Genomic DNA, 90,115 nt, shown 5'->3' with positions numbered 1-90,115 from the left:
TCATCGCCAGCTCATTAATTCAAATCCCCCTCCGCTAATCGCTGAGGGGGATTTTTTTATGCTGAAAATATTAAATAATATACGAATCAATCGTCTAATTTATATTTAGGATTGCTTTATACATACTGATTTACTTATTTATCGATCATGACATTTAATCTACCCAACATTTTTGTTTTAAGATTTTAAAAATATTGGATAGTCGATCAAATGTTCATAGTTTGTTAATAATATCTTTAAATGGAATAATGAGTATGTCTAATAAAATTCAATATCAACTGAAAAAACTTCCTTTAATCTCATGTGCGTTGTTGAGCTGTTTGGCTTTTGGGCAAGTACATGCTGTATCTAATGATCAGGTCAAACAACTGGTTGAATCAGAAAAAAAGAATTATTTAAATACTCTAGAGGCTTTAGTCAATATTGAGTCGGGGAGTAAAGATTTTGTCGGCGTGAATAAGATCGCTAAATATGTCGCCGAACAATTAAAAATGACAGGTGCTGAGGTCAGTATTGTAGAAGCTAAAGATATATATCGTATGGATGATACACCCCAACAGACTGGTCCAATGGTAAAAGCTGTTTTGAAGGGTAAAGGCAGCAGTAAAATTATGCTAATTGCTCATATGGATACGGTGTATTTAACAGGGATGTTGAAAGACCAACCTTTTAAAATGGAAGGGGATAAAGTTTTTGGTCTCGGAATTTTAGATGATAAACAGGGGGTTGCTGCGATTATTCATACGCTTGATCTTTTGAAAAAGTTGAATTATCAAGATTATGGCACGATCACAGTCTTACTTAACTCCGATGAGGAGATCAGTTCGCCAGGTTCACGCAAACTGATTACTGAAACTGCACAAGACCAAGATGTGGTTTTGTCATTTGAAGGTGGTGGTAAAGACGGCAGTTTACGTTTAGCCACCAGTGGGATTGGTGCAGCGTATTTAGAGGTTCACGGGAAATCTGCACATGCAGGGGTTAAGCCTGAAGCAGGCATAAATGCACTGACAGAATTATCACATCAAATCTTACAGTTACAAGATTTATCGAATCCTAAAACAGGGTTGAAATTAAACTGGACTGTAGCGAGTGCAGGTAAAGTGCGTAACGTGATTCCAGACCTTGCGACTGCACAAGCAGATGTTCGTGCTTTGCAAGTTAAAGATTTTCAGCAAGTGGAACGTGTATTACAGGAAAGGATTAAACGTAAAAAGTTAGCTGATAGTGAAGTTAAGTTAAAGTTTGAAATGCGTCGCCCACCTTTAATGGCAAATCCACAGGCAAAAAAATTGGCTGAACAAGCACAGCTTATTTACAAAACTGATTTTAACTTACCAATGAAGGTCTTAGCTGAAGCAACAGGTGGTGGTACAGATGCCGCATTTGCTGGCTTAAATTCGAAAGCAGCGATTTTAGAAGGAATGGGCTTATCTGGTGATGGTGCACATTCGAATAATGCTGAATATATTTTGGTCGAAAGTATTGTGCCGCGTTTATATTTAGCGACAAAGTTGATTATGGATTTATCGACCGCTCAAAAAGAATAAAGTTGGTATGAAAGAACTCAACTGATTTGAGTTTTTACATCATGAAAGATGGTGTTTATTTTTAGCAGCATCTTTCGTTAATTTAACTATAAGAATCTTTTAAGGAAATGGATGAGATCTTAAATAAAAACTATATAAAGTGAGGGATATTCTGAGAGATTGGCATAGCTATAGTTGATATTACTTTTTCATTCTTTGCTGCATAATTCAGCTGAATCTGTTGGGTCTCGGTATAGTGTTTACTGTCCCAAATGATTGGACATGGGTCTTTATTCTTTAAGGAATGAAGGGCTAGCTTTTTCGCTCTTAGCTGTCAAATTGTTTCTTTTTAAATGAAAACTTCGAAATTACGTTTGCACAAAAAAATAAATGATAACGTGCTGTATATGATGATTTTTTAACCAAGCAAGCTGAATGTAATTCATGGTAAAATGATCGGCTTTCATCTTTGATCTTTATTTGAGATCTTTCATCTGCCAGCCGAGAATTGCTAGCCATGTCTACTGCTTATACTATGCAGACCGCGCCTAAAGCGTTGTTTGATTACGACAAATATTGGGCGTCATGTTTTGAACCTGCGCCATTTTTGCCGATGTCGCGCGAGGAAATGGACCAACTCGGTTGGGATAGTTGTGACTTTATTTTGGTCTGTGGTGATGCGTATATCGATCATCCATCATTTTGTTCGGGCATTATTGGCCGTACTTTAGAAGCACAAGGCTTCCGTGTCGGGATTATTGCACAACCTGATTGGACTAATGTTGAAGCATTTCGAGTTTTGGGTAAGCCCAATATCGCTTGGGGTGTGACCGCTGGGAATATGGATTCGATGATCAACCGTTATACGGCTGATCGTAAAATTCGTTCTGATGATGCCTATTCGCCAGATAATTTACCCAATAAACGTCCAGACCGTGCAGCAACCGTATATTGCCAACGTGTACGTGAAGCATTTCCAGATGTACCTGTATTGTTAGGTGGAATTGAAGCGTCTTTACGTCGTATTGCGCATTATGATTATTGGTCAGATAAAGTCCGTCGTTCAGTGTTGATGGACTCAAAAGCCGATCTTTTGATGTATGGTAATGGTGAGCGTTCAATTACTGAAGTAATGCATCGCTTAGCCAAAGGCGAAAAAATTCACGAAATTACAGATGTTCGTGGCACGGCATTTATCGTGAATAAATTAAACCGTCCATCTAAAGCCAAGTTTGTGGAAATCGCATCGAATGATGTGGATGCCATTGGCCGTGTTGATCCGATCATCAATCCTTATGTGATGACTGAAGATTTAGATGGCTGTGAAATTGAAAAAGATAAGGGTAATTCTTTAACCCAATACCAAAATTTCCAAAAAGAAATTGTGACGAATCAAATTGTTCGTGAAGGGGATCAACTCGATCCTGATACACAAATTGTGCAATTACAGCCGTCTTCAAAGGCAATTAAACATAAATTACCGCCGCGTGAACTGGCTGTGATTCGTTTGCCTGCATTTGAAGCAGTGGCAGATGATCCCGTTTTATATGCACATGCCAACCGTATTTTGCACCTTGAAACCAATCCGGGAAATGCACGTGCTTTGGTACAAAAGCATGGCGAACGTGATGTTTGGTTAAATGCACCGCCAATTCCGTTAACCACGGAAGAAATGGACTATGTGTTTGATTTACCTTATGCACGTCTACCCCATCCTGTGTATGGGGATGCTCGTTTCCCAGCATTTGACATGATCAAGTTCTCTGTCAATATCATGCGTGGTTGTTTTGGGGGCTGTACCTTTTGTTCGATTACAGAACATGAAGGGCGTATTATTCAAAACCGTTCAGAAGAATCAATTTTACGTGAAGTTGAAAAGATTCGTGATACTGCACCCGGCTTTACTGGCATCATTTCTGACTTGGGTGGGCCTACAGCAAACATGTATCGTTTGCACTGTAAAGACCCTGAAATTGAAAAGAACTGTCGTAAACCATCCTGTGTTTATCCGGGTGTTTGTCAAAATTTACATACCGATCATGCACCTTTAACGCAGCTATATCGTAAAGCACGCGCCATTAAAGGCATCAAAAAGATTCTGATTGGTTCGGGTCTGCGTTATGATCTAGCGGTGTTAAACCCTGAATATGTCAAGGAATTGGTACAGCATCATGTCGGTGGTTATTTAAAAATTGCGCCTGAACATACCGAAAAAGGTCCATTGTCTAAGATGATGAAACCAGGCATCGGGACCTATGATCGTTTCAAGCAAATGTTTGATCGTTTCAGTAAAGAGGCAGGTAAAGAGCAGTATTTAATTCCGTACTTTATCGCAGCACATCCAGGTACGACTGAATATGACATGATGAATTTGGCGATTTGGTTGAAGAAAAATGGTTTCCGTGCCGATCAGGTACAGACTTTCTATCCATCGCCAATGGCAACCGCGACCACCATGTATCACACGGGTAAAAACCCATTAGCCAAAGTGGCGCGATATACTGAAGATGTGGATATTGTGAAAGGTGAGAAGCGTCGTCGTCTGCATAAAGCCTTCTTGCGTTATCATGATCCAAACAACTGGCCATTATTACGTGAAGCTTTAAAAGAGATGGGCCGCCAAGACTTGATTGGTAATTCGAAACAGCATTTGATTCCAACCTATCAACCGCAAGGGACAGAAGGTCAGTATCAGTCTGCTCGGAAGAAAAACTCAACCGTGGATGGCGATTCGCAAAAACGTAATGGTGATAGCCGTAACCAACAAGCGAAAAATCAATCGCGTCCATCAAATACCAAAAAGCGTCCTGAGCGCGGTCAGATTTTAACGCAGCATACAGGTTTGCCGCCGCGTGAAACAGGTGATACCAAGAAGCCATTTGGACATTCAAAATCAAAACCGAAGTCTAAGTCACGTGCTTAATCGCAATTGAATATAAAAAAGGATGCTACGGCATCCTTTTTTAGGATCGATCTTTTTATTGCGTTAGCAAAATAGCTCAAAGATTGGCTTTTCTGCCATCCGTCGGGAAAATTGGGTCAATCCGAAGAATCATATTGCACGTGAATGAATCACTCTATTACAGTGTAGATAGGCTAAAGAGCCAAAATTTCATTCGGATTAAAACAAAACGTGTTACAACGGATGACATTGCAAAAAATTGTTTAGTTTTATCAGCGTTTGTTTGATTTTAGCTTTAGTTTTTTTATTGCGTGGTTTGGGTAAATGGTCAGTAGGTTATACTGATCGGATAAAAATCGGTGTGATACCGAAAATTATAATAAAGATGAAAAGGATACAAATATGACAACTTATATAGTAATTGGTAGCGTGTTGTTGATACTGGTCATGATTTTAGCGAGTAAAGCGTTGATCCCTAAGACCAAGCAGCAAGATAGTGCATTAAGACAACGTGCTATTTTTAGTATGCATGAACAACTGACTTATACTCGTTTGCAAGAAATTTTACCGCATCATACTGTGCTGGCACATGTATCTTATGATGCCTTACTCACAACAAAGTTTTCGCGTACACGAAATAAATACCGCAATTTGGTGGCTGATTTTGTCATTGTGGATAGTGCACAACAAGTTTTGGCAGTGGTTGCTTTAGAAGATCCGCTTTCACTGAAACGTCCACAAAAGGCACAGTTTCAGGATGCGATCCTTGATATGGCTGGCTATAAAGTGATTCGTTATGAAGAAGTGCCTGACTATCATCAGTTACGTGAAGATTTTTATGGCGATCTCTATGCCTCATCGCGTTTGACTAAAGATACGCGTGTGGCCAAAAAATATGATTACTATAATGCAGCACAAACTCGAAAATTACGTCTGATCGGCTAACTGAATCTCAGCGCGCATCATAAAAACATAAAAATCATGTTTTTATGATGCATGTATTTTTATGCAGGTTTCACTGCAACAACGGTTAACTCTACCAATACTCGTGGATCATAAAGTTTAGCTTCAACACAGGTACGGGGTAATGCATCAATATCTACAACCCAAGCATCCCATACTTCATTGAACGCTGCATAGTCATTTTCAATGTCTTTTAAATAAATCGTCACCGATAAAATATGACTTTTATCTGTGCCTGCATCAGCAAGAAATTGGTCGATTATGTCCAATGTTTGCTGCGTCTGCCCTTTAATGTCTAAATCGAAGTCAGATGCCAGTTGCCCTGCTAAATGAACGAGATTTCCAGCAATTGCAATTTCAGAAAAGCGATTTGAGACATGCAAACGTTGTACAGCCATAATATTTCTCTAACATGATTCATTATCTAAAGTTTACGTGATCGAGAATATTCTGCAAACCTAGTTTGTTATCAACAGTTAAGTTTGTGCTGATCTTGCCAGTGGGTCAATACGAATCAGAGACTTATTTTGGAAGATCAATACACAATTGTATTCGGGACAGACAATAAGGTTACCTAGGTTTAAGAAACGAATTTGAGCCATTCTGAGCCGATTTAAACAATATGCAATCGAACTTTGCAAAGGACAGTATTGTTGGAGCTGTATCACTTTTTGAATATAGGTCGCAATATAGGTAGTTTGGGTTCGCATGATCAATCTCGATATTCGATTGTTATTTCATTGTTTTCGTTCAATTACGGATGGCATGTCACCATCCGCAAATGCCTAAGTTTTAAACCACTTATCTAGTTAAAATTAAATCTATTCTGAATTAGAAGGGGTATAAGGTTTGAGTGTTGGTGTAGGTTTATTCCCAATGCTGTACCAATCAATATGACGCGTAATAAACATGACGACTGCGAGGATAATGAACGAGATCACTGAGCCTATTAAGAAGGTCTTACCTGAAGATTGCAGTAACATATACATGATGCTGTATAAGGTCATTAAGATGATGCTAAACAAAGCAGCAGCTTTAAATCCTTTCATCACAAAGTATAGGTACCATGTCATTAAGCCGATACAGGCCATCGCTGCTACGATATATGCCCATGCAAAAGCATAATATTCACTGATCGAAAGAAGTAGAACAAAGAATATACCTTGCGCCATTGCCACCAATGAATATTGGATAGGGTGGATTCTCAAGCCTTTAAGCACTTCGAATAAGAAGAAGCAACCAAAGGTGATGATGATAATCACAATGCCATATTTAATCGCACGATCTGTTTGAGTATAAACATTTACGGACTCTAAAAATTCAGCAGATAGACCAACTTTCTCGTGATTTATTGGCGTATAACCTACTGTTTCAGCATAACTTTCTTTTTGTAAATAATTGCCTTGAACAAATTGGCGAGTACAATCATCGCTTTCACAATGGATGAATTTATTCAGGTTGTGATGGCCAATGGCAATGTTTTTCCATTGTGCATTGAATTGTTGTTGAGTACTGGTTTTGTCATAAGGTAAGTTTTGACCATCGTATTTAATATCTGCCCAATTGCCTTTAGCCTGATAAGTGACGCTACGACTGGTTGGAATTAAGGTAAATTTACTTAAACCCGTTAGATTTGCTGTTAAATTAAAGTGGAAGCCATTTTGAATTACACTTATCAATTCAGGATATTTCTTGGCAGAGATATGCATAAAATCAAAACTTGAACGATCACTACCTTGCGCACTCATTTCAAAAGCATAATTTTTATTGAGTATTTTAAGTATAGGTTGCTGATCTAAACCACGCGGGTCATGTACAGGGAAAATAATTTCTGCACGATCCCAAAGATAGGTTTTATTTTCTAGCTGAGTTTTTTGGAAGATTCCTTTCGCTGTTAAATTGGCTTGATAACTAATTGCGCGATAAATTGTGCGTTTGTAGGTATCGTCTGAAACATTAAAGTTTGATGTCCATTGAGTACTATCAGCGCCGATATACATCCAGTTTTTTTCTGTGCATGGATAGGATTTTTTCTGTTCATCCAAACAGGTTTTCTGTTCTTGATACGGAACTTGTATATAAGGTGCGACGACGGTTTGTGGGCTGATATTATTTTGCGAAATTTCTTTGAGAAATGCTTGTTGGTAAGCTTGGCGTTCTGAAACAAGACTGGTAATAAAAAATAAGCCGATCCAGAAAATGGCGACCAGTATGATGATTGCAATGATTTTAAGACTAAGGAAATGAGAGCGCATAATGATTCCTGATGATTTGTTTTTTTCAGGATTGAGTATGTGAAAGTGAGATGGTTTTTGTTTGAGTTGGTTTTGATTTTTATGTGAAGTTTAGGTGAAGCTTTACGAGTTTATTGGAGTCATTCATGCTAAGGTTTTATTAAAAAACTTATAGAACTTCGTTAAGGTAAAACAATACTGACCAATACGCCTTGCTGATGCGGTTGAATAATAGCAATGTTATTTTCCTGAATATTTTGAATTTGAATTTGCCCATGATGTTGTTCAATCACTTGTTTGACAATGCTTAAACCAATGCCCGAACTGCGTTGTTGAGTAATAGGACGGGGTAATGAAAAATAAGTATCAAAGACTTGTGAGAGTGCATATTCAGGTATCCATTCACCTTCATTAAAAATCTGTAATTGAATGCTTTGGTGAGCTTGACGATGCAATTGAATGAGGATTTTCGAAGATTCTGCCGAGAAATCTAAAGCATTGTCTAAAAGATTGGCAATGGTTTGTTGTAACCAAAAACGATCTGCTTGAATTATACAATTCGCTTCGATATCCAATAAACATTGAATTTTTTTACTTTGTAATTGGCTTGCTTGTTGATCTAAAACCTGTTGTATCAGCTCAGATAAGTTAAAATTTTGAAGTTCGATTTGATGTTTGGATTTTTCTAAACGTGTAAGCAATAACATGCGATCAATCAAAAGTTTTAAACGTTGGCTTTGTGCATGAATGTGCTGTGCAAATTGTTGTTGATCATTTAAAGGCAAATCTTCTTTGAGTAACTCGGCACTGGCTTGAATCGCCGTGAGTGGGCTTTTTAATTCATGGGTTAAAGTATTGACATAATGTTCTACATAGGCTCGATCTTCGAGTTTTTCACGCATATTTTCAACAGCTTGAGCAACTTGATTCAGTTCTTTCGCTGAACGGAAATAAGGGGTTTGATTCACAGGAGCAAGTGCCTGAGCGTATTTTCGAACTCGGTCTATACTGTGTTTGAGCCAATAGGCCACCAAACTGGCAAGAAATAAACTGAGTAAAGTAATCCATGCAGCTTGGCGCAGTAATTGATCTTCTGCACGTTGAATATAAGGTTGTACAGAGCTATTCGGTTTACCAATACTCACCACACCAATCAATTTTTGTTGCTGATTTTGAGCAGTTTGATAATAGATTGGTGCAGCGATAAACATGGTACTGCTATTCGGATCCCCCTCATAACTGCGGGTTGAACGTACGCCGTATTTACCTTGAAGTGTTAGATAAACATCATTCCAACGAGAATAATCCTGTCCAGTGGCGATGCCTTGTGAATCATAAATCACAAGGCCTTTTGCATCGGTAATATAGATTTGTTGGTTAATTTCTTTTTTATTATGTTGCCAAATATTGGCATTCAGTTTTCGATTCAGTGCATTTTGAATTTTTGCATCAAATTGTACTGTGTTGACTTTATTCTCATACACATCTTCTGCCACTAACATGGCGATAATATTGGCATTTTCAGCGAGCGTGTCTTCAACGACTTGGCGAACATTGGGTTTTACTTGTTGGTTGAAGGTGTAGGACATAAACCACAACCCAAGCAAGATAATTAAGCCAAAGAAAAACCAAATACGGATAAAGATCGACATAGTGCTATAACATCCGTTTTAGGCTATAACCAAAACCACGATGTGTTGTGATTGGGTCATATTCAGCTGAAATTTGTTTGAGCTTTTGTCTTAAGCTTTTGATATGAGTATCGACAGTACGTTCTAAGCTATGTTCAGGATGCTCCCAAATATGATCCATCAATTGTTGACGACTAAAGACTTGCTCAGGATGATCGATTAACAATTTTAATAAGCGGTATTCATAACGAGTGAGTTGTAAGGCACTGCCTTGATAATGAATTTGCAGTGACTCATCAATACATTGCCAAGTTTTTGCAGTTATTGCTTGTGTCTCAATCGTGCTTTGAGCAGGTTGTAATTGGCTTTGTATGTCCATTCTGCGCCAAATGGCTTTAATACGAGATACGATTTCGCGTGAGCTAAAAGGCTTGGTACAGTAATCATCTGCGCCAATTTCCAGTCCTACAATTCGATCAATTTCATCATCTCGTGCAGTTAAAAATAGTAATGGAGTATGGTTAAACTGAAGAATTTTTTTACACACATCAAAGCCGTTTATATCGGGTAAACCTACATCTAAGATAATAAAATCAAAAGTTTGCTGTTGAACAAAAGTAATGGCTTGAGAGCCAGTATTAGCCCAAGTGACTTGCCATTCTTCACGTTCGAGTGCATAGCGTAAGGGCATGAGAATGGCGGCATCATCTTCAACACAGAGAATCTGTTTTTTATTATTCATTGGTCTTTGAATATTGTTAAATCATTTTGAGTGTACTGAATTTCTTTTTTTTAGACGAATGAATTTTAAGTGAAATTGAAATGAACTTTGTAATGATGTGAGAAATATTGAATGTGTTTTGAGGCAGGTATTTTACCCATGATAAATATCAGAGATGTCCTGTAATCTTCGGATTTGATCGTCACGCCAATCACAGGACGTATGCTAAAAGTAAAGGTAAGTTTTAGCATCTCAGCGGTTACATGGATAAATGCAGCGCGTCATTAGATTACTCTAAAAACACAGTTTGTGAATGCTAAATTGCATTATTTTTGTTCTTTTGGTTAAAAAGTGACTGATTGAGCATTCAGTCAGACCATAAAGAGAGCTGGGGTAAAGGCTCTTGAGTCGAAAGTGCATAGACCCCAACACCGATAAGACGAAATTGTTGATCCAGTGTGATTTGCATTTCTTTGAGTAAGATATCTAAGGTCATTTGCAGTTCAGTTTGATGCTTTAATGGCATTTTGAAGCTTTTACTGTGCTGTAGGGTTTGAAAGTTTTTCAGTTTCAGTTTGACGGTGACACCGCGGGCATACAGTTGCTTTTTCTCTAAGCTTTGCCAGACTTGTGCAATCAACTTGGGCCAAAATGGGAGACATTGTTCAAGGGTTAAGTCATCATCAAAAGTGGTTTCTTTTGAAATTTGCTGACGTTCTCTTTCCGCTTGTACAGGACGCTCATCAATCCCTTGTGCATATAGATAGAGCTGTTTGCCATACTTGCCAAAATGATGAATCAGGATATTTTCATCCACATGCTGTAAATCACCTAAAGTTTCAAGTTTGAGCGCATGTAATTTTTCTTGCATGACTTTACCGACTCCGGGGATTTTTTTAAGCGGCAAGTGCTGAATAAACTGCTGAACTTGTGAGGGTTTAATCACGCAGATACCATTGGGTTTATTCCAGTCCGACGCAACTTTGGCTAGAAACTTATTCGGTGCAACACCCGCAGAGGCGGTCAGTCCTGTGCTCTGAAAAATATCAGCACGGATGCGTTCAGCCACTTCTGTGGCGCTGGTCAGTTGTTGTAAATTTTCCGTCACATCTAAATAAGCTTCATCTAAGGAAAGCGGTTCAATGAGTGTGGTATAACGCTGAAAAATTGTATGAATTTGCTCCGAGACTGCACGATATTTAGAGAAATTAGGTTCAATCACCACCACTTGAGGGCAGCGTTTTTTGGCTTGAGTCATCGACATGGCAGAGCGGAGTCCGTAGCGACGTGCAGGGTAGGATGCGGCGGCAATGACAGCACGGGGATGGTGTGAAGAGATCACCACAGGTAAATGCTTTAAGTCGGGACGATCAAGTAACTCCACAGAGGCATAGAAGGCATCCATGTCGATGTGAATGATTTTTCGCATGCTGAATTTTAATATTGAAAGCTAAGTCAGTATTGCACTATTCAGATCGATTGCGTAGTTCTACATGCGGCATAAGCGACATAGTTTGACTTGGTATTTTAGTATTTGAACTTCAACGATGAGCTTGGAACTGCTTACTTGATTGGTAAGTTTTGCGGCAGTTGATAAAGTCCGTGGCGCTCTAAAAAGCTGATCCAATCTTGTTCTGAACCCTGAAATACATTGAGATCCACCAAGGTTGGTATGCCTTTGATTTGACCTTGGCTGGTGTGTTGCCAAAAGGTCCATTTCGGATTGCCTTTGAGCTCAGGCTTGCCCTGATATTCACGAATCCAAAGGGGAGTTTGTTTAAATTCATCGACCAAAACAATATTATAAAATGCTTTAGAAGTATAAAAAATGGGTTGCAAGCCATAGTGTTGATACAGTTGGTCGTGCATGACCTGAATTTCTTTGAGCAGCTGTTCTTTGGTATAAGTGTTGATACAGGTGTTGTCATATTCCAAATCAATCACAGGCGGCAAACTATCGGTTTTCTTCGGCACAGTTTCGATAAAGTTCTGCGCCTGAATCTGGCCATCACGGCATAAACGATAAAAATGATAAGCCCCGACCAAAAAGCCTTGTTCACGAGCTTTGAGCCAATTGTCCTGAAATTTACGGTCTTTGAAATCGCCGCCTTCAGTGGCTTTTAAATAGACGAATTTAAACTCTTGGGGAGAAATGGATTGCCATTGGATGTCACCCTGATGATGAGACACATCAAAGCCTTTTACCGGATACTCTTGGGCAGATGCGACATTGTTCTGCAAGAAAAAATAGGTGATCCCGAGTCCGATACATAGCATCACTACACAGGCAAGTATGTAATAGGGGTATGAGGTTTTTGACGACGTGGAAACTTTCTTTCTTGCGGACATGCTTTTGCAGGTATTGGTTTTTAGCTCATCATCATAGCTCGAATTTGCGGAACTGACCATGATGATTATGGTCAGTGAATGGCAGCACTTTGTATCTGTTATTCATCCACGGTATCTTTGGGGATATGCCAGAAAATAGCTGCGGTAATCAGGTTAATACAGCCCAATACAATTAAAGTGTTATGGAATGCCATGACGATGTGATCTGTACCCAAATATGCGGTAAAGACATTGACTAAAGTACCTGCCAAAGCCACGCCAATACTCATCGACACCATCATGATCATCGACAAGAAACTGTTGCCACTACTGGCATCTTGTTGCGGTAAATCTTTCAGCGTGAGGGTATTCATAGACACAAATTGCAGGGAGTTCAGCATACCAAAAACAAAGAAATGCAGCGCGCGCAGCCAAGTTGGGGTATCTGCGGTATTGAGGGCAAAACTGGCGATACATGCGCCGACCAATAAGGTGTTAACCAAAAGCACGTGGCGATAACCAAAGCGCTGAATCAAGTGACGAATGATGGGTTTGGATGCCAGTGAACCGAGCACGGTCGGAATCATTAAGAGTCCCGTCACAAAGGGTTCAAAACCGAAAGCCACTTGTAACATGAGTGGCATCAAAAAGGGCATAGCATTGCCACCGAGGCGAGCAAAGAAGTTACCTAAAATACCCACGGCATAAATGCGGTTACGAAACAGTTTACTGCGAAATAGCGCATTTTGATGGGTATGTGCATGATAGGCATACCAAAGCGCAGCTACTAAGCTCAGTACAATCAGCCCCATACTCCACCATAAAGTCAGGTGCGGACTGGCAAAATTTTCAATCCCTAGAGATAGTCCTGCCATGGTGATCACCAACAGGATAAAACCCCAAAAGTCAAAACGCGGTACATTCTGCTCGGTGACATTCGGCATGGCTTTAAAGCTAATCAGGACACCTAACAGTCCCATGGGGAGGTTAATCAGGAAAATCCAATGCCATGTACTGACTTCGACCAACCAGCCCCCGAGTGTTGGACCGATCAGTGGGCCAATCAGTCCCGCGAGACTCATTAAACTCATGGCTGATAAGAACTGCGTCCGTGGAATGACTTTGAGCATGGCTAAACGGCCAACAGGGAGTAATAATGCACCACCGATGCCTTGTAGCACGCGATAGAACAATAATTCATTTAAACTTTCAGAAAAGCCACAGCCCAGCGAGGCAAGGGTAAAAATGATAATGGCACTGAAATAGGTATTGCGCACTCCAAAACGGTCGGCGAGCCAGCCACTCAAGGGAATACAGGCAGCAACGGCAAGCACATAGGCCACCACCACGCTATGCATTTGGAGCGGGTCTTCATTCAGACTGGCTGCCATAGCCGGTAGAGCGGTATTCACAATGGTGGTATCTAAGCCTTGCATAAAAAAGCCAATCGAAACCAGAAGTACCAAAAGACGGTACTCAGGAGCGAGTGCTTGATGGGTCGGCGTTTGGTTCATAGATACAACAAAGTGAAATTTTTAAACAGTTTAGCTTAATTTAAGTTGGACTGTTGTTGCGAATGTGCATTTATCACATGCCATCAAATTGACATCTCTACGTCATGTGTTTGCAACGCGTGCGTCATACATTGGTCAAATTTGAATCGATATTTAGATCATGATGAATAAAACATATAGTGCTGTCTTTTTAGCATGCATGGGGTTGGGCTTAGTAGGATGTAATGACAGTGATGATGCGCAAACCATCACATCACCGCCTGTGGTAGAGGAAGCCACGCCGAATAGTATTGAACTGGTTCATCTTGCAAGTTATGAGTCGGGAATATTTGGACAGAGTGCAGCTGAAATCCCCGCCTATGATGCTGCGAGTAAGCGTCTGTTCGTGGTGAATGCACAAAAAGGCATGGTCGATGTTTTAGATTTCTCCCAACCAGCGCAGCCGACATATATCCAATCTTTGGATGCCAAAACTTATTTAGCCTATTCCGAAGTGAATAGTGTCGCGGTGCATAATGGCATCGTGGCACTGGCGGTTCAGGCTGAGGATAAAACCCTAACTGGTATTGTGGCTTTTTTTAAAGCACAGGATCTCTCTTTTATCAGTCAAGTCAACGTGGGGGCTTTGCCAGATATGTTGACCTTCACGCCTGATGGTCGAAAAGTACTGGTAGCGAATGAAGCGGAACCGAATGAGGGTTATCAAATTGATCCTGAGGGTTCGGTTAGTATTATTGATGTTTCTGACATTCAAAAACCAACAGCAAACATAGCAGGTTTCCAAGCATGGAATGACCGTAAACAAGAATTATTGGATGCAGGGATTCGTATTTTTGGTCCAGACATCAGCCAATACTCAAATGTCGCGACCGTAGGTATTCAAACCACCTCTGTAGCACAGGATTTGGAGCCTGAGTACATCGCGGTGAGTGCTGATGGAAAAAAAGCATGGGTCAGTTTGCAGGAAAATAATGCGATTGGGGTTTTAGACCTAGAAAAAAATCAATTTGTTGATCTTTTCCCGATGGGCTACAAAGACCATAGCTTGCCTGAAAATGCCTTAGATGGCAGTGACCGTGACTGTGCTATTGGTCAAGACTCGTTGGGGCGTAGTATTACAGAATGTGCAAAAGATGCTGGCATGATCAATATCCGCTCTTGGCCGGGACTATATGGCATGTATATGCCCGATGCCATTGCACAATATCAAGCCAAGGGTAAAACCTATTTGGTCACGGCCAATGAAGGGGATGCCCGTGAATGGTTAAAGGATGAAGCCAAATACTTTGAAGGCGCGGACTTAAATGCTGGTTATGCAGAAGAGATACGTATCAAACACTTGTTTAAAAAAGCAGGTTTTGATGCCAAAGGCGATTATGCAGCACATTTACGTCAGCTTGCACCGGGTGTGAAAGGGGCGAAATTAAACCCAGAGGTGTTTAAACCTTGTCAAACGGCTGACGCAACAGAAGTCTGTGCGGACAATTTAATTAAAGACGCACAAATTGGACGTTTGACCATTAGTTGGACTCAAGGTTATCAAAAAGATCCACTAACAGGTCTGCCGAAGTTGGATGAAAATGGTCGTCTGACGTATGACAAATTATATGCTTATGGTGGTCGTTCGGTAAGTATTGTCGACCCAGAAACCAAGCAGATTGTGTGGGATTCGGGCAGTGAGTTTGAGCGAAAAATTGCGGAGTTGTTTCCACATCAATTTAATAGCAATCATGAAGCATTTAAATTTGATGACCGTAGTGACAACAAAGGCCCTGAACCTGAAGGAGTGACTCTGGGTAAAATTGGTGAAAAGACCTTTGCCTTTATTGGACTTGAGCGTGCCAGTGGCATCATGGTCTATGACATTAGCAACCCGAATCAGGCTAAATTTGTTCAGTATCTGAACCATCGCAATACCAATGAAACCGAAGTCACGAAACAAGGTGACTTAGGCCCAGAAGGTTTGATTTTCATCGCGGCGAAGAATTCACCCAATGGTCGCCCGCTGTTGGTGGTGGGAAATGAAGTCAGTGGTAGTACAGCGGTTTATGAAGTCAAACTCAATTAAAAAAACTGAGTTTTGACTTCGAAAAAAGAGCACTGCGGTGTTCTTTTTTATGGCGCTACAAAAAATATATGACAAGGATGTCATGAAAATGAAATAAAACCGTCATAATCTTTGGCAAACGTCCAAGGGCACTGTCTTGGAATAAATTATTCAAAAGGTTGGTTTTATGACAATCGAAATTTTGATGGTGATAGGCTTCTGTTTAGCCGCTTATTCTATCGTCGGAAATGATGTGCCACAGACATTAGGTACGTTTATTTCATCCAATGCACATCGTCCATGGTGGGTGCTTTGGCTCTTTATCAGCACCATTTTGGTGGTGGTGTTGATTTATGGTTGGTATGCATCCGGTGTGGGGGATGCATCATATGGCCGTTTAGAAACGATCCCTTTTCCTGAGGGTGGGGTCACGTGGCTCTATATTGTGCCACCGATTTTACTGTTATTTTTAACCAAATACGGAATTCCCGTCAGTACCACTTTCTTGGTTTTAACCATTTTCTCGCCTGCAAGTTTAGGCTCGATGATGGTGAAATCGATGATGGGCTACGCGGTGGCCTTTGTGGTTGCGATTATTGTCTATCGTTTTGTGATGCGCCAAGTCGCGAAGTATTTTGCGAAAACCCGTAATCAAGAACCGTCGCATATTTGGATTGGGCTACAGTGGGTCTCTACGGCTTTTCTGTGGAGTCAGTGGCTGATTCAAGATTTGGCCAATATTTTCGTCTATGTACCCCGTCAAGTGCCGTTTTCATTTTTACTGTTTGCCATCACGGTCTTTGTGGTGTTGTTGGCGGTAATTTTGTACCAACGTGGTGGTGCGATTCAGAAGATTGTCGATACCAAAACAGGTGTTACCGATATTCGTGCAGCAACCATTATTGACTTTATGTATGCCCTGATTTTGTTGGTCTTCAAAGAGTGGAGTAACATTCCAATGAGTACCACATGGGTATTCTTAGGTTTACTTGCAGGTCGTGAGTTTGCAATGTCGATGATTTTTGATGAAGTGAACAAACATCGCACTTCGCGTAACGTCAGTAAAGATGCGATGAAATTGATGTTTGGTTTAGCCATGTCGGTGATTTTGGCGACCACACTGCCGTGGTTCTACAACTTTGTCACCCATTATGGGCAATAACCGCACATGTTAAAAAAGCGAGCTCTAGGCTCGCTTTTTTATGGCATTAAGAACAGGGTTTAAATGGCAAAGTGTGCTGGACTGCCGAGGTTGGCAATCGCTGAATAAATCTGTTCAGCATGGTTGCACACAATCAGTTTTGCGCGGTGCTGTGGCGGTAGAAAACCTTCTTCTACTGCATGATCCAACTGGGTAATCAGTGCGTCATAGAAACCATTGACGTTATAAATCATCATCGGTTTTTGATGTTGGTTCAGTTGTCCCCAGGTTGCCACTTCTAAAATTTCTTCAAAAGTGCCTAAACCGCCGGGTAGTGCGACAAAGGCGCTTGCGCGTTCGGCCATTAAGGCTTTGCGCTCATGCATGGTTTGTACAACATGTAATTCGGTCAGTTGGTGATGCGCAATTTCATAATCCAGCATAAATTCTGGAATGACGCCGACTGCTTCACCGCCGTGGCTAATCATGGCATCGGCCACTTGTCCCATGAGGCCAATGCTGGCCCCCCCATAAACCAGACCAAAACCCTGTTTAGCTAAACCTTGTGCCAGTGCAATCGCTTTTTCTTGATAAATCGGTTTATTGCCTGAACGAGAACCGCAATAAAGTGCGATCAGAGGTTGAGTGGTTTGAACATTTACTTCAGTGTTGAGAGAGGATATTTTTAATTCACTATTCATGGCGTATGTTTTTACCTTTTGCTTTATCTACTTTTTCTCTCTTAGTTTAAGCAAGAAATGTGACGGCAAGCTGTATTTAATCTAACAATCGGGTAATAATTTGTTAAATCTTTTAAAACAGGCGCTTTTGAAAAAAAGATGAATTTCATGTAGATCTTGCCTATACTTATTTCCTGTTTTACAACACAAGAACGAACATGGGTAGTGGTAGTTGTCGCTCAAGACATCTTCAGTTTTCCGAAAAAAAATTACAGCCATTGGTGCTGAATCTTCCTTTTCATCCGCTTAAGTTGCGTTATGCACCATATATTTCCCCTCGACAGGAGCAGATCACATGATATTTGAATGGATGTCTGATCCTTCTGCGTGGGTGGGGTTACTCACCTTAGTGGTGCTGGAAATTGTGCTGGGGATTGATAACTTGGTTTTTATTGCGATTTTGGCGGAGAAACTTCCACCAGAACAACGTAATACGGCCCGTGTTGTTGGTTTGATCCTTGCGCTCTTAATGCGTTTGGTGCTGTTGGCCTCAATTGCTTGGGTGGTGACACTGACCGAGCCGCTGTTCCATATCTTCGACCATCCCTTCTCAGGACGGGATTTGATTCTTCTGTTTGGTGGGGTGTTCTTATTGTTTAAAGGCACCATGGAACTGCATGAACGTATTGACGCCAAAGTGGTTCAGAAAGAAGAAAGTCCAGCCAATGCTGTGTTTTGGATGGTGATCGTTCAGATTGTGGTATTGGATGCTGTGTTTTCCTTAGACTCGGTGATTACCGCAGTCGGTATGGTTAAGCACCTGTCTGTGATGATGATTGCGGTGGTTATCGCCGTGGGCATTATGCTGTGGGCATCGAAAGCCTTGATGGAATTTGTCAACAAACATCCGACCGTGGTGATTTTGTGTCTCGGCTTCTTGATGATGATCGGTTTCTCATTGATTGTAGAAGGCTTTGGTTTCCATATTCCAAAAGGCTATTTATATGCCGCGATTGGTTTCTCGGTAATTGTTGAATTCATCAACCAAACCATGCGCCGTAATCAAGAAAAAATGGTCACTACCACAGACCTTCGCTATAAAACTGCATCTGCGGTGCTGCGAATGTTGGGCGGTAAAAGTAGTGATCATACCTCTGAGCCTGAAGATGTCCTGGCAACTCGCGCTTATGCGGATGAAGTGTTTGATCCTGAAAATGGGGTCTATCATAGTGTCTTGGTACAAGGGGTGCTGGGTTTGTCTGAACGTCCAGTGAAGTCCGTGATGACCCCACGTCCAGAGTTGGAGTGGATTGATTTAGAGGATGAAGAAGCCTCAATCAAATCACAACTACTCAGTATTACGCATTCACGTTTAATCGTGGCACGGGGCGAGTTAGACAACATCGCAGGTGTGGTGCTGACCCATAAAGTTTTGAATGAATATATCGAAACCGGTGTCCTCGATTTTGATAAACATTTACGTGAACCTGTGATTGTGCATGAAAATGCGCAAGTCCTGATGGTGATGGAACAATTGCGTCAAGCACCGTTGCAAATGGCTTTGGTCTTGAACGAATACGGCTCGATTGAAGGGATTGCCACGCCGATTGACGTATTAGAGGCGATTGCAGGGGAGTTCCCCGATGAAGATGCTGAAGATAATGTGGCTGAAAGCTTAGAAGATGGTAGCTTGATGCTCGATGGTTCAACCGATATTCGCCATGTGTCGTTATTGTTGGATCGTGATTTGGTCGACGAGTCTGATCAGTACTCAACCTTGTCAGGCTATATCCTCTTTCATTTAGGTCGTTTACCCGAAAATGGCTCTAGCCTTGAAGCAGATGGTTGTATTTTTGAAGTGGTGACGATGGATGGGCACAAAATTGAAAAAGTGCATGTGATTCCCAAGTCGGATCTGCACAAGGAATCCTCTTAAAACAAACCTTAATCTGGTTTGAACAGGTTAAAATAGCTCGCAATGTCGAGCTATTTTTTATGGAAAAATCATGAGTAATGTTGAGTGTCCGTGTGGACAGGGCGAATATAAGCAGTGCTGTCAGCCATTACACTTGGGACAAAGCCGTGCGCAGAGTGCTACTCAACTTATGCGCTCACGTTATAGTGCTTTTGCCAAACAGCAAATCGATTACATTGTGCAAACCACAGCGTTGGGGCAGCAACAGGCTCTAGATGTTGCAGCAATAGCGGAGTGGAGTCGAAGCAACCAATGGTTGAAGTTAGACGTCGTACAGGCCAATGAAAAACTCGATAAAAACCATGCCATGGTCGAATTCAAAGCCTATTATCATGATGGCACATCGCCACAGATACATCATGAAATTTCACATTTTGTGAAACATGCAGAAGCATGGTATTTTTTAGATCCAACCACTGAAATGCATATCACCATGAAACAAGCGTGCATCTGCGGTTCAGGGAAAAAATTTAAACAATGTTGTGCACAATTTTTATAATTTTAAGCAAATTTGGCTTAGAATAGCGCGCATCAATTAGCCTATATGGAATCCAGGCGATGTTACTCACTATTATTTATATTATAGCGATCACAGCAGAGGCAATGACAGGTGCACTGTCGGCGGGTCGGCGTAGTATGGATTGGTTTGGTGTGGTGATTATTGCTTGTGTCACAGCGCTGGGCGGCGGTTCTGTCCGCGATGTGTTATTGGGACATTATCCGCTGACTTGGGTCAAGCATCCTGAATATTTGATGCTGACCTGTTTTGCCGCTTTTATGACGATTTTGATTGCCAAGTGGATGCGCCATTTACGTAATATCTTCTTGGTGCTCGATGCTCTGGGCCTGATCGGTTTTACCATCATCGGCTGTCAAATTGCCTTAGAAATGGGACATGGTTTTGTGGTGTCTGCGGTCGCAGGAGTTCTGACAGGGGTATCGGGCGGTATCTTACGTGATATTTTGTGTAATGACGTCCCTTTGGTCTTCCGCCGTGAACTGTATGCCAGTATTTCTTTTGTCGCGGTGATTTTCTATTGGGGCTGCATTCAGCTCGGTTTATCACTTGAGCTGACCGTGATTTCGACTTTGATCTTTGGTTTTAGCTTACGTCTAATTGCGATTTACTTTGGCTTAGAAATGCCAAAATTCATTTATCAAGACGATGATGAGCAATCTGCTTCCTCGAAAGATGTCAGCTAAAATAGCAGTGATTTGACTGCCTTATTTGTATAAAAAAAGCACATAATGATAAAGCCTGTTGAGAAAGCAGCCTGCTATCTTTTCCCGCTTTAGAGGCCGAGCTATGGATTTAGTTTCTCGCATACAACGCTTACCGATCGGTAAATTTCACTACACCTTGTTGTGGGTCATTGGCTTGGGCTGGATGTTCGATGCCATGGACACGGGGCTGATTTCTTTTATTTTGGCAAAAATGGCCGAAGATTGGCACATGAGCCCAACCGAGAAAGGTTGGGTGGTCTCCATTGGCTTTGTCGGAATGGCGATTGGTGCGGTGTGCTCAGGTGGTCTGGCCGACCGCATCGGACGTAAAACAGTTTTTGCCGCGACCCTCGTGATTTACAGTTTAGCGACGGCAGCCTGTGCCTTTGCCCCGAACTTAACGTGGTTGTTGGTGTTTCGTTTTATTGTGGGTTTAGGCTTAGGTGGACAGTTGCCAGTAGCGGTGACCTTGGTCAGTGAATACATTCCTGCGCAAGTGCGTGGGCGTTTTATCGTGCTGCTAGAAAGTTTTTGGGGCTTAGGTTGGCTCTGCGCTGCATTGGTGGCGTATTTTGTGATTCCAAAGTTTGGCTGGCATATGGCCTTCTTAATCGGTGGGATTCCTGCACTATATGCCATTGTAATTTGGTTCAAAGTGCCTGAGTCAATTCCTTATCTCATCAACCGTGGTCGCATTGTGGAAGCCCATGCTTTAGTGCAGCAGATTGAACGTCAATGCGGTGTGGAAGTCGTTGAACATATCATCGTTAAACCAGTGGCAGAGAAAAAGACCGTGTCTTTTACCCAGCTCTGGTCGGGGGCATTTGCGCGTAGAACCTTGATGTTATGGTTGATTTGGTTTGGTATTGTCTACTCGTATTATGGCATTTTTACATGGTTACCCAGTTTGCTGGTGAAGCAGGGGTATAGCATTGTTCAGTCTTTTGAATATGTCTTGGTGATGATTTTGGCACAGCTTCCGGGCTATGTGGCCGCAGCATGGCTGGTCGAAAAGCTGGGACGCAAAGCAACCTTGGCAGGTTTTATTGGTATGTGTGCAGTTTCAGCGTATTTCTTTGGTCAAGCTGACACTGTGAGCATGATCATGTTCTGGGGCTGTCTGATGTCATTCTTTAACCTTGGCGCATGGGGGGTGTTGTATACCTATACCCCAGAACAATATCCAACCAATATCCGGGCTTTTGGTTCGGGCTGGGCATCGGCCATTGGTCGTATGGGTGGTATTGTCGCGCCGATGGTGGTGACACATATGATGGTACAGAGTAATGGATTTAGTGCGATCTTTATGATGTTTACCGCAGTATTGCTTGCGGTTGCAGCGGTAATTTTAATTTTGGGTGAAGAGACCAAAGGCAAAACATTGGAAGAAATTGGACTGTAATTTAGTCCGCACTGAAGATTGAGCGTCAGATGTGCTGAGACTCGCAGTCTTCAGTAAAGATCAAGATAAAATCTAGATGATGGATCTGAAAATAACCGATAATAAGATCCTACTCAGCAATAAAAAATTGAATCTGCTCGACCAACATGTGGCCTCTCAAAGCTGCATTTTGATAAAAGTTAGCCCCGTGCATGATGAGACCTTTTAAATAATCACTGCTTGATTGATGTGATCTACCCAATTGGTTGTGTCGCATTTTGGGCGAGGATGCCCCGATTTTTTGTCGACCGTATCGATCAAGTTGAGTGGGCTGAAGTTGCTTGATTGTTTTCATTGACGAGCAGAGATGAACACAGGAACCGAACTTCAAAATAATTAGTTGCTCATTTTAAAAAAAATGGATAATTTTACGACACTAGGAACATCTAAAGACGCAATTTGTCGTAGTGGTGTACGCTTTCACTTGTATAGGCAGAGCCTGCGACATAGCATAAGAACTTAAACAAAAAACGATTAATTAGGATGACAGGTTGTTATGACGAACCTTGCGCATCAAGCGACAGAAAACCGTTCCGTAGCAGAATTTACTGAACAAGCATATCTCAATTACGCCATGTACGTGATCATGGATCGTGCCTTACCGCATATCAGCGATGGTTTAAAACCTGTACAACGCCGTATTGTGTATGCCATGAGTGAATTGGGGCTGAAACACAGCGGTAAACCCAAAAAATCTGCGCGTACCGTCGGTGATGTGCTCGGTAAGTATCACCCGCATGGTGATTCGGCCTGCTATGAAGCGATGGTGCTGATGGCGCAGCCTTTTAGTTATCGTTATCCGTTTATTGAGGGTCAAGGTAACTGGGGTTCTCCCGATGATCCGAAATCATTCGCGGCGATGCGTTATACCGAAGCCAAATTATCTCAGTATAGTGAAGTGCTTTTGTCTGAACTGGGACAGGGGACTTGTGACTGGCAGGATAACTTTGATGGTTCGATGAAAGAGCCTGTGACTTTACCTGCACGTATTCCGAATATTTTGTTAAATGGCACCACAGGCATTGCGGTTGGTATGGCTACGGACATTCCACCACACAACCTGCGTGAAGTCGTAAAAGGCACCATTGCCTTAATTCGCAATCCAAATTTAAGCGATGAAAAAGTTGCAGAATATATTCCTGCACCCGATTTGCCAACCAAAGCAGAAATTATTACGCCACCTGAAGAGCTGTTAAAAATTCAAAGCACAGGGCGTGGTAGTTATCGTATGCGTTCGGTGTATCGCATCGAAAAAAATGAAATTGTGATCACGGACTTGCCTTATCAAGTGTCAGGCTCGAAAGTTATTTCGCAAATTGCAGATCAAATGCAGGCGAAAAAACTGCCTTTGGTGAGCGATGTACGAGATGAATCAGATCATCAAAACCCAACCCGTTTAGTAATCGTACTGCGCTCAAATCGGATTGATGCTGAAGCGGTGATGAGTCACCTTTTTGCCACCACCGATCTTGAGTCGAGCTATCGGGTCAATATGAACATGATTGGTGCGGATGGTCGTCCACAAGTGAAATCGATTCGTCGTATTTTGCTGGAGTGGATTGAAATTCGAAAGGAAACCGTCACCCGTCGTCTGCAATATCACCTGAATAAAATTGAAAAACGCTTACATATTTTGGGCGGTTTGATTATTGCCTATTTAAATATTGATGAAGTGATTCGTATTATTCGTGAAGAAGAACAGCCTAAAGCGGAGTTGATGTCACGTTTTAATATTGATGATATTCAGGCTGAAGCCATTTTAGAACTCAAGTTACGTCATTTGGCTCGACTTGAAGAAATGGAAATGCGCCGTGAGCAAGAAGAGTTAGAAGCCAAAGCTGCACTGATTCGTGAACAGTTGGCCAATCCTGAGTCTTTAAAAGCTTTGATCATCAATGAACTCAAAGATGATGCAAAAAAATACGGCGATGACCGTCGTTCACCAATCGTGCATCGTGCAGAAGCGACGGCGATGAGTGAGCAAGACTTCATGCCTGCTGATCCTGTGACCGTGGTCTTGTCTGAAGCGGGGTGGATTCGTTCAGCCAAAGGTCATGAAGTTGATGCCGAAAACCTGAACTTCCGTGCAGGCGATCAATACCTCAGTAATGCGCAAGGCAAATCGAATCAGCGCGTGTATGTGCTGGATGAGTCAGGGCGTAGTTATGCACTAGCCATTAATAGCCTACCTTCCGCGCGTGGTCTAGGCGAACCGTTGAGTTCAAAATTGTCTCCAGCCAGTGGTATCGGTTTTAAACAAGTCTTCATTGCTGATGATGAAGCCGAAGTCATAGCGCTAAGTAGCAAAGGGTATGGTTTTAAAACACAGGCAAAACAGTTAGATACCAATGCAAAAGCAGGGAAAGCCTTCCTTACTTTACCTGAAAAAGCCACAGTTATGCCGTTAACCAGTGTTGATCAGGCCACCCATTTGGCGTTACTGACCTCAACGGGTCGTTTGTTGATTTTAGAGTTGTCAGAGTTGCCTGTTTTGAATAAAGGTAAAGGTAATAAATTGATACAACTTGAAGAGAAAGATCAAATTGTATTCATGACAAGATTAACGCTAGATGAAATACTGCAAGTCGTTGCAGGACAGCAGCAATTAAAATTGAAGGGTGATGACTTGCAAAAATACATAGGCAAAAGAGCATCAAAAGGCCAGTTATTACCACGTGGTTATCAAAAAGCAAATAAACTGTTAGTTCAGAGATAAAACTAGCATCCATTGATCAAAATACGTTATATATGGTATGTATGCGGGAAATGGATGCAGTATTAAGCAACACAAGTTAAATAAAGAGCGCTTAATATTGAGAACAATAGTTGAAATTTAAGGATTACTGATAGGAGAATCGGGCGATATGGAAAAAATTTGGTTCGCAGAATACCAAAAAACGGGGATTCCAGAGACTGTAGAATTGCCACCAGAAAACACGTCATTAGTAGATGTTTTTGAACGAAATTTCCAAAAATTTGGCTCTCGTGATGCTTTTATCTTTATGGATAAAGTGCTTACTTTTAGTGAGTTAGAAGAAGCAAGCCGTAAATTTGCAACGTATTTACAAAGTTTGGGTCTAGCAAAAGGCTCACGTGTCGCTGTGATGATGCCGAACGTTCTTCAGTATCCTATCGTTGCTTTGGGTGTATTCCGTGCAGGTTTAGTACTGGTTAACGTCAATCCACTGTATACCGCGCGTGAACTTGAACATCAGTTAAATGACTCGGGTTCAGAAGTTTTAGTGATCATCGAAAACTTTGCCTCTGTTTATCAAGCGATTAATGGTAAAACCCCAGTTAAACATGTTGTGATTGCCTCTGTAGGTGACATGTTGGGTGCATTAAAAGGCACACTGGTGAACTTTGTATTACGTTCTGTGCGTAAGCAAATTCCAGCATGGAATATTCCTGGCCATATTCGCTTTAATGCGGCAATGTCGAAAGTTAGTGCGAGTAACTATAAGCGCCCGAACTTAACATTAAGTGACACAGCAGTGCTTCAGTATACTGGCGGCACTACAGGGGTATCTAAAGGTGCAGAACTGACGCATCGCAACCTTGTGGCGAACATGTTGCAGTGTGACGGTATTTTCCAAAGTAAATTTGGTGCACAAGATGGTCAGCCTGATGACCGCATTTTCTGTGCCTTACCGCTATATCATATTTTTGCGTTCATGGTCTGTGCGATGTACGGTATGTACAAAGGTCAAGCCAACGTTTTGATTCCAAACCCGCGTGACTTACCTGCGGTGATGAAAGAATTACGTAAATATCAACCATCATTCTTCCCAGCAGTGAATACTTTATTCAATGCCTTGGTGAACAATGAAGAGTTTAAGCAACTCGACCACAGCAAATTAAAAATGGCAATGGGTGGTGGTATGGCAGTTCTTCCTTCTACAGCTGAAGCGTGGAAGCGAATTACTGGAACCAACATTATCGAAGGTTACGGTCTATCTGAAACTTCACCAGTTGCAACGGCAAATCCACCTGCATCTGAAGAGTTCAGTGGCACCATTGGTATTCCATTGCCATTAACTGAAGTTGCGATTTTGGATGATGATGGGAAGGAAGTTGCACTGGGCGAACAAGGTGAGATTTCAATCCGTGGTCCACAAGTGATGCGTGGCTATTGGAACCGTCCAGATGAAACGGCTAAAGTGATGACTGAAGATGGTTTCTTCCGTACAGGTGATATTGGTGTCATGGACCCTCGCGGCTATGTGAAAATTGTAGACCGTAAGAAAGACATGATTTTGGTGTCAGGCTTTAACGTTTACCCTTCAGAAATCGAAGAAGTGGTTTCAAAGCATCCTAAAGTATTGGAAGTAGCTGCCATTGGTGTACCTGATGAAAAATCAGGTGAAGTACCAAAACTGTTTGTAGTGAAGAAAGATCCATCTTTAACCACAGAAGAAGTCTTGGCCTTTGCGAAAGAGAACTTAACGGGTTACAAACGTCCGCGTTATGTTGAATTCTTAGATGAGTTACCGAAATCAAACGTAGGTAAAATCCTACGTAAAGATTTACGTAAAACAGCTTAAGTTCAAATAAAAAAAGCGCCATCAGGCGCTTTTTTTATGTTCGCATTTAATTCTTCATTAACCAGCGATCAATATAGGGACGGCCAATGCCCAAGATGCCAACAAAGGTCAGCATCGTACCGCACTGACGACTAAAGGCTGGGAAAGCAAAACTACCAAAACTCAGGATATTATCGATCAGACAATAGACGGTCACTGCAAGCAACCAAGACCATAGGTTTTGACGTTTAATCCCGACCATCCAAAATGCAATAATCAGCATGACCAGTGTGCCAAGAGTCGAACCAATATTCATATTGGCACAAATGACCGCCAATAAAAATGCAGTAACGGGAAGCACAATCTTTAAAACACGATCCACTTGGCGTTGATGTTGACGCTGAATTTCGAGCACGTCGAACATTTCTTTTTGATCAGGGCTAGCCATGCTGGAGTCTCATCGGGAAATTATAAAAACACTATAATTTAACCAAATTTATCCTCGGAATGCCATGCTATGATAGCCGTCGAAATGATCTTGATGAGAAAAAACCAATGCAAAGCATTAGCGGGATTATTTATCTCATTTTAATTGCTTGTTTACTGCCTTACGTATTTACAATCATTGCTAAAAAAACAGCAGGATTTCGCGCCAAAGATAATCAACATCCGCGTGAATTTCTAGCCAAGACGACTGGTCTGGCTGCACGTGCCAATGCTGCACAGCAAAATAGCTTTGAGAGTTTACCCTTATTTATTGCAGCCATTTTAATGGCTGAATATATGGTGATTCCGCAAGTGGTCACCATGACTTTTGGTATTGCCTATCTTGTCTTTCGTGTGGTGTATGGGATTTGCTATTTGGCCAACTGGTCGACGCTTCGATCGATCGTTTGGCTGTTGTCACTACTGTGTCCTATTTGTTTATTATTGTTGGTCATTCGACTGACGATGGGCTAAGTGCGAAACATACATATTTTCACCCAGTGGATGTATAATCGCAGAAATATTTTTTTCTCAAAAACCGTTATAATCGATGCGGTTTTTAAAAGATTTAACTTGTTAAAGAGTGATGTTATGAGCTACAGCAATATCCCTGCGGGTAAAGATGCACCGAACGATATCTACGTGATCATCGAAATCCCTGCAAATGCAGCACCAATCAAATATGAAATTGATAAAGATTCGGATGCACTTTTTGTAGATCGTTTCATGGGTACAGCAATGTTCTACCCAGCGAACTATGGTTATGTACCAAACACCTTGTCTGAAGATGGTGATCCATTAGATGTACTTGTTGTAACGCCGCATCCAGTTGAACCAGGCTCAGTAATTCGTTGCCGTCCTGTGGGTAAATTGAACATGGAAGATGACGGTGGTATCGATGCGAAATTGATCGCAGTTCCACATGACAAGTTAACGCCAATTTATAAAGACGTGAAAGAATATACCGATCTTCCAGCTTTATTGATTCAACAAGTTGAACACTTCTTCGCGCACTATAAAGACTTAGAGCCAGGAAAGTGGGTTAAATTAACTGGTTGGGAAGGTTCTGAAGTTGCTAAGCAAGAAGTGCTTAAAGCAATCGAAGCAGCAAAATAATTCTGTCTATGAAGCCTCGATTGAACTGTGTTTGATTGTAGGCTTCAATAAAAAACCTGCACAATATGCAGGTTTTTTATTAGATTAGCTTTTCCATAGAAATTAGAAGAATTTCACAGGAATGTCTAACCAAACACGCCATTCGTTGGTGTCACCAATGTATGCATTTGTTTGATATTCATCACTTGCACGGTAGTACGAATGACGTAAACGTAAGCTCGCATCTTTAGCAAAACCAGATTGAACTGTATATTTCACTTGGTTAAAGAATTCATGCTCTTGCGCATCATTCGTCATATCTTTGACTTTGATATCCCAACCGTATACAAATGCAGTTGTCCAGTTTAGACCTGGTAATATACCTAATTTACCAAAATCAAGACTGTACTGGATTTGGGCAGATTTTTCATCGTTACCAATAAAGTCAGAAAGGTATGAGTTTGGAAGGTATATACTTTGGAAGCCATCAGCATTTTGACCATAGTCATAACCAACATTACCACTGTTTTGTTGGTATGCAACCATGATGTTATGTGCGCCAGTATTATAAGCTGTAGAAAGAGCCCAAATATCATTCTTACGATCTGATAAGTTATCAGTGGTTTGTGAATAAGTATTTGCTGCTTCATCAAACTTAGTATGATAAGCACTTAAATCGTAAGTTAATGAACTGTCATTCGCTAAAGGCTGTTTAAAGTTCACATTTACATAATGACGTTCAAGAGCATTTTTGCTGTCTAAGCCATAATAAGATGCATTTAAATTGTCATCAAATTTGTACTTAGCTCCCCAAACAATTGCACGATCAAGACCATTGCCATTGACGTCAGCATCGGTTTTGATTTGATCAGACATTTGGTTCTTAGTAAATTTACCAGCAACAATTTCAAGATTCTTGATTTCGTGGCTAGTTAATAAAGTACCTGTAAAATATTCAGGAACCATACGTCCAGTATTACTTGCAAGAACAGGTAAATCGAGTACTTGAGTACCATAACGCACTTCAGTATTTGAAATACGCGCTTTGACGATACCGCCACCACGAGCCCAGTGGTCATAAGCATCAACATGGCCATTTGAATCTTTTGCACCATTGTTGTGCAATGGAATCATTTGGTTGCCAGCATGGTTATTTTCGCCTAATTTGAACGAACCATCACCAACTACGCCTAAACCAAACCCAACGATACCTTGAGTATAACCAGACTCAATTTTAACCATCGCGGTTTGAGCTGCTGAACTTGTATCAGCTACGCCATTTTTCTTGTCACGACTTAAATAACCAGTACGGAATAACACTGATCCTTCAGCGTCCTCAACGAAACCTTTAGATTCACTTTGCTCACTCGCAAAAGCTGTTGATATAAGTGCAGTTTGTACTAAAACTGCTAATGCTAATTTTTTTGTGTTTTGCATTGGGGAGCGAACCTTATACAAATTGGATGGAAAGAGAACAGCAATTGTATAAGTAATCGATGAAAAATTGTCATTTTTATTTAATATATTCAACTAAAGTAATGCATTTTTTTGTAAGTGATATGTTTGAAATATTTTTATTTTGGTTAAAATATTCGGTTTACTAAAATAAATCTTTATAAAACATCAAATTATTTTTCTCTTCCTCATTCTGTTTTTTGCTATGTATTGCAGAATATAATATATAGATTGTGAGGTCATTTTAGCTTATGAATCAAAGTGTTCAGTCATTTCTAGTCGTCTGTAATCGGTTCAGAATAACCCATAGCCAGATTGGCAAACGATGAATTACACAGCAGTTGCCTAGATAAAATTGACCTATTGTTAAAAAATAGCTTTAGAATTTATAGGTATTGAATCAGTAAGTGATTCATGTCTAAAGAAATTTTGAGAGCTTAAATGCATAAGAATTCACATAAAATTGCACTATTTTTAATTTTTTTCACTGGCAGTATGTCGGCCAACGCAAGTGAGCCCCAGCAACAAAGTTCAGAAGGCGGACTTAGTGGAAGCCTTGCTGTGCTCAGTCAGTATATTTATCGTGGGGGTATTGAAAATGATCAGCCTACCCTACAAGCAGGGCTTGAATATGAACATGCATCTGGTCTATATGCTGGTTATTGGGCTTCAACACTGAATTATGATGCAGCAGATGTCAGCAAAGATCACGGTGTTGAGCATGACTTTTATATGGGTTATGCAGGCACACTCAGTCCAGATTTAAGCTATCGCTCACATATTGTGACTTATTTATATAATGATGGCGGCTCGGTCTATAATGAAGATCGCACAGAACGCCGAAGTACGACTGGAGCGGAATTTGTAAATAGTTTGAGCTATAAAGACTTTGATGTAGGCGTCACAGTGGCTTTAGTGGATGTGAGCTATGCCAATGCAGGTGATACCTATTTAAGCCTTGCACATCATTATGCCCTTCCACAAAACTTTCAACTCAATAGTTCACTTGGTGCATCGATTTATCGGCAGCAGGATGATGCCATACTCACTACAGAGAAGAACTTTACTGTTAATGAAGTTCGCTTAGGCCTGAGTAGACCCTTTGCAGAAACAGGGATCGAGATGTCTGCGGATTATATTTATGGTGTACATAATCGTATGGGCGAGGATTTAGAGGACCATCTGGTGCTGGGTTTAACTTACAACTTCTAAATGTTGCAGATATGAAAAGTGCATCCAGATCGGTTGGGGATGCACTTTTTTTATGCACTTAAAAACGTACGTTCCAAAGATGAGTCTCAAAATAGCGCATATTGTAAACAATTATGTTTGCTTGATGGGCTTGGCTTCAATTCACCGCGAAGATGTTTAACGATCAAGCTGAGGGTGAGCTCAATTTTTTATATTTTATATAATTTTAATAAAAACAATCATTTGTAATGATTTTGTAAAGAGCGTATCTGATATTGAGTTGAATGTGGCATAGCTATTGCTACTACCTACATGAGTTTATCGAAATAACCAAAAAACGTCGGATACGATGTGGGGGAATCAAACAATGAAATTTGCACTTAAAGCATTATCTTTAGCTGTGGTGGCTTCAGCTTCTACATTCACTTTCGCAGATGACGAGCCAGCATTACCGTTTGGTTTCTCTTTTAGTGGAAGTGCTGCTCTAACAACTGACTATCGTTTCCGTGGTTTAACTCAAACCCAAAATGATCCAGCGGTACAAGCGGGCTTTACTTTGGCACATGACTCAGGCTTGTATTTGGGTCTTTGGGGTTCAAATGTTGATTTTGGTGAAGGTTCACCGAGCTTAGAGCTCGATCCATCGATTGGTTTTGCAACAACATTAGAAAGCTTTGCCAGCAAGCCAGTGCTTGATGTGGGTATGGTGTACTACAACTATCCAAGTGCAGATGATCTGAACTGGTTAGAATTTTATGGCAAATTAACTTTCGGGAGTGTCTTTACTGAAGGAGACAGTCTACTGACCAATGTGAACTATACCAATGACTATGTTGCAGCAGATACAGACAGCTGGAACATCAATGCTGGGTATGCAATTCCATTTGGTTCAACGGGCTTTGGTGGCGTTGCGAATGTGGGTTATACCGTGGTCAGTGATGAAGATAAATATTCATTTGGTGATGATGACAATTATGTCGATTGGAAAGTGGGTGTGACCTATGCATTCCAGTCTATTCCTGGTGCAACAGCAGAATTGGCAGCAGTAGGAACCAATATTGATACTGATGATATGAATCATGCGACAGCACGTGGTGTAGAAACAGGTGCCGTATTTACTTTAACTAAAACTTTCTAAGTTTTAGCATCTTCAAAACCCCTCTAGTCCTATGGACTAGAGGGGTTTTTCTATGTGGAATTTAGCGATTTTTAGGCATTTTGCTGTCGGTAGGAGAGAGCTTCGGTCAAATGTCCTGTTTGGATGTGCTCTGACTGGGCCAAATCCGCAATGGTTCTGGCCACTCTTAAAATGCGGTGATAACCCCGAGCAGACAAATTTAAACGCTGTTGTGCTTTTTCAAAGATTAAAGCCGCTTGTCCATCTAGCGGTGCGAATTGTTCGAGTTGTTTGGGTGATAAAGCCATATTGAGACAAGCTTGGCGCTGCATTTGCCATTGATAAGCTTGAATCACGCGCTCACGTACAGTTGCCGAGTCTTCTACGACTTGTGTGTCCTGCAATTCAGATGCATGCAAGGGTGGTACATCAATATGTAAATCAATCCGATCCAGTAACGGCCCTGAAATGCGGTTTTGGTAGCGTTTAATCGCCTCGGCTGAGCACTGACAACGGCTATCTTGATTAAACGCATAACCACAGGGACACGGATTCATTGCAGCAATCAGTTGGAAATTGGCTGGAAAGGTGATCTGCCGTGAAGCACGCGAAATCACAATCTCTTTGGCTTCAATCGGCTGTCTTAAAACCTCCAACACCTTGCGGTCAAACTCTGGTAGTTCATCTAAAAACAGCACGCCTTTATGTGCCAAAGTAATTTCACCGGGTTTGGGTTGTGACCCGCCACCGACTAGGGCAACTGCAGAAGCTGTATGGTGCGGTGCACGAAATGGCCGCTGTCCAAAAGGATGTTGATGATTGGCCACCGAGTAAATACTCGCTACTTCCAAATTTTCTTGTGTGTTCAGGGGCGGTAGAATACTGGCTAAACGTGAAGCCAATAGGGTTTTTCCTGTCCCTGGTGGCCCTTTAAACAGTAAAGAATGACCACCTGCTGCCGCAATCTCTAAGGCGCGTCTTGGACGCAGTTGACCTTTAACATCGGCCAAATCAAATTTGTAGTGCTGTGAGGCTTTTAGCGCCGTGGGTTGAAACTGTTGGATGAGATGGTTTTGCGACAGATGCTCACAGACTTGTTTTAAATGTTGCGCTGCAAACACTTGAAAGTTGGGCAGTTGAGAGGCTTCTTGCGCATTGGCCTCAGGTAAAATCAGTTGATGCCCAGCTTGCTGGCAGGCAATCGCAATACTTAAAGTACCTGAAATTGGTCGCAGTTGCCCATCAAGTGCCAACTCACCTATAAATTCAAAATTTTCAGTTCCTTGCTCAGGGAGCTGACCAGAGGCAATTAAAATACCCAGTGCAATAGGCAAATCCAACCGTGAACTGTCTTTGGGCAGGTCTGCGGGTGCAAGGTTGATGGTGAGGCGTTTGGTCGGAAACTGAAAGCCACTATTGATAATGGCGGAGCGCACCCGATCTTTGCTTTCCCGAACGGCTGCTTCAGGAAGCCCCACAATGGTTAAAGAGGGTAGTCCTTGGCTCAGATGAACTTCAACTTCAACCGAAGGTGCGTGTAAACCGAGCAAAGCTCGAGTGTAAATTTTGGCAAAAGACATCTTTTGTTCCATTATAGTGCATTATTTTAATTCGTTATGCGTCTTTTGTTGCACCAAACAGGTGCTCATTTTTTGTTCTGAATGCGTAACTCTAAAGCTTCTACTTGTTTCAATAAGTCATTTAAACGCAAATTGGCATTATTCAGTGCAGTACGTTGACGCTCAATTTCATCTTTGGAAACCAAATCCATCTTGGTCACCGCTTCATTGAGCAGTGCGCGTAAATTATGTTCTAAGTCTTGTTTAGGTTGTTCGACTTGTTCCAGTATGGCTTGTAATAAAGTTTCAATCATTTCTATATCCAACAGTTGGAGAAGTGACAGCAGTGTACCATTGCTGCTTCTGACTCTATAGCCTTTCAGATGAAATATGATTTCATCGATTGTAAAAAAATCATAAATCTTCGACTAAAAAACCTGAATTTTGAAGCTCAAAACGCATTTAAATGTATAGAATAGGGTATAAAGAAAACTCATGTCAGACTTTCTTTTCCCCCCAACCTAAGAATTTTTGGCATGAAATTTGAACATAAAACCTTACTGGTGAAATAAGCCGAAGGAAAACAAACATGAAGCTCGTAACTGCAATTGTAAAACCGTTTAAATTGGATGATGTGCGTGAAGCACTGTCTGAAATTGGTGTTCAAGGGATCACGGTAACTGAAGTCAAAGGCTTTGGTCGTCAAAAAGGTCATACTGAACTTTATCGTGGCGCTGAATATGTTGTTGATTTCTTACCAAAAGTAAAAATCGAAATCGCGATCAGTGATGAAATGGTCGATGCGGTGATTGAGTCAATCACACGTGTTGCTAGCACAGGAAAAATTGGCGACGGTAAAATTTTCGTCACAAATTTAGAGCAAGTCATCCGTATCCGTACAGGTGAAACAGGTGCCGATGCCGTTTAATTTGGCATGAAGTTTGCTGAGTAACACATAACTCGCACAAATTAGGTTGGGGGATACGAATGAAAAAGATGCTATTCGCGCTGAGCTTATCTGGCGCACTTTTAGGTGGTTCTGTTGCTTGGGCTGAAGAAGCAGCAACAGCGCCAACGCCATCAGAACAAGTCACAGTGGTTGAAACAACGGATGTGGCTGCTCCAGCAGTACAAGCGGTTGAAGCCGTTGCTGCTCCAGTAGAAGCACCCGCACCTGCAGAAGAAGAACCAACATTAGACACAGGTGATACGGCGTGGATTTTAGTCTCCACAGCACTGGTTTTATTAATGACCATTCCAGGTTTAGCGTTATTCTACGGCGGTATGGTTCGTAAGAAAAACGTCTTAAGCACTATGGCACATAGCTTTGTTGCTGCGGCAGTGGTGAGTATTGCATGGGTCATCATTGGTTATACATTGGCCTTTGGTGAGGGCAATGCCTTTATCGGTGGCTTAGATAAGTTCATGCTGACTGGGATTACCACAGATGCACTCACAGGGACGATTCCTGAAGTTTTATTCGTTATTTTCCAAATGACCTTTGCCATCATTACGGTTGCCATTATTAGTGGTTCAATTGCAGAACGGATGAAATTCGGCGCATTTATCGCTTTCATCTCGATTTGGGTAGTCGTGGTCTATGCACCAATTACTCACTGGGTATGGGGTGGTGGTTGGTTAGCAAATGATGGTGCACTCGACTTTGCCGGCGGTACCGTTGTACACATCAACTCAGGTGTGGCAGGTTTGGTTGCTGCATATATGCTGGGCAAACGTATGGGCTTAGGCCGTGAATCAATGGCTCCACACAACTTGGCATTAACCGTTGTGGGTGCAAGCTTACTATGGGTCGGTTGGTTTGGTTTCAACGGTGGTTCTGCATTGGGCGCAAACGGCTCAGCAGGTTATGCATTGCTCGTGACTCAAGTAGCAGCAGCAGCAGCGGCAATCTCTTGGTTAATTACTGAAAAAGTTGCACGTGGTAAAGGTTCAGTACTTGGTGCTGCATCTGGTGCGGTTGCTGGTCTGGTAGTGATTACACCAGCAGCAGGGTTTGTGACTGTCGGTGGTGCACTGGCGATGGGTTTAATCGGTGGTGTGGTGTGCTTCTGGGGTATTAGTGCATTGAAACGTGCTTTAAAAGCCGATGACTCTTTAGATGCGTTTGGTTTACACGGTGTGGGTGGTATTGTCGGTGCAATCTTAACAGCATTCTTTGCAAGCGATTTCATCATGGGCGACAAAGCACCAAGTGATGTAATGCATCAACTTTGGGTTCAAGTTGAAGGGGTATTGGCAACGATTGCATACTCAGCAGTATTAACCTTCATTATCTTAAAAGTGATTGATCTGGTGATTGGAATTCGCGTTGAATCTGATGATGAACGTATGGGCCTAGACTTGAGCCAACATGGCGAACGCGTGGACTAATCAATAGAATAATAAATAAACAGTATAATCAATATATTGTGTGAAACAGCCCGAAAGGGCTGTTTTTTTTCTATATCTAGAGTAAAACTCTACAAAACACCGAATTTTTGCTACACTCTAAAACCATTCAAATTTGTTCAATTTAACCACTATGCATTGTCCATTTTGCAACGCTGAAGACAGTAAAGTGATCGACTCACGTTTGGCCGCTGAAGGTTGTCAAATTCGTCGTCGTCGTGAATGTATTAGTTGTGGTGAACGATTCACAACCTTTGAAAGTTATGAAGTGGTCATGCCTCGTGTGATCAAGTCGGATGGCAAAAGTGAACCTTTTGATGAAGCAAAATTGCGTCGCTCCTTGATGCATGCTTTACAAAAACGTCCCGTGACGCAAGAGCAAATTGAAACCGTCTTGAGCGATATTCAGCTGCAAATCCGCCGTTTAGGTGAGCGTGATGTGAAATCACGCACCATTGGTGAAATTGTCATGCAATCTTTATTTTCGTTGGATCATGTTGCGTATGTGCGTTTTGCATCGGTCTATCAAGACTTTCAAGATGTCGATGCCTTTCGTCACCAAATTGAACAAATGCAACAACGTGAACATTAAGCGAGTTGGCATCCATGTCTGAATTACAGTCTAGTGCTTTACACGCTGACCAAGCTTGGATGAAACAAGCGATTGCTTTAGCACTGCAAGGTCAATACAGCACCAAGCCAAATCCAAATGTAGGCTGTGTCATTGTCAAAGATGGGCAGTTGCTGGGAACAGGTTATCACCCTAAAGCGGGTCAGCCCCATGCAGAAGTTTTTGCGATGCGCGAAGCGGGTGAGCAGACCCAAGGCGCAACGGCTTATGTCACTTTAGAACCTTGTGCGCATTATGGGCGTACACCGCCGTGTGCCAAAGGTTTGGTCGAGGCAGGTGTGGCGCGCGTTGTGATTGCCTGTCCAGACCCCAACCCCTTGGTGGCTGGTAAAGGGGTACAAATTTTAAAAGAAGCAGGCATTGAGGTCGATGTCGGTATTTGCCAAATCGAAGCGCATCAGTTGAATGCGGGTTTTTTAAAAGCTATGGCTACTGGCATGCCTTATGTGCGTTTAAAAGTTGCCTCTAGTTTAGATGGTCGAACGGCGATGGCTTCGGGTGAGTCGAAATGGATTACAGGCCCAGCCGCACGGTTGGATGTTCAGCATTTTCGTGCCATTTCTGGTGTCGTGATCACGGGCATTGAAACCATACTGGCCGATGATCCTCAGCTCAATGTTAGACAGCTTCAGGGTGTTGCGGATCTGACAATGGTTGTACAACCGAAACGTCTGGTGTTAGACCGTCAAGGCCGCTTGCCGCTGACGGCCCAAATTTTACAGCAGCCGGATACCGTGATGGTGATGGGGCCTTATCGTCAAGCATTGGCTGATTTAGGCGTGCTACAGTTTGCTGTACAGCCTTTAGATCAGTTATTAACGCAGTTGGTTCAATCGCATCAAATTTACGATGTCATGGTTGAAGCAGGTGCAACGTTATCGACAGCTTTTTTACAAGAGAAGTTGGTCGATGAAATGATTAGTTATGTGGCACCGACCTTATTGGGTCAGTCTGCACGTGCAATGTTCAATGCTGAGTTTTCTCAGATGGCAGAGCAACTCCGCTTTAAGCTCATGGATGTCACACAATTGGGTGATGATGTACGCTTAACGCTTATCCCTTCTCAAGAGTCATTATGAGTTCAGAGTCTACGGTTTATCATAAACGTCGTCACGCGGCACGTACCACCGATGAATATCTATTTCATCAACTTGTTCCTTATTTGGGGAATAAGCGCCGTCTGTTGCATCTGATTTTAGAGGCGCTTGAGAGTACAGGGACTTTAAACCGTGCAGATGGTCGTGCGCCTATTTTTGCTGACTTCTTTGCAGGTTCGGGCGTGGTCTCGCGTTTGGCGCGTCAAAATGGTTATCGCGTGATTGCCAATGACTGGGAACCATATAGCCATGCGCTGAACCATGCCATTTTGGCTTGTACCGAAGCGCCTGCATTTAAAGAGTTGGGTGGTTATCAAAAAGCCATTGATTATTTAAACCGCTTGCCTGAAGTTAAGGGCTGGGTAACGCATAATCTGTGTCCGCGAAATGATGAGATTTATGATCCAAGCCGAGATCGTTTGTTCTTTAAGCGTCGCAACGGCATGCGCATTGATGCGATTCGTCAGCAAATTGCCACATGGCAGGCACAAGGGGCAATCGATGATGTGGAGATGTCTGCTTTACTGGCACCGTTGCTGTATTCTGCAAGTTTTGTCAGCAATACTTCCGGCGTCTTTAAAAGCTTCCACCACGGTTGGGGCGGTAAAACCCAAACAGCGCTAGAGCGGATTGAATCCTTGTTGTGGTTGACTCCAAGTCGTTTTAGTGAAGTGGGTGATAATAAGCAAAAGAATCCGATGGCTGAAATGTGGTGTGTCGATGCACAGCATTTGGCAAATCAAATGAGCAGTTTTGAGGTCGATGTAGCTTATCTAGATCCACCCTATAACCAGCATGCCTACAGCAGTAACTATCATGTTTTAAATGCTTTAACACTATGGGATCAGGTGGATTTGCCGACACCAGACACCAAAGGCTTTAAAAGCGGAATTGACCGTGCGTGGCGCAAAGAGCGTCCGAGCCCTTATAACTCGTCAAAGTATGCTAAAGAAGCATACGAGAAATTACTGTCCACCATCAATGCACGTTACATTCTGACCAGTTATTCAACCGATGGTAATATTGAAGCGGGGGACTTGCTCAAAGCCAATTTGGAGCGAGGTCGCGTGACTTTATTAACGCAGGATGTACCGCGTTATCGCGTGAGTAAACAGCGTCAGTCTGAGCGTGCGCGTGTGTTAGAGTTTATTGTGATCACTGATACCCATGCCAAGTCAGGTCCGCCAATTCGTCAGTTGCTTGGGCAGTTGTATCATTATGCCGAATTGGGTGGGGTCGATACATCTGGGGTCACGACACAGTTGGCGCTGTGGTAAAAATATAGAGGTAGAAATCAGAAATGTTTACAGGGATCATTGAAAGTCTGGGCACAGTTGAAAGCGTACAAAATGTCGGTGGCGATGTGCGTTTGCGCATTGGTACGGATCTGGATATGTCAGATGTCCATTTGGGTGATTCAATTGCCACCAATGGCATTTGCCTCACAGTGATTGACTGGGGTGAGCACTGGTATGCTGCCGATGTCTCACGTGAAAGTTTAAACCGAACCACACTGACCCACTGGAAAGTTGGCCAACGTGTAAATGTGGAAAAGGCGATGTTGCCCACCACACGTTTTGGTGGACACATTGTGTCAGGTCATGTTGATGCTGTGGGTGAAATCACCGTTGTGCGTGAAGATGCACGTTCGCTTTATTTTGAAGTGACTGCGCCAGCTGAGATTGCACGTTACTTAGCAGAAAAAGGCTCGATCACGGTTGATGGGATCAGTTTAACCATTAATCATTTGCGTGGGCGTATTTTAAGCCTCAATTTAATTCCACATACGGCTGAACGAACCAACATTGGAACGTGGAAGGCAGGCAGTCAAGTGAACCTTGAAGTAGATGTGTTAGCACGCTACATTGAACGTCTGATGATGGGTGACAAAGCTGTGGAAACTACCCCACAATCTAAAATTAGTTTAGACTTTTTGGCACAAAATGGTTTCTTGAAATAGAAAAATCGTTTAGATTGCAGCAAGAATAGACAAAAGATGAGCTCCCTATTTGCCCAAAATGAGGGAGTTTTTCTTTTGAAATGAATAGGTAAGCAATTGAGTATGATGAAAGATAGTACGCAGTTCATTGCACGGATAGGTGACAATGATTGATTTTTTTCTCCATCTAGAACAATTATTGCCCGTACTGCTTGCAGAATACGGCCTTTGGATTTATGCGATTCTTTTTCTGATTATTTTTGCAGAAACGGGCTTCGTTTTTATGTTCTTTTTGCCGGGTGACAGTTTACTGATTGCCATTGGTGCCTTATGTTCCAGCTCGGATTTAATTCATATCCATACCATGGGTATTTTGATGATGATTGCTGCGGTATTGGGTTATATCGTCAATTATTATACTGGTCAGAAGCTGGGCTTTAAATTTGCCCATCAGCATTCGCGTTGGCTGAAACCCGAATATATGATGAAGACCAATCAATATTTCTTAAAGCATGGTGGTAAAACCATTTTAGTGGCACGTTTTATTCCTTTTGTACGTTCTTTCGCGCCTTTTGCTGCGGGCGCAGGGCATATGAGCTTGGCGACTTTTATGTGGTACAACGTGACCGGTGGTCTGATTTGGATTGGTAGTTTGTTGGCGATTGGTTATGGTGTGGGCAATACCTTATCATTTATGGTTGATGTGTTGGTTTGAGATCGAAACAGACTATATCAGCCGAGCAAAACAAGGGTGCATAAAAAAACTCACCGCAGTGAGTTTAAGTGGAAGCCAAGGCCTGTTAGGCAGAGTTGGATACCACTTCATCAGAAAAGTCTGAATTTTTCAAAATATAGTCAATTTCTTCTTGAGCCGCGGCTTGTAGCTTACTGCGATAGCTGGCTACGGACTCTTCAATTAAGGTTTCCGCTTCAAGCTCTAAACGTAAACGCACACTTTCTAACTCAGACAAAATTTGTGAGTCATCAATGCCAAATTTACCTTTGGCATAGTCCAGAGCTTGTTCAGGCGTTTTCTCATAGCGTGCGGTGTAGCTCGAAATTTCCTGATCGACACTTTGACGCATCACATTTAAAGCTTGGGTTTGCTCATTGAACTGACGGATTTCGTCTTTTTTGAGGCTTTCCGCATAAGCTTCCTGCGCTGCGCGTTTATCTGCCAGTGATTTTTCCAACGCTTGTTGTTTACGAATTCGCGCTTCTTCAATCAGCTGTGCTTTCAGATCGGCATACGCTTGTTCAATTCGTTGGGTCGAGACAGCTTGAGCGCGTTGGTCTTGTTCAATCCAACTGTGTAAACCTGTTTCAGGTTTGAGTACATCGCAGACGCGACTCAGGTCATCAATAAAGGCCTGACGAACAGCATCAGGTACATTTAACCAGCGCTGTTTAAAATCTGGACCAACATTCAATGCCACTACGCATCTCCTTATTTAGACGGGGAATCATTTAAAGCTTGAAGGTTCGAGCTTCAACCCCGAGACGTCTATATTGTTTAAATTTTTCACGACCTTGTTGTTTGGCCGATTCGTTATTTTCAATAATTTCTATAATGTGGCTAAATTTTTCGAACTGTTCAAGAGCTTGATCGTTAAAATTGAACACAATCCAATCGGATTGCTCAGGCAGTTGGGCTGAGATACAAATGCGCGCATCGATTTGATCAATGCCATGCGGAATAAAGCTCGTATCATCAAAACTCCACAAACGTTCATCTAGTTGCTGTTGTAGTTCAGGGTCGCTTGCATACAACCAGATTCGCTCTGGCTGACGCAAAATTTTACGACACAAACGACAAGCACTTTCGACTTGTCGTTCAGGACTTTGTTCAAATAGATAAAAGCTAATCTTAGCCATTAGACTGCGCACGATGAGCTAAGAATTGCATCAATAAGGGTACTGGACGACCGGTTGCTCCTTTATTGGCACCCGAGTTCCATGCTGTACCTGCGATGTCCAAATGTGCCCAGCGGTAATCACGGGTGAAACGTTGCAAGAAGCACGCTGCAGTTACAGCACCAGCTTTAGGCCCGCCAATGTTGGCAATATCTGCAAATGGAGAGTCTAACTGTTCTTGATAATCATCAATCACAGGCATGCGCCAGACGCGGTCAAAGCTATTTTGACCTGCTTCAGATAGTTCGGCCGCCAGTTTGTCGTCTGGGGTAAACATACCCGTTAAGACTGAACCAAGTGCCACGACACAGGCACCTGTTAAGGTTGCAATATCAATGACCAGTTCTGGGTTAAAGCGTTTTACATAGGTCAATGTGTCGCACAGCACCAAACGACCTTCTGCATCGGTATTTAAAATTTCAACGGTTTGACCGCTCATGGTGCTTACGATGTCACCCGGACGTGTAGCTTTGCCTGACGGCATATTTTCAGCTGCCGCAATCGTACCTACGACATGAATGGCTAAACGCGATTCACATAGAGCACGGAGCGTCCCTAGAACCGATGCTGCACCACACATGTCATATTTCATTTCATCCATACCAGCGCCCGGTTTCAATGAAATGCCACCTGTATCAAAGGTGATTCCTTTACCGACCAAGACCACTGGGGCTTCAGAACGTTCAGCTTGATACTCAAGGGTAATAATACGGCCTGGGCGGTCTGAACCTTTGCTCACCGCAAGGAAGGAATGCATGCCCAGATCAGCCATTTGCTGCTCATCAAGGACATTAACACGGAGTAGGTCAGGATATTGGGCTGCCAGTTCTAAGGCTTGCTCTGCCAAATATTCAGGGAAGCAGATATTGCCTGGACGGTTGCCTAAGTCACGAGCAAAGCTTTGACCAGATTGCACGGCTTCAATCAATTTCAGTTGCGCAGCATTCAGCGGCGACTCAGCAGCAATCAGGCTGATCTGTTCAAGCACGTTGTCTGCTTTTTTTGATTTGAATTCATCAAAAGCATATGCCGCTTGCGTCAAACTGAGGGCAAATAAATAATGGAGTTCAGCTGGAAGGACTGAAAGGTCAAGACTGATGTGTTTGAATTTTTTTTGTGAAGCTTTGATAATGGTTTGAGCAATTTTCACCAGCTTTGCCGCTTGTAATTCAGTTGCTTTCCCGACACCGACCAAGGCTGCATTGGGGCTTGTTGGAATTTGACCAATGAGGCTCAAAGTTTCATTGAACGCGGCTTTAAACTGAGTCGCTTCAATTAAGTTGTTTAAATCATTAATTTGATAAGCATTTGCAAGGTGTTGCGTGTTTTCAGAATCTACTAATATCAACAAAAATTGGCTAGACGTATTCTCTGTGAATGACGTATTAATAGAGAGTTTCATAAGTTTTATTTAAGCCTTATAAAGTTTGAAAATGATTAAACCACTGAAACATTAACATGAATAGAGTTGCAAAGTGCAACAAGAGTACAGGTTTTATATTTTCACTATTCGGGTAAACTAGCGCTAGTTTTTATTCACCTATTTTTGGAAGAATTAATTTGATTATTCGGCGTTATCTGGTCAAACAAGTGGTGTCGACATCCTTGGTTGTGATCGCCTTATTGACCTTGATCATGATGGGCGGTCGTTTGATCAAGTATTTTGGCGTAGCCGCGCAGGGTCGCTTAGATGCAGGTATTTTATTTAGCATTATTGGCTATCGTTTGCCTGAATTTTTAACGCTGATTCTTCCTCTAGGCTTTTTTATTGGACTGATGCTGGTTTTTGGTCGTCTGTATGTCGATCATGAAATGGCAGTACTCAATGGCAGTGGCGTCAGTCGTAACCAATTGGGGCGACTGCTGATTCCTATGACCGTGGTGTTTCTTGCCGTTCAAGCCGTGCTGATGCTTTGGATGGCGCCGTGGGGTGTTCGTCAGTTTGAGCAGCTCACCACCAGTCAGGCGGTGCGTACCGGTTTTGATTTGGTTCGACCCAAAGAGTTTATTTCATCGGGGCCTTATACCATTTATGCGGGTGACTTATCCGAAGACCGTAAGAACCTCAAAGACATCTTCTTCTATCAACGCGCTGAAGCAGAAGGTAAGCCCGATGTCATGATTTTGGCCAAAGAAGCCACGCGGGTTGAAATTGAAAATGATCCAGCCAATGTGGTGGATTTGGTGCAAGGTCGCCGTTATGAAATTTATCCGGGACAGCCGCGTTATAGCCAAGCCGAGTTTCAGTCTTATCGCCTACGTTTAGAAAATGATAAAGAAGCGAAGTTTGAAAGTGCCGATGTTGAAGCACTGTCCACCATGAAACTTTGGGATAATCGTAATGATCCTGTCGTGGCGAGTGAGTTGGGCTGGCGTATTTTTGTACCGTTTGCCATTGTAGTGGCGTTGCTTCTCGCTGTGGCTTTATCTGAAGTGAGCCCACGCCAAGGACGTTACTTAAAGCTGTTCCCTGCATTGCTTATTTTTGCCAGTTTAATTGTGGCGCTGATGGCCATTAAAACCCGAGTCAGTAAAGAAGAAATGGGGATTTGGGCTTATCCAATGATCTTGGTGATCTATGCGATAGCAGCGGCTTTGTTTTCGCGTAAACAAAAGCTGGCCCCGAAAATTAAGAAAACATTACAACGAGCGGGGTCTTAATCATGTTCGCACGTCGTATAGTCGCAAAACATGTGACCAAAACCACCGCGATGGCGATGCTGGGTGCTACCGCTATTTTATCGGTCTTGCAAATTTTGTTTACCTACTTGGGTGAGTTAGGCTCTCTTAAAGAAGGTTATGGCGCTTGGGATGCTTTACGTTACGTACTGTGGGGGGCGCCGCAATATCTCTATGAGATTCTACCGATTGCCGCGTTAATTGGCTCGGTACTGGGACTGGGCACTTTGGCTTCAAACAGTGAGCTGATTGTGATGCGCTCGGTGGGGGTGAGTCTCTGGCGGATTGTTGGTTGGGTGATTCGTTCGGCTTTAATTTTGGTGGTACTGTCATTCGCTTTAAGTGAATGGGTGATTCCATATACCAATGAGCAAGCCAAAGGTGTGAAAAGCCATCGAACAGCGGCTGAGCTTGGTGAAGTACGTGGTTACTGGACACGAGAAGGGCAGCGTTTTATTTATGTCGATTATGCCAATTCTCAAGGTCAGCTGAAAAATGTGCAAGTGGTCGACTTTGATAATAATGCTCGGTTGAAAGGCGTTTTAAATGCTGAGCAAGGTCAGTTTGTGCAAGATGGTCGTTGGATTTTAGAAAATACTGCCCAAGTTGATTTACTACCGACAGGCAACGCCACGGCACAAAAGGCCGCTGAAACGCCTTTGGCACTGGCACTGCAGCCGAAATATGTGCACATGGTGACGATTGATCCTGAAGACCTTTCACCGAGTCAATTGGTCAGTTTCATGAGCTATATGCATGAATACAGCCAAGTGCCTAAAACTTATCAGTTGGCTTTTTGGCAAAAAGTGGCATCTCCATTTGCCTTGATTGCTTTGGTGTTGATTGCTTGTTCCTTTATTTTTGGCCCACTGCGCCAACAATCGATGGGCTTTCGTTTAGTCATTGCACTGTTTACAGGCTTAGGTTTCTTTTACCTGCAAGACTTCTTGGGTTATGCAAGTTTGGTTTATTCACCTTCACCCGCATGGTTCGTTTTTGTGCCGATTTTACTGATGTTTGTCGCAGGTGGTTATTTATTACAACGTGCGCGATAACTGTACGATATTGAAGAAAACAATGCGGATGATGGTGTTAAACCATCATGCCTGCATAGAGTCTTGACCGAAAATTCGGTAAGATAGAGCGATGAATTTGTAGACAAAAAAAGAGTGTTTATTATGGCGGATGCAACTGCTGGCAAAATCCCTCACGTACTGGTCATTATGGATGGTGTGGGACACCGTGAAGCGATCGAAGACAATGCATTTTTAGCAGCGAATCGACCGAATTTAACAGCGATTGAAGCAAAGCATCCGCATAGCTTAATTTCAGGTTCTGGTGAAGACGTGGGTCTGCCAGATGGCCAAATGGGTAACTCTGAAGTGGGCCATATGAACTTGGGCGCAGGTCGTGTGCTCTATCAAGACTTTACCCGAATCACCAAAGACATTCGTACTGGTGCTTTTTTCGAGCATGAAGTTTTGGTTGATGCTGTTGAGAAAGCCAAAGCAGCGGGTGGTGCGTTGCACATCATGGGGCTATTGTCTGAAGGTGGGGTGCATTCACACGAAGACCACATTGTTGCCATGGCTGAACTTGCGTTAAAACGCGGTGCAACCGTGTATCTCCATGCCTTCTTAGATGGTCGTGATACCCCGCCACGCAGTGCACAGCCTTCTTTAGAAAAATTAGATGCATTGTTTGCTCAATATCCAAATCAAGGTCGTATTGTGAGTCTGATTGGTCGTTATTTTGCGATGGATCGAGATAACCGTTGGGACCGTGTGGAACAAGCCTATCGTTTACTCACAGAGTCTGAAGCAACACGTACTGCAGCTACAGCAGTTGAAGGTTTAGCATTGGCTTATGCCGCAGACGAATCTGATGAATTTGTCAAAGCAACACGCATTGGCGATGCCGTAAAAGTTGAAGATGGTGACAGCATTGTCTTTATGAATTTCCGTGCAGATCGTGCGCGTGAAATTACCAAAGCGTTTGTTGAAAAAGATTTTGCAGGCTTTGAGCGTAAAGTTGTACCAAACTTATCTAAGTTTGTGATGTTGACACGCTACCAAGCCAGTATTGATGCACCTGTGGCGTATATGCCTGAAGCATTAAAAAACTCGATTGGTGAATATCTTTCAGACCTTGGTAAAACCCAATTACGTATTGCTGAAACTGAGAAATATGCACATGTGACATTCTTCTTCAGTGGTGGTCGTGAAGATGAATATCCAGGTGAAAAACGTATTTTGATTCCATCACCGAATGTGGCTACTTATGACCTCAAGCCAGAAATGAGCGCCTATGAAGTAACCGATGAATTGGTGGCTGCGATTAACTCAGGCGAATTTGACCTGTTGGTGGTGAACTATGCCAACGGCGATATGGTGGGTCATACGGGCGTGTTTAATGCTGCAGTGAAAGCCGTGGAAGCTGTTGATTTATGCTTAGGCCGTGTCTATGAAGCGGTGATGGCACAAAAAGGCCATATGTTAATTACGGCTGACCATGGTAATGTTGAACAAATGCAGGATTATCACAGTGGTCAGGTGCATACCCAGCATACGACAGAATTGGTGCCTTTTATCTATGTCGGTCCAACTCAAGCAACCATTGCTGAGGGTGGCGTATTGGCCGATGTCGCACCAACCTTGTTAAGCTTGATGCATCTTCCTGTTCCCGCAGACATGCAAGGTCGTAACTTAATTACATTAGACGTATAAATCAATTTGGGTGGGTAAATGGCAAAAGCATCGTGGACTTCAATAGGTGTAGTGATTGCTTTAGGTCTGAGTCTGATCCACCCGATGGGGGCTGTTGCAAAAACAGCGGCAGCACCCGCTTTTGATGATGAATTGGAACAAGGTTATGTTGAGGTTCCGATTGAATCCATTCAACAATTTGTGCAAATCTACGGTTTAGTTAAAGACAATTATGTGGCTGAACGTAGTGATGAAGCACTCTTTCAACAGGCCATTAAAGGTTTAGTTAGTGGCTTAGACCGTTATTCTCGCTATTTATCTCCTCAAGAATATAAACAACTGGTGCAATATACCGAAGGGGATTTGGCTTCAGTTGACTTCAGTTTAGAGTTTGATTCTCGCTTACAACAATGGCTGATTCGTGGATTAAAACCTGACTCAGATTCCAGCAAACTGGGCTTAAAAAATGGGATCTCCGTTTTTAAAGTGGATGATCAAGAGCTACGCAAGCTCAACCATGCTCAAGTCAATGAATTACTCAGTGGGGCGATTGGTAGTACCATCAGCCTACAGTTAAAAGCCAATTCAACGCCGATCAATTTAGTCCGAACCAAAAAGGTTGAAACCGATATTCAGGCGCAACTGTTGAATAACCAAGTTTTGGTGCTCAAGGTGCGGGTATTCCAACAGGATACGGCCAATGAAATTCAGCAACTGATTGAAGAGCATCAGTCTTCGCGTTTAAAAGCGGTCTTGATTGACCTCAGAAATAATCCCGGCGGGTTGTTGTCTGCCGCAGTTGAATCTGCCGATTTATTCTTGAATCAAGGGGTAATTGTTTCAACGCAAAGCCGTTCAGAAGGGGATCAACAGTTCCAAGCTTTACCAAGCCTAGAGTTTCAAAACTTAAAAGTGGGGATTCTGATTAATGATCGCTCTGCATCGGCCGCGGAGGTGTTTACCGCTGCGCTGAAGGAGCATGCACGGGCGTGGGTGATTGGTGAAAAAAGTTATGGTAAGGGCGTGGTACAAAAACTATTTCCGTTATCGAATGGCGCAGCTTTGCAAATGACGGTATCTCACTATTACACTCCAAGTGGTCGGATGATTGAAGGGGTAGGGATTGCGCCAAATCAGGTGTATCCAATGCCACATGAACTCAAAGACGAAAGCTATGTTGAACATGTGGCAGAGATTCTAATTAACCGTCGTTAAGTCTTTAAACGGAATCATCTTCGCCGTCTAGCCCGAATTTCTTCAAGCGATAACGTAAAGAACGGAAAGACATGCCGAGCTTTTTAGCCGCTAGGGTTCGATTCCAGTGGGTGAGATTGAGCGCATTCATCAAAATTTCTTTTTCAATTTTTTCTAGATACAGCTCTAAACCCTCTTCGGGCAATTTACGCGAAGGCACATGACTGAGTTGATCATTGCCAACAGTACCTTGTTGCATGGCATTGGCATAGTTGGTCTGAGCAATCGGTCGCAGTGGGGCTGTTTGCAAGTGCGGTAAGTCGATGCTGCTTTCATCACTTAAAGTGATGGCACGTTCCATCATATTGCGTAATTCACGCACATTGCCTGGATAATATTGGGCCAATAAAAATTCACGTGCACGTTCACTCAATGGTTTGACTGGGATGTCCCATTCTTGGCAGATTTTCTGAATGAAATGTTGTGCCAAAAGAATAATGTCATTGCCACGCTCACGTAGGGCAGGCAGCACAATGTCCATGACATGGATGCGGAAGTATAAATCCTGACGGAACTTGCCTTGTTGCACCAGTGCTTCTAAGTCTTGATGGCTGGCACTAATCACACGGAAATCGACATCAATTTCGGTGTCACTCCCAATTGGGCGAATGCGTTTTTCTTGTACCGCGCGTAATAGTTTCACCTGCATAGTGAGCGGTAATTCTGCAATTTCATCTAAAAATAAACTGCCGCCATGCGCAGAGAGAATCAGCCCTTGTTTGTCTTGAGTCGCCCCTGTAAAGCTACCCTTACGGTGTCCAAACAATTCACTTTCCATCAGTTCAGTCGGTATGGCACCGCAGTTGATGGCAATAAATGGCCCTTCATTGCGATTGCTCAGGCGATGTACCAGATTAGCCACCACTTCTTTGCCAGTGCCTGATTCACCCGTAATAAAGACAGGGGCTTGCGAGCGTGCAATTTTCTTTAAGGTGATGCGTAGCTGTTGAATAGGAAGGGACTGACCAATCAGCAGACGATGTTCAAGCGTATCTTCTTGGATATGCAGCTGACTGATGGGCTGATTAAAGGCTTTTTGTAAAAGTTGCTCTAAATGTTTTTGGTTGATTGGTTTACTGACAAAATCAAAAGCACCAGCTTTAAGTGCTGCAATCGCAATATCCATGTTGCCGTAAGCAGTCAGCACTGCAACGGGCAAATTAGGATAATTTTGAGCAATAAAATCGACCAAGCTCAGGCCATTACCATCGGGTAAATTCAGATCGGTTAGACAGGCATCATATTGATGCGTTTTCAGGGCTTGAACCGCTTCTTGTAAGCGATAGGCAATATGTGTATCAATCCCCATCCGACTTAAAGACATTTGCATCAGTGTACATAAGTCTTGTTCGTCATCCACCAATAAAACAAGTGGTTTTTTTTCCACGTTTAACCCCAAAAATTACACGTCATTGTTTATACGGGGGCATTCAATCCGAAAGCATGCCCCTATTTTTTGTTCTACATAGTATAGCTTAGCTTGGTTGGCTTCGCAGAAACTATGGGATAAATATAATCCTAACCCAGTTCCATTGATTGAGGTACTAAAAAACGGTTGAAACAGGGTGCTTTGATCCTGAGTGGCGACCCCTTCACCAAAATCGCAGACCTCAATATGGACGAGGTTTTTGTAGCTATAGACACGAATTTGAATGTGCTCGGCTTCAGCTGCATTATGTCGAATGGCGTTTCGAATCAGGTTGATCAGCACTTGCCTCAGTTGTTGTTCATCAAACTGAATCTGAGCTTGATCGGAAATGCGGTAATCAATTTGATCTTTGACATCGGGCAAATCTTCAACGATAAAACGTTCTAAAAAAGCGGAGACATCAATCAAGGTTGGATAGGTTTCTTTACTGCGTGCCATGCTCAGTGTATCGCCAATAATTTTATCAATCCGTGAGGCTTGTTTGGCAATCATGTTTTGCAACAGTTCTTGTTGTGGATCATTGGCTTGCATTAGTTCATTGGCTTGAGTGATGGCTGCCAGTGGGTTGCGAATTTCATGTGCAATACTGGCTGACAGTTGTCCCAGTGCAGCCAGCTTGAGTTGTTGTACACGTTGATTAATTTTTTGTGCATCTTGCAGCACGAATAAGGTCAGTGTCTGATTCGGGACTTGAAGTTTTTGAATTTCGATCTGAATCTGAAAGCGACTCAGCTGGGATGTAAATTGGAATTTTTCCCCATTCTTTAGTTGGTCGAATTTGAGGAGTTCAAATAAATCAGGCTGTGCCTTATATAAAGGATATTTGTCATAGGCATAAATCGGGGAGATGCCCAATAATGCACATGCGGCAGGATTACTTAGCACCATGTGGCAGTTTTCATCGAGCACCAAATAGCCGAGCTCTGTTTGCTCTAAAATATAACGGTTAATGTTTTGCAGTTGGTCCAGTTCTTGGGACTGATAGAAGTTTAAATTTTCAAGGACTTGAAAACGTCGTACTGCAATTTGTCCAGACCCATAAACCACAAAGAACAAAAAGGCGAGCACGGCACTGTTGCCAATGGTATTCAATGAACTAATTGAAAATAGCGTTCCAATAAAGTGTTGATAAACCAGTGTAATTACAGCAATCAAGGTAATGATGAGCGCTTTTTGTTTATCGACCAATACACAAGCGGCAAAGATCGTGATCACAAACAATAAGCTTAACTGTAAGTTCGGACCATCGGTGGCAAAAGTGAGTAAACTGAGGCTAATGACATCGACGATAAACAACAAGGTGAGCTGAAGTGGTATGCGCTTGCGCACATTCTTGAGGCTCAATAGCTGAAAAGCACTGATAAAAATAAAGCCAATCAGGACAGAACGATACAATACTGGATATTGATAATTTGAAAACAACTGCTCATAGGTCAGTAGATAAACCAACAACAAACAACAGCCAATAAACAGTCGATAAGACGCATACCAAACACCTAGACGGTATTGATTTAACTGAATATTGGTTGAGTATTGCAGCATGTGGGTGTTAGTCAGCTTGCATCAGGGTTTGATTAAACCATAACGAATAGCAAGGTGAGTCAGCTTCACATCACTGTCAATGTTGAGCTTTTCAAAAATTCGGTAACGGTAAGTATTGACCGTTTTTACGCTGACAAAAAGCTTGTCAGAAATTTCCTGTGCACTGATGCAATTCACAACCATCATCGCCACCTGCATTTCACGTTCAGACAGAGCATCAAAAGGCGAGGTTTGTGTATCCGATAGATAAGAACTGGCCAGTTGTTCAGCAATATCAGCGCTGAAATATTTGCCACCTTGCATCACTTTATTGATGGCGCGTACCATTTCGGTCACGGGCGCACCTTTGGTAATGTAGCCTTTGGCGCCAGCTTTGAGTAACAGGGAAGGATACGGTTCTTCAGCTAGACCACTGACTGCCAGTACTTTGGTTTCGGGTGCAGTTTGTAGTAAGCGGCGCGTGGTTTCAACTCCACCAATACCTGGCATGTTGACATCTAACAGAACCACATTCGGGTGATGTTGACGGACGAGATTAATTGCTTCTTCACCAGATTCAGCTTGGCCAATGACTTGAACATCGGCATGGTCCTCGAGCATTCGACAAATCCCTGTACGTACTAACTCATGGTCATCTACCACTAAAACTGTGATCACCTAGCTCTTCCTCACTATAAAAACCATATTTTTTGTTACATAAAGCAAAATAAGCTTGCAATGAAACGACAAAATTAGCAATCCTATTCTTAGGCTTATTTGAAAAGATATGCACGCTGTCGACGGCAATGCTGTTCGCATTGTGTACAAATGTAAGGCATATTGGCGTGAATACGCAAATGTATCTTATGGGTTATGAAGTTGAGTGAAGAAAAGTGAAAAAATCAAATAAATTTTTAATGCATCTATTGGGATGGTCGATTGCAACGACGGTCAGTACCCATAGCTTTGCAGACTTGGTGATGAACCCGGGCTCGGGCCCTAGCCAAGCAAGCATGAGCTGGTCTGCAGCAGATGCAGAACAGCTTCTGAATGATGATCTCATGGAAGATCCTGAAGAGTACGCTCCTCAGGGTTCAACAAAAGTCACCACCAGTATTCGCAGTTCCAATGGTGTGGTGACGAACAACAGTACCTCGAAAACAGTACAAATTTTCGATACCTCGAAATATTCCAACCAACCTAGTGTCAATGCTCGTGCAGCACTGGTGATGGATGGCAATACAGGTGAAGTACTGTACAGTAAAAACAGTAATACCGCGCTGCCGATTGCCTCGATTACTAAGCTGATGACGGCGGTGGTGATTTCAGATGCGCGTTTAAATATGTCTGAAAACATTACTTTACAGCAAGCGGACTTTTCGTGTTCGGGTTGTAAAAGTTCAAGCTCGTCCCTGCGTGCAGGAGACAGTATGAACCGTGCAGAGGCATTGTTATTTGCGTTAATGAAGTCAGAAAACCCAGCAGCATCAGCGCTTGCACGGACGTATCCGGGTGGTCGCTCAGCCTTTGTTTCGGCGATGAATGCCAAAGCAAAATCTTTGGGCATGAATTCAACCCATTATATGGAATCGACAGGTCTGCATCCAGGCAATATCGCTTCAGCACGTGACTTGGGTATTTTAGTCAATGCCGCGTCTCAGTATGGTCTGATTCGTCAGTTCTCAACCACAGCAAGCTATGACTTTAACTTGGGCTATCGTGTATTGAAATCAAACAATACCAATGCCTTGGTTCGTAATGGTGGTTGGAATATCAATATTTCAAAAACAGGTTTCATTAATGAAGCCGGTCGTTGTGTGGTAATGCATACCACTTTAAATAACCGTCCAGCAGTGGTGGTGTTATTGGGCGCGGACTCATCTGCAGCACGTACCAATGATGCAACACGCCTAATGAACTGGGCGAGCCAATTACCAAAACGTATTTAACCCGACTTTGTTTTTGCTCACTCAACAACAAAAATTGAGTCATAAAAAAGCCCTGCAGATGCAGGGCTTTTTTGTCTTCTCTCAATTACATGTTTGAAAGAATTGAATCACGAACTTGTTCTAAAGTTGCATCGATTGACAGCATGACTGCATCAGAACACTGTTTGATCGCAGTATCTGGGTCTTTTAGACCATTACCTGTCACGGTACAGACAATCACGGAACCTTCCGCAATTTTACCTGCTTTGATGTCACGGATTGCACCGCCAATCGATGCTGCAGAAGCAGGTTCTACAAAGACACCTTCATACATTGAAAGCAAACGTTGTGCTTCTAAGATTTCAGCATCAGTCAGTTCATCGAACCAACCTTGAGAGTCACGAACCACTGCTTTAGCATGGCTCCAGCTTTGTGGATTACCAATACGGATTGCCGTTGCAACTGTTTCAGGGTTCTCAACGGGTGCACCACGTAAGAATGGCGCAGCACCTGCTGCTTGGTAACCAACCATAGTTGGTAAGCCTTCAGGTTTTGGACCCGTGAACTGATCTGTTTCAGCGTCGTAAATCACTTGCTCAAATTGATCCGCAGGTTGGTTAGCAACCGCTTCGGTATACCCCATCCAGTGTGCAGTAATGTTCCCTGCGTTACCCACTGGTAGGCAGTGGTAATCTGGTGCTCGGCCTAACTCGTCTACGATTTCGTAAGCAATGGTTTTTTGACCTTGCAAACGGTACGGGTTGATTGAGTTTACGATCGTTACAGGGGCTTTATCGGCAATTTCTTTAACCAGACGCATACCGTCATCGAAGTTACCACGGATTTGCATGGTGATGGCACCATACATCATTGCTTGCGCCATTTTACCCATGGCAATTTTGCCTTCTGGGATTAACACAAACGCTTTAATGCCTGCACGCGCTGCATAAGCCGCAGCTGCAGCTGAGGTATTACCAGTAGATGCACAGATAATGGCTTTTGAGCCTTCTTCAACGGCTTTAGTGACTGCCATGGTCATACCACGGTCTTTAAATGAACCAGTCGGGTTTAAGCCCTCGTACTTCACATAAATTTCAACATTTTTGCCAATTAAACGTGGAATGTTCTCGAGTTTAATCAGTGGCGTATTACCTTCACCTAAAGAAATAGCGCGAGTAGTTGCAGACACTGGTAAACGGTCGCGATAACGGTCAACTAAACCAGTATAACGATTGGCATTCGACATGATGATGTTCCAATTGTGTGTAGAGCTTGGTGAGGAAGAGAAGAGCGTTCTTTTCCTCAACCCGATTAATTATCAAGCGATTCTAAACGAATTCGCACGATTTCGCCATGAATGACGGGTAAGGCTTGAATTTGAGCAAGTGCCTCGTCCATTTTTGATTCAACGACTGGATCAGTCAAAATCACGATTGGAATGAGGTCTTTTAAGCGTGGTTGTTGCATGATGGCATCGATACTGATGCCTGCACGACTGAGAATCGTGGTTACATCCGCCAAGACGCCAGTTTGATCTTCTGCATTAATCCGGATGTAATAACCTGTGGTCATTTCTTCACGGCTTAAAATTGGCACATTGGTCAGTGCTTCGAAGGCCAATTGTGGAATCGTTCCAGCACCATCTTCGGTATAAGAGATATCACGGACGATATCAATGACATCTGCAACGACCGCAGAAGCCGTTGGGCCTGCGCCTGCGCCTGCGCCATAGTACAAGGTTGGGCCGACAGCATGGGCTTGTACCAAGACAGCATTTTTAACGCCGTTGACATTGGCAATCAGTTCTTCCGCAGGGATCAAGGTTGGGTGAACACGAAGTTCGATACCATTCGCTGCGCGTCGCGCAATCCCCAAGTGCTTAATACGGAAACCCAGCTCTTCAGCATACTTCACATCTTGTGCTGTGATTTTACTGATGCCTTCGGTATAGACTTTGTCAAACTGTAGCGGAATACCAAAAGCACACGATGCTAAAATCGTGAGTTTATGTGCAGCATCAATGCCTTCGACATCGAAAGTAGGATCAGCTTCGGCATAACCCAGTTCTTGTGCTTCTTTGAGCACATCTGCAAAAGCACGACCTTTTTCACGCATTTCAGTCAGAATAAAGTTGCCTGTACCATTGATGATACCCGCTAACCAATTAATCTTGTTTGCAGCTAGACCTTCGCGCATCACTTTAATGATGGGAATTCCCCCTGCAACCGCAGCTTCATAGGCGATTTGCACGGCATTGTCATCCGCCAGTTTGAACAGCTCATTGCCATGTTCAGCCAGTAAGGCTTTGTTTGCTGTAACGACTTGCTTACCGTGAAGAATGGCTTCCTTAATCACTTCATATGCAGGATGGATGCCACCCATGACTTCAACCACAACATCGACATCAGGCTGACGCACAATGTCGAGTAGGTCAGCACTTTGCTTGACCTCATCGCCTAAATCTAAGTCTGGGCGAGGGCGGCGTGTGCCGACATAGGTAATTTGAATTTCACGACCGGTGCGACGTTTAATCTCAGCAGCATTTTCTTTTAGTAGTTTAAGGGCACCACCACCCACAGTACCAAGACCGAGGATTGCCAGACGAACTGGTTTCACGTCACACTCCAATTTACTTATATATATTGAACCAAGCCTAGATCATAGCTAAAAAAACTGTGAGACTCTAGGAAAGAAATCATTTTATGTCCAACTATAAATATTAGTTAAATAACAAATAAAAATTAGTTATTTAAGGCGATTTAATAATTCACTTGGGGCCAAATAACCACCGAGATATTCACCATCTTCATTGTAGATCGCAGGTGTCCCATTTACGCCCATGTTCAGACCCAACTGGTATTGATCTCGCACTGGATTTTTACAGGTCGCTGGTGGAAGTTGAGCACCCGAAATCGCTTGATCAAAGGCAGCTTGACGATCTGCGCTACACCACACACTTTCCATGGCTGGCATGAACTGTTCGCCACGCGGCCATGCAATGTAACGAACTTCAATGCCTTGAGCCGTGATTTCAGGGATGTGCTCGTGCAATTTATGGCAGTAAGGGCAGCTGGCATCGGTAAAGACATACACCACATGCTTGGTCTTGCCTTTGGCTTTGTAAACCAGTAGATCTTCAGTTTTGAGTCCTGCTAGAAGCTTTTTGTTGGCTTCAGCTTGCAGGTTGTCGCTGACGTTGTGGAGTGTTTTATCGCCCAAGCGAATCACATCACCTTGGATAATATATTTACCATCTGCTGTGGTATAAACCGAGCTCATCCCTTCAAGATTGACCCAAAATAAATTTGGCACTTCAGTGGTTTTGATATCGATGATTTTGGCATTGATATTGGCTGTTTTGAAATGCTTTTGAAGAGTGTCAATTAAACGTTGCTTTGCATTGCGTTCCGTCAAAGTCGACGCTTCACCTGTGGCTGGTGCGCTTGCCGTTAAAGAGTCTTGTTTTTTTTCTTCAGTGTTATTTGAACATGCTGTAAATAGAACACTTGAAGCAATGGCACAGGCAATGAACAATGGTTTACGGGTAAATAACATAGATAACCCTTTTTCTTTTGACTTTATAAAAACAGAGCGCCAAGCATAGCAAAAAAAGTACAGGACTCGGTAATACTTCGTAGTCTTCGTGCTAAAAACAGCCTTAAGTTATGGATGATCAAGACCTTAAGCCCTTGGGTGATGGCTGGCATGCAGTTGTTGCATACGCACTTGTGCAACATGGGTGTAAATTTGTGTCGTGGACAGATCACTATGTCCCAATAGCATTTGTACCACACGCAAGTCAGCGCCGTGATTGAGTAAATGGGTTGCAAAAGCATGTCTGAGTGTATGTGGAGAAAGTTCTGCCTGTATCCCTGCTTGTAAGGCATAGCGTTTAATGGCGTACCAAAAGTTTTGCCGACTCATAATGCCACCATGTTGGGTTAAAAACAGATAGTCAGTTGCGGATTTATATAATTGTGGACGGGATTCAATTAAGTATTTTTCGACCCATTCCACTGCGATTTGCCCTAAAGGTACCAAGCGTTCTTTATTGCCCTTACCCGTAATCCTTAAATAGCCTTGTTTTAAATTGATTAAGTCTAGCCGTAGGTTGAGTAGCTCAGATACACGAAGTCCACAGGCATACAACACTTCAAACATGGCTCGATCACGCAGTCCAAGAGCGGTTTCAATATCGGGGGCTTGGATTAAGGCATCCACGTCTTGCTCAGACAAATCTTTAGGCAGTGCGCGGCCAATTTTGGGTGTTTTATGCAGCGCGACAGGGTTGTCTGAACGCAGTTTTTGTTCCCGTAAAAACTTAAAAAAAGAACGCAGAGCAGACAGACAGCGCGCAATAGAGCGTGGGCTTTTGCCTTGCTTGGTGAGAGTCAGCAGAACATCGGCGACATCGTCACTGCTCCATTCAGGCATGCTCACCAGACTACACTCGCTGCACTGCAATAAGTCAGAGAGATAAGCATTTCGGGTATGTGGGCTGACGGTTTGTGCAATGAGATAATCTTTAAAGCCGTGTAAAAAACTGAGCTGAGTTGGAATTTGAACAGGCGCAGGCACACGCGGTTTTTTATTTAACATAAAGCTCTCAAGCACATCATCATGGAAAGACAAAAACAATGAATAGGGGTTTTATTCAATGTAGTGTAATCATTCTCGCTTGTCGATGTGTTATAACAGATGCGAATCATTATCGAATCTGATTTGGTAATTATTCTCATTTGTTTGTATACTGTTCAAAATATTAAAGGGTTGGATGCGGTGCGTTTATCTGATTTAAAAGTCAAACAAACTGCCATCATTAACAAAGTGAATCATACTTTGGATGGCGAAGCTCAGACTGATTTGGTGGCTAGTCGTCTTGAAACATTAGGCTTTGTCGCAGGTACAAAAGTACAGGTGATTACCAAAGGTGTTTTTGGTGGCGATCCAATTTTAATCCAAGTGGGTTTTACACGTTTCGCCTTAAGAAAAGTTGAAGCTGAAAAAATTGAAATTCAAGTCGAAGGAGCACCTAGATGAGTGATGCCTTGCGTGTTGCCCTTGTAGGTAATCCAAACTGCGGTAAAACTTCGTTATTTAACCATCTCACTGGAACGCGCCAAAAAGTAGGTAACTATGCGGGTGTTACGGTTGAGCGTAAAGTTGGTCAATTTACTCTTCCTTCAGGTCAAGCAGTTCGCGTGCTGGACTTGCCAGGGACGTATAGCTTAGATGCGACCAGTCCTGATGAAATGATTACCCGTGACGTGGTGATGGGGAAAATTGCAGACGAAGGTCAGCAAGATGCTTTCTTATGTGTGGTTGATGCAACCAACCTCAAACTTCATCTCGGTTTAGTGATTGAACTGATTGCATTGGGTCGTCCAATGTTAATCGTTTTAAACATGATGGATGAAGCACGTCGCCGTGGCATGCAAATCAATACCCAAAAGCTTTCTGAGCGCTTGGGTGTGCCGATCGTTGAAACGGTTGCGGTGCGTAATTCGGGTATTGAAAGCCTGCTTAGCGCTTTAGAGCAGGGCAAATATGCCGTGCCTTATACCGAGCTGACGGGTTTAAAAGGCGACACTGCACATGAGAAAGTAGAAAATTTATTACATGACGCTGTGCAGTACGTCGATGAAGAAGACAAGCGAACTGATTTTCTAGATAAGATTTTCCTACATCCAGTTTTGGGTTTAGTTAGCCTTGCAGTCATGATGTTTATTGTCTTCCAAGCCGTTTTTGCTTGGGCAGCGCCGTTTATGGATGGGATTGAAACCTTCTTTGGTTGGCTAGGTGAAACCATCGGTGGGTCCATTAGCCACCCTTTACTTAACAGTTTGGTGGTGGACGGGATTATTGCGGGTGCGGGCGGTGTCGTGGTGTTCTTGCCGCAGATTTTAATTCTGTTCTTCTTTATCTTGGTATTGGAAGAGTCGGGTTATTTACCGCGTGCCGCGTTTTTACTGGATAAGCTGATGTTTAAGGCAGGTCTTTCTGGGCGTGCCTTTATTCCATTGTTGTCTAGCTTTGCCTGTGCAATTCCAGGCATTATGGCATCGCGTACCATTAGTGATCCGCGTGACCGTTTGACCACGATTTTTGTGGCACCGTTAATGACGTGTTCTGCACGTTTACCTGTATATGCCTTGTTAATTGCTGCTTTTATTCCTGAACAAACTGTTTGGGGGATTTTTAATCTGCAAGGTTTAGTGTTGTTTGCTTTATATATGGCCGGGATTGTCAGTGCACTGTGTGTATCTTTCGTTCTGAAATTCTTCCATAAAGATAAGTCACAACATATGTTGATGATGGAGTTGCCAAGCTATCGTTTCCCTGACTTAAAGAATATTTGGATTGGTTTACTTGATCGTGCCAAGATCTTCTTGCGTCGCGTGGGTGGCATCATTTTCGCGTTGTCTATTTTGCTGTGGTTCTTATGTACCTTCCCGCAAGCTCCTGAAGGCGCGACTTTACCTGAAATTGATTATTCATTTGCCGGTATGCTCGGTCATTTACTGCAACCAATTTTTGCACCGCTGGGATTCAACTGGCAGATTTGTATTGCCTTGATTCCTGCAATGGCTGCTCGTGAAGTGGTGGTGGCAGCTTTAGGTACGGTATATGCCTTATCCGCTGTCGATGAAGATGCCATGTCACAAGGTTTGGCTTCACTGATCAGTAGTGGCGGTGAACTCGGCTGGTCGGTGGCGACTGGTCTGTCTTTATTGGTGTGGTTTATTTATGCACCGCACTGTTTGGCTACTTTAGCGACGGTCAAACGTGAAACAGGTTCATGGAAAACTGTGAGTTTTATGACCATTTACTTGTTTGGTTTGGCTTATTTAATGTCATTCCTGACCTATCAAATTGCAACGCACTATTTGGGCTAATCGGCGTAAATAGGCGAGGAGATTGAGATGATTGAAATTCTAATTGTTGCTGCTCTAGTGATCTGGAGTGCAGTGGTGGTATTTAAGAAAGTATTTCCTAAGACATCGGGTTCAGTTTTCATGTCTTTGTCTGCGCTGTGTGAGGCTCGCGGTTGGACCCGTTTAGCGATGTGGTTAAAGCCGTCAATGGCTGGCGGGTGTGGCGGAAACTGTGCCTGCCCAGCAACAGAAGACAGCAATGCGAAAAAGCCTGAAGTTCAAGCGGTGAAGTGGAAATAAAACGATTTTTGCTCACAAATAAAAAAGCCGTCCAAGAGGGACGGCTTTTTTACGCACTGACACAAAAAAAGTGCAGGAAAGTCAAAACAGAAAAAGCATTCAAAACAGCAAAGTGCTAACATTTCCGCAGATAAATCTCAGACCAAGCATGGGGCGAAAATGTTAATACAACGTGGTGGACTTAAGGTCGTTGCAGGGCTCGGCATTTCTGGTGTTGCAGCGGTCAATTTTTTACATAACCAAGGCTACCGCGTTGCAGTAACAGACTCTCGATCGACCCCGCCTGGTCATGACCAAATTCCAGCAGAGGTACAAACCAGTTTTGGTCAGTTTGATGCAGAACTGTTGTTGTCTGCTGAAGAAATCATTATTAGCCCTGGGCTCGATCCGAAATTACCTGAAATTCAAGCTGCGATTGCCAAAGGCATTCCCGTGGTGAGTGAAATTCAAATCCTACGCCGTGCAACAGATAAGCCAATTATGGCCATTACTGGGTCGAATGCAAAAAGTACCGTGACAACCTTGATTGGTCTGATGGCTGAACATGCAGGCGTGAAAGTCGCGGTAGGCGGGAACCTTGGTCGCCCAGCGTTGGATTTAACCAAAGATGAGCCAGATTTATACATTTTAGAACTATCCAGCTTTCAGTTAGAAACCACTTCAAATTTACAAGCTGAAGTTGCGGTGGTGCTGAATATGAGTGAAGACCATCTTGACCGTCATGGCGATATGATGGGCTATCACACCGCGAAGCATCGCATTTTCCAAGGTGTGAAAAAAGTCGTTCATAACCGTGATGACTCACTTACTCGTCCTTTGGTCCCTGATGCTACGCCAATGCAAAGCTTTGGTTTAAATGCGCCTGATATGAATCAGTACGGTGTATTAAGAGATGACGACGGTACGATCTGGTTGGCTCGTGGCCGCACACGTTTATTGAACAGTGCAGAGATGTATATTCAAGGCACACACAATGTGGTCAATGCATTGGCCTGCTTGGCTTTGGGTGAGGCAATCAATCTTCCACTTGAGTCGATGTTGGAAACACTGAAAAGCTTTAAAGGCTTAGAGCATCGCTGTGAGTTTGTGAAAGACGTTGAGGGTGTTCGTTACTATAATGACTCTAAGGGCACCAACGTCGGCGCAACACTGGCTGCGATTGATGGTCTAGGTGCTGCGATTGAAGCCAAAGGCGGCAAAGTCGCGATCATTTTAGGTGGTCAAGGCAAAGGGCAAGACTTTAGCACTTTACGTGAGGCTTTGAGCAAATACGTGAAGGTGGCTGTGTTGATTGGTGAAGATGCGGCGTTGATTGAAAAAGCCGTGGCAGGAACAACGACCTTACTGCATGCTAAGACTTTAGAGCAGGCGGTTGCACTTTGCCAAGCCAATACCCAAGCCCATGATGTCGTGTTATTGTCACCTGCATGTGCAAGTTTTGATATGTTCAGTGGTTACCCACAGCGCGGACATCAGTTTGTCGCTTGTGTGCAAGAACTCCACTAAAAATAATAAGGAAATTGAGATGGCTGAGTTTGCTCAGACAACGATCAATAAAATGAATCAGTTTTATAGCCGTTGGGCGCCGCGTGTACCCAGCGAAGTGACACCACGTAATGTGTTGATCTTCTGCGTCGTTGCGTTGTTGTGTTTAGGTTCGATCATGGTTGCATCTGCGTCGATGCCTTATGCTGAACGCCTTCATGAGAATTCATTTCACTATGTCCTTCGTCACGGGATTTCAATTGCGGTGGCTGGCGTTTTGGCCTATGCGGTATACCGAGTTCCGCTCAATGTTTGGTTCAATAACACCTTTCCGCTGTGGATTTTGACCATTTTACTGCTGGCCGCTGTGTTGGTCGTCGGTACGGAGGTCAATGGTTCGACCCGCTGGATTCGTGTTGCGGGCTTCACCTTGCAGGCTTCTGAGGTTGCCAAAGTGATGATGGCGATTTTCACAGCCGACTATGTGGTACGCCGTGCCGAAGAAGTAAGAAATAATATCAAAGGCTTGATTCGTCTCGGTATTATTATGCTGTTGACGGTGGGTTTGATTATCGCGGAGCCCGACTTGGGGGCAACCGTGGTGATTAGTTTGATGATGCTCGGTATCTTCTTCCTTGCTGGCGCGCCGTTGATTCAGTTTGGTATGGCTTTTGGTGCAATTTTTGCGGCCTTTGTCTTTCTGATTGTATTTGAGCCTTACCGTTTTGAACGTCTAATGTCTTTCTCAAACCCTTGGGAAGATCCGCTAGGCACTGGTTACCAGCTTTCCAATGCCTTGATGGCCTTTGGGCGTGGTGAATGGTTTGGTGTAGGAATTGGCCACAGTGTACAGAAAATGGCCTACTTGCCTGAAGCGCATACCGACTTTATGTTGGCCATTTTAGGCGAAGAGTTTGGCTTTTTCGGCATCACTACGGTCTTGATTCTGTCCTTTACCATGTTGCTGTGCTGTATCAAAGTGGGTCATCGTGCGCTGAAAAATCAGTACCTGCGTGCGGGTTATTTGGCTTATGGGGTATCGATTATTTTCTTACTGCAAATTTTGGTAAACGCAGGTATGAATATGGGGATGCTGCCAACCAAAGGTTTGACGCTACCTTTTATTAGTTATGGCGGTTCATCACTGATTATGTGTGCAGTGATGATCAGTTTGATTTTGAAAATTGATGCAACCACACAAAGTGCCAATCCAACCAAAGAAGAATCCAGCTTCTAAGCGGGTTCTTCTTTCATCACGCTTTCCGCAGACGAAACTCATTTTTCGTTTTATGCGGATAGCGTTTGACTCCTTTCTAAATTGTGTTTCTCATCAGAACATCTATCTATCATTCTTTTATGATGAATGTGACTGTAATGGTCTAAATTTTTTGAATTTGCTTCAATTGAAACGTTGAGCGCTATACCTCGCGTTGAATTTCTGCCGCGATGGTTTTGCTATAAATAGGTACCATGCAGGGTAGTACGGTGTGGAATCAGCGAAACATCCCATTGTGCAATGGCTTGTTGTAACATTTGTTCAGGGGTGTCTAGCTCAACAGTTGGCTGATTTAGAGCATGTATCGCTTGAGCGAGTAGTGTAGATGCTTGGTTAAGATCCAGCGCCTGTGCCATGTTTTGTTTAGACAACTTTTGCCCTTGATCATTCATAGCTAAAGGCAGATGCATATAGCTAAGGCGCGGGTAATCTAGGAGCTGACCTAAATAAATTTGGCGCTCGGTATTATCCAATAGATCTGCACCACGAACCACATGGGTGATGCCTTGTAGGTAGTCATCTACCACTACCGCTAATTGATAGTTGATAATGCCATCGCGGCGTTTCAGTACAAAGTCACCGAGCTCATGTGCCAGTTGTGAGCAGTGTCGGCCTTGCAGAGCATCATCAAAACAAATCTCGACATCTTCTACTTTGACGCGAATGGCTTGTTGCTCAAAAGGCAGAGCAAGGTCACGGCAGGTGCCTGCATAAATGTGGTTAGAACCGAGCATTTTGCGGGTGCACTGACAGGCATAGACCAGTTTGAGTTGATGCAGTTGCTGAATCACGTCTTCATATAGGTCGAGACGATCTTTTTGGAATATGATCTCCGCATCGGGCTGAAAGCCGAAAGCCTCGATACAATGCAAGATATGGCTTTCACTGCCGGGGTAAATACGCGGGATATCGGTATCTTCAATACGAACCAACCATGTGCCTTGATGTGCTTTAGCTTCGCAATAACTGGCAACGGCTGTGATGAGTGAACCAAAATGCAAAGGGCCGGTTGGCGATGGCGCAAACCGACCTGAGTAGCGAGTCAGCGAAACATCGTTTCGCCGCTGCGCAAGAGCCAAGCGATGCTTGGCTGGAGAGTTATCAACAGTCACAGTTAACCGTTATTTTGCTTCTCTTTGATTTCTGCCAGTGTTTTGCAGTCAATACATAAAGTCGCAGTTGGACGAGCCTCTAAACGGCGCAGACCAATTTCGATACCACAGGTTTCACAGAAACCATAGTCATCGTTTTTAATCGCTTCAATTGATTGCTCGATTTTGCGGATGAGTTTACGTTCACGGTCACGTGTACGTAATTCAATTGCAAACTCTTCTTCTTGTGTCGCGCGGTCATTCACATCAGGCAAAGCGGTGTTTTCGTCTTGCATGGTGTTGAGTGTGCGGTCAACTTCTGACATCAACTCTGCTTTCCATGCCAACAAAATTTGGCGGAAGTGCTCAAGCTGACCTTCAGACATGTATTCTTCATTTTTTTTCGGCTGATAAGGTTCAATACCAAATAAGCTTGCAGTAGAACCACCGTCAGTCGCTTTAGGCTTAGTTTTGCGCACACGTTTTGTAGATTTTTCATCTACAACATCAGTTTGTTCGTCTAAGACAGTATTTTGGTTGTCATTCGCCATTTAGGGCAATCCTCATCATATACGTATCTTTAATACGCAAAAAATATGGTGATATGCAAGTGTTTTTATCCACCCTCGAGGAGATTCACCCTCGGGGGTCGTCATCATATAGACTTTTTAAGTATTTTGATAGTCTTTGATGTTTGGATTAAATTGATCACTTTTTCGTAAGAGCAACTAAGGTAATTGAAAACGATAAAAATGAAAAGTTAATAACCTGAAATTTCAACATTTATTTTTTGCTGTGCGTGTAAGACACGTTCTACGTGGGTTTCATGGCTGCCATCTGCGTTTAATTGTAAAATACGATAACCTGGTGCTTGCTCATCTAAGGCGAAATGATCGCTTAAAGGCTTAAATTGGACACTGGTAGACGGCGTCGAGTAAAACTGAATACCATGCCACTCACGCCATGATTCTTGATGGACATGTCCCGACAGCACAATTTTGACATTGTGGTATTTCGCTAGAACCGCAGTGAGGTCTTGGGTGTTCTTGAGTTTATGTTGATCAATCCATTTTGACTGCATTTCAAAAGGATGATGATGACAGGCAATCACAATGTGTTGCTGGGCAAATTCTTGTAGGATCTGTTCCAGTTGGTTCAACTGTGTTTCATCGACCCAGCCATCGATTTTACCTTTGACGGCACTATTGAGTAAAACCACACTCCAAGGGCCGAAGTGAATCACATGAACTTTGTTTTGTTGCTGATGAAAAGGGAAGTGCTCGGCATTGTCATGATTGCCCGGAACCTGATAAAACGGCGTCTTTAAACTCTGCATAAAGTCTAAATAGCGTTGATAGGTTCGAGGCACAGGTACTTGCGCCAAGTCACCCGTATGGACGATGGCATTCAGCTGTGGGTGACGCTCAACAATATGTTGCATCACATGATGAAAGCTTTGCTCTGGATTCATACGTACAAATTCCAGATGATCTTGATCCATCAAGTGCGTATCTGAAATTTGGATAATGGTCCAATTTTTTTCATTATTTAAAGTCATGCCTGACCCCTTAGACATTCCTTGTCGTTTTAATCTGTTGTTGTAGCCATTGCAAGGCCATTATGACAGGCGCATTTCTGAGCCGACCATTGGAAAGTAATGTCTCGATCTGCGCATAATCAATCAGGTGTAATAAAATATTTTCACCTTCATCGGGCATACCAAATACACCACCCTGTTCGGGTAAATCGGCCGAAGCACTATACAGATGAAACAGTTCCGCACAGGCACCTGCAGAAGGATAAAAGCTAAACAGATGTTGTAAGTGTTCAATCTGACAGCCTGATTCTTCTAATGCTTCACGGCGAATACAGCTTTCAGGTGATTCATCACCATCGAGTACTCCCGCAATAATCTCCAGCTGCCAAGCTGAATCTTGGTCATCCATAGCACCAATACGAAATTGTTCAATCAAGGCAAATTTTTGTTGTGCATCATCATAAATTAAGACACCTGCAGCTTCAGGGCGCTGAATGAGCTCACGTGAAATCACAGCGGTGTACTCAGTTTGATTAAACAGGCGATGACGTAAATTTACTTTTTCTACTTGAACAAAACCCTGAAAAACAAAGGCTCTGTCTACAATTTGGACATCTTCACGGTGATATGTAGCTTGCTTAATTATGTTCATAAAGCGCAATCAGGATGAAATTTATCATTTCATCCTAACTGAGAATCGCATGATTACAAAAGGTTTTTTATCAACTTACACTTTTTGGTACAAGTTTTGTCCGGTTGCATGGAATTGTTTTTTCATGCTATTGAGACCGTTTTCGACCTCTTCTTGCTGAATTTTATTCAGCGTAGCGTTTTGCTGGTTTTGTGCATAATCACGCACGTTTTGGGTGATTTTCATCGAGCAAAACTTAGGACCGCACATCGAACAGAAGTGCGCAGATTTGTGCGCCTCCTTCGGCATGGTTTCATCATGCATGCTACGTGCCGTGTCTGGATCAAGACTGAGATTAAACTGATCTTCCCAGCGGAATTCAAAACGTGCTTTAGACAGGGCATTGTCACGAACTTGCGCACCCGGATGACCTTTGGCCAAATCTGCCGCATGTGCTGCAATTTTATAGGTGATGATGCCATCTTTGACGTCTTTCTTGTTCGGCAGGCCCAAGTGTTCTTTAGGGGTGACATAACACAGCATAGCAGTCCCATACCAACCAATCATCGCCGCACCAATCGCAGAAGTAATATGGTCATAACCTGGTGCAATATCGGTGGTTAATGGCCCTAAAGTGTAGAAGGGCGCTTCTTGGCAGACTTCAAGTTGTAGATCCATATTTTCTTTGATCATATGCATAGGCACATGCCCTGGACCTTCAATCATCACTTGCACATCATGTTTCCATGCACGATGGGTCAACTCACCTAAAGTGCGTAATTCAGAGAACTGTGCTTCGTCATTGGCATCTTGGATACACCCCGGACGTAGGCCATCGCCGAGGCTGAATGACACATCATAAGCCTTCATGATTTCGCAAATTTCATCAAAGTGTGTATAGAGGAAGTTTTCTTGATGATGGGCCAAACACCACTGTGCCATGATCGAACCGCCACGAGACACGATACCGGTGAGGCGATTTGCTGTCATCGGGACATAACGTAATAAGACACCCGCATGGATGGTGAAATAATCCACGCCTTGCTCCGCTTGTTCGATCAGCGTGTCTTTGAAGATTTCCCATGTGAGGTCTTCCGCTACCCCATCAACTTTTTCTAAAGCTTGATAGATCGGTACAGTCCCAATTGGGACAGGTGAGTTACGGATAATCCACTCACGGGTTTCATGGATGTTCTTCCCTGTGGAGAGGTCCATGATGGTGTCTGCACCCCAACGAGTTGCCCACGTCATTTTTGCGACTTCTTCATCGATTGAAGAGCCGAGAGCCGAGTTACCAATATTGGCATTGATTTTCACCAAGAAGTTTCGGCCAATGATCATGGGTTCAATTTCAGGGTGATTAATATTGGCAGGAATAATCGCGCGCCCTTCAGCCACTTCTTTGCGCACAAATTCAGGCGTGATTTCCATCAAATTATGCGCACCAAAGTTTTGCCCCGCGTGCTGACGTGCATCGACTCCTTCACGTTGACGCTGATTTTCACGAATAGCGATGTATTCCATTTCAGGAGTAATAATACCTTGTTTGGCATAATGCATCTGCGTGACATTGAGGCCTGCTTTGGCCCGACGTGGTTTTTGAATATGGGCAAAGCGGATATTAGCGGTACGAATATCCCGTAAACGTTCTTGGCCAAAGCTTGAACTGAGGCTGTCTAACATTTCGGTATCGTTGCGCTCTTCAATCCAGCTTTCGCGGACATTCGGTAGACCTTTGTTCAGATCAATACTGACATTGGTATCGGTATACACGCCCGAGGTGTCATATACCATCACTGGTGGATTGTACTCACCGCCTAAGCCTGTTGGGGTTTCGGTCAGTTCAATCTCACGCATGGGGACTTGAATGTCTGGGCGCGAACCTTGGATATAGACTTTTTTAGAGGCAGGCAATATACGGGTGAGATCTTTGGCATCTTGTTCATGTTGTGCTGAAATTTCAGCGGAAAGATTCGTTAACTGGTTCATTGCAATGATCCTTATGAATGACATCAACGAATCAAGCACGACCAAAAACGATGGCAATTAAAGCTATTTCTGTGTGTTGTTGATTTGGTGGTACAAATGCAACGGATGTATTTCTACTGGAAATAGTTCAATGAAAGGCGTTCAGTTTTTAGATGGCTTGATTCCTACGCAGGTCTTAACCTGATCAGGTTCAACGGTACTCAGCTTCAAAACTTTATTGAAAAGTCTTAGCTGATCTCAGCGAGCAATTACTCGCGCTCCGTCAAGCGATGCATCATCTTAACATGCACTGTTGTTAAAAACAGCGACCTTTTTATTCAAAGTGTGAAAGGATATCTGTTCAACGTTCTAAGCAAATGGCATCGCTTAAGCAGTCTTTGCCTTGATCGGGTTGGACCATACGTAGTTGAATAAAATGCGCCAATTGTCTTTGTAAGAGTTGATCTGCACCGAGGCGCTGCGCGTGAGCGGATGCAGGCAAGATGATTTGAGCCGCTCTTTGTTCAGGGCTGAGTGCCACAAACTTTAAAAATAAGCGCGCTTGATCCGTCACAATTGAATTTTTTAATGCGGCAAGACGCTCAATTTCTTCCAAATAGTTGCTTTGCACGGTATAGCCGTCGTAAACGCGTTGAGTATCCAGTCCGATAAACAATAGGGTGCTGTATAGGTTCAACAGATGACGTGCATCTTGGTGGTAGCTACTTTTTGGATATTGCTGTAAATAGCTTTCCCAATACAACGCACGATCCGCAATTTCTTTGGCGTCAATTTTCACCTGACCTCCAATCACAGCAGGATATTGATTCTGTGTTGCCAGATGTTCAATAAACTCTTGCTCTGCGACAGGTAGATATGGCGCAAAAATTTTGGCTAAATACTCAGGGCTACGGCGGTAATGCACTTGTCCTTCGCCTGCATCAAACAACTCGACATAAGACTGCCCTTGGTGTTTGATGAGGTATTGGTCGCGAATGGTGAGTTGCTCAAAAAGACTTTGTTGAATGGTCGGATGTTGAGCCATTTCTAGGGCATAGCTTTCAAAAGCGCGCTGCTGTTGTGGCGTACGTTCAACCGACAAAAAGTCATGATACATTTTATTGGATAAACCCAATAAATGCTTTTGTTGTTGAAAACCGAGTAAAGGCAAACACAGCTTAAGATCTTGATTGATTTGCTCTAAAGCAAAAGTCGTACGCTGCGCACCTATTTCTGACATGTTTTTGTCAATTTTTTGGCACAAGTCGGTTAAGTCTAAGGTTTGAGTTGAAGACGCTTCAATTTGTGCGGGCTCTTGAAAGCTGACAGGTTCAGGTTTTTGACAGGCAGCCAACAGCGCGCACATGAAAATCAGTACGTAAGGTTTAAGCGAAAATAAAGAAGAATGATTCACAGCGACTCGATCAAAAAACTCAGTTCAGCGACAACACAGTAGAGAAACTCCTTTTCTCCGTGGATCATTTTATAGGGGGAATGGAATTTTTAATGTGTAGTATTGTGAATGAGTTTGTTGAACGGGCTATGACACTATTCAATATTTACTTCATAATGAACAGATTAGTGCGCGCTATTGTAACCAGTGCAATAAAAAATATACGAAAAAAATGACAACTCGTTTTAGTATAGCATTGCTCAGAACGAGGCCAGTGAGGCGGAAAGGTGGACCAAAGACAATGAAGATTAAATGTGTCCTAGCCAGCTGTGTGTTGTTTTTCGCGCCGTGGAGTCATGCCTTGGATTTGGTCGACGCTTTACAACGCACCAAAGTCAATGATCCTAACTGGCAAGCCAATTTACTCCAATATGAAGCAGATCAACTCAATTTAGGCATTGCTCAAGGTAACTTACTACCAACCATTAGTCTGTCTGGTAATGTGACTCGAAAAAATCAACCCATTGGGCAGGTGAGTTCGGTTCTTTCCATGCCCGATACGACCACCACCAAACAAGTGGCGATTACGGCGCGCCAACCCCTTTTTCGTTGGGATGCGTGGGAAGGATTGAAACAAGTCAAGACCTCCCTCAGTTTAAGTGAAGTCAATTTACAGCTACAGCGGCAGCAACACATTTTAGACGTGACGGAAGCCTATTTTAATGTACTGCGCCAACAAAGTTTAACCGCAGCCAATTTACAAGAAGAACAGGCTCTACTTGAGCAACTGAATATGATGAATGCCAAACTCAGAGAAGGTTTGGTGGCAAAAAGTGATGTGAGTGAAGCCAATGCACAATACCAAAGCGCACAGGCCAACCGTATTGCGACGCATGTACAACTAGTCTTGGCGCAGGAACAACTGGCGCAAATTATCGGGCCTTATCAAGAAAACTTGGCAGTGCTGCGTGAAGACTTTCAGTTTCAAAAGCCTTATCCTGCAGAACTTTCAGCATGGACTAATTTAGCTCTCGCACAGAACCTAGGCATTCAGCAGGCACGCTTACAACAGCGCTATGCTGAAGATCAAAAACGGGTTGAACAAGCTGCGTTGTATCCGCAAATTGAAGCCGTAGGAAGCTATGGTTATAGTGAGCAGACTCCTGATAATATTATGTCGGCCAAAGGCAACTTTGATCAGATTGGTATTGAGATGAATTGGAATGTCTATACGGGAGGGAGAACCAAGAAGTCGATTCAAAAAGCTGCCGTCAACGTCAAAAAATCTGAAGCCGAATTGGATGCCGCTATCCGTAAAGCCAATACAGAGGTGAAAAAGTCCTATTTACAAGTGGAAACAGACCAAGCCAAGTTGCAAGCACGTAAAGCTGCCATGGAATCATCCAGCCTCGTCTCTCGTGCCTCACAAGCGCAGTATCAAGAAGGCTTAAAAACCATGGTTGATGTTTTACTGGCACAACGCAATGCCTTTTCGGCCAAGCAGGATTATGTCAATGCTAAGTATGACTATCTGATCAATGTCTTGCATTTAAAGGCATCTGTGGGTAAGTTGACTGAACAAGATATTCAAGAAATGAATGCATGGTTGGTGGACAAAGCACGCTTATAAAAGGGTCTTGTCATCAAATCTTCACAATTGCTATGCTTTAATATCGCTCAATCTTTAGTCCCTCATGATGTTGCTGTGGAGTACGTCCTTTGCCAAATAGTCCTGTTTTAAACCATCACATTTCTTCGCAGTTCAATGAAGATTTGCAGGATGTGAACACCAAATTTATGACCATGGGTGGTTTGGTAGAACAACAAGTGGCAAATGCAATTCATGCGCTACTCGACACCGATGCCAACTTAGCGGTCGATGTTCAGTTTAAAGACAATGCGGTGAATCAGCTCGAACGTGAAATTGATGAAGCCTTGACCTTGATTTTGGCGCGTCGTCATCCTGCTGCGATTGATTTGCGTATGGTAATTGCGATGTCGAAAGCCAATACCGACCTAGAGCGTATTGGTGATGAAGCGGCGAAAATTGCTCGTATTGCGCAAAGCTTATGTGAAGACGGTGAATCCCCTCGCGGTTATATGGAAACGCGTCATATTGGTAACCAAGTCCGTGTCATGATTCATGATGCCCTAGACGCTTTTGCACGCTTAGATGCAGAACAAGCGCTACGTGTGATGATGGCCGATGCTGACATTGACCGTGAATATCAGTCTGCAACGCGTACTTTGATGACTTATATGATTGAAGACCCGCGTCATATTGCCCGTGTGATTAATGTGATGTGGGTATTACGTTCATTGGAGCGTATTGGCGATCATGCGCGTAACATTTCTGAGCAAGTGATTTACATGGTGAAAGGTTTGGATGTACGTCATACCAGTTTTGAAGAAGTTGAAAAACATATCCAAAAATAAAAAAGCGTATCTTATTTTTCAAGCACAACTTCGGTTGTGCTTTTTAATGGTTGCTTAATTTTCGGATAAAAAAAATCTCAGACTTTGGGGGAAATCTGAGACTAAAATCGGGGATATTTATCGTTATAGATAAGAGGTTTCCCTCTATCCTTGAATGCCATTATAGGAAAGATGTTTTTCTGCGTCATGTAGGTTCTTGTAGTGTAATGTTGAGTTTTGCAATGGTTATGTAGCGCTATGTTTACACTTAATTATTTAGATACAAATAGCTGTTCTATATTCTGATTGAGTCATCAATATGTCATCTATCTTGGGTTTAGTTAGACCTGTGCTTAGATAGAACATTGTATGAATAAAAAGAAAAGCCCCGATGTTGGGGCTTTTCAAATGTGAAACTGTGTGCTTTGCTTACTTTAGATAATTTTCAGAGCAATACTCTATTGGTCACGCCAAGCATAGCTTTTCATCTTGCAGCGTGGCGGAGCAGTGCTCCGCTTTATCATGCCTCTGGCTTTAAGCCTTCTGCTTTTTCTAAGCTTTCATCATTGTTAAAGAACTTCTCACGTTGTTCTTCAAGAAACTTTTTCGCATCAGGTTCAAACACATTTAAGCGTTTTTCATTGATTAAAGTGGTTTGGTGCTTTAACCATTCTCCCCAAGCTTGCTTGGAGATGCTTTCAAAAAGTTCTTGGCCTTTTGCACCAGGGAAAGGTGCAAAGTCTAAACCTTCCATTTCTGTTTGATATTTACGGCAAAAAACTTGTCGAGTCATATCTAGACGTCCTTATTGAGCATAAAGTTTTTCTAAACGTGCATGGGCACGTTCAATGGCAGCTTCTACTTGCGCAGGTGCAGTTCCACCAATGTGGTTACGTGCATTGACTGACGCTTCAAGGGTCAGCGCTTTTTCAAAGACATCCGCTTGAATTAAATCAGAAAACTGTTGAAGTTGTTCTAAAGTTAATTCAGAAAGATCTTTTGACTCTTGAACACCTAAAGCAACGGCTTTACCCACAATTTCATGTGCATCACGGAAAGCCACGCCATTTTTCACAAGGTAATCAGCCAAGTCCGTTGCGGTTGAGAAACCACGCAGTGCTGCTTCACGCATGATTTCAATGTTTGGCACCAAAGCAGGAATCATGTCTGCAAAAGCCATGAGCGAGCCACGCACGGTATCAATCGCATCAAACAAAGGTTCCTTGTCTTCTTGGTTGTCTTTGTTATACGCCAATGGTTGACCTTTCATCAGTGTTAACAAGCTCATCAGGTCGCCATAGACACGGCCTGTTTTACCGCGCACTAACTCTGGAACATCTGGATTTTTCTTTTGTGGCATGATTGAAGAGCCAGTACAGAAACGGTCCGGAATGTTTACGAACTTAAACTGTGCAGACGTCCACAGAATCAGTTCTTCTGACATGCGTGATAAGTGCATCATGATCAGAGAAGCCGCAGCATTGAATTCAATACCAAAGTCGCGGTCAGATACTGCATCGAGTGAGTTTTCAGAAACAGCTTCAAAACCCAGTAACTCTGCTGTAAATGCGCGGTCGATTGGGTAAGTGGTACCCGCAAGTGCTGCTGAACCTAAAGGCATACGGTTAGTACGTTTACGACAGTCAATGAGACGCTCAGAGTCACGTACTAACATTTCAAACCATGCCAACAGATGGTGACCAAAAGTCACGGGCTGTGCCGTTTGTAAGTGGGTGAAGCCCGGCATAATGGTATGTGTGTTTTGCGCAGCAATACTCAAAATACCTTTTTGTAATTTTTTTAGTAATTCTAAAATGGCATCGATTTCATCGCGGACATAGAGGCGAATATCGGTTGCCACTTGGTCATTACGGCTACGACCGGTATGGAGCTTTTTACCTGTGATGCCAATCCGTTGAGTCAAACGCGACTCAATGTTCATGTGCACATCTTCTAGGTCAATACGCCATTCGAACTGACCCGCTTCGATTTCAGCTTGAATGGTGTTTAAGCCATTGATGATGTCATCGCGTTCTTGTTCAGTCAGAACGCCAACTTTTGCAAGCATGGTCGCATGAGCAATAGAACCTGCAATATCTTGTTTATAAAAGCGTTGGTCAAATTGTACAGATGCTGTAAATTCAGCAACAAAGGCATCAGTAGCTTCAGAGAAACGACCGCCCCACATACCCGAAGTTTGGGCTTGTGACGGATTTGAGGAATTAGAAGATGTGGTCATGTCGGCTCAATAAGATAAAAAGCGGTAGAACTCGCATGAGTATAACAAATTCAAGACAACTTGCCGAAGTTCAAGATGCGCAAAGTTTAACTTCCAGTATGGCTAAGCCAAATATCTCTTATTTATTTAGCAAAATCGTGCAATGGCCGCATTTGTTGGAATTATTTGTTGGTGGAAATTTGTTGGCCATGCTGTTGGCTTTGGCCGAGGCGCAGTCTTGGTCAAACTTGGTGTTTGAGCATGTACTCGGTTATATGCTTTACATCAATTGGGTTTTACTGTCTTTTGCTGCGCTGATGCAATATGGACAAAAAAAGTTGCAGAATTTGGGTCTGGGTATGACTTTATTGTCAGGCTTTTTTCTATTGCAGATCATTGTGTTGGTGACCACGCTCAGCCTTAATATACTGATCTTCTTTGGAGCTAATTTTAGTTTCAAAGGTTTGACTTCAGCCATCTTATGGAATGATGTGGCTTTGCATTTGGGTTATGGCTTGTTGTTAGGCAGCTTTTGTTTTCGTTATTTGTACCTAAGAGAGCAATGGTTTAGGCAGCAAAACAGTGAGCTGAATGCACGGGTGCAGGCGATGCAAGCCCGTATCCACCCGCATTTTTTGTTTAATAGTTTAAATAATGTGATTAGCTTGATCGCGATTGATCCAGATAAAGCCGAACAGATGTTGCTCAATCTATCGCGTCTGTTTAGAGCCAGTTTCCAAGAACTCAAACTGGTCAAGCTCAGTGATGAAATTGAGTTGTGTCAGCGTTATTTGGCTATTGAGCAAATTCGTTTGGGAGATCGTTTACAGGTTGAATGGAAAATCGAACATGCCGAATTGTGTAAGCAGGTACAAATTCCACTCTTAACTTTACAACCTTTACTTGAAAATAGTATTTTTCATGGTGTTGAAAAATTTTTAACTAAGAGTACGATAAGTGTACTGATTGAAATATTGCAAAATCAAGTTACTATCGTCATAACCAACCCATTTACAAAGGAAACAATTCATAAACGACAAGGACATGGTATTGCCATTGAAAATGTGAAGCAGCGCCTAGAGGCATATTTTGGGCGAACTGTGAGCTTTCAAACATATGCAGGGGAGGGAATGTATACCACTGTTGTGCAGTATCAATATAAATAAGCCGCAGTGAACCTATAAAAATAAACAAGGTGACTGTTGGGGAGGAGATAAATGGACATCCTAATTTGTGATGATGAGCCTTTAGCAATCGAACGTTTGTCTAGATTGGTGAGTCAGCTCGGACATCAAGTGGTGGCAACAGCCTCACATGGTCAACAAGCAATTGAATTAACTCAACAATATGAACCAGATGTGGTACTTTTAGATATTCAAATGCCAGAAATGGATGGTTTGACTTGTGCGCATTATTTGCGTCAGCTTGAGCCGATGCCTGCTTTGGTGTTTTGTACGGCTTATGATGAACATGCGCTCGATGCATTTAAGTCACATGCTGAAGGTTATTTATTAAAACCAGTGATGCAACAGGAATTGCAACAGGTGCTTGGTCACCTCACTAAATTAACCCAAGCTCAAATGAGCGAGATAAAACAAAAAGAAAATATGGATGAATTTAACATAAAGCGACATCAAATCGCAGCGAAAACCTATCGTGGTGTGGAATTGGTGCCCATTGAAAATATTTATTATTTTTTGGCGGATCAAAAATATGTCACGGTACGCCATAAAAATGGCAGTGTCTTAATTGATGAAACCTTAAAAGACTTAGAGCATGAGTTTGGGGATGCCTTTATTCGTATCCACCGTAATGCTTTGGTTTCTGTTCATTTTTTAGAAGGACTTGAAGTGGTCAACTCTGGGCAGTATCAAGTGCGTTGCCGTGAGTTAGATGAGCGTCTAGCGGTGAGTCGACGACATTTGCCGGGCTTGCGTGAGCGCTTACATAGGCTTTAGCAGGCTAATGTAATTATTCTGCTGCTGATGATGAGATGGGACGCTTTGGGCTGAATACATTTCCAATGGGGGAAATTCAGTTTAAGATAGTTTCATTCTTATTGGCACATACTAAAATTTATGAAAACCCTAAAGATCGCTACTCGACAAAGCCCGCTTGCTCTTTGGCAAGCTGAACATATCCGTGCTCGTTTAGAAGCATTGCATGCGGGGCTCACAGTAGAGTTGGTGACTTTTGTTACCCAAGGGGACAAAATTTTAGATACACCATTGGCAAAAATTGGTGGCAAAGGTTTATTTGTCAAAGAGCTTGAAGCGGCTTTGTTGGATGGTCGTGCCGATTTGGCAGTGCATTCAATGAAAGATGTTCCGATGGCTCTGCCAGAGGGGTTATCACTGGCCGTGATTTGTGAGCGTGAAGATCCTTTAGATGCTTTTGTGTCGAATAGTTATGCGAATTTTGATGCATTGCCACAAGGGGCCAAGGTCGGCACTTCGAGTTTACGCCGTAAATGCCAAATTTTAAAACTACGACCTGACTTAGAGATTATCGATTTACGTGGCAACGTAGGAACGCGTTTATCTAAATTAGATGCGGGTCAGTACGATGCCATTATTTTGGCCAGTGCGGGATTAAAACGCTTGGGGTTGGCAGAACGTATTCGTCATACCATTCGACCTGAGTTGAGTTTACCTGCCGTGGGTCAGGGCGCTTTAGGGCTAGAGTGCCGTGCAAATGATCAAGCGGTATTGGATTTGATTCATCCTTTATTACATGTAGAAACCGATACTTGTGTACGTGCTGAACGTGCTTTCAATGCTTATCTTGAAGGTGGATGTCAGGTACCCATTGCGGGCTATGCTACTTTAGCAGACAACCGCATTCAGCTTGAAGGGCGTGTGGGGAGTGTCGATGGGCAAACGCTACTCAAAGCACAAGTGGCGGGTGATGCCGCTGAAGCTGAGCATTTGGGTGTTGTCCTTGCACAAGAGCTATTGGCTCAAGGTGCTGGTGATTTACTCAAAGCCTTTTATCACTAATATTTCTTAACGATGCTGTTTATTAATACGCGCCCAATTGATCGCGCGGCAAGCCTCACGATGGCACTAGAGCAACAGGCTGTTGAGGTCTATTCATTGCCGTTACTGGAGTTGTTGCCCAGAGCATGGGGTCATGATTTGGCACGTTTGTATCAGCAGTTGGCGCACACCCAAGTGATTGTGGTGGTTAGCCCCAGTGCTGTGCAGTTTGGTATGGCACATTTGCTGCAAAGCGGTTTAACGGTGTCCGATTTACAGCATATTCAATGGATTGCAGTCGGAAAAAAAACAGCGCAGGCTTTGGCTGAATATGGTGTGGACAGTGTGGTGCCTGAGGTGGAAACCTCTGAAGGGATGTTACAACTGCCTGTTTTGCAGAACTTGGCCAGTGATGCGAGCATTGCGTTTTGGCGTGGAGAAGGTGGGCGTCAGTTTATGATGGACACCTTAATGCAACACGGGCGTCTTATACTGAACTTTGTTTTGTATGAGCGCCATTGTCCAAATGAAACGATGCAGCAACAAGCTGAATTGATTCAATGTTTATCAGAACATAAGGACTACGTCGCACTGATCAGCAGTGAGGCCAGTTGGTTGAATTGGTTAGCTCTGCTGGATTCAAATATTCAGCTCCTGCAAAAAGGACACTTTTTGGTGTTGGGTGAGCGTTTGGCACAGATATTGAAACAGTATCAACAGCAAATGCATGTGCCGTTTAAAATGAGTGTACTGAAAGATTTAAAGACAGCCACGATTGTACAGTTGTTACAAAGTGAGCAAGGGAACGCATGAAGAAGATTCTTATCATTGTATTGATGGCTGCATTGGCGTGGATTGCGAAGTTAAGTTATGACGTGTGGGGACTGAGTACACAGCAAGCCACTTTGCTCAATGAAATGCACCAAATCGAACAGCGCAGCGCCAATTTGAACGATCAAGTCGTGGCTATGCAGCGTCAAAAAGAAACGTTGAAACAAGACCCAACAGCAGCGAAGGTGACGAGTAGCCAAGCCGCCGAATTGGTGGTTGAAGGCATTGATCCAATTTTGTTTATCAAGCAACAGCTGGACTTGGTTGAGTTTGCCTTAAAGCAACAGCAGTATGTGGTGGCCACCGATAAGCTGGCCTATTTAGATATGCAGCTGGAAAAATATAACTTGGCTGTGGCGTTGAAGCAAAGTTTGCATCAGGTCATAGCACGAGATATGCAAACCATTCAGAAATTTGTGGCTGAGCGCAATGAGCAGCAAGCGCTGATTAACCGTCAGTTGCAACAGATTGATCAGGCCTTAAATCGAGAAATACAACAACCTCAGTTAAACACCACGCGCGATACGTCTGAATCCTTTTGGAAGCAATGGTTGAGGCTCGAACCTGCGCAAGCACCTGCAACAGCGTTAATGCAACGACAAATCGTGCTTAAAGAGGCTCAGTTACGTTTATTGTTGGCACGCCAAGCCTTAGCTGCAGGGCAATATACCGAATATCAAAAAGACTTAACCGAAGTGATGCTGTTGATCCAACAACTTCCAGACCCTAAAGCCAAAGAGCTGTTGAAACAACTGAATAAGCTGAAAACATTGGTGGTTGTCCCAACGCCTATTTTAACTACGCGTGCGTTGTTGGGGTAATGGAATGAAACAAATACTGATTGCTTATGGTTTGGTGAGTTTAATTGCAATTGCTGCGTTGAGTGTCTTGAGTTATGGGCATGGTGCAGGTTATGTCTACGTGTTTTGGCATGACTGGCAGTTACAAACCAATCTCTGGATCGTATTTATTGCGCTAGCGCTGCTCAGTTTTAGCTTACATTTGGTTTGGTTGGGGCTAAAGCGTTATCTCAGTCGAGAAAAACGCAAAGCGGAAACTGTTTTTGATTTTAAAAGTTTGCATCCTTATGAACAACTGGCTGTGATTTGGTTGTTGGATGCAGGCCGAGATCAACAAGCCTTTATTCAAAATGCCTTCGCGCAGTCAGGCTTGCTCAAAAGTATTATCGATGCACGTTTATATTTGATGCAGGAGCAGTTCCCTGAAGCCTTAAGCGCCTTGAGCCAAAGCAATGCTATGGCCTTTGAGTTGGCTGAATTGCAACGTATTGAGCTGTTCTTAGCACAAGAAGATGCAGAACAAGCTTTAACTCATCTAGAGTTTCTCAATCAACATGAACTGTCACCTTGGCTTAAAGATGTGCAAACCGCTTATGAAGCGTGTTTAAAAGAGCTATGGGGACGTTTTGCGATTCAGTTTCCATGGCTTTATTTACGCTCAACTCAATATGGTCATTTAGATCAAGATGTGAAAAAAGCATGGCTGAAGCGTTTGTTGATAAAATTTGATCAAGCTAATTATGAAAATTTAGAGGATTTAAAACAACGTTATTTGGACTTGTCTGATCAGATTTTCAGCCGTAGTTATGATGTTCAACTGCTGTGGCTTAAGTTATTAGCACGTATGCCAGACATGAGTGAACAGCACGAACACTTGTCGATTTATTTGCTCAATCAGCAGTTTAATTCGGAAGTATTTTATTTGTGGTTCCAGCAGCAAATTTTGAAACAGCAACCCGATTATGTGGACTTGCAGCAGCACATAGAAGCATGGGAAGCGAAGTATACGAGTGTGCCGGTTTTGAGTTTTGCCAAGTGGCATATTTATACTGCTTTAGGCATGCAAGAGCAGGCAGATGCGTTATTAAGTTTATATCCCGATAATGTATTAATGAACTATTTAAGAATCAAATCGACCTTAAATGGTGATGAAGATTTAATTAAACAGTTAAATTTAATTTTTGAAAATAATGCAAATTTTGTAGAAATGAAAATATAGGTGCATAATGCAGAGCGTTTTAGATTACCCATTGGTTTATACTCAACACGTGGCTTGGGGAGATATGGATGCCTTTGGTCATGTTAATAATGTCATGTATTATCGTTATGTTGAAAGTGCGCGTTTGGCTTATATTGAACATACGGGTATTTTATCTGCGGATGTATTGACCGTTGTTGCATCAAATCAGTGCAAATATTTAAAACCAGTATTTTATCCAGATCAATTGAAAATTAGTGCGCGTATTGAAGAACTCAGAAATAGTGCATTTCGTATGCATTATTTATTATGGAGTGAACAGCAACAATCATTCGTTGCGGAAGCAGAAGCGGTCATTGTTTGTGTCGATAAAACCAATATGCAGAAAACATTAATTCCTGAACTGGTGCGTCAAAAACTCAAAGAATTTGAGTTAACGGTCGGTCACCAAATATAAATATCTTTTTATTTATTTTAAAAGTCGCTAGACTATATAAATACTGTCTAAGTATTGTTGTTTAAGTCATGGATGAGTTGAGTCTTTGGTCTAATCAAAATATTATTAAATAGACTCAGTAAATAAAATGTTGGTTAATGGAGTTAATGTAATGCCAGATATTAGTAATTTATCCGTAGAAGAGTTAAAGCGTCTACAAATCGAAGCGGAAGCTTTAATTGCATCTAAAAAAGATCAAGCAATTGAAGATGCTTATACCCAAATTAACGCGATTGCGGAAAATGTAGGCTTAAGCATTGAGCAAATTTTAGAGTTTGGCGCGACTAAGCGTAAAAAAGGCACACGTAAGTCGGTTGAACCGCGTTACCGTAACAAAGGCAATGCTGCTGAGACATGGACTGGCCGTGGTAAGCAACCACGTTGGTTGGTGGCTCAGTTAGAAAAAGGTGCGAAGCTTGAAGATTTTTTAATCTAAGTCATCACCTTGTCACAGATGTGACATAAGCTCAAAAAACCAAGCATTATCTGCTTGGTTTTTTTTATAGTTAAAGTTTGGTGTTGTTGTAAAATTATGCATAATGTCTATCAAAGAAAGACAAGAAATGAAGCAAGGAAGAATAATTGAAAGTTCGTGGTGGGAGAATCACAAAACCTAAATACATCACGTGGTGGATGTTTGCAGTCGTTGCGTTTTTAATTTTTGTTTTGCTGCAAATTCCTGCGGCATGGCTCATTGCAAAATTTTATAAAAACAACCAAGTTTTACATAACGTCAGCGGTAATATTTGGCATGGACAGGCTGATTGGCAAACTGGAAAATTGCGCGGGACGGTGCTTTGGACCACCCGACCTTTAGATTTACTGCTCCTTCGTGCAGGTGCCAATCTCGAAATTTATAGTGCCAATACCAAGCTTGAAGGCGTTTTGGCCTATGGGTTTGGAAAAAAAATAATGGTGCGTGATTTAAACGGACAAATTGCACCAGAAACGTTAAAGTCGTTGGCCAATTGGCAATGGCCGAGTAATGCGGTTCAGTTACAAGAAATTGATTTTAATTATAAAAAAGAGCAGGGATTTGACCAAGTGGATGGGGGGGTACAATGGGCAGGCGGCGAACTCATGTATATCTTTGCGCAGCGCCCACAACAAATGCAGATTCCATCGTTGGCGGGTCGTTTGTCGCAGGAGCAAAATAAGCTGATAGTCGATTTACGCGATCAACGACAACAAAAACTGATGAACCTGACCATCGACTCAAGTCTGATGCTAGATGTGCAATTAACCCAGCGTCTCATGTTGAATGTGCCTTCATATCAAGGTAAAGCAGGTCTAGATAGTTATGTGGTGAGCTCACGTCAGCCTTTACTTAGTGGGGGCTTTTGATGGGTTTTGATCTGCAAAAATTACCAGAGCTGAATCTCAAACAGTTTGAACGCGTAGCACCACTGTGCTTAATGCTTTTGATCTTGGCACTATGCTGGAAGTTGGCTGGCTTATTTTGGCTTTGGGTGGCGCCACCACAAGTCATGCAAATGCCACGCGTTGAATTGGGTTCGCAGCAACCTCAAGTTCCGAATATTACCAATTTTGCGTTATTTGCAGAGCAAAGTAAGAATCCTGCAGATGATCAGCTCAATTTACAGCTACAAGGGGTGGTGGTTGGACAACCCAGTCAGTTCTCATCTGCTGTGATTAAGGTAAATAATGTAGCAGAGCGCTATCGAGTGGGGGAAAACATCGAAGGCAGCGCTTATTATTTGTCAGAGGTGTATTGGGATCGCGCGATTCTCAAAAATAACAGTGGGCAAACCCGAGAATTGTTTTTTCAAGGGATTGATAATTTAGATCAGCAAATTGTGCCCCCAGCAACAGCACCCGTTGTAGCGTCTGCTGTGAGTCAAGAGCAGCAAGCATTAGGCCAAGCAGTACAGAACTTACAACAAGATCGTGAGCAATATTTAAAAGATTTGGGTGTAAATACAAATAATACAGGGCAAGGTTATCAAGTTACGGAGCAAACACCAGCTGCACTGCGAAGCCGTTTAGGCTTGCAGGCAGGGGATCAGATTATGTCTTTAAATGGTCAAACGATCGGACAGGGACAAAACGACGCGCAGTTGTTAGAACGTGCGCGCCGTGAAGGACAAGTAAAAATAGAAGTGAAACGTGGTGATCGTATCATTACGGTACAACAGAATTTTCAGTGATCGAACATCACCAATATTAGTTAGGAATGACTTGGATTTATGGCTTTATTGAATCACCGCCCTGTTTGGGCACTGACAATCGCAGCGCCTTTGCTTGCCATGGTGAGTACAGCCAGCTATGCACAAACGTGGAAAATTAATCTGCGTGATGCGGACTTAACTGCATTTATTAATGAAGTTGCGGATATCACTGGGAAAAACTTTGCAGTTGATCCACGGGTACGCGGCAATGTCACGGTGATTTCAAACAAAGCGTTGAATAAGCAAGAAGTCTACGACTTGTTCTTAGGGGTCTTGAATGTCAACGGTGTGGTCGCGATTCCTTCTGGTCGGACCATTAAAATTGTGCCTGACAGTAATGTCAAAAGTTCTGGCATTCCCTATGATGTTCGTCACCGCGCCACAGGCGATCAGGTTGTGACGCGGGTGATTTGGCTGGAAAACACCAATGCCAATGACCTGATTCCTGCACTGCGTCCATTGATGCCGCAGTTTGCACATTTATCTGCAGTGAATGGCACCAATGCACTGATTGTGTCAGATCGCGCCAGCAATATCTATCAGCTTGAGACCATCATCCGTAACTTGGATGGGACGGGACAAAATGACATCGAAGCGGTGTCGTTGCAATCGAGTCAGGCTGAGGAAATGATTGGGCTGTTAGAAAGTATGAGCGGAACGGGCTCGATCAAAGATTTAAAAGGTTCCAGAATACGAATCATTGCAGATAACCGTACCAATCGGATTATTCTAAAAGGAGATACCGCGACGCGTAAACGTATTCGCCAAATGATCGAGATGCTGGATGTACCTGCTGCGGAGCGTCTGGGTGGCTTGAAGGTGTTCCGCTTAAAATATGCCAGCGCTAAAAGCTTATCCGAAATTTTACAAGGTTTGGTCTCAGGGCAGGCTGTTAATTCTAGCGAGTCTAACGACAGCAATAACAATAGTAATTCGAGCTATAACCAAAGTAATAGCTCGAGTGAAGGTTCATCTTCACAGATTTCTACCCCAAGTATTAACTTAAATAGCCAGTCCAATCGCAATCAGAATAACATCACCAGCTTTAACAGTAATGGGGTCAGTATTATTGCCGATAGTTCGCAAAATGCACTGGTGGTCAAAGCAGACCCTCAGTTGATGCGTGAAATTGAGTCCGCTATTCAGCAGTTGGATACCCGCCGTCAGCAAGTCCTGATCGAAGCGACTATTCTCGAGGTGGAAGGAAACGATGCTGACCAGCTGGGTGTGCAATGGGCGATGGGCGATTTAAGCAGTGGTGTTGGGATTATCAATTTTGACAATATTGGTTCGAGTCTCAAAAGTATTGCTGCAAATTATTTAACGGGGGGCGGTGCGGGGGCTGCAAGTGCAATCGGCGCGGGTGGTTCGTTAATCCTTGGGGATTATAAAGAAGGCAGTGATGGCTCGCGTCAGTTATATGGGGCGATGATCCAAGCATTAAAAAGTAATACCAAGTCGAATTTGCTGTCTACACCATCGATTGTCACTATGGACAATGAAGAGGCTTATATCGTCGTGGGTGAAAATGTGCCCTTTGTAACAGGCTCAGTTTCTACGACCTCTTCAGGTACAGCCAACCCTTACACCACCATCGAGCGTAAAGATGTGGGTGTAACGCTTAAGGTGGTGCCGCATATTGGTGAAGGTGGCACCATCCGTTTAGAGATTGAACAAGAAGTCTCGGATGTGAAAGCCAATAAAGGTCAAGCGCAGGATTTGGTCACCAGTAAGCGTGCGATTAAAACCTCAGTCTTGGCAGAACATGGCAATACCATCGTTTTAGGTGGCTTGATTTCGGATAACACGGCTTATTCACGCCAATCGATCCCAGGCCTTGGTGCAATACCGGGATTGGGACGTTTGTTCCGCTCAGATGGTAAGTCGGATCAGAAACGCAATTTGCTGGTTTTCATTCATCCGACGATTGTGGGAGATGGAGAGTCTGCACGTCGCCTTTCTCAGCAGCGCTACAGTCAGCTTTATAGCTTGCAGTTGGCCATGGATAAAGATGGTAGCTTTGCCAAATTGCCTGAAAATGTCGATGATGTCTTCCAACAGCGTTTGCCTGTAACATCAACCAAACCGACCTTGCCACAATCGTATCAACAGGTGCCAAGCAGCCCAACTACAACGCAACCGATGGTTGAAACAACGCCTGTGGCCATTGAACCTGCGATTCGTAAACAGCCGATTGCTAGTGTTCCTAAAAATACCACCTCGCGTCAGTTATACCCAAGGGTTCAGCCCCAGATTGGCTTGAACTTGATGATGCAAAATGTTCAAGGTGCTCGTGTGGCACACATGGCACAGATGGTATCGACAAGCTATTCCATCCCTGAGCGATATACTGAGAATGTCTCGATAGGTTCAGCCTAGCTGTCCTGCCATTCATCTGTGAGGGAAGGTGAAATGGTAAAGAATATTCTCTGTGTTATCATAAATCAGCACATAGAGAGATAAGTCATGACTTGGAAAATACAAGCAATTACTGGCGAATTAACGGGTCAGGAAATTAGCATTGACCGTGATATGTTGGTCGGTCGTCATCAAACAGCGGATATTGTATTACAACAATCTGAAATTTCGCGTAAACATGCGGCCTTTTTACTGAAAGAGCATGCTTTGTGGCTACAAGACTTAGGTTCTTCAAATGGCACATATGTGAATGATGTACAAATTGCGGCAGAAACGCTGTTGAAACAGGGTGATATCGTTCAGTTTGCAAGCTTAAAGTTTTCGATCTTTGAGCCTGCTAAAGCGTTAGAAGATGTGGTGGAATCGGTAGAGGCGGCAACTTTGGGTGCAGCTGTGGTTGAAGCGCCGATTAACCAACCATCTGAAGCGGTGGCAGCTTCAGAAACGGCCCAAGCGGAAGTGAGTGCTGATGCACCTATTGTTGAGCCAGAACAGCCAAAAACAGCGGCACAGCATATGAACGATCAGGGCATGCCCGAGCTAAAAGAACGCGATGGTAATGTGAGTTTAACGCGTGATGGTATGCCGCAAAATGTCGGTATTCCGAAACCCGCTCCTATTCCTGCAGGGGTGGATTTGACTGCGCTTAGCGTGCATCAGGTTGAGAACAACGAGGCTCCAAAAGTACAGGTTGAACAAGAGGCTGAAACTCAGAAAAATGCCTTGCTGGGGTTAATCTCGATTATTGTCTTGATTATTTTAGCGATTATTGCTTGGCTGATGTTCAAATAAAACGCAGATCACACTACAATCAAGGCATGCACAAGCATGCCTTGATTGTTTTTGGGCAGTACATGATAAAATTGGGTGAGGGTGAATGAATATTGCAAATGTGGCACAGCGAGAGGTTTTACTTTTCGATCTAGATGGAACCTTGGTGGATTCAGCAACAGATTTACATCGTGCCATGAATATGAGCCTGAATGCTTTGCAACTGCCTACCGTTACTGAAGCACAGGTGCGGGTCTGGGTTGGTAAGGGAACAGCGCTGTTTTGTCAAAGTACCTTGCAACATTTAACAGGTAAAGTTGATCCTGCTCAGCAACAACAATTGTTGGATACGTTTTTAAAAATTTATAATGCCGACCCATGTGTGGAAACTCAGCCTTTCGATGGCATTCTTGAGTTTTTAGAATGGGGCTTGGCACAAAAGAAAACCATGATTTGCGTGACCAATAAACCTGAATTGCCTGCACGTGCTATTGTCGATCATTTAGGCATGACCCATTATTTTGCTGATGTCATCGGCGGCGATCGTTTCGAAGAGCGCAAACCTCATCCGCGCCAATTGTTACATTGTGTTGAGCAATATGCACAAAGCAAAGATCAGGTTTTAATGATTGGGGACTCATCCAATGATGTTGAGGCTGCACGCCGTGCGGGTATTGATTGTGTTGTGGTCAGCTATGGCTATAATCATGGTGAAAATATTTTAGACTGTCAGCCACAGCAAGTGGTGGATAATCTGTGTGAACTGATCGGGTAACTTTGTAAACGAAGGAATGAACATGAGTAAACATATGGCTTTTCGATGGCGAAACTCAAACCACTAATTTTAAAAACTGATCACGCCATATTGAAAAAAATAGAGAACACTCATGACAACGCAAACTCAATTCGATCAACTCAAAACAGCAGGGTATAACCTGATTCCAGTCTATCGTCAGCGCTTAGCCGATACTGAGACACCATTGTCGGTCTTTGCTCGCCTGAAAGAGCATAAGCAAGCCTATTTGTTTGAATCTGTGGAAGGTGGGGAGAACTGGGCGCGCTATTCTATTATTGGTTTAGGTGAATCTACCGTGTTCTCATGCAACGCGGGTGAGCTGACCATTCAACAAGCCGACGGCACCATAGAAAAACAACCTTGTACAGATCCGTTTCAATTCATCCGGGATTTTCAGTCGCGGTATAAAGTACCTACTCAAGCTGATTTACCTGCTCTGCCAAGCTTTACAGGGGGCTTGGTGGGCTACTTTGGTTATGATGCGGTACGTTATATTGAACCGCGTTTAAACAACGCGCCAGAAGCAGATCCAGTGGGTTTGCCTGATATTTGGATGATGCTGTCTAAAACAGTGATTGTGTTTGATAACTTAAAAGATACGCTATTCCTGATCGTGCATGCCGATGTGGTTGACGCGGATGCGTATAGCCAAGCCCAGCAGCAACTGGATGCATTGGAAGATTTACTCGCAACGCCAATTAGTCTAAAAGCCACGCCGCATACTGCACCGCATTTTGAGTCACTCACGGGCAAAGCAAAATTCTTAGAATCGATTGAAACGGTGAAAGAATACATCCGTGCGGGCGATGTGATGCAGGTGGTACCAGGGCATCGCATGGTCTCTGACTTTGATGGTGAGCCTTTACAAGTCTATCGTGCGCTACGTCATTTGAACCCATCGCCTTATTTGTTCTTGGTACAAGGGCAAACTTTGGAAAATAATCAGCCTTTTCATATTGTCGGTTCTTCCCCTGAAATTTTATCTCGCCTTGAAAATGGGATTGCAACCGTACGTCCGCTGGCAGGAACACGTCCACGTGGTAAAACCAAAGAAGAAGATTTAGCGCTTGAACAAGACTTGCTGTCGGATGAAAAAGAGATTGCTGAACATTTAATGCTGATTGACTTGGGTCGAAATGATGTCGGTCGTGTCTCGAAAATTGGCAAAGTGCAAGTGACTGATCAAATGGTGATCGAACGTTATTCGCATGTCATGCATATTGTTTCCAATGTGCAAGGTGAAGTTCGTGATGATGTGGATGCATTGGATGTTTTTAAAGCAACTTTCCCTGCAGGCACACTTTCAGGTGCGCCAAAAATCCGTGCGATGGAAATTATTGATCAAGTTGAGCCCGTAAAACGTGGAATTTTTGGTGGTGCTGTTGGTTATTTAGGCTGGCATGGCGAAATGGATATGTCGATTGCAATTCGCACCTGCGTTATTCGTGAAAATAAGGTCTATGTTCAGGCAGGCGCAGGTCTTGTTTATGACTCAAATCCTGAATCTGAGTGGAATGAAACCCAAATAAAAGCTCGCGCAGTGATCAAAGCGGTTGAATTATCGTCAAACGGATTGATTTTGTGAGTTTTTGACGTTTTTTTTGAAAAAAACACTTGCAAGGATTTTGAGTTTTGCTAAACTGCACACCGTTCCGATACGAAACGTACGAAACACTAAGAAACGCCGGCATAGCTCAGTTGGTAGAGCAACTGACTTGTAATCAGTAGGTCCACAGTTCGAATCCGTGTGCCGGCACCATCTTAGGGAGTTGAGTGAGTTAAGTAAAGAGCGACACTGAAGTAAGTGTAAAATGGTGAGGTTCCCGAGCGGTCAAAGGGGGCGGACTGTAACTCCGCTACGAAAGTTTCGAAGGTTCGAATCCTTCCCTCACCACCAATTTTAAGACTTCAAGAAAGTGGTCTTTGTACCAACATCGTGCGGGAGTAGCTCAGTTGGTAGAGCGGTAGCCTTCCAAGCTACATGTCGCGAGTTCGACCCTCGTCTCCCGCTCCATTTGAAGTTTTATATTTGCTCTTATAGCTCAGTGGTAGAGCACTCCCTTGGTAAGGGAGAGGTCTCGAGTTCAAATCTCGATAAGAGCTCCAGATTACAGTTTAGTAGAATTTCTACAAATTTTTAAAGAAGCAGGCTTATTAGTCTGCTTTTCAAGTATTTGGTGTTTGATTTTTTAGGCGATGTGTCGATACTGAGTTGTTTATACCTGTGTTCGACGTAAACGAGGAAGATGAACATGGCTAAGGCTAAGTTTGAACGTAATAAGCCACACGTTAACGTGGGCACAATCGGTCACGTTGACCATGGTAAAACAACTTTAACAGCTGCAATTGCAACTGTATGTGCGAAGAAATTCGGTGGCGAAGCGAAAGACTACGCTGCAATTGACTCTGCACCAGAAGAAAAAGCACGTGGTATTACAATTAATACTTCACACGTAGAATACGATTCTCCAACTCGTCACTACGCACACGTAGACTGCCCGGGCCACGCCGATTATGTTAAAAACATGATTACTGGTGCTGCTCAGATGGACGGCGCGATCCTTGTATGTGCTGCGACTGATGGTCCAATGCCACAGACTCGTGAACACATCCTTCTTTCTCGTCAGGTTGGTGTACCTTACATTCTTGTATTCCTTAACAAGTGTGACCTTGTTGATGATGAAGAACTTCTTGAATTAGTAGAAATGGAAGTTCGTGAACTTCTTTCTACTTATGACTTCCCAGGTGATGACACTCCAGTTATCCGTGGTTCAGCTCTTCTTGCACTTAACGGTGACGCTGGTCAGTATGGCGAAGAAGCAGTTGTTGCGCTTGTTGACGCACTTGATACTTACATTCCAGAGCCAGTACGTGCAATCGACCAAGCATTCTTAATGCCAATCGAAGACGTATTCTCTATTTCTGGTCGTGGTACAGTAGTAACTGGCCGTGTAGAAACTGGTATTGTGAAAGTAGGCGAATCAGTTGAAATCGTTGGTATCCGTGATACTCAAGTAACTACAGTTACTGGCGTAGAAATGTTCCGTAAACTTCTAGACGAAGGCCGTGCGGGCGAGAACTGTGGTGTTCTTTTACGTGGTACTAAGCGTGAAGACGTACAACGTGGTCAAGTACTTGCTAAACCAGGTGCAATCAAGCCGCACACTAAATTCGATGCAGAAGTATA

Annotated in this window: 80 protein-coding genes, 4 tRNA genes and 1 riboswitch; of the genes, 53 read left to right on the top strand and 31 right to left on the bottom strand. The window is 43.1% G+C overall.

Translation table 11 applies throughout. From position 1 onward, the window contains the following. The first annotated feature begins 254 nt into the window (after window positions 1–254). From AXW61_RS06320 to AXW61_RS06310, 3 genes are all read left to right on the top strand, one after another. Complete coding sequence (locus AXW61_RS06320) at window positions 255–1,550, top strand: M20/M25/M40 family metallo-hydrolase (protein ID WP_081408270.1); 1,296 nt, start codon at window positions 255–257, stop codon at window positions 1,548–1,550. A gap of 496 nt (window positions 1,551–2,046) precedes the next feature. Then, window positions 2,047–4,452, top strand: coding sequence for a YgiQ family radical SAM protein (locus AXW61_RS06315; RefSeq protein ID WP_062033364.1), 2,406 nt, complete (start codon window positions 2,047–2,049; stop codon window positions 4,450–4,452). A gap of 381 nt (window positions 4,453–4,833) precedes the next feature. Continuing rightward, window positions 4,834–5,376 carry a DUF2726 domain-containing protein gene (locus tag AXW61_RS06310; protein ID WP_062033361.1) on the top strand — a complete coding sequence of 181 codons (543 nt, stop codon included), beginning with the start codon at window positions 4,834–4,836 and terminating at the stop codon, window positions 5,374–5,376. 59 nt (window positions 5,377–5,435) lie between these two features. Here the strand turns inward: AXW61_RS06310 and AXW61_RS06305 are convergent, their stop codons facing one another. From AXW61_RS06305 to mdtD, 8 genes are all read right to left on the bottom strand, one after another. Beyond that, window positions 5,436–5,792 (bottom strand): RidA family protein, encoded by a 357-nt coding sequence (locus tag AXW61_RS06305; RefSeq protein ID WP_062033358.1) that lies wholly within the window; start codon window positions 5,790–5,792, stop codon window positions 5,436–5,438. 78 nt (window positions 5,793–5,870) lie between these two features. Further along, window positions 5,871–6,104: a hypothetical protein gene (locus AXW61_RS06300; protein WP_062033355.1), complete on the bottom strand. Its 234-nt coding sequence runs from the start codon at window positions 6,102–6,104 to the stop codon at window positions 5,871–5,873. A 111-nt stretch (window positions 6,105–6,215) separates the two neighbouring features. Beyond that, the gene (creD, locus tag AXW61_RS06295; RefSeq protein WP_062033352.1) at window positions 6,216–7,649 is read right to left on the bottom strand and encodes a cell envelope integrity protein CreD; all 1,434 of its coding nucleotides are present in this window, start codon (window positions 7,647–7,649) and stop codon (window positions 6,216–6,218) included. A 161-nt stretch (window positions 7,650–7,810) separates the two neighbouring features. Further along, window positions 7,811–9,280 (bottom strand): two-component system sensor histidine kinase CreC, encoded by a 1,470-nt coding sequence (creC, locus tag AXW61_RS06290; RefSeq protein ID WP_062033350.1) that lies wholly within the window; start codon window positions 9,278–9,280, stop codon window positions 7,811–7,813. A 4-nt stretch (window positions 9,281–9,284) separates the two neighbouring features. Beyond that, window positions 9,285–10,001 carry a two-component system response regulator CreB gene (creB, locus tag AXW61_RS06285; protein WP_062033347.1) on the bottom strand — a complete coding sequence of 239 codons (717 nt, stop codon included), beginning with the start codon at window positions 9,999–10,001 and terminating at the stop codon, window positions 9,285–9,287. Between the two features lie 346 nt (window positions 10,002–10,347). Then, a complete protein-coding gene (dinB, locus tag AXW61_RS06280) occupies window positions 10,348–11,409 on the bottom strand; it encodes a DNA polymerase IV (protein WP_062033344.1) in 1,062 nt (353 codons plus the stop codon). 134 nt (window positions 11,410–11,543) lie between these two features. Then, window positions 11,544–12,257: a GH25 family lysozyme gene (locus tag AXW61_RS06275; RefSeq protein ID WP_062033342.1), complete on the bottom strand. Its 714-nt coding sequence runs from the start codon at window positions 12,255–12,257 to the stop codon at window positions 11,544–11,546. A gap of 170 nt (window positions 12,258–12,427) precedes the next feature. After that, window positions 12,428–13,822 carry a multidrug transporter subunit MdtD gene (mdtD, locus tag AXW61_RS06270; RefSeq protein ID WP_062033339.1) on the bottom strand — a complete coding sequence of 465 codons (1,395 nt, stop codon included), beginning with the start codon at window positions 13,820–13,822 and terminating at the stop codon, window positions 12,428–12,430. A 160-nt stretch (window positions 13,823–13,982) separates the two neighbouring features. Between mdtD and AXW61_RS06265 the strand changes: the two genes are divergently transcribed. Both AXW61_RS06265 and AXW61_RS06260 read left to right on the top strand, forming a co-directional pair. Continuing rightward, on the top strand, window positions 13,983–15,890 hold the full coding sequence (locus AXW61_RS06265) for a choice-of-anchor I family protein (RefSeq protein ID WP_062033336.1): 1,908 nt from the start codon (window positions 13,983–13,985) through the stop codon (window positions 15,888–15,890). A gap of 166 nt (window positions 15,891–16,056) precedes the next feature. Continuing rightward, window positions 16,057–17,031, top strand: a complete 975-nt coding sequence (locus tag AXW61_RS06260) for a hypothetical protein (protein ID WP_004692891.1) — start codon at window positions 16,057–16,059, stop codon at window positions 17,029–17,031. 59 nt (window positions 17,032–17,090) lie between these two features. On the opposite strand, the gene AXW61_RS06255 is transcribed toward AXW61_RS06260, so the two are convergent. Then, on the bottom strand, window positions 17,091–17,711 hold the full coding sequence (locus AXW61_RS06255) for a TIGR00730 family Rossman fold protein (RefSeq protein WP_004978527.1): 621 nt from the start codon (window positions 17,709–17,711) through the stop codon (window positions 17,091–17,093). A 334-nt stretch (window positions 17,712–18,045) separates the two neighbouring features. On the opposite strand from AXW61_RS06255, the gene AXW61_RS06250 reads away from it, so the two are divergent. The 6 genes from AXW61_RS06250 (at window position 18,046) to AXW61_RS06220 (ending at window position 26,874) form a co-directional block, all read left to right on the top strand. Then, complete coding sequence (locus tag AXW61_RS06250) at window positions 18,046–19,626, top strand: TerC family protein (RefSeq protein ID WP_062033334.1); 1,581 nt, start codon at window positions 18,046–18,048, stop codon at window positions 19,624–19,626. A gap of 70 nt (window positions 19,627–19,696) precedes the next feature. Beyond that, window positions 19,697–20,164 carry a YchJ family protein gene (locus AXW61_RS06245; RefSeq protein WP_005401011.1) on the top strand — a complete coding sequence of 156 codons (468 nt, stop codon included), beginning with the start codon at window positions 19,697–19,699 and terminating at the stop codon, window positions 20,162–20,164. Between the two features lie 59 nt (window positions 20,165–20,223). Continuing rightward, the gene (locus tag AXW61_RS06240) at window positions 20,224–20,868 is read left to right on the top strand and encodes a trimeric intracellular cation channel family protein (RefSeq protein WP_062033332.1); all 645 of its coding nucleotides are present in this window, start codon (window positions 20,224–20,226) and stop codon (window positions 20,866–20,868) included. A gap of 103 nt (window positions 20,869–20,971) precedes the next feature. Beyond that, window positions 20,972–22,291 carry an MFS transporter gene (locus AXW61_RS06235; protein WP_062033329.1) on the top strand — a complete coding sequence of 440 codons (1,320 nt, stop codon included), beginning with the start codon at window positions 20,972–20,974 and terminating at the stop codon, window positions 22,289–22,291. A 535-nt stretch (window positions 22,292–22,826) separates the two neighbouring features. Then, window positions 22,827–25,046: a DNA topoisomerase IV subunit A gene (gene parC / locus AXW61_RS06225; RefSeq protein WP_062033323.1), complete on the top strand. Its 2,220-nt coding sequence runs from the start codon at window positions 22,827–22,829 to the stop codon at window positions 25,044–25,046. A 148-nt stretch (window positions 25,047–25,194) separates the two neighbouring features. After that, window positions 25,195–26,874: an AMP-binding protein gene (locus tag AXW61_RS06220; RefSeq protein WP_004692881.1), complete on the top strand. Its 1,680-nt coding sequence runs from the start codon at window positions 25,195–25,197 to the stop codon at window positions 26,872–26,874. Window positions 26,875–26,920: 46 nt separating this feature from the next. Here AXW61_RS06220 and AXW61_RS06215 read toward each other — a convergent pair whose 3' ends face one another. After that, window positions 26,921–27,301, bottom strand: a complete 381-nt coding sequence (locus AXW61_RS06215; protein ID WP_062033321.1) for a hypothetical protein — start codon at window positions 27,299–27,301, stop codon at window positions 26,921–26,923. Window positions 27,302–27,408: 107 nt separating this feature from the next. On the opposite strand from AXW61_RS06215, the gene AXW61_RS06210 reads away from it, so the two are divergent. Then, window positions 27,409–27,813 carry an MAPEG family protein gene (locus AXW61_RS06210; RefSeq protein ID WP_005401007.1) on the top strand — a complete coding sequence of 135 codons (405 nt, stop codon included), beginning with the start codon at window positions 27,409–27,411 and terminating at the stop codon, window positions 27,811–27,813. A gap of 117 nt (window positions 27,814–27,930) precedes the next feature. Continuing rightward, the gene (gene ppa / locus AXW61_RS06205) at window positions 27,931–28,455 is read left to right on the top strand and encodes an inorganic diphosphatase (RefSeq protein WP_062033318.1); all 525 of its coding nucleotides are present in this window, start codon (window positions 27,931–27,933) and stop codon (window positions 28,453–28,455) included. Window positions 28,456–28,557: 102 nt separating this feature from the next. Here ppa and AXW61_RS06200 read toward each other — a convergent pair whose 3' ends face one another. After that, window positions 28,558–29,871 carry an OprD family outer membrane porin gene (locus AXW61_RS06200; protein ID WP_062033315.1) on the bottom strand — a complete coding sequence of 438 codons (1,314 nt, stop codon included), beginning with the start codon at window positions 29,869–29,871 and terminating at the stop codon, window positions 28,558–28,560. Between the two features lie 459 nt (window positions 29,872–30,330). Here AXW61_RS06200 and AXW61_RS06195 point away from each other — a divergent pair, with 459 nt between their 5' ends. Together AXW61_RS06195 and AXW61_RS06190 are read left to right on the top strand one after the other, a co-directional pair. Further along, window positions 30,331–31,101: a TorF family putative porin gene (locus tag AXW61_RS06195; protein ID WP_062033314.1), complete on the top strand. Its 771-nt coding sequence runs from the start codon at window positions 30,331–30,333 to the stop codon at window positions 31,099–31,101. Between the two features lie 346 nt (window positions 31,102–31,447). After that, window positions 31,448–32,218: a TorF family putative porin gene (locus AXW61_RS06190; protein WP_062033369.1), complete on the top strand. Its 771-nt coding sequence runs from the start codon at window positions 31,448–31,450 to the stop codon at window positions 32,216–32,218. A gap of 71 nt (window positions 32,219–32,289) precedes the next feature. Here the strand turns inward: AXW61_RS06190 and AXW61_RS06185 are convergent, their stop codons facing one another. Further along, window positions 32,290–33,777 (bottom strand): YifB family Mg chelatase-like AAA ATPase, encoded by a 1,488-nt coding sequence (locus tag AXW61_RS06185; RefSeq protein ID WP_062033311.1) that lies wholly within the window; start codon window positions 33,775–33,777, stop codon window positions 32,290–32,292. A 65-nt stretch (window positions 33,778–33,842) separates the two neighbouring features. Then, a complete protein-coding gene (locus AXW61_RS06180) occupies window positions 33,843–34,070 on the bottom strand; it encodes an accessory factor UbiK family protein (RefSeq protein ID WP_004692854.1) in 228 nt (75 codons plus the stop codon). Window positions 34,071–34,345: 275 nt separating this feature from the next. On the opposite strand from AXW61_RS06180, the gene glnK reads away from it, so the two are divergent. From glnK to AXW61_RS06145, 7 genes are all read left to right on the top strand, one after another. Further along, the gene (gene glnK, locus AXW61_RS06175) at window positions 34,346–34,684 is read left to right on the top strand and encodes a P-II family nitrogen regulator (protein ID WP_004281042.1); all 339 of its coding nucleotides are present in this window, start codon (window positions 34,346–34,348) and stop codon (window positions 34,682–34,684) included. Window positions 34,685–34,743: 59 nt separating this feature from the next. After that, window positions 34,744–36,147 (top strand): ammonium transporter, encoded by a 1,404-nt coding sequence (locus AXW61_RS06170; RefSeq protein ID WP_010325684.1) that lies wholly within the window; start codon window positions 34,744–34,746, stop codon window positions 36,145–36,147. A 151-nt stretch (window positions 36,148–36,298) separates the two neighbouring features. Beyond that, a complete protein-coding gene (gene nrdR, locus AXW61_RS06165; protein ID WP_004692852.1) occupies window positions 36,299–36,757 on the top strand; it encodes a transcriptional regulator NrdR in 459 nt (152 codons plus the stop codon). A gap of 14 nt (window positions 36,758–36,771) precedes the next feature. After that, complete coding sequence (gene ribD / locus AXW61_RS06160) at window positions 36,772–37,875, top strand: bifunctional diaminohydroxyphosphoribosylaminopyrimidine deaminase/5-amino-6-(5-phosphoribosylamino)uracil reductase RibD (RefSeq protein ID WP_062033308.1); 1,104 nt, start codon at window positions 36,772–36,774, stop codon at window positions 37,873–37,875. Continuing rightward, window positions 37,872–39,170, top strand: a complete 1,299-nt coding sequence (locus tag AXW61_RS06155) for a DNA adenine methylase (RefSeq protein WP_004692850.1) — start codon at window positions 37,872–37,874, stop codon at window positions 39,168–39,170. Before ribD ends, AXW61_RS06155 begins: the two co-directional genes overlap by 4 nt. A gap of 23 nt (window positions 39,171–39,193) precedes the next feature. Continuing rightward, the gene (locus tag AXW61_RS06150; RefSeq protein ID WP_062033306.1) at window positions 39,194–39,853 is read left to right on the top strand and encodes a riboflavin synthase; all 660 of its coding nucleotides are present in this window, start codon (window positions 39,194–39,196) and stop codon (window positions 39,851–39,853) included. A 145-nt stretch (window positions 39,854–39,998) separates the two neighbouring features. Further along, window positions 39,999–40,547 carry a VTT domain-containing protein gene (locus tag AXW61_RS06145; RefSeq protein WP_004692848.1) on the top strand — a complete coding sequence of 183 codons (549 nt, stop codon included), beginning with the start codon at window positions 39,999–40,001 and terminating at the stop codon, window positions 40,545–40,547. 85 nt (window positions 40,548–40,632) lie between these two features. Here the strand turns inward: AXW61_RS06145 and AXW61_RS06140 are convergent, their stop codons facing one another. The 3 genes from AXW61_RS06140 to AXW61_RS06130 are packed head-to-tail and all read right to left on the bottom strand — an operon-like array spanning window position 40,633 to window position 43,148. Further along, the gene (locus tag AXW61_RS06140) at window positions 40,633–41,268 is read right to left on the bottom strand and encodes a hypothetical protein (RefSeq protein WP_004978568.1); all 636 of its coding nucleotides are present in this window, start codon (window positions 41,266–41,268) and stop codon (window positions 40,633–40,635) included. A gap of 31 nt (window positions 41,269–41,299) precedes the next feature. Continuing rightward, on the bottom strand, window positions 41,300–41,707 hold the full coding sequence (locus AXW61_RS06135; protein ID WP_062033303.1) for a DNA polymerase III subunit chi: 408 nt from the start codon (window positions 41,705–41,707) through the stop codon (window positions 41,300–41,302). Then, window positions 41,700–43,148 carry a leucyl aminopeptidase gene (locus tag AXW61_RS06130; protein ID WP_062033299.1) on the bottom strand — a complete coding sequence of 483 codons (1,449 nt, stop codon included), beginning with the start codon at window positions 43,146–43,148 and terminating at the stop codon, window positions 41,700–41,702. Before AXW61_RS06130 ends, AXW61_RS06135 begins: the two co-directional genes overlap by 8 nt. 158 nt (window positions 43,149–43,306) lie before the next feature. On the opposite strand from AXW61_RS06130, the gene lptF reads away from it, so the two are divergent. From lptF to AXW61_RS06110, 4 genes are all read left to right on the top strand, one after another. Next, the gene (lptF, locus tag AXW61_RS06125; RefSeq protein ID WP_010325691.1) at window positions 43,307–44,407 is read left to right on the top strand and encodes an LPS export ABC transporter permease LptF; all 1,101 of its coding nucleotides are present in this window, start codon (window positions 43,307–43,309) and stop codon (window positions 44,405–44,407) included. Window positions 44,408–44,409: 2 nt separating this feature from the next. Continuing rightward, window positions 44,410–45,480, top strand: coding sequence for an LPS export ABC transporter permease LptG (lptG, locus tag AXW61_RS06120; protein WP_004692843.1), 1,071 nt, complete (start codon window positions 44,410–44,412; stop codon window positions 45,478–45,480). Between the two features lie 123 nt (window positions 45,481–45,603). Beyond that, the gene (gpmI, locus tag AXW61_RS06115) at window positions 45,604–47,151 is read left to right on the top strand and encodes a 2,3-bisphosphoglycerate-independent phosphoglycerate mutase (protein WP_062033296.1); all 1,548 of its coding nucleotides are present in this window, start codon (window positions 45,604–45,606) and stop codon (window positions 47,149–47,151) included. 18 nt (window positions 47,152–47,169) lie between these two features. Then, the gene (locus AXW61_RS06110; RefSeq protein ID WP_062033293.1) at window positions 47,170–48,345 is read left to right on the top strand and encodes a S41 family peptidase; all 1,176 of its coding nucleotides are present in this window, start codon (window positions 47,170–47,172) and stop codon (window positions 48,343–48,345) included. 4 nt (window positions 48,346–48,349) lie between these two features. On the opposite strand, the gene AXW61_RS06105 is transcribed toward AXW61_RS06110, so the two are convergent. Genes AXW61_RS06105 through AXW61_RS06095 form a run of 3 tightly spaced genes read right to left on the bottom strand, consistent with a single transcriptional unit; the run spans window position 48,350 to window position 52,012 of the window. Continuing rightward, window positions 48,350–49,771, bottom strand: a complete 1,422-nt coding sequence (locus AXW61_RS06105) for a sigma-54 dependent transcriptional regulator (RefSeq protein WP_062033290.1) — start codon at window positions 49,769–49,771, stop codon at window positions 48,350–48,352. A 15-nt stretch (window positions 49,772–49,786) separates the two neighbouring features. Next, a complete protein-coding gene (locus tag AXW61_RS06100; protein ID WP_062033287.1) occupies window positions 49,787–51,355 on the bottom strand; it encodes an ATP-binding protein in 1,569 nt (522 codons plus the stop codon). A gap of 21 nt (window positions 51,356–51,376) precedes the next feature. Beyond that, entirely contained in the window at window positions 51,377–52,012 is a 636-nt protein-coding gene (locus AXW61_RS06095; protein ID WP_004692836.1) for a response regulator, read from the bottom strand. Window positions 52,013–52,227: 215 nt separating this feature from the next. On the opposite strand from AXW61_RS06095, the gene AXW61_RS06090 reads away from it, so the two are divergent. Continuing rightward, window positions 52,228–53,283 carry a serine hydrolase gene (locus AXW61_RS06090; RefSeq protein ID WP_155858665.1) on the top strand — a complete coding sequence of 352 codons (1,056 nt, stop codon included), beginning with the start codon at window positions 52,228–52,230 and terminating at the stop codon, window positions 53,281–53,283. 85 nt (window positions 53,284–53,368) lie between these two features. Here the strand turns inward: AXW61_RS06090 and thrC are convergent, their stop codons facing one another. The 4 genes from thrC to xerD form a co-directional block, all read right to left on the bottom strand. Next, on the bottom strand, window positions 53,369–54,508 hold the full coding sequence (thrC, locus tag AXW61_RS06085; RefSeq protein ID WP_010325699.1) for a threonine synthase: 1,140 nt from the start codon (window positions 54,506–54,508) through the stop codon (window positions 53,369–53,371). Window positions 54,509–54,573: 65 nt separating this feature from the next. Next, window positions 54,574–55,878: a homoserine dehydrogenase gene (locus AXW61_RS06080; protein WP_010325700.1), complete on the bottom strand. Its 1,305-nt coding sequence runs from the start codon at window positions 55,876–55,878 to the stop codon at window positions 54,574–54,576. Between the two features lie 129 nt (window positions 55,879–56,007). Then, a complete protein-coding gene (locus tag AXW61_RS06075; protein WP_004692830.1) occupies window positions 56,008–56,817 on the bottom strand; it encodes a DsbC family protein in 810 nt (269 codons plus the stop codon). A gap of 126 nt (window positions 56,818–56,943) precedes the next feature. Then, window positions 56,944–57,861 carry a site-specific tyrosine recombinase XerD gene (gene xerD / locus AXW61_RS06070; protein ID WP_062033281.1) on the bottom strand — a complete coding sequence of 306 codons (918 nt, stop codon included), beginning with the start codon at window positions 57,859–57,861 and terminating at the stop codon, window positions 56,944–56,946. 180 nt (window positions 57,862–58,041) lie between these two features. Between xerD and AXW61_RS06065 the strand changes: the two genes are divergently transcribed. The 5 genes from AXW61_RS06065 to ftsW all read left to right on the top strand — a co-directional run bounded on the left by AXW61_RS06065 (window position 58,042) and on the right by ftsW (window position 63,159). Continuing rightward, on the top strand, window positions 58,042–58,302 hold the full coding sequence (locus AXW61_RS06065; RefSeq protein ID WP_010325703.1) for a FeoA family protein: 261 nt from the start codon (window positions 58,042–58,044) through the stop codon (window positions 58,300–58,302). Next, window positions 58,299–60,158: a ferrous iron transporter B gene (locus AXW61_RS06060; protein ID WP_062033278.1), complete on the top strand. Its 1,860-nt coding sequence runs from the start codon at window positions 58,299–58,301 to the stop codon at window positions 60,156–60,158. The genes AXW61_RS06065 and AXW61_RS06060 overlap by 4 nt, the downstream gene beginning before the upstream one ends. A 27-nt stretch (window positions 60,159–60,185) precedes the next feature. Further along, on the top strand, window positions 60,186–60,437 hold the full coding sequence (locus AXW61_RS06055) for a DUF6587 family protein (RefSeq protein ID WP_062033275.1): 252 nt from the start codon (window positions 60,186–60,188) through the stop codon (window positions 60,435–60,437). Between the two features lie 159 nt (window positions 60,438–60,596). Further along, window positions 60,597–61,943, top strand: coding sequence for a UDP-N-acetylmuramoyl-L-alanine--D-glutamate ligase (murD, locus tag AXW61_RS06050; RefSeq protein WP_062033272.1), 1,347 nt, complete (start codon window positions 60,597–60,599; stop codon window positions 61,941–61,943). Between the two features lie 19 nt (window positions 61,944–61,962). After that, window positions 61,963–63,159, top strand: a complete 1,197-nt coding sequence (gene ftsW / locus AXW61_RS06045) for a putative lipid II flippase FtsW (RefSeq protein WP_062033269.1) — start codon at window positions 61,963–61,965, stop codon at window positions 63,157–63,159. A gap of 218 nt (window positions 63,160–63,377) precedes the next feature. Here ftsW and gluQRS read toward each other — a convergent pair whose 3' ends face one another. The 6 genes from gluQRS to AXW61_RS06015 form a co-directional block, all read right to left on the bottom strand. Next, entirely contained in the window at window positions 63,378–64,310 is a 933-nt protein-coding gene (gene gluQRS / locus AXW61_RS06040; RefSeq protein WP_062033266.1) for a tRNA glutamyl-Q(34) synthetase GluQRS, read from the bottom strand. Between the two features lie 2 nt (window positions 64,311–64,312). Continuing rightward, on the bottom strand, window positions 64,313–64,840 hold the full coding sequence (gene dksA, locus AXW61_RS06035) for an RNA polymerase-binding protein DksA (RefSeq protein ID WP_004692816.1): 528 nt from the start codon (window positions 64,838–64,840) through the stop codon (window positions 64,313–64,315). A gap of 209 nt (window positions 64,841–65,049) precedes the next feature. Further along, window positions 65,050–65,847, bottom strand: a complete 798-nt coding sequence (gene cpdA, locus AXW61_RS06030; protein WP_062033264.1) for a 3',5'-cyclic-AMP phosphodiesterase — start codon at window positions 65,845–65,847, stop codon at window positions 65,050–65,052. A 10-nt stretch (window positions 65,848–65,857) separates the two neighbouring features. Then, window positions 65,858–66,478, bottom strand: a complete 621-nt coding sequence (locus AXW61_RS06025) for an NUDIX domain-containing protein (RefSeq protein WP_062033261.1) — start codon at window positions 66,476–66,478, stop codon at window positions 65,858–65,860. Window positions 66,479–66,553: 75 nt separating this feature from the next. Continuing rightward, the gene (gene thiC / locus AXW61_RS06020; protein ID WP_062033258.1) at window positions 66,554–68,446 is read right to left on the bottom strand and encodes a phosphomethylpyrimidine synthase ThiC; all 1,893 of its coding nucleotides are present in this window, start codon (window positions 68,444–68,446) and stop codon (window positions 66,554–66,556) included. 144 nt (window positions 68,447–68,590) lie between these two features. Next, a riboswitch (TPP riboswitch) is annotated at window positions 68,591–68,718 on the bottom strand. A gap of 68 nt (window positions 68,719–68,786) precedes the next feature. After that, window positions 68,787–69,839 (bottom strand): hypothetical protein, encoded by a 1,053-nt coding sequence (locus tag AXW61_RS06015; protein ID WP_205630084.1) that lies wholly within the window; start codon window positions 69,837–69,839, stop codon window positions 68,787–68,789. Between the two features lie 280 nt (window positions 69,840–70,119). Here AXW61_RS06015 and AXW61_RS06010 point away from each other — a divergent pair, with 280 nt between their 5' ends. Both AXW61_RS06010 and phoU read left to right on the top strand, forming a co-directional pair. Next, window positions 70,120–71,448: a TolC family outer membrane protein gene (locus tag AXW61_RS06010; RefSeq protein ID WP_062033253.1), complete on the top strand. Its 1,329-nt coding sequence runs from the start codon at window positions 70,120–70,122 to the stop codon at window positions 71,446–71,448. Window positions 71,449–71,537: 89 nt separating this feature from the next. Further along, window positions 71,538–72,254, top strand: coding sequence for a phosphate signaling complex protein PhoU (gene phoU, locus AXW61_RS06005; protein ID WP_004692799.1), 717 nt, complete (start codon window positions 71,538–71,540; stop codon window positions 72,252–72,254). Window positions 72,255–72,753: 499 nt separating this feature from the next. Here the strand turns inward: phoU and AXW61_RS06000 are convergent, their stop codons facing one another. Further along, window positions 72,754–73,026 carry an oxidative damage protection protein gene (locus AXW61_RS06000; RefSeq protein ID WP_004978611.1) on the bottom strand — a complete coding sequence of 91 codons (273 nt, stop codon included), beginning with the start codon at window positions 73,024–73,026 and terminating at the stop codon, window positions 72,754–72,756. 12 nt (window positions 73,027–73,038) lie between these two features. Then, on the bottom strand, window positions 73,039–74,472 hold the full coding sequence (gene argH, locus AXW61_RS05995; protein WP_058868743.1) for an argininosuccinate lyase: 1,434 nt from the start codon (window positions 74,470–74,472) through the stop codon (window positions 73,039–73,041). Between argH and AXW61_RS05990 the strand changes: the two genes are divergently transcribed. From AXW61_RS05990 to tuf, 19 genes are all read left to right on the top strand, one after another. Beyond that, window positions 74,463–75,617, top strand: coding sequence for a histidine kinase (locus AXW61_RS05990; protein ID WP_062033250.1), 1,155 nt, complete (start codon window positions 74,463–74,465; stop codon window positions 75,615–75,617). The two genes, argH and AXW61_RS05990, sit on opposite strands and share 10 nt — an antisense overlap. 51 nt (window positions 75,618–75,668) lie before the next feature. After that, complete coding sequence (locus AXW61_RS05985; protein WP_062033247.1) at window positions 75,669–76,409, top strand: LytTR family DNA-binding domain-containing protein; 741 nt, start codon at window positions 75,669–75,671, stop codon at window positions 76,407–76,409. Window positions 76,410–76,529: 120 nt separating this feature from the next. After that, complete coding sequence (gene hemC / locus AXW61_RS05980) at window positions 76,530–77,450, top strand: hydroxymethylbilane synthase (protein WP_062033245.1); 921 nt, start codon at window positions 76,530–76,532, stop codon at window positions 77,448–77,450. Between the two features lie 12 nt (window positions 77,451–77,462). Then, window positions 77,463–78,242 carry a uroporphyrinogen-III synthase gene (locus tag AXW61_RS05975; protein WP_062033243.1) on the top strand — a complete coding sequence of 260 codons (780 nt, stop codon included), beginning with the start codon at window positions 77,463–77,465 and terminating at the stop codon, window positions 78,240–78,242. Next, window positions 78,239–79,081, top strand: coding sequence for a hypothetical protein (locus AXW61_RS05970; protein WP_062033241.1), 843 nt, complete (start codon window positions 78,239–78,241; stop codon window positions 79,079–79,081). The genes AXW61_RS05975 and AXW61_RS05970 overlap by 4 nt, the downstream gene beginning before the upstream one ends. A 4-nt stretch (window positions 79,082–79,085) precedes the next feature. After that, window positions 79,086–80,279 carry a hypothetical protein gene (locus tag AXW61_RS05965; RefSeq protein WP_062033239.1) on the top strand — a complete coding sequence of 398 codons (1,194 nt, stop codon included), beginning with the start codon at window positions 79,086–79,088 and terminating at the stop codon, window positions 80,277–80,279. Between the two features lie 7 nt (window positions 80,280–80,286). Continuing rightward, complete coding sequence (locus tag AXW61_RS05960; RefSeq protein WP_010325723.1) at window positions 80,287–80,715, top strand: thioesterase family protein; 429 nt, start codon at window positions 80,287–80,289, stop codon at window positions 80,713–80,715. 127 nt (window positions 80,716–80,842) lie between these two features. Further along, window positions 80,843–81,190, top strand: coding sequence for an H-NS histone family protein (locus AXW61_RS05955; RefSeq protein ID WP_171056712.1), 348 nt, complete (start codon window positions 80,843–80,845; stop codon window positions 81,188–81,190). Between the two features lie 197 nt (window positions 81,191–81,387). Next, window positions 81,388–82,098, top strand: a complete 711-nt coding sequence (gene gspN / locus AXW61_RS05950; protein ID WP_062033236.1) for a type II secretion system protein N — start codon at window positions 81,388–81,390, stop codon at window positions 82,096–82,098. Next, window positions 82,098–82,922 carry a type II secretion system protein N gene (locus AXW61_RS05945; RefSeq protein ID WP_062033233.1) on the top strand — a complete coding sequence of 275 codons (825 nt, stop codon included), beginning with the start codon at window positions 82,098–82,100 and terminating at the stop codon, window positions 82,920–82,922. Before gspN ends, AXW61_RS05945 begins: the two co-directional genes overlap by 1 nt. Window positions 82,923–82,961: 39 nt before the next feature. Further along, window positions 82,962–85,322 (top strand): type II secretion system secretin GspD, encoded by a 2,361-nt coding sequence (gspD, locus tag AXW61_RS05940; protein WP_062033230.1) that lies wholly within the window; start codon window positions 82,962–82,964, stop codon window positions 85,320–85,322. An 87-nt stretch (window positions 85,323–85,409) separates the two neighbouring features. Further along, window positions 85,410–86,153, top strand: a complete 744-nt coding sequence (locus tag AXW61_RS05935) for an FHA domain-containing protein (RefSeq protein WP_062033227.1) — start codon at window positions 85,410–85,412, stop codon at window positions 86,151–86,153. A gap of 85 nt (window positions 86,154–86,238) precedes the next feature. After that, entirely contained in the window at window positions 86,239–86,907 is a 669-nt protein-coding gene (locus tag AXW61_RS05930) for an HAD-IA family hydrolase (protein ID WP_062033224.1), read from the top strand. Between the two features lie 112 nt (window positions 86,908–87,019). Beyond that, on the top strand, window positions 87,020–88,513 hold the full coding sequence (gene trpE / locus AXW61_RS05925) for an anthranilate synthase component I (RefSeq protein ID WP_062033221.1): 1,494 nt from the start codon (window positions 87,020–87,022) through the stop codon (window positions 88,511–88,513). 98 nt (window positions 88,514–88,611) lie between these two features. After that, a tRNA-Thr gene (locus AXW61_RS05920) sits at window positions 88,612–88,687 on the top strand. A 54-nt stretch (window positions 88,688–88,741) separates the two neighbouring features. Next, a tRNA-Tyr gene (locus tag AXW61_RS05915) sits at window positions 88,742–88,825 on the top strand. A 41-nt stretch (window positions 88,826–88,866) separates the two neighbouring features. Beyond that, window positions 88,867–88,942 (top strand) — tRNA-Gly (locus AXW61_RS05910). Between the two features lie 17 nt (window positions 88,943–88,959). Further along, window positions 88,960–89,034, top strand: a tRNA-Thr gene (locus AXW61_RS05905). A gap of 146 nt (window positions 89,035–89,180) precedes the next feature. Next, on the top strand, window positions 89,181–90,115 hold a 935-nt coding region (gene tuf / locus AXW61_RS05900), incomplete at its 3' end, for an elongation factor Tu (RefSeq protein ID WP_062033218.1).

It is taken from the genome of Acinetobacter sp. BMW17 (genome assembly GCF_001592855.1).
GTDB lineage: Bacteria > Pseudomonadota > Gammaproteobacteria > Pseudomonadales > Moraxellaceae > Acinetobacter > Acinetobacter johnsonii.
The sequence above is the reverse complement of the archived record's forward strand: the minus strand, read 5'-3'. Positions and strand labels throughout refer to the sequence as shown.

What these genes read in the sequence shown, in the direction of transcription:
- AXW61_RS06320 (WP_081408270.1), top strand. Translation starts at nt 255, where the DNA reads ATGTCTAATAAAATTCAATATCAACTGAAAAAACTTCCTTTAATCTCA.
- AXW61_RS06315 (WP_062033364.1), top strand. Translation starts at nt 2,047, where the DNA reads ATGTCTACTGCTTATACTATGCAGACCGCGCCTAAAGCGTTGTTTGAT.
- AXW61_RS06310 (WP_062033361.1), top strand. Translation starts at nt 4,834, where the DNA reads ATGACAACTTATATAGTAATTGGTAGCGTGTTGTTGATACTGGTCATG.
- AXW61_RS06305 (WP_062033358.1), bottom strand. Translation starts at nt 5,792, where the DNA reads ATGGCTGTACAACGTTTGCATGTCTCAAATCGCTTTTCTGAAATTGCA.
- AXW61_RS06300 (WP_062033355.1), bottom strand. Translation starts at nt 6,104, where the DNA reads ATGCGAACCCAAACTACCTATATTGCGACCTATATTCAAAAAGTGATA.
- creD (WP_062033352.1), bottom strand. Translation starts at nt 7,649, where the DNA reads ATGCGCTCTCATTTCCTTAGTCTTAAAATCATTGCAATCATCATACTG.
- creC (WP_062033350.1), bottom strand. Translation starts at nt 9,280, where the DNA reads ATGTCGATCTTTATCCGTATTTGGTTTTTCTTTGGCTTAATTATCTTG.
- creB (WP_062033347.1), bottom strand. Translation starts at nt 10,001, where the DNA reads ATGAATAATAAAAAACAGATTCTCTGTGTTGAAGATGATGCCGCCATT.
- dinB (WP_062033344.1), bottom strand. Translation starts at nt 11,409, where the DNA reads ATGCGAAAAATCATTCACATCGACATGGATGCCTTCTATGCCTCTGTG.
- AXW61_RS06275 (WP_062033342.1), bottom strand. Translation starts at nt 12,257, where the DNA reads ATGCTATGTATCGGACTCGGGATCACCTATTTTTTCTTGCAGAACAAT.
- mdtD (WP_062033339.1), bottom strand. Translation starts at nt 13,822, where the DNA reads ATGAACCAAACGCCGACCCATCAAGCACTCGCTCCTGAGTACCGTCTT.
- AXW61_RS06265 (WP_062033336.1), top strand. Translation starts at nt 13,983, where the DNA reads ATGATGAATAAAACATATAGTGCTGTCTTTTTAGCATGCATGGGGTTG.
- AXW61_RS06260 (WP_004692891.1), top strand. Translation starts at nt 16,057, where the DNA reads ATGACAATCGAAATTTTGATGGTGATAGGCTTCTGTTTAGCCGCTTAT.
- AXW61_RS06255 (WP_004978527.1), bottom strand. Translation starts at nt 17,711, where the DNA reads ATGAATAGTGAATTAAAAATATCCTCTCTCAACACTGAAGTAAATGTT.
- AXW61_RS06250 (WP_062033334.1), top strand. Translation starts at nt 18,046, where the DNA reads ATGATATTTGAATGGATGTCTGATCCTTCTGCGTGGGTGGGGTTACTC.
- AXW61_RS06245 (WP_005401011.1), top strand. Translation starts at nt 19,697, where the DNA reads ATGAGTAATGTTGAGTGTCCGTGTGGACAGGGCGAATATAAGCAGTGC.
- AXW61_RS06240 (WP_062033332.1), top strand. Translation starts at nt 20,224, where the DNA reads ATGTTACTCACTATTATTTATATTATAGCGATCACAGCAGAGGCAATG.
- AXW61_RS06235 (WP_062033329.1), top strand. Translation starts at nt 20,972, where the DNA reads ATGGATTTAGTTTCTCGCATACAACGCTTACCGATCGGTAAATTTCAC.
- parC (WP_062033323.1), top strand. Translation starts at nt 22,827, where the DNA reads ATGACGAACCTTGCGCATCAAGCGACAGAAAACCGTTCCGTAGCAGAA.
- AXW61_RS06220 (WP_004692881.1), top strand. Translation starts at nt 25,195, where the DNA reads ATGGAAAAAATTTGGTTCGCAGAATACCAAAAAACGGGGATTCCAGAG.
- AXW61_RS06215 (WP_062033321.1), bottom strand. Translation starts at nt 27,301, where the DNA reads ATGGCTAGCCCTGATCAAAAAGAAATGTTCGACGTGCTCGAAATTCAG.
- AXW61_RS06210 (WP_005401007.1), top strand. Translation starts at nt 27,409, where the DNA reads ATGCAAAGCATTAGCGGGATTATTTATCTCATTTTAATTGCTTGTTTA.
- ppa (WP_062033318.1), top strand. Translation starts at nt 27,931, where the DNA reads ATGAGCTACAGCAATATCCCTGCGGGTAAAGATGCACCGAACGATATC.
- AXW61_RS06200 (WP_062033315.1), bottom strand. Translation starts at nt 29,871, where the DNA reads ATGCAAAACACAAAAAAATTAGCATTAGCAGTTTTAGTACAAACTGCA.
- AXW61_RS06195 (WP_062033314.1), top strand. Translation starts at nt 30,331, where the DNA reads ATGCATAAGAATTCACATAAAATTGCACTATTTTTAATTTTTTTCACT.
- AXW61_RS06190 (WP_062033369.1), top strand. Translation starts at nt 31,448, where the DNA reads ATGAAATTTGCACTTAAAGCATTATCTTTAGCTGTGGTGGCTTCAGCT.
- AXW61_RS06185 (WP_062033311.1), bottom strand. Translation starts at nt 33,777, where the DNA reads ATGTCTTTTGCCAAAATTTACACTCGAGCTTTGCTCGGTTTACACGCA.
- AXW61_RS06180 (WP_004692854.1), bottom strand. Translation starts at nt 34,070, where the DNA reads ATGATTGAAACTTTATTACAAGCCATACTGGAACAAGTCGAACAACCT.
- glnK (WP_004281042.1), top strand. Translation starts at nt 34,346, where the DNA reads ATGAAGCTCGTAACTGCAATTGTAAAACCGTTTAAATTGGATGATGTG.
- AXW61_RS06170 (WP_010325684.1), top strand. Translation starts at nt 34,744, where the DNA reads ATGAAAAAGATGCTATTCGCGCTGAGCTTATCTGGCGCACTTTTAGGT.
- nrdR (WP_004692852.1), top strand. Translation starts at nt 36,299, where the DNA reads ATGCATTGTCCATTTTGCAACGCTGAAGACAGTAAAGTGATCGACTCA.
- ribD (WP_062033308.1), top strand. Translation starts at nt 36,772, where the DNA reads ATGTCTGAATTACAGTCTAGTGCTTTACACGCTGACCAAGCTTGGATG.
- AXW61_RS06155 (WP_004692850.1), top strand. Translation starts at nt 37,872, where the DNA reads ATGAGTTCAGAGTCTACGGTTTATCATAAACGTCGTCACGCGGCACGT.
- AXW61_RS06150 (WP_062033306.1), top strand. Translation starts at nt 39,194, where the DNA reads ATGTTTACAGGGATCATTGAAAGTCTGGGCACAGTTGAAAGCGTACAA.
- AXW61_RS06145 (WP_004692848.1), top strand. Translation starts at nt 39,999, where the DNA reads ATGATTGATTTTTTTCTCCATCTAGAACAATTATTGCCCGTACTGCTT.
- AXW61_RS06135 (WP_062033303.1), bottom strand. Translation starts at nt 41,707, where the DNA reads ATGGCTAAGATTAGCTTTTATCTATTTGAACAAAGTCCTGAACGACAA.
- AXW61_RS06130 (WP_062033299.1), bottom strand. Translation starts at nt 43,148, where the DNA reads ATGAAACTCTCTATTAATACGTCATTCACAGAGAATACGTCTAGCCAA.
- lptG (WP_004692843.1), top strand. Translation starts at nt 44,410, where the DNA reads ATGTTCGCACGTCGTATAGTCGCAAAACATGTGACCAAAACCACCGCG.
- gpmI (WP_062033296.1), top strand. Translation starts at nt 45,604, where the DNA reads ATGGCGGATGCAACTGCTGGCAAAATCCCTCACGTACTGGTCATTATG.
- AXW61_RS06110 (WP_062033293.1), top strand. Translation starts at nt 47,170, where the DNA reads ATGGCAAAAGCATCGTGGACTTCAATAGGTGTAGTGATTGCTTTAGGT.
- AXW61_RS06100 (WP_062033287.1), bottom strand. Translation starts at nt 51,355, where the DNA reads ATGCTGCAATACTCAACCAATATTCAGTTAAATCAATACCGTCTAGGT.
- thrC (WP_010325699.1), bottom strand. Translation starts at nt 54,508, where the DNA reads ATGTCGAATGCCAATCGTTATACTGGTTTAGTTGACCGTTATCGCGAC.
- AXW61_RS06075 (WP_004692830.1), bottom strand. Translation starts at nt 56,817, where the DNA reads ATGTTATTTACCCGTAAACCATTGTTCATTGCCTGTGCCATTGCTTCA.
- xerD (WP_062033281.1), bottom strand. Translation starts at nt 57,861, where the DNA reads ATGTTAAATAAAAAACCGCGTGTGCCTGCGCCTGTTCAAATTCCAACT.
- AXW61_RS06060 (WP_062033278.1), top strand. Translation starts at nt 58,299, where the DNA reads ATGAGTGATGCCTTGCGTGTTGCCCTTGTAGGTAATCCAAACTGCGGT.
- AXW61_RS06055 (WP_062033275.1), top strand. Translation starts at nt 60,186, where the DNA reads ATGATTGAAATTCTAATTGTTGCTGCTCTAGTGATCTGGAGTGCAGTG.
- murD (WP_062033272.1), top strand. Translation starts at nt 60,597, where the DNA reads ATGTTAATACAACGTGGTGGACTTAAGGTCGTTGCAGGGCTCGGCATT.
- ftsW (WP_062033269.1), top strand. Translation starts at nt 61,963, where the DNA reads ATGGCTGAGTTTGCTCAGACAACGATCAATAAAATGAATCAGTTTTAT.
- dksA (WP_004692816.1), bottom strand. Translation starts at nt 64,840, where the DNA reads ATGGCGAATGACAACCAAAATACTGTCTTAGACGAACAAACTGATGTT.
- cpdA (WP_062033264.1), bottom strand. Translation starts at nt 65,847, where the DNA reads ATGACTTTAAATAATGAAAAAAATTGGACCATTATCCAAATTTCAGAT.
- AXW61_RS06025 (WP_062033261.1), bottom strand. Translation starts at nt 66,478, where the DNA reads ATGAACATAATTAAGCAAGCTACATATCACCGTGAAGATGTCCAAATT.
- thiC (WP_062033258.1), bottom strand. Translation starts at nt 68,446, where the DNA reads ATGAACCAGTTAACGAATCTTTCCGCTGAAATTTCAGCACAACATGAA.
- AXW61_RS06010 (WP_062033253.1), top strand. Translation starts at nt 70,120, where the DNA reads ATGAAGATTAAATGTGTCCTAGCCAGCTGTGTGTTGTTTTTCGCGCCG.
- AXW61_RS06000 (WP_004978611.1), bottom strand. Translation starts at nt 73,026, where the DNA reads ATGACTCGACAAGTTTTTTGCCGTAAATATCAAACAGAAATGGAAGGT.
- AXW61_RS05990 (WP_062033250.1), top strand. Translation starts at nt 74,463, where the DNA reads ATGTGGTCATGTCGGCTCAATAAGATAAAAAGCGGTAGAACTCGCATG.
- argH (WP_058868743.1), bottom strand. Translation starts at nt 74,472, where the DNA reads ATGACCACATCTTCTAATTCCTCAAATCCGTCACAAGCCCAAACTTCG.
- AXW61_RS05985 (WP_062033247.1), top strand. Translation starts at nt 75,669, where the DNA reads ATGGACATCCTAATTTGTGATGATGAGCCTTTAGCAATCGAACGTTTG.
- hemC (WP_062033245.1), top strand. Translation starts at nt 76,530, where the DNA reads ATGAAAACCCTAAAGATCGCTACTCGACAAAGCCCGCTTGCTCTTTGG.
- AXW61_RS05975 (WP_062033243.1), top strand. Translation starts at nt 77,463, where the DNA reads ATGCTGTTTATTAATACGCGCCCAATTGATCGCGCGGCAAGCCTCACG.
- AXW61_RS05970 (WP_062033241.1), top strand. Translation starts at nt 78,239, where the DNA reads ATGAAGAAGATTCTTATCATTGTATTGATGGCTGCATTGGCGTGGATT.
- AXW61_RS05965 (WP_062033239.1), top strand. Translation starts at nt 79,086, where the DNA reads ATGAAACAAATACTGATTGCTTATGGTTTGGTGAGTTTAATTGCAATT.
- AXW61_RS05960 (WP_010325723.1), top strand. Translation starts at nt 80,287, where the DNA reads ATGCAGAGCGTTTTAGATTACCCATTGGTTTATACTCAACACGTGGCT.
- AXW61_RS05955 (WP_171056712.1), top strand. Translation starts at nt 80,843, where the DNA reads ATGTTGGTTAATGGAGTTAATGTAATGCCAGATATTAGTAATTTATCC.
- gspN (WP_062033236.1), top strand. Translation starts at nt 81,388, where the DNA reads ATGTTTGCAGTCGTTGCGTTTTTAATTTTTGTTTTGCTGCAAATTCCT.
- AXW61_RS05945 (WP_062033233.1), top strand. Translation starts at nt 82,098, where the DNA reads ATGGGTTTTGATCTGCAAAAATTACCAGAGCTGAATCTCAAACAGTTT.
- gspD (WP_062033230.1), top strand. Translation starts at nt 82,962, where the DNA reads ATGGCTTTATTGAATCACCGCCCTGTTTGGGCACTGACAATCGCAGCG.
- AXW61_RS05935 (WP_062033227.1), top strand. Translation starts at nt 85,410, where the DNA reads ATGACTTGGAAAATACAAGCAATTACTGGCGAATTAACGGGTCAGGAA.
- AXW61_RS05930 (WP_062033224.1), top strand. Translation starts at nt 86,239, where the DNA reads ATGAATATTGCAAATGTGGCACAGCGAGAGGTTTTACTTTTCGATCTA.
- trpE (WP_062033221.1), top strand. Translation starts at nt 87,020, where the DNA reads ATGACAACGCAAACTCAATTCGATCAACTCAAAACAGCAGGGTATAAC.